Source organism: Streptomyces malaysiense (genome assembly GCF_000980885.2).
Classification (GTDB): domain Bacteria; phylum Actinomycetota; class Actinomycetes; order Streptomycetales; family Streptomycetaceae; genus Streptomyces; species Streptomyces malaysiense.
The window spans coordinates 1-111730 of sequence record NZ_LBDA02000033.1; the positions used below are offsets into that span (position 1 = coordinate 1).

Genomic DNA, 111730 nt, shown 5'->3' on the forward strand with positions numbered 1-111730 from the left:
CCACCCTTTCAATCTCAGCGTCACTTCCCGGTGCGGCCTGCTTCAGCTGCTCCCGCTCCCACTTGCGGCGGGCGTCGGACGGCCGGCCGTCAGCGCCTGTGGGAGGGGGCGGCGGCGGCTTGTAGTTCGGATCCGGGGACGTCCCGGGACTGGGACTCGGCAGCTTGGGCGAGCTCGGCTTGGAGTTCGTAGGGTGCGGGTCGGCCGAGGGGCTGGCAGAGGGAGACGGCTGTGGCGGGGGTGGGGTCGCCATCAGGCCGCCCCCCAGCCACGCAGTACTGCACGGTGCGCCGCTGCATAGTTGGCGTGACCGGTGATCACGTACGCGTGCAGCCACTTCTGAGCAGCCTGGAGATCCTGGGCAGAGCGGTCCCACTCATCGAGCTTCTGCACGAAGATCTCGCGGGCTTCGCCCTTCCAGGACAGGACGACCGGTTCCGCACGGTCGAAAAGATCCTCCAGCTTGCCGTTGAGTTGTTTGAGGATGTCCTCCAGGTCCACGGCGAGTTCGTGGAGCGTGGCGAACGAGACGGTGATGTGGTCGTCGTCGGCACCGGTCGACATGTTTCCCCCTTGTTGTCGGTCACGCGGTGGTGGGACGGGTGTGTCAGAAGCCGTCCAGGCTGCTGTGCGGGCGCGTCGACGCGTCGTCCGCGGCGGTGTTCGGCGTGGACAGCTTGTCTACCTCGCTGTCGATGTCCACGTGGATACGCCGCATCTCCTCCAGGACGTGCAGGTCATCACCGCTGAAGCCGTCACGGCTCAGCCGCACCGCCTGCTCCAGACCCTTCATCACTTCCCGGATCCGCACGGCGTCCTCGGCCGCGGCGCGGTGGAAGTCCCGGTACGCCGTGGCCGCGGGCCCCCGCCAGCCGGCCTCGACGCGGTCGACCAACTCGTCCATGCGACGGATCTGTTGGTCGAGATGGCTCTGCATGTGGTCGAGGTCGTTCGCCAGCTTGGTGAGGTCCTCGGACGACACATGCAGGTCGGCACCCTGCTGCCGGCCCCGCCCCGTCCCCCGCGTGCCCATGTCGTGTCTCCCCCCGGTCACCGAAGGTACAAGCATCCCGTCGGCAGGCTCATTCTACGGCGGCCCCCTCGGAAGGCCCCCTCTCTGCCGGGGGCGCGGTCCGCGGGAGCACGTACTCCGCCCACACCGTCTTGCCGGGGCCCTCGGCACGCGGGCGCCAGCCCCAGCGGACCGCCAGGTGGGACACGAGGAGGAGTCCACGGCCGGATTCCTCGGTACCGGCGCCCTCGGGCGCGACGGGGCGGTGCTCGGGGAGGCGTTCGCCCCGGGTGTCGGTGGCTTCGACACGAACGGTCCCGGAGAGGGGCGCCAGGTGGAGACCGAAGTGGAAGTCCCGGCCGGGTACGCGACCGTGCCGTACGGCGTTCGCGGAGAGTTCGGCGACGATCAGCACGATGTCGTCGTGCGGCCCGGTGCCGTACGGGACGCCCCAGGCGTCCAGCCGTACGGCGGCCAGCCTGCGGGCGAGGCGGGCCCCGCGCGGGGTGGAGGTGAAGCGCATCCGGAAGGTGCGGTCCGGCTGCTCCACCGAGGGCAAGGGGGCGGCTGGGGTCGTCAGTTGGGTGGCGCCAGCAGTGCTGGCGGGTTTCGTCGTCACACTGATCACGGTGCCGCTGGTGGCGTAGCGTGACGAGTGGTGACGCACTGACGCCCACCGGCTGTACGTGCGTTGTGTCCACGAGTACGAGGCGTGCGGCGTGACGGCTTTCCCCTGCGGGGCGTTGGCCGGGTGAGGCGGTGGTGGAGATGACGGAGAACGCGGATACGGCGGCGGAAGCCGGGGCGGTGCCGGAGGGTGCCGGGACGGGTGTCGTCGCGGCCTTCGGGCAGACCCTGAAGACCCTGCGGCTGCGAGCGGGGCTGGACCGGGCGGAGTGCGGACGGCGGATCGGCTACTCGGCCTCCACGGTCGCCTCGTTCGAACAGGGACGGAGGATTCCGTCGCCGAAGACGATCGACAAGGCCGACGAGGCGCTGGGCGCGGGCGGGCTGCTGAGTGTGTGGAAGGAGGAGGTGGAGAGGGCCCAGTATCCGGTGTTCTTCCAGGGGATGGCCCAGTTGGAGAAGGAGGCCATCGAGCTCCTCATGTACGACACGCTCGTAGTCAACGGCCTGCTTCAGACCGAGGAGTACATGAGGGCGGTGCTGGGCATGCGGCGCCCCACTCTGAACCCTGAGGTCATCGAACAGCGAGTGGCCGCACGACTGGCCCGACAGGACATCTTCGACCGGCGCCCCTCGCCGTTGCTGAGTTTCGTGATGTGCGAGTCGGTGCTACGACGTCGGCTCGGCGGCAACAGTGTGGCACGGGGCCAGTTGGAGCACCTGCTCCTGGTCGGCCAGAAGCAGGACGTCGAGCTTCAGGTACTGCCACTCGACTGCGTCGAACACGCGGGCGTGGACGGTCCGTTCACCGGCGTCACGCGCGACGACGGCAAGAAGTTCGTGTACGCCGAGTCACAGGGCACCAGCAGTCTGGAGACCGACCCGAAACGAGCCGCTCTCGTTGCCGCACGCTATGGGATCATCCGATCGCAGGCACTCACGCCGCGAGAGTCCATGGAATTCATCGAAGGGTTGCTGGGAGAGCTATGAACAACGCTGAGTCCTCGACCAACGCACCCATCCTCGCCTGGTTCAAGAGCAGCTACAGCGGGGCCGAGGGCGGTCAGTGCGTAGAGGTCGCGGCCGGTACGGCAACCGTCCACATCCGTGACTCCAAGGCCGTCGCCGGGCCCGTGCTCACCGTGTCGCGTGAGGCGTGGGCGGGGTTCGTCGGGCCGGCCTCGTCGGAGCGGGGCGTCTGACGCTCGTACGACGCCGAGAGCCCTGCCAGGTCCCTCGGGGACGGCAGGGCTCTCGGGTACGTCGGCTCGCACGCGGTGTCCGGACCGAGCGGCCTGGCTGGCCACGGGGCACGTCGACGGATCGTTCGCAGTTGACGAGCCCACCTCGGTGAGCGGAATGACGGCCGCGCTCACCCCGGTCACCGGCAAGGCGGCCGGCCTGTGAGAAAGCCGTACCGCTTTGTGAGTGGGTGTCCGGGGCCGGCTGCTCGGCCTGTCCGGTTCAGCTCCCGAGGGTGGCGAGCCAGTCGGTCAGCAGGCGGTTGACCTCGTCGGGGCGTTCCTGCTGGATCCAGTGGCCGCAGTCTTCCAGCAGGTGGGAGGCGGTCAGGGCGGGGAGGGTGGTGGGGTAGGCGTCGATGGCGTCGGCCATCCAGGTGGTGGAGGCGTCCAGGGCGCCGCCGATGAACAGGGACGGCTGCTTGATCGGGGCTCCGTGGTGGGAGGCGAGGTCTGCCCAGTCGCGGTCCATGTTGCGATAGCGGTTGAGGGCGCCGGTCAGACCCGTGCGCTCGAACTCCGCGGCGTAGCAGTCGAGGTCGTCCTCGCTCAGCCAGGCAGGGAGCCTGCCTGCGGGAAAGCGGTCGCGCAGTCGGCCGCCGTGGGCGACGAAGTGCGGGTCGGGCTCGCCCTGGGCGGGCATGGTGTCGGCGGACAGTGCCGCGTAGAAGCCGGCGAGCCAGCCCCGGACGTCGGGCTCGATCTCCGCCTCGGCACGGCCGGGCTCCTGGAAGTAGGAGACGTAGAACTCCTGCTCGGGGCCGCCGATACGGCCGAAGACGGTGGTGGGGCGGGGGCCGCCCGGCGGCGCGTAGGGGACGCTCAGCAGGCCGACGGCGCGGAAGACCTCCGGGTGGAGCAGGGCGGAGGAGGCGGCGATGTTCGAGCCCCAGTCATGGCCGACGACCACCGCGCTCTCCTCGCCGAGGGCGCGCACCGCGGCGACGTTGTCCCGCACCAGGTCGAGCATCCGGTAGGCGTCGGTCGCCGCGGGCTTGGAGGAGCGGCCGTAGCCGCGCACGTCGATCGCCACCGCCCGGTAGCCGGCGGCGGCGAGGGCCGGGAGCTGGCGGCGCCAGGAGTACCAGGACTCGGGGAAGCCGTGCACGAGCAGGACCAGCGGGCCGGTGCCCTGCTCGACCAGGTGCAGGCGCCCGGCCGGGGCCTCGATGGTCCTGTGGCGGAAGTCAGCGGCCGGTTCGTGCTGCATGGGCTGCTCCTCGGTTCGCGGGTGGACGCGGTCACCTGCCGATCATGCGGCGCGGCGGCCTCCCGTCGCGAGCAGCGTTGCCATTCTGGCAAGCTCGCAGGACACAGGGCTACTGAGCGGCGCGGCCGGAAGGAGCGGGAACGGTGGCAGGCGACGGCTTGGACGGCGTGCCGACGGCGATGGGGCCCAGGCTGCGCGCCGCACGCGAGCGGCACGGCGCCACGCTCGCCGGTGTCAGCCGTGCGACGGGCATCTCGCCGAGCACGCTGTCGCGGATCGAGACCGGCCGGCGCAAGCCCACCCTGGAGGTCGTGCTGCGGCTGGCGAAGGAGTACGGCGTCTCCCTGGACGAACTGGCCGGCACCGCCCCCGCTCCCGCGGTCGGGCCGCGCACCTCGGCGCCGCTGAGCTTCGGGGACGACAAGGCGGTGCTGCCGCTCACCCGGTACGTCGGCGGCTTGCACGCTCACAAGCACGTACTGCCCGCAGTCGAGGATCCGCCCGCGCGGCCCCGGCAGATCTCCCACGAGGGCTACGAGTGGCTGTGCGTCCTGTACGGGCGACTGTGGCTCGCGCTCGGCGACCAGGATCTTTTCCTGACCGCCGGGGACGTCGCCGAGTTCGACACCCGCACCCCGCACGGGGTGGCGAACGCCGGCCCCGGCGGGCCGGTCGAGTACCTGGTCCTGTTCGGGCCGCAGGGCGAACGACTGCGGCCGCGGACCCCGCCGTTCCCCGGTCGCGGTCCGGCGGCGAGCACGCTGAGGAACTGCGGGGAGTAGCCATGTCCCTGCTGCATCAGCGTGACCAGGCTCTGGTAGCCGCGCGCCTGCCGGCCGTGTCCCTCGGCGACCGTGTTGATCTTGTCCCCGGCAGCCTTGAGGCCGTACCCGTCGGCGCCGTGTTCCCTGACGTCGTCGCCGAACTCGATGCAGAACTGGGCGTCGTCGGTCCTCGGCCAGTTGCCGAAGGCGTCGTCGTAACCCCTTGAACCGCAGGGCACCAGTGGGGCGGCCAGCCCTCCGCGGCGACCGGGTCGTCGGCGAGACTCACCAGGCTCTCCGCCCAAGCGGATCGCTCCGTCAGCGAGGCGTCGACACCACGGAAGTGCCGCCGACGTGCGGCCGGATGAGGCACCATACGGCGCCTCGCGCTCAGCGTGAGCAGTTCACGCGCCGCCAGCTTCAGCAGGAGCACGGACACGAAGTGGTGCCCCCAGGGCACGAGTGACTCGTGCGGGTGGGGCATGTCCCTAGGGAAGCCCGTCGGGCCGCAACCGGTACCGGTGATCTAGGACGACCGCTCGGGGAGAAATCACGTGGCAGCTGGCCGGCCCGGTCCATGAACACCGTGGCCGGATCGGTCTGTCAGTGGCTCGGGCTTGAATGACCTCATGACCGTTCACGACGCCGCCGCGGCCCTGCCGGACATCCGCGGCCTGCGGCACGCATGCCGTTCCCTCGCCTTGGCCGAGGCCGTGTTGAACCCCGGGGGCTACCGGTACCACTCCTTCGGCGCACACTGGTCGGAGACCGAGGAGGTCTTCTCGATGCGAAACGGCAGCGGGGACGAGTTCGACATCGTTTTCTCTCCCGTCGGCGCATACATACGCGGATTCGACCACGAGTCACCGATGAGTCCGTACGCGGACGACACGGTCTGGCCGGGCGTGCTCGACTCGGTTCCCGGGGTCTTCCGCGCTCAGATCGAGGAGCCCGCGTTCATGGACGACGGCGTGCCCCGGGTCACCTTCTGCCTGTGGCGTCAGACAGGTGACCCGAAATGGCACGCTGGTCGGATCGACTTCCCCAGTGGCCACCCGGACCCCGACGGCTCGGGTTGGATGCTCAGCCTGCCGACGGACCCCACGACGGAGACGTTCCGGTCGTTCGCCGAGGACTACTACGAGCAGCCCGTCGATCTCCAAGCCTTGCGCCACATCTTCGGCGAGCGGCCGCTGACGAGCGAGATCGTCGCTCGCCTGAATCCCCTCGCGTCCTTCGAGGACATCGCGAAGGAGGCAGAGCTGATGGGGTGTTCGGTCGCTCCGTCCCGCGGGTCTTCCTGATCCGTTCCGGCTGCCTTCTCCGCCCTCTGGGGTCAGACCTGCGCGGGCTGCCGCTGCAACCCTCCGCTCACCAGGTCGCGCAGCTTCTGTCGCGTCTCCGGGTCCGTCGAGTACACGATGGTGCCGACCATGCCCCGGGTCAGCAGGACCTTGTACGTGTTGCGGATCAGCCGGTCGACGTCGGTGTCGGGAGTGGACTTTCTGAAGACCGGGTCCTTGGACTCGGTACGGTCCGTGACCCAGCGGTCACCGCGCCAGACCAGGTCCGGGCCGATGATCACGCCGGACCAGTCGTACTCGAAACCCTGGGCGGTGTAGACGCAGCCGACCTGTCCGAAGCCGGCCGGGTCGGTGGCCCACAGGGCGGCCGGGGGCGCGCCTGAGACGGAACGCTCACCGCGCAGGTTCCAGGGACGGGCCCAGTCACCGATGACGACATCGGGCGGGAGCGGATCGCCGGGCTTGGGCTCCGGGGACCAGCGCCAGCAATAGCCCGCGGACATACGGGCGCCGTAGTCATGGCTGCGACGGGCTTCGAGGAAGGCTTCCATCTCCTGCGGACTTTCGGCGACCAGCAACTGCATGCGGCCGTCGGGCTCCCACCCGACCGGGCCGCCCGGTTCCAGGCCGAGGAGACGGACCACCCAGCGCAGATAGGCGTCACTGCCGCCGCAGCGGAACTGGCTGTCCAGGGGAACGACGCTGCAAGGGATGCCCCGCCTCGCCGCCGCGGCCTTGATCTCGGCCACGGTGCCCATCTCGCCGGGGCGGACGACCTGGTGCTCGTCGAGGAAGAAGACGGGCACGTAGGCGACGTCGATGAGTTCGTCGATCTGTGCCCTGCCGGTACGGTTCTCGGCGCGCGTGAAGCGGTTGGCCGAGGTCTCCCGGATGCGGTGCGCCTCGTCGCATATCAGCGCGCCCAAGCTGTTCTTCTCGGCCGTCATGAAGCTGTTGAAGTACTTGAACAGGTCCTGGACTTCCCGCTTGCGGGCTCCGGCGACCTTCCTCATCGTCTTCGTGAACGACTGCGAGCCGGTGGCGTGCAGGGCCGGAACGCCGCGCCGGTAGAGCTCGCCGAGCAGTTGGAGAGCGATGACGCTCTTGCCGGTACCGGGGCCGCCCGTGACGATGACGACCTCTTTGCGGTCGGCGTGCTTCGCCTTCTCCACCGCGTTGAGCACCATGCGGTAGGCGACCTGCTGCTCGTCGAGGAGGACGAACTGCGTACGCTCGCGCACCTCCTCGGCAGCCACCGACATGAGCTGCTTGGACGGCACCGTAGCGCCCGCACGGAGTTCGTCCGCTGCCTGCGCCCCTGCGTGCTTGTCGCTCAGCCTCGAACGAAGGTGGTCGAGGAAGGCGCCGCGGCGTTCCTCGGTGAAGAGCAGTCCGTGGCCGTCACGCTCGATCTCCCGCAGTCCGCTCACGCCGAACTCGGTGGCATTGTGCAGATACGCCACTCCGGCCACCCGGTGCGTGTGTTCGGCCACCGCCCCGTTGAAATTGACGAGGTACTGGCAGTAGCGGCGCACCTGCTCGATGGGGTTGAGGACCGGCTGGGCATAGGCGCCGACATGACACAGGGTGGGGTCGTCCTCGTGAGGCAGTGCCTGGCTCCACTGCTTCAGTTCCACCACGACGTAGGACGGCTCTCCCGTGACCGGGTGCACCCCGGCCAGGACGACGTCGGCACGCTTGCTGTTCAGAGGGAGGGCATACTCCAGCATGACCTCCACGTCGCCCAGGCCGGCGTCGTTGAGTGCGGCGGCCAGGACAGGGATGCTGCGCTCCCAGGAACGCATCTCCGAGGCGCCGGGCCGATAGCCGTGCATGTGGACGAACTTGTCGGTGAGGTGCAGAAACAGCGAACCGTCGAGTGCCATGACGGCGACCGTTTTCGCGGACGCGCGGAACAGCAAGGACTTCCCCCAGGCAGCACGAAAAGACTCGTGCGGGTGGGGGCATGTCCTTCGAGACTCCACCGTGGTGGAGCGGAAGCCCGTCGGGCCGCGTTGACGATGCGTCTGAGGGTACCTGGCGGTGCCGACAGCCGTAGCGGTGGTCGGCGGTGGTCAAGGGCGGGGACCCTCTCTCAGGCAAAGCCGCAGGAGGCGGCGGACGAGTCGGGCTGTACAGCTGTTGCACGCTGTCCGAGTCGAGGACAAACCGCTTGGCCTGCCGGCAGCCGAGGGTGACGTAAAGCCAGGCAAGGAACTCGTAGCGGTGCGCCGCCTCGGGCACCGAGAAGCACGACTGCGGTTGCTAGCCTGGCAGGCGCACGCCAACAGAGGTGTGACGGGGAGAGGGTTCATGTCCGGCCGCAGCGGACACTCTCGGCAAGGACCTGGGGCGAACATGTCCAGAACTTTCCGGTCCGGCTGGCGGGACTCGAAGCAGCCGGGAACAAGGTAGCCGTCGGGTACGGGCACGGTCAGAAGGCTCGCGGTTACAAAGCCTCGCCACGCTCATGCAGCAGGGACACGGCTACTCCCCCCGGTTCGTCGCCGACGTCACCGACGACATGATCGCCACGGAGAAGAAGAACCCGGACGTCTGGGATCTCCATGCCAAGTTCGACGGGAAGGACGGCGACGGCCGGTTCGCGAACGACCCCGTCGACGGCGCGCTCGAAGTCATGCAGAGCAGCGCCACGCTCACGACCTGTTGGCCGCTCTTCCGCAAGGCGTCGGCAAGACGGTGATCAGTAATCGCGTCACCGACTGTTCGCGGGCCATGGGCGCGTACGACGGGGTCCGCGCGCTCGAAGCCAACAGGCCGAACGTGCTCCACGTCGTGCGGCCGACCCGCGCCGTGCACCGTCCGCGCATCCCGCTCTCATGCGTCGGGGGGCCGCGGCGGACGCCATCGACCCGATCGGTACTCCTCCAGCAGCCGACGGCTCGCGACGGTGAAAGGGTGCTCGGGCCCCAGGTCACGTTCGCGCCGGACGACAACATCGGTCATCAGCTCGATCCCCGTGCCCAGGTGGCCGAGCGCGGACCGGGTCCGGGAGTGGAGTTGCCGGGCCGCGAGCACGATCGGGTACTCCGGCCCGAAGCGCCGTACATACGCTTCGGCGACCAGCCGCATCTCCTCGTCGGCCTCCTCGTAACGGCCCAGGAGGTACAACGCCCAGGCGTGGTTGTGTCCGGCGCCCAGCGTCACCGTGTGATCGGGGCCGAGAAGCCGGGCGCATTCCGACGGCAGCGAGAGCAGCGTTCCGCCTTCTTCGGTGACCACCTCGCAGGCGGGCAGCATCTCCAGCAGACTGGCGCGGGCGCGCAGGGTCAGGGGGTGTCCGGGGCCCAGTGCCCTGTGCCGGCCGCTGACGACGGTCCGGAGGAGTGCGAGCGATTCCTCGCGGCTGCCGAGGTTCGCCAGCACGAGCTGAAGGCCGTAGCAGCTGTCCAAGGCGTCGGGGTCGTCAGCTCCGAACAGTCTTTCCTGAACAGCGCGGACACCGCGAAGCGACCTTTCGGCTTCGGCGTATCTGCCCAGTCGGAACAGCGCCCGGCCGGCTCTGGAGCGGGCGGCCAGCACCAGGCGGTGATCCGCGCCGAGCGACTGCTGTGCGAGGTCCGCCGAGGTACGGGAGGTGTCCCAGGCAGAGAGGTAGTCGCCGGTGCGGTGCAGGGCGATCGACAGCCGGGTCGCGACGGCGAGGGCAGTGGTCCGAGCGGAGGGTTCGCCGGCGTGCCGCAGCAGGGCGAGCGCATGAGGTACCAGCAGTCGCAGCCGCGGATCATGGGGGCCCGCGTCCGGCATGCCGGGAACGGCCGAGTCGAGCAGCCGGACGGCCGTGGTGTCGAGCGCTGGTATCCGTTCCGCGGGTGTCGCCGTCGAGACGCTGTCGAGCAGTACTCCATGGCTCTGTACGCAGCGCACGCCGACGTCGACCAGGTCGGTCAACGACTGGTCGAGAAGGGCTCTCAGCGCTGTTTCGGTACGGGCACGGGGGAGCACGACGCCGATGTCGGCATGGTTGAGCAAGGACAGTGGCAGCGGCTCCGGAGCGAACCGGGCCAGCAGTCTGAGCAGTGCCGCCGCTTCGGGCAGCCCGCGCGCCTCGAACGCGTCGAGTGTCAGCTGCCAGGTCAGACCGACCAGGTGCCGTGGATCCGCCTCGGACAGCGCATCGGCTCCTCGGTCGATGAGCTGGACTCGTTCGTCTTCGTCGAGATGATGCCCGTAGGCCTCCAACGTCCAGGGGTCGAGCACCTGATGGGAGAGGAAACCGCCGGCCAGGGTGAGGGCGAGTGGCAGCCTCCCGAGCCGGTCCGCGATCCGCGCCGCCTGCTCGGCCGTACCACTGCCCGGGGCTAGGTCGCGCAGGACGAGTGCGGCGTCCTCTCGCGGTAGCACTCCGATGTGCTGCAGTTCGGCCCCGGGCCACCACCGAGCGGCTGCTCGGGTGGTCACCACGACAGTGCCACGCGGGCTGGTACGCAGCCAGCTGCCGTCCCGCAGGATCTCGGGCTCGTCGGCGTTGTCGAGGACCAGCAGCCAGGCCTCGGCGGACCGGTCGAGATGATGCCAGACGAGATCGGCCGCGGGACGAAGGCCGTTACGAGCGGCCAGCAGTTCACCGTCGGCCGCGCCCCGGTCCGCGGCGACGGCCAGCATGCCGGCGCGCAGGCTCGCCCGGTCGGAAGCGTTGACCCACAGTCCCACTCGGCCGTAGTCACCGGTGGCCAGCTGGAAGAAGTCGCAGGCGACCGCTGTCTTGCCGCAGCCGCCCATGCCGTAGAGCACGTAGACCTCGCCACCGCGGCCTGTCTCGACGCTTGTACGCAGGCGTTCCATCACCTCGGTGCGATCGCGCAGCACGACCGGAGGACGTCCGACCGCCGGGCGGCGGACCGAGTCCGGCCCTCTCACCCCGGTCGTGTCGACGCCGTAGTGGTGGTGCTCGTTGATGTGCTGGTCGCCCGACGCTTGGTAGACACGCCCCCGGTCCTCGGCGTGACCGTCCATCCCGCCCGTCATCGCTCACTGATGTGCTGGTCTCGTCCCGCCTGGTAGACCCGCGCATGACCGGACGCCGTGGCGCGCTGGGTGACCGGCCGGCAGGCGGTGCCGTCAGGATCGAGTTCGGCCAGCAGCGCGCGCAGTTCCCCGACGGCGGCAGGTCGGGCGACGATCAGCCGCCGCACCAGCCCCTGCCACTGCAGACGCAGCTCGTTCAGCGTCTCCTGGTCATTCGCCACCATGGCGGCCAGAACGTCCTCGCGGCCGGCCTCCAACTCGGCGGCCACGGTCTCGGCACGCTCGGGCTGCATCCGGCGCCAGAGCTGTGTGAGCCCGTCGCGAGTGCGGTGCCACGCATCGGTCGCCATCAGTGTGATCAAGGTGGTTCCCGCGCTCTGGGCGAGCGAGGTCACTTCCGGATCCACAGCGACCCCTCCATTCAACCGATTTTCCGACAGCGCGACGGAAAAGTCGTCTCCCGTCAGGCATTGGCGCGATTCCTCTACCGATCAATATCGTTCCGCTTGGGTCGGGATGAGACAAGAAAGCGTCTCTCCGCGCCACTTCGACCACAGACCGGACTTGACACATGGTCAGGCGACGTCGTCAGGCGCTACAGTACCGCCACCCGACCGTTCGAGGGGGCGACGACGGTAGTGACCAGGCCATGGGAAGCGGATCCGGCCACGACTTTCAAGAAGCGTCTGGGAAAGTCACCCCAAGAGCTGGGGAACACGACCGGCACACCTGACTGCCCCGACATCTGGGAACTCGCCAACGGCGACATCGCCGTCATCGGCCGGGACCTCACCCAGTCACTCGGTGCCAAGCTGCCCGACGGGGTCTCGATCGGCGCGGACGAACGACTCGTGGTCATCCCGAGGAACATGATCGTCGCGGCGAAACCGGATATTCCCAGTGTTTGATTCCTTTCCCAGCGGTGCTTCCGAGCGCATGGACCGTCCGGCGTATCACGCGGACTTCGGCCGCGTCTACAACAGCGGCGTCGGCTTTCTGAACAAGCTCGAACGCGGGCAGCATTTCAAGGAGCGGGGCTTCGCCAGCTGGGAGGCTTTCGCCGCCGGCGACTGGTCGAAGGCGCTGTCCCTCGCCGATGAGAGGCGCGATGACTACGCCCAGGAACTGCAGAAAGCGGCACGTCTGGGCGTTCGACACCGTCGTCTTCGTGTCGTGGAGTTCCCGGTCACGCCGTATGTGCAGTGGGAATTCTTCGTGCTGCGGACGCGTGTGGATCTGGGTGACGAAATCAAGGCGCTCGATGCCCGCGGGATCTCGGAGATCGAGAAGGATGGCCCAGTTCCCGAGGTGGTGATTCTCGGAGACGCGGTCATGTACGAGGTGGTTTACGACGACGACGGGAACGCGGCAGGCGCCAATCGCTTCACCGAGCGATCGTTGATCAGGGAAACGTCTCTCGGGTTCGACGCACTCTACAAGCGCGGTGAAGACTTCTACGATTTCTTCGCCCGGGAGATCGCCCCGCTTGCTCCGCCGCCGGGCCTCGGCGCGCAGAAGAGCTCTCGCGATTCACGGTGATCAGCGGGGAAGTGTCGTCCGCGTCGTACCCGGTGAAGAGCAGTCCGTGGCCGTCACGCTCGATCTCCCGCAGCCCGCTCGGTGATACCTGGCCGTGCCGACAGACGTGCCGGTGATCGCGGGGGCGGCAGACGAGTCGGGCTGTACGCCGGGTTCTGTTCCCCGGGTCCCTCGCGGGGTCCGGGGCGACGGCCATCCATCTAGGGCCGGCGTTGCCGCCGGCCTCGTGCGGTCTACCCGCGGACTCGGGCGGGCAGCCCTCGAACGTCCGCGCAGAGCGCTTTTCACGGCGCTCCTTTTGACCTTGCTCCGGGTGGGGTTTACCTAGCTGCCCAGGTCGCCCTGGGCACTGGTGGTCTCTTACACCACCGTTTCACCCTTACCTGGACCGCCCTCGAAAGAGCGCAGTCCCGGCGGTCTGCTTTCTGTGGCACTGTCCCGCGGGTCACCCCGGGTGGCCGTTAGCCATCACCCTGCCCTGTGGAGCCCGGACGTTCCTCGGGAAGCCCCCCTAGGGGGACTCCACGCGGCCGTCCGCCCGGCTCGTCTGCCGTGCCGACCATGGTACCGGTCGTGTGCGCCGCCGCGGACCGGCCGCCGTCGCCAGCACCGAGCCCGCCAGGATGAACACGAAGGCCAGCAGCACGGTGGGGGTCAGGGGCTCGTGCAGGAAGGCCGCGCCCGCGGCGACCGCCACGGCCGGGTTCACGTAGGTGATGACCGTGGCGCGGGTGGGGCCCGCCTCCTTGATCAGTTCCAGGAACGCCACGAAGGCGAGGGCCGTGCAGATCACGCCCAGTGCGGCGAGGGCGGCGAGGGCCTGGGGGGAGGGGAGCGCCGTCGGGTGGGTGAGGGCGGCGGCGGGGGCGTAGACCAGGGCGGCCAGGGTGAGGCAGGGCGCCGTCAGGTGCAGGGAGGGGACCTCCCCCAGGTGGCGGGCGGCTATCAGGGGCGCCGTGGCGTAGCCCACGACGGTGAGCAGGACCTCGGCGAGGGACCGGGCGTCGCCGCCGGTGAGGTGGGGCAGGGCCAGGACCGCGACCCCGGCGAGGCCCAGGGTGAGGCCGGCCAGCCGCCGCGGGCTGAAATGCTCCGCCGTACCGAGGAAGCGGGCCGCGAGGAGGCCCACGATCGGCACCCCCGCGATCAGCAGGCCCGACGTGGAGCTGGACAGGTGCCGTTCGGCGTCGGTGAGGGTGAACCAGGGGACGACGATCTCCAGGACCGCGAAGGCCAGCATGGGGCGCCAGTGGGTGCGGATCGTGCGGGGCAGGCCGCCCTGGCGCAGGGCGAACGGCAGCAGCAGCGCCGCGCCCAGCGCGCAGCGGGTGAACACCAGGACGGGCGGCGACACCTCGGCCACCGCGACCTTGATCAGCAGATAGGGGATGCCCCAGACCACTCCCATCAGGGAGAACAGGAACCAGCCACGTGCAGTCATGCGGCGAGTCTCGGCCACCTCCTCAGCGGGTGTCTTGAACGCTGTTGCGGTGCACCGCCTGGACGCTGTGGCGGTACACCGCCGGGGTCACCCCGAGCACCCTGCGGAACCAGCGGGTCAGATGCGCCTGGTCCGCGAAACCGACCAGGCCCGCCACCTCCGCCGGCCGCAGCCCCGCCTCCAGCAGCGCCCGCGCCCTGCTCACCCGATGCTGGGCCAGCCAGGCGTACGGCGGTACGCCCGTCGCCGTGCGGAAGGCCCGCAGCAGCTGGTACCGGGAGAGGCCGAGGTCGGCGGCGAGCGAGGCGAGCGTCGGCGGCGCGGTCAGCTCGTCGGCGAGCCGGTCGCGGACCGTCCGCGCGATACCGGCCGCGCCGGGCACCCGGTCGTGGAGCGGCCGCGCGGAGGAATGCCGCCGGGCGAGCGCGGTGAGCAGCCAGGGCAGCCGGGACTCGGCCTCCAGCGGGTCCGGGCAGGCGCTGAGCTCGGCGTGCGCGCGGGCCAGCGCCAGGGCCAGCTCCGGGTCGTCCAGCAGGGGTTCGGGAAAGTGCGGGGCGCCCCCGGCGGTGCCCTCCCCCAGCAGGGACGGCTCGGCGTAGAGCGCGCGGTAGGCGTACCCGTCGGTGGTGTTGCCGGGTCCGCCGGTGTGCATCTCGCCGGGGTCCAGTACGACGATCGTCCCGGCGCCGGTGCGTATGTGGCCGCCCCGGTAGTCGATCACCTCGTACCCGCCGACGCAGACGCCGATCGTGTACTCGTCGTGGGCGTGCGGGGCGTAGGTGTGCCGGCGGAAGCTCGCGGTGAGCAGGTCGAGGGGCGGGCCCTGGTGGCCGAGTCTGGCCCGTCGCCACAGGGCCCGCTCGGGCCCGGATGCGATCACTGCTTCGGTCATGGGACGCCCCCTCGTCGTACGGCGGCCGCGCCGCCCGCCATGGGAACGCCGGCCGGGCCCCGCTTCCTTCCGCGCGGGTCGGCGCGGACTCCCCGCGGTCAGGCGCCTCAGCCGTCGAGCCCCGTCCCCTCCAGCGCGGCGAACGCCGACTCCAGACGGGCCCGGTGGTCCTCGGCCACCCGTTCCACCGGTTCACCGGCGAGGAGCCGGCGGGCGGTGGTCACGAAGACCGTGCGGTACGCGGCGACGGCGAGGGCCGCGAGGAGGTCCGGGTCGGGCGTGCCGGCGTCGGCGAGGGCCGCCGCGAGCGCCGTCTCCACCTCCTCGACGCCCTCGCGGGCGCGGGCGCGCAGGGCCGGGGAGCCGAGGACTACGCGCCAGAAGGGGACGTAGCCCTTCCCCACGGCGCTCAACGGGTGCCGTTCGCCGAGGAGCCGGAGGGCCAGCCGGCGCAGGGCGGTCAACGGGGGTTCGTCCGGGGCGCGGTCGCGCACGGCGGTGGCGAAGAGGTCGGCCGCCTCGGGGATGCGGTCGAGGAACAGGTCCTCCTTGCGCGGGAAGTAGTTGAAGACCGTCATGGCGGAGACGCCCGCCGCGCGGGCCACCTCGGCGACCGTCACCGCGTCGAAGCCGCGCTCGCCGAACAGCGACGTCGCGATGTCCGAGATCCGCCGGCGCGTCGCGCGCTTCTTGCGCTCCCTCAGCGGGAGCGGGTTCTCGCCGTCCGGCTCGTCGTCCAGCTCATCGTTCATGAAAAAACTATAGCGGATAAAAACTTTTAGTGGCTATAGTCCGGCTCATGACGACGACAGACGGCACGGAACACGGCACTCGGTACGACGTGGTGGTGGCCGGCGCCGGCCCCGTGGGACTCTTCCTCGCCGGTGAGCTGAGGCTCGGCGGGGCCTCACGGGTGCTGGTGGTGGAGCGGCTGACCGAGGTGGACGAGACGATCAAGGCGGGCTGGATCAACAACCCGAGCGTGGTCGCCCTGAACCGGCGGGGGCTGCTGCCCGAGCTGACGGCGGCACGGGAGGCAGTGCGGGAGCGGCTCCGGGCGTTCCGGGACGGCGAGGACGGCGTCGATGCGGCGGAACGCCCCAGGTTCGCCGGGCACTTCGCCGGGATCATGCTGGACCCCGAGCGGTTCGACGGCTCCGGCCCCGAGTGGGCGGACGTCGATCCCGCCGCCGGCCCCGGACTCGTGCTGCCGCAGGCCGAGTTGGAGCGGGTGCTGGGCCGCTGGGCCGAGCGGCTCGGGGTGGAGGTGCGCCGGGGCGTGGAGCTGACCGGCTTCACGGAGGACGGGGCCGGGGTCGCCGTACATCTGGACGGGCAGACCGTGCACACGGACCGGCTGGTCGGCTGCGACGGCGGCCGGAGCACGGTGCGCAGGCTGGCCGGGTTCGAGTTCCCGGGCACGGCACCGGAGATCACCGGCTACCAGGCACTGGCCGAACTGCGCGGTGCCGAGCGGCTGAAGGCCGGCTGGAACACCACGGACGTGGGGACGTACGCGCACGGTCCGTTCCCCGGGCGCGTGGTCACCGTCGAGTTCGACAGCCCGCCGGCCGACCGGTACGCGCCCGTCACCGCCGAGGAGTTGGAGGCGAGCCTGCGCCGGGTCTCGGGCGTGCCGGAGCTGAGCGTCACCGGGGTGCGCACGGCGACCCGGTTCACGGACAACGCCCGGCAGGCCACCGAGTACCGCAGGGGCCGGGTGCTGCTCGCGGGCGACGCGGCGCATGTGCACTCGCCGTTCGGCGGGCAGGGGCTCAACCTCGGGCTCGGGGACGCGCTGAACCTCGGCTGGAAGCTCGCCGCGGTCGTCCGGGGCCGGGCGCCCGAGTCGCTGCTGGACACCTACACCGCCGAACGGCATCCGGTCGGCGCCTGGGTGCTCGACTGGACCCGCGCCCAGATAGCGCTGATGCGCCCGGACCGGCACGCCCGCGCGCTGCGCCGGGTGGTCGAGGACCTCGCGGGAAGCAGCGCCGGCACGACCTACCTGGTCAACCGCGTCTCCGGGGTCTGGCAGCGCTACGACCTGCCCGGCGGCCACCCGCTGACCGGCGCGAGCGCCCCCGACCTCCCGCTGTCCGACGGCACCCGCCTGGGCGAGCACCTGCGCACCGGCCGCCCGCTCCTCCTCGACCTCACCGGCTTCCCCGCCCTGCGCGCCCTGGCCGCCCCCTACGCCGACCGGCTGACCGTCCTCACCGCCACCTGTCCGGCCAGGCCCGCCCTCGGGGCCCTCCTCGTCCGTCCGGACGGCTTCGTGGCGTGGGCGGCCGACGCGGACGGGGAGGCGAAGGAGGACGGACTGACCGCGGCCTTGGAGCGCTGGGTGGGGACCGCGGGGGCCACCGCCTGACCCTGCCGCCGCGTCGGCGCCCGTACCGGTCCCCTGCGGATCGGAGGACGGGCCGCCGCCACCGGCGTCTCCACACGCACCACGGGATCCGGCGCCGGCGGTCATCGGTGATCGAGCCGTTCTCCGTTCCCTCCGCGCCGAGTCGGCCCCGGCCCCGGCGGAGGCCGGCCGGCATGCGGTAGACATGGCGGGAGGAGGGGAGGACGCATGAGAGGTGCGCAACGGCTGGTGCTGCACGAGGCCCGGGTCTTCGGGAGCCTCGCGCTGTGGGTGGGGCGGCGCCGTCAAGGAGTCGGTGACGGGCGGGAGTTCGGGTACGCGCGGGGGCAGGGGGCGACGCTGCTGGGGCTCGCGTTCGTGTGCGTGGTCGAGACGGTCGGGGTGTCCGCGATGCTGCGCGACTGGCCCGCCGCGCACGACGCCATGCTGGTGCTGGACATCTACACCGTGCTGCTCGTGCTCGGCCTGCACGCGGCCGGTGTGGTGCGGCCGCACGTGCTGACCGGGGACAGCCTGCGAGTGCGGTACGGGGTGCGCGTGGATGTGCGGATACCGCTGGACGCGGTCGGGGCCGTACGGCGGGAGACCCGGATGACGCACGAGCGGGCGGAAGGGGAACTCGACCTCCCCGTCGGGTCGCAGACGACCGTCACGGTCGAACTCGACCGCCCGGTGCACTACTTCACGCCGCTCGGGCGGCGGAAGGACGTACGGGTGGTGCGGTTGTACGCCGACGAACCCGCGGCGCTCGTGGGGGCGCTCAAGCGGGGATGAACAGGGGCCCGGCCGTGCCGGGTGACGCCTTGACGGGACGGACCCCGCAGGGGGTCGCCCAGGGTGAGGCCGGGGCCCTCGGCGCGGCCGAGGACGGCCGGGGAGGCCAGCTGCACGGTGCCGGCGCCCGCGTGGCGGTCGTCCAGGTCGACCACGCAGGCGTCGAAGGTCTCGCCGGCCCGGTCTTCGAGGAGGGCCACGGCGACGATCTCGACGGACTCGTGCTGCACCGTGCTCGCGAGCCGCGCGCCGTGGGCCGTGGGCCGTCCGATGCGGCAGGCCGTCGAGGGCGGCTAGGACCCGGTCGGGCGGGGGTTCGCCGGCGGCGGCGGACAGGGAGAGTTCCAGGGCATAGCGGTCGGCGAGGCGCCGCAGGGGCGCGGTGCAGTGGGTGTAGGGGGCGGCCACGGCGGCATGGGTGGTGATCGCCGGCGGGCGCCGTCCCGGAAGACCGCGCAGCCCGCGCCGCGCAGCAGCGTGATGCACTCCTGGAGGAACGCCGCGTGGTGCGGCACCCGCGGGTCGAGCGCGCCGATCACCGCCGAGGCCCTCCAGGTGCGGCCAGTCGATGCCGTGGGCCCGCGCGGTTCGGCACAACCGGGCCACCGCGCCGTCCGGGGCGGGCGGCAGCGTGCGCAGGATGCCGGTGCCCCGCGCGAGCATCGGATCCGCGGCGGCCATGCCGGTGAGCAGGGAGAGCCGGGCGTTCCACGTCTCGACGGGCAGCGGAGCGCGGTACGACAGCGCGTAGGCGCGGTCCCGTTCGGTGATCTCCTGCTCGGGCACCGTCAGCGAGATGCCCCCGCGCGCGGCCTCCTGCCGCTCCCGCGCCCGGCCGGCGTCCCTGAGCAGCGCGACCGGTTCCTCCGCCGCCCCCGCGTCGATGGCCCGCTGGGCGCCCGCGCGCTCGGCCTCCGCCCGCACCTCCGGCGGGAACCCCTCGGGGACGTCCGGGCGGGCGCGCAGGGCGGTGAGCGCGGCCCTCAGGGGTGCCCCGGGGGCGCCGGTCACGCGGATCCTGCGGCTGGGCATGAGCCGAGCGCAGGGCGCGGGGTCTTGGGCGGCACCCCGTACGCTGGCGCCTGAGCGCAAGAGAAGGAGTACGTGTTGCTGGTCCTGCTGCCGCCCTCGGAAGGTAAGGCCGACTCGGGCAGGGGTGCCCCGCTGCGGCTGGAGTCGCTGTCCCTGCCGGGGCTGACCCGCGCGCGCGAGGCCGTGCTCGGGGAACTGGTCGAACTGTGCGCGGGTGACGAGGAGAAGGCGCGCGAGGTGCTGGGGCTCAGCGAGGGGCTGCGCGGCGAGGTCGCCAAGAACGCGGCCCTGCGCACGGCCGGCGCACGCCCCGCCGGGGAGATCTACACCGGTGTCCTGTACGACGCCCTCGGCCTGGCCTCCCTGGACGCGGCGGCGAAGCGACGGGCGGCGCGCTCGCTGCTGGTCTTCTCCGGGTTGTGGGGCGCGGTGCGGGTGACCGACCGCATCCCCTCCTACCGCTGCTCGATGGGGATCAGGCTGCCGGGGCTCGGTGCGCCGGCCCGGCACTGGCGGGCGCCGCTGGCCGAGGTGCTGCCGGAGGCGGCCGGGGACGGGCTGGTGCTGGACCTGCGCTCGGCCGCGTACGCGGCGGCGTGGAAGCCGAAGGGCGAGCTGGCGGGGCGGACGGCGACGGTACGGGTGCTGCACGCGCCGACCCGCAAGGTCGTCAGCCACTTCAACAAGGCGACGAAGGGGCGGATCGTGCGGTCCCTGCTGTCGGACGGCGTCACACCGCGGGACCCCGCCGAGCTGGTGGAGGCACTGCGGGAGCTGGGGTACGAGGTGGAGGCGCAGGCCCCGGACAGGGCGGGGAAGGCGTGGGGGCTGGATGTGCTGGTGGAGGAGATCCACTAGGGGCCCATCAGGGAAGTGTTGCACTGTGTGCAACGGTGATTGCGGGGAGTGCGGCAGGTCGACACGATGAGGGCATGGTCCCGCCCGAGCCCCCGCCCTCGCCGGTCGACTCCGTGCTCGATCTCGCGCCCGTCGTACCCGTGCTCGTGGTCCCGGACGCTTCCGCCGCCGTACCGCTCGCGCGGGCGCTGGCGGGCGCGGGGTTGCGGGCGGTCGAGGTGACCCTGCGTACGCCGGCCGCGCTGGAGGCGATCCGGGCGATCGCCGATCAGGTGCCCGAGGCCGTGGTCGGGGCTGGGACGGTGATCGCGCCGGAACAGGTGGCGGCGGCCGTCGCGGCCGGGGCGCGGTTCCTCGTCGGTCCCGGGTGGACGCAGGGGCTGCTGGCGGCGACGCGGGGGTGCCCGGTGCCGTTCCTGCCCGGGGTGTCGACCGCCTCGGAGGTCGTGGCACTGCTGGAGCGCGGGGTGCGGGAGATGAAGTTCTTCCCGGCGCAGGCGGCGGGGGGCACGGCGTATCTGCGGTCGCTGGCCGGGCCGTTGCCGCAGGCGCGGTTCTTGCCGACCGGCGGGATCGGGCCCGCGAACGCGGCGGAGTATCTGTCCCTGCCCAACGTGGCTTGTGTGGGCGGGAGTTGGATGGCACCGGCGGACGCGGTGGCGGCCGGGGACTGGGCACGGATCGAGGCGCTCGCGCGGGCGGCGGCCGGGATCCGCGGGCCGGCGTCAGCGCAGGTGTGAGGTGTCGTTGAACAGGCGGACGCTCGCGTTGCCGTCGGCGTAGTACGCCACCGCGGAGAGGGAGGCGGCCGAGAGCTCCATGCGGAACAGGGACTCGGGCGGGGCGCCGAGGGCGAGGCGGACGAGGGTCTTGATCGGGGTCACATGGGTCACGAGCAGGACGGTGCGGCCCGCGTGCGCGGTGAGCAGCTCGTCCCTCGTGACGGCGATGCGGGCGGCGACCTCGGCGAAGCTCTCGCCGCCGCCGGTGGGGCGGGCCGCGGGGTCGGCGAGCCAGGCGTTCAGGTCGTCCGGGTAGCGGTCGCGGACCTCGCCGAAGGTCAGGCCCTCCCAGGCACCGAAGTCCGTTTCGCGCAGGCCGTCTTCGACGACGACGTCCAGGTTCAGGCGGGCGGCGACGATCTCGGCGGTCTCGCGGGTGCGGGTGAGGGGGGAGGCGAGGACGGTCTGGACGGTGCCGCGCTTCGCCAGGGCGTCGGCGACGCGGTGGGCCTGTGCGCGGCCGGCGTCGGAGAGCGGCGGGTTGGTGCCGCCGCTGCCCGAGAAGCGCTTCTGGGGGGTCAGGGGGGTTTCGCCGTGGCGGAGGAGGACGAGGGTGGCGGGGGCGCCCAGGTCGGGGGCCGAGGTCCAGCCCCGCGTGGTGGTGCCGGGTGCGTCCTGCTGCCGGTCCGAGCCGCGGGGGTGCTGCCGGCCCGGGGCCTGGGGGCACTGCTCGCCAGGAGGTGCCGCCGCGCCCGCAGCCGCGGCGGCCGTGCCCGACTCCAGCTCCGCCAGTGACTCCTCCGGGCTCCACCGCTCCCCCCGCGCCCCGGCGTCCATCGCCTCGTTCGCCAGGCGGTCGGCATGCTTGTTCTCGGCGCGCGGGATCCACTCGTACGTCACCCGGTCCGCCGGGAACACCCCCCGGGCCTCCGTCGCCAGGGGCTTCATCGAGGGGTGCTTGATCTTCCAGCGGCCGGACATCTGCTCGATGACCAGCTTGGAGTCCATGCGGACGTGGACGGTGGCGGCGGGGTCCAGGGTGTGGGCGGCGCGCAGGCCGGCCAGCAGGCCCCGGTACTCGGCGACGTTGTTCGTGGCGACCCCGATGTACTCGGCCGCCTCCAGCAGCGTCTGGCCCGTCGCCGCGTCGCAGACCACCGCGCCGTAGCCCGCGGGACCCGGGTTGCCCCGGGAACCGCCGTCCGCCTCGACGATGAACTCCCGCACGCCGTAAGCCCCCTACAGCCCGGACTCGGCCGTGCGCACCAGGATCCGGCGGCAGTTCTCGCAGCGCACCACGGTGTCGGGGGCGGCCGAGCGGACCTCGTTCAGCTCGGTGATGGCCAGCTCCTGGCGGCAGCCCTGGCAGGTGCGGGCGTACAGCTTGGCCGCGCCGATGCCGCCCTGCTGCTCGCGCAGCTTGTCGTAGAGCTTGAGCAGGTCCGCCGGCACGGCGCCCGCGACCACCTCGCGCTCCTTGGTGACGGACGCGGCCTCGCGGTCGATCTCCTCGAACGCGGCGTCCCGGCGGCCGGTCGCGTCGTCGATCTTCGACTGGACGGAGGCGACCCGCTCGGTCAGCTCGTTCACCCGCTCCTGCGCGGACTCACGGCGCTCCATGACCTCCAGGACGACGTCCTCCAGGTCGCCCTGCCGCTTGGCGAGCGAGGCGATCTCGTGCTGGAGGTTGGCCAGGTCCTTCGGCGAGGAGACCGCGCCGGAGTCCAGACGCTGCTGGTCGCGGGTGGCGCGCTGGCGCACCTGGTCGACGTCCTGCTCGGCCTTGGTCTGCTCGCGGGCGGTGTCGCTCTCCTCGGTCTGCGCGGCCACGAGCAGGTCGCGCAGCTGGGTGAGGTCCTTGTTCAGCGTCTCGATCTCGGCGTGCTCGGGCAGGGACCTCCGCTTGTGCGCGAGCTGCTGGAGGCGGACGTCGAGTGCCTGGACGTCGAGGAGTCGGATCTGGTCGGCGGGCGCGGCGTTCAGTTGGGGGCTCCCATTAACTAGTGGTGACGGAGGACGCCGCGTGGGCGGTCCAGGGGTCGGTGACCGTCTTGGAGACGTGGACCCGCAGGTCCCAGCCGTGGCGGTCGGAGATCTCGTCGAGCTGGCCGGCGGCCTGCTCGCACCAGGGCCACTCGGTGGCCCAGTGCGCCGCGTCGAGCAGCGCGAGCGGGGACCGCGCGACGGCCTCGGAGGCCGGGTGGTGGCGCAGGTCGGCGGTGAGGAAGGCGTCCACGCCGGCGGCGCGCACCTGGTCGAAGAGGCTGTCGCCGGAGCCGCCGCTGACCGCGAGGGTGCGGACGACGGTACCGGGGTCGCCGGCCACCCGGATGCCCTGCGCGGTGGCGGGCAGCCGCTCGGCGGCGCGCGCGGCCAGTTCCCGCAGGGTGAGCGGATGGTCGAGCGCGCACACCCGGCCGAGGCCCCGACGTCCGTTCGGGTCGGTGGGGTCCGGCACGAGGGGGCGTACGACACGGACGTCGAGCGCGCCCGCGAGGGCGTCGGAGACACCCGGGTCGGCGGTGTCGGCGTTGGTGTGGGCGACGTGCAGCGCGATGTCGTTCTTGATCAGCGTGTGCACGACCCGGCCCTTGAAGTGCGAGGCCGCGACCGTGGTCGTGCCGCGCAGATAGAGCGGGTGGTGGGTGACCAGCAGGTCGGCGCCGAGCCGCACGGCCTCGTCGACGATCTCCTGGACGGGGTCGACGGCGAACAGGACCCGGGTGACCTCCTGGTCGGGGTCGCCCACCACCGTGCCGACCGCGTCCCAGGACTCGGCCCGCTCGGCGGGCCACAGGTTCTCCAGCGCGGCGATGACTTCAGACAGACGGGGCACGGGAAAAGGCTACCTGGCCGTTCGGCGCAGCCGTACCGCGTCCGCCCCTCCCGGCCACGCGCAGCACAGTCGTGTCCGCCCTCTCGGAGGAATCGCTTCTGCGCCACCCGTATGTGTGAAGCGGCGGCCGGCCCCCCGCACGGCCGTGCGTTCAAAACTAGCTTCGTCGCCGGAGGTGACCGAACGATGACGGCCTGTGCTATCGAATCCCCGTCCGTCGGCGCGGACGAACGCTCGCCGGAACGCGGTTGCGTGCTCACGGCGGACGGCGCGTACGCCGCGCGGCTCACGCGGGACGGTGACTCGTGGTTCCCGGAGCGCTGGACGCTGGACGGCCCGGAGCCGTACGCGGTGCCGCTGCCCGGGGCCCAGCCGGAGGAGCCCGGCACCGGGCTCCAGCCGCTGGGCGACGGGCGGGTCCTGATCCACCGGCGGGCGGGGGTACGGCACCTCTTCGCGCTGCTGTATCCGACCGGGCCCGGCACCGGTGAGCTGCCGCTGGGCGCCATGGAGTGCGCCGGGCCCGGGATCCGGCTCGGCCTGCTGCCCCCGGCGCCGGGGGGCGCGCGGGCCTACGCCCTGACGGTCGGCCCCCGCAGCAGCGCGGTGTGGCAGGTGGCGGGCGGGACGGCGGGGCCCGAGCGGCTGGTGGAGGTGCCGGGGCGCTGTTCGGGCGGGGTCTGGCTGGACCGCGCCGGGCGACTGCTGGCACTGGACCGGGAGCTGGAGGGGTGCGTCAAGACGGTCGTGGTGGACCTGGAGCTGGGCGAGGTGACGCCGCTGCTCCAGATCACTCCGGCGAGCGACGACCGGCTGCTCATGGCCGACCCGGACAGCGGGCTGCTGCTGATCTCCTCCGACGCGCCCTCGCCGGGGCGGGAACGACTGGGCTGGGGCGTCCTCGGTTCCACCCTGCCGGTGCGCTTCCCCACCTCGCTGCGGCTGCCGGAGTGCGCGGCGGTGCCGTTCGCGATCCAGCCGGGGCAGGTGCTCGAGCCGGAGAACTGCGCGGTGGCGCTGCGCATCGACGGGCCGGTGGGCACCTGGGTGGGCATCTGGCGGCCGGCCGAGCGGCGGGTGCGGCATCTCGCCGCGCCCAAGGGCTGGTTGACCGGGTCGGGGCTGTGGACCCCGGAGGGGGTGCTGCGGCTGCCGTACGCCACCCGGGAGACGCCGTGCGGGGTGGCCGAGCTGCGGGCGCCCGCGGGCGAGCCGCGCGCCCGGGTGGAGGGTGCCGTCCCGGCCGCCGCCCCGGCCGCGGGCACGGCGGCCGAGGAGGTCGCCGAGGCGGCGGACCCGGGCCCCGCGAAACCGCCGGCGCCGCGTCCGGTGCCCTTGGCGCAGGCGCCTCTGGGACGTCTTGTAACGAACTAGTGCCGGTTGGCGTGTGCGCCTGGATTAGGGCCGTGGTGTGCCGGTTAGACTCCTCCGGCTGTACGAAAGATGATGTTGACGGGGTGAATACGTCCAATGAGCGACACCAGCACGACGGAGCAGCTGTCTGCCGACTCTCTGGAGGACGCCGGCCACGGCCGGCACCGCGGCCCGGTCTCGGCCACGGAGACCGACCAGTCTCCGCACGGCCGGCACCGCAAGCCCGCCGGGGAGACCGGCGAGGCGGCGGCCTGAAGGCAGTGAGGACAGCAGGGGGCATCCGGAATCCGGATGCCCCCTCCTCATGCGCCGTCCCCCTGTTCACGCACCGCCCCTCTTCTCATGCGCCGCCTCGTTCCCCGCCTCGCCTCAGGGCGAGTACCTCCGCCGCCGCGAAGGTCTCCCCCGGCGGCCGCTCCGCGTAGTGCGGGGTGAGCAGCGCGTCGAGTTCGTCGTAGGTGAACGTCTCCTGCTCGCTGTCGAACCGCGCCCGGACCCGGGGCCGTTCGACGATCGCCACCATGCCGCCGTGCGCCACGAGCAGCTGCCCGTTGACGCGGGCGGCGGCCGGTGCGGCCAGGTAGCCGACGAGCGGGGCGACATGCTCGGGGGCGAGCGGGTCGAGGCCCTCGTCCGGGGCCTCCAGACCCGCGAAGACGTCCTCGGTCATCCGGGTGCGGGCGCGCGGGCAGATGGCGTTGGCGGTGACGCCGTACTTGGCGAGGGCGAGGGCCGTGGAGGTGGTGAGGCCGACGATCCCGCCCTTGGCGGCCGCGTAGTTGGGCTGTCCGGCGGAGCCGGCGAGGAATGCCTCCGACGAGGTGTTGATGATCCGCCCGTGGACCGGTCGCCCGGCGGCCTTGGAGCGCTCCCGCCAGTGCGCGGCGGCGAAGCGGGTGGTGTTGAAGTGGCCCTTGAGATGGACGCGCAGCACCGAGTCCCACTCGTCCTCGGTCATGGAGAAGATCATGCGGTCGCGCAGGATGCCCGCGTTGTTGACGAGGATGTCCAGCTTGCCGAACTCGCCGATCGCCAACTCGACCAGTTCCCGGGCCTGCCGTGAGTCGGCGACGTCTCCGGCGTGGGCGAGGGCGGTGCCGCCGAGGGTCTCGCGGATCTCCGCGACGACCTGTTCGGCGGGTCCGGCGGAGGCGTCCCCCGTGCCGTCCCGGCCCGGTCGTCCGTGGTCGTTCACGACGACGGACGCGCCGAGGCGGGCGAGTTCGAGCGCCTCGGCCCGGCCGAGGCCGCGCCCGGCACCGGTGACGACGGCGGACAGCCCCTGAAGTGGCAGTGTCATGGGCGGTGCCCCTCAGATCTCGACACACGTACGCAGGGCGGTCCCGGTACGCATCTGGTCCAGTGCCTCGTTGACCGCGGCGAGCGGCACCCGGTGGGTGATCAGCCCGGCCAGGTCGATCCGGCCGGCCCGCCACAGGGCGACGGCGCGCTCGTAGGACCGGACCACGTCCCCGCCTCCGTACAGGGACGGCAGGATGCGCTTCTCGTCGAAGAACAGCTCGAACATGTTGAGCTGGAGGAAGTCGTCCATGGCGCCCGCGCCGACCACGACGAGGGTGCCGCCGCGCCGGGTGTTCTCGTAGGCGGTGCGGGCGGTGGCGGACCTGCCGACGACCTCGAAGACGTAGTCGAAGCCCTCGCCGCCGGTGACCTGCTGCCTGGCCTCGGCCAGCCCGTCGGGCGAGACCGCCCTGGTGGCACCGAACCCGAGGGCCGCCGCACGGCGGGCCGGGACCGGGTCCACGGCGACGATCTCGGCGGCGCCCTTCAGCCTCGCCCCCTGGATCGCGGACATGCCGACCCCTCCGCAGCCGATGACGGCGACCGACGAACCGGCGGCCAGGTCAGCGGTGTTGAGGGCGGCTCCGAGTCCGGTGGTGACACCGCAGCCGATCAGGGCGGCGATGTCGTAGGGCACGTCGTCGGGCAGCGGGACGGCGCACCGGGCGTCCAGTACGACCTCCTCGGCGAAGGTGCCGGTGCCCGCGAAGCCGAAGACATCGCCGCCGGGGCGGCGGAAGTTGGGGGTGCCCGCGTTCATGAACCCGGCCAGGCACAGCTCCGTCTGCCCGCGCCGGCACGCCGGGCAGCCACCGCAGGCGGGCAGCCAGCAGACGACCACCCGGTCGCCCGGCTTCACGTTCCCGACGCCTTCGCCCACTTCGAGCACCTCGCCCGCGCCCTCGTGGCCCGGTACGAACGGTGCGGGCTGGGGCAGTACGCCGCTCATCGCGGACAGGTCCGAGTGGCACAGCCCGGTGGCCCGCACCCTGATACGGACCTTGCCCGGACCGAACCCGGCCGCCTCGACGTCGCCGAGCACGTCGAGCTTGTCCTGGCCGATCTCGTGCAGTACGGCTGCGCGCATGCCGTGACTCCCCTCGCGATACTCGCAGTACTGGATTCAGGAGTGCTCCACGACGGTGTCCGCGAGCACCGGCGCGTCGTCCCGCTCGGCGGCGGCGACGGCGACCCGCACCCGGCCCGCCTCCTCGCGCCACATGCGGATGCGCAGGGTCTCGCCCGGGAAGACGACACCCGCGAACCGGGTGGTGTAGGACCGCACCCGGCCCACGTCGCCGTCGAGGAGGGTGTCGGCCACGGCCTTGAGGGTCATGCCGTAGGTGCACAGCCCGTGCAGGATGGGCCGCTCGAAGCCGGCGAGCTTGGCGAACTCGGGGTCGGCGTGCAGGGGGTTGAGGTCGCCGGAGAGCCGGTAGAGCAGGGCCTGGTCGGGGCGGACCGGGCACTCGACGGTCCGGTCCGGCTCGCCGCCCGGTTCCGGCAGGCGGGCCGAGGGGCCCCGGTCGCCGCCCCAGCCGCCCTCGCCGCGGACGAAGATCTGCGCGTCGTTGGTCCACAACGGGCCCTCGGTGTCGCCCACCTCGGTGCGCATCACCAGGACCGCCGCATTGCCCTTGTCGTACACGGCCGCGACGCGGGACGTGGCCGTGGCGCTGCCCTCGACCGGGATGGGCCGGTGCACGCGCAGGGTCTGTCCGCCGTGCAGCACGCTGGCCAGATCGACGTCGACGCCCGGCATGGACAGCCCGCCGGTCACCCCGGGCTTGCCGGCGCCCGCGACGGTGGCGAAGCTCGGCAGCACGTGCAGCCGGGACTCCAGCGTGTAGCGCAGCTCGTCCGGGTCGGTGGCGGGGCGGCCCGCGCCGATGCCCAGGTGGTAGAGCTGGACGTCCTTCGCGGTCCAGGTGATCCCACCCGAGCGGGGTTCGGCGGCGAGGGCCCTGGCTGCGTCGATGGGCATGGGGCTCCAAAGAGGTATCGAGACCTCGGCGCGGTCGTCCGCACCGTCGGCCGCGCCGAGGTCGTCCACGGAGCGGGCCCGGAACGCCCTACGGTCAACAAGTCTAGAACGCGTTCCAGTCCGGCGCCCCTTGTATAGCCGAGCCCTCCGCACTTGTGAAGGCATCTGACGATACGTCAGTTCGCATGGGAGGGGTGACATTCGTACTGCCCGAGTCCGTACATGCGCATCTGCCGGTGCGCCGGGTCCGGCTTCTACCGTCGTGGGCATGACGCAGAGGGACGAGGACACGCGCCGTGTCCTTCACGGGGGCGGTCCGGACGTTCGGGGCCGTGCGTGCCGTGGACGGGGTGGCTCCTGGCGTTCGGATCGTACGCTGTGCTGTCGTACCGCCGTGCGACGGGGACCGTCTGACCTGGGGGAACGCGAATATGTCGGGATGGCGGAGGGTGCGGTGCCAGGCGCGGGCCTGGCAGGCCGCACGGCTGGAGTGGAAGGCGGATCTGGAGCGCCGGAAGGCGGAGGGCGAGCGGTTCAAGGCCGGGGCGCGCGCCGCCCGGAAGCGGGGCGAGGCGCCGGCCGCCGGCGATCCCGGGCCGCCGCCCACCGGTTTCGCGCTGCTGCCCTGGCTGCTGATGGGGATGGGGGCCTTCGCCAACCTGCTCCAGGGGCGGACCTCGAACCCGCTGATCGGCGGGCTGGGTCTGTTCGCCTTCAACTCCCTGTACATCTACGTCACTTTCCGCTCCTTCGACCGGGCCAGGCGCGAGGAGCCGCGCACGCGGGTGGCGCTGCTGCTGATGGCCCTGCTGACCACGGGCCTGGCGCTCGGCTACGGCGGCGACTGGCTGATGTTCTTCCCGCTGCTGGGCCTGGCCGCGGGCGCCGCCCTGCGCGGGCCGTGGCTGGGCCGCTCGGGGGTCCTGCTGGCGTTCTACGCGGCCGCGCTCTGCGGGGTGCGCGGGGACTGGTCGGACGCGGCGAACATCGGGTACGCCACGTTCCTGTCCACCATGGTGACCGCCGCGATCCTCGGGCTGTCGGAGGCGGTACGGGAGTTGCGTGCCGCCCGGGAGGAACTGGCCCGGCGCGCGGTGGAGAAGGAGCGGCTGCGGTTCTCCCGCGATCTGCACGATCTGCTGGGCCACACCCTGTCGGTGATCGTGGTGAAGTCGGAGGCGGCCCGCCGGCTGGCCCCGCGCGACATGGCCGCGGCGCTGGGCCAGATCACGGACATCGAGTCGGTGGGCCGGCAGGCGCTGACCGAGATCCGCGAGGCGGTCACCGGCTGTCGCGAGGGCAGCCTGGCGACCGAACTGGACCGTGCCCGCTCGGCGTTGACGGCGGCGGGCGTCGAGCCCGTCTTCCGCCGCTCCGGCACCCTCCTCGCACCCCAGACGGAGGCCCTGCTGGGCTGGGTGGTGCGCGAGGCGGTCACCAATGTGATCCGGCACAGCGACGCGACTCGCTGCGAGATCGCCGTGACCGGCACCGAGGAGCGCGTCCGTCTGACGGTCGGCGACGACGGCTCCGGCACCCCGGTCAGCCGCCCCTCCCCGGGCATCGGCGGCACCGGTCTCACCGGCCTCACCGAACGCCTGGCCGCCGCGGGCGGTTCCCTCACGGCCGGCCCCGCACCGCGCGGCGGCTTCACGGTGACGGCGGAACTCCCGCTGGTGACCGAGGAGTTGCAGTCGGCGGGTGCCACGGGCTGACACGCGTCGCCGCCCGGCGCCGGGCGGGGCGTGCCGCGGGCCGGGGCCTCGCGGGTGGGCCCGGCGCCCGCGCCGTTCTAGCCTGTCCGTGTGGATGAGATGTCGGGGGGTCCCGGAGCCGCGAAGACCATCAGAGTGCTGCTCGCCGAGGACCAGGGCATGATGCGCGGCGCGCTCGCCCTCCTGCTCGGTATGGAGGAGGACATCGAGGTCGTGGCGCAGGTGGCCGCGGGGGACGCCATCGTGGCGGCCGTACTGCGGCACGAGCCGGATGTGGCGCTGCTGGACATCGAGCTGCCCGGGGCGAGCGGGCTGGACGCGGCGGAGGAGCTGCGGACCCGGGCACCGGACTGCCGGGTACTGATCCTGACGACCTTCGGGCGGCCCGGGTACCTGCGGCGGGCCCTGGAGGCCGGGGCGTCCGGGTTCCTGGTCAAGGACGGGCCGGTGGAGGAACTGGCGGCGGCGGTCCGGCGGGTGCTGGCCGGGGAGACCGTGGTCGATCCGGCGCTGGCGACGGCCGCGCTCACCGCCGGGCCGAACCCGCTCACACCGCGCGAGCGCGAGGTGCTGACGGCGTCCGTGGACGGCGCGACCGTCGCCGACATCGCGGGCCGGCTGCGTCTGTCCGAGTCCACCGTGCGCAACTACCTGTCCTCGGCCATCGGCAAGACCGGCACCCGCAACCGCGCGGAGGCGGTGCGGGAGGCGCGTCAGCAGGGGTGGCTGTGAGACCGGGGCCCGGGGCGCCGGTGCGAGCGACGAACGGGGGACCCGCGGCGAGCGCCGCCCCGGCAGCCGCTCACCTGTGCGGCAGACGGCGCGGCAGCCACAGCACCATCAGCAGCGCCGCGCCCAGCAGCACCGCAGTGGAGGCGCGGAAGGCCAGCGCGTAGCCGTCGGTCAGGGCCTGCGGTCCGGTGCCGCTGCCCGTGCCGGTGGCGGCGATGGTCGACATCACGGCGAGACCGAGCGAACCGCCCATCGTGCGCGAGGTGTTGACCAGGCCGGAGACCACCCCGGCCTCATGGGCCGCCGCCCCCGAGGTCGCCAGCGCGGCCAGCGGGGTCATCGCCAGACCGCCGCCCAGCATCATCAGGATGCCCGGGAACATGATCGCGGTGACGTACGCCTCGTGCGCGCTCATCGTGGACTGCCAGGCGAACCCGCCCGCGCCGATCAGCGTGCCCAGCACCGCCACGGAGCGCGGCCCGGCCGTCCGCATCAGGCGCGGCGCCGTCTTGGAGCCGACGATCACGGCCAGCGAGCTGGGCACGAGCGCGGCGCCCGCCTCCAGCGGGGAGTAGCCCAGCACGTTCTGCGCGTACAGCGTCATGAAGTACCACATGCAGAACATCGCCGAGCCGGACACCAGCATCGCCGCGTTCGCCGATGCCACCGGGCGCCGCCGCAGCAGTCCGAGCGGCATCAGCGGGGCCGGCGTCCGCGCCTCGACCAGCAGGAACAGGGCGGTCAGCAGCGCCCCGGCGGCCAGCGGCAGCATGCTCGCCGGGGCGGTCCAGCCCTTCTCCTGGGTGCGCGAGATGCCGTACGCCAGCGTGCCCAGACCGGCCGTGACCAGCAGCGCGCCGGGCAGGTCGAGGCGGCGCCGGTCCCCGGCGCGGCTCTCCACCAGCCAGCGCAGCGAGCCGGCCAGCACCACCGCACCGACCGGCACGTTGATCAGCAGCACCCACCGCCAGGACAGCACGTCCACCAGGACGCCGCCCACGAGTCCGCCCGCCGCGCCGCCGCCCGCGCCGACCGCGGCCCAGGTGGCGATGGCCCGCGCGCGTGCGGCACCCTCCGGCACCGCGGCGGTCAGCAGGGTGAGCGTGGAGGGTGCGAGGACCGCCGCGCCGAGCCCCTGCGCCGCGCGGGCGAGCAGCAGTTGCCAGCCTTCCTGGGCGAGGCCGCCGCCCAGCGAGGCCAGGGTGAACAGGCCGAGACCGACGAGGAACATCCGCTTGCGGCCGTACAGGTCGCCGGCCCGGCCGCCGAGGAGCATGAACCCGGCGAAGGCGATCGCGTACGCGTTCACCACCCACTGCAGGCCGGACACGCCGAGACCGAGATCCGTGCGCATGGAGGGCAGCGCGACGTTCACCACGGAGACGTCCAGCACCACCAGGAACTGTCCGGCGCAGGCCAGGGCCACCACCAGCCAGGTCGGAGGTGTCGTACGTCGGGATATGAGGGGCGGGGTGTCGGCGGTCTCCAGCATGGGTGTCATGGTCTCAGCCCGGTTGCGGTCCTTGCATCGGCATTTCGGACCAGGGATCCTGCTCCCCGCGGACTACGTCGCCCCGCCCGCCCTGATCACAACGCCTTCAGCAAGGTCACCACCGCCGCCCCGCCCAGCCCGATGTTGTGCGCGAGCCCCACCCGCGCCCCCTCCACCTGCCGCCGGGCCGCCTCGCCCCGCAGCTGCCGGACCAGTTCGGCGGTCTGGGCGAGGCCCGTCGCGCCCAGCGGATGCCCCTTGGAGATCAGGCCCCCGGACGGGTTCACCACCCACCGGCCGCCGTACGTCGTCGCGCCCGACTCGGCCAGCCTCCCCGACTCCCCCGCCTCGCACATGCCCAACGCCTCGTAGGTGAGCAGCTCGTTGACCGAGAAGCAGTCGTGCAGCTCGATCACGTCGACGTCCTCGACGCCGAGCCCGGCGCGCTCGTACGCCTGCCGGGCGGCCGCGCGGGACAGGGGCTGTCCGACGACGTCGACGCAGGAACCGGACGCGAAGGACTCCTCGGTGTCGGTGGCCATCGCCTGCCCGGCGATCTCGACGAGGCGGGCCGGCGAGCGCCGCTCGGCGAACCGTTCGGACACGACCACGGCGGCCGCGGCGCCGTCGGAGGTGGGCGAGCACTGGAGCCGGGTCAGCGGAGAGTGCACCGTCGGCGCGGCGAGGACGCCGGCGATGTCGTACACGTCCCGGAACTGGGCGTCGGGGTTGTGCGCGGAGTGCCGGTGGTTCTTGGCGGCCACCGCCGCGAGCTGCTCCGGGGTGGTGCCGTACCGCTCCTGGTGCTCGCGGGCCGCGGCGGCGAATATCTGCGCGGTGGGCGGGGTGCTCGCGAAGCCGTGCCGGGCGGCCATGATGCCGTAGTGCCGGGCGACCGGGGACGCCGCGAAGCCGCCGGGGCCGGCCCCGCCGCCGAGCGGGCCCCTGCTCATCTTCTCGAAGCCCAGGGCGAGGACGCAGTCGGCCGCGCCGCCCTCGACCAGCTGACGGGCGAGCATCAGCGTGGTGGCGCCGGTGGCGCAGTTGTTGTTGACGTTGTAGACGGGGATGCCGGTGAGTCCCAGTTCGTAGACGGCGCGCTGACCCGCGGTCGAGGGCTGGAGGCAGTACCCGACAGAAACCTGTTCCACCTCGTCGTATCCGATCCGGGCGTCCGCGAGAGCGGCTCCACCAGCCTCCCGCACCATGTCCCAGTACTGCCAGTCACGGGTCTCGGGCTTCTCGAACCTGGTCGTCCCGACCCCGGCTACATAGGCCTTCATGGCGCGCAGACTAGAACGTGTTCCATAACATGACCACCCCTGACCTCGCGTCAGAAACCCATGGGATGGTCAAATAATCATTAGGGTCCTGAGGCAACGGAATAGTTGCTTGTGCATACGAGGTTTACCCCGCACTCATGTCTACGGGAGGCCGCACTCAATGACCCACACGACGACCGACGAACCGCGGCGCGAGGCGAGCGGGGCCGTCGTCCCGGTGCTCGCCTTCGCGGGCATCGTGGTCGCGGTGATGCAGACCCTGCTCGTGCCGGTCATCAAGGACCTGCCGCAACTGCTGCACACCGCGCCCAGCAACGCCACCTGGGTGCTCACCTCGACCCTGCTGTCCGGCGCCGTCGCCACCCCGATCATGGGCCGGCTCGGCGACCTGTACGGCAAGCGGCGCATGCTGATCGCCAGCCTCGCCGTGATGGTGATCGGCGCGATGGTCAGCGCGCTCACCAGCCAGCTGCTGGTCATGATCGCGGGCCGTACCCTCCAGGGCTTCGCCATGGGTGCGATCCCCCTCGGCATCGGCCTGATGCGGGACATGCTGCCGCGTGAACGGCTCGGCTCCGCCATGGCCCTGATGAGCTCCTCCATAGGCGTGGGCGGCGGCCTCGCCCTGCCCGCCGCCGCGCTGGTCGCCCAGCACACGAACTGGCACGCGCTGTTCTACGGCGCCGCCGGCCTCGGCGTGCTCGCCATCGCCCTCACCCTGCTCACCGTCCCCGAGTCCCCGATGCGCGCGGCGGGCTCCTTCGACCTGCCCGGCGCGCTCGGGCTGTCCGCCGGCCTGGTGCTGCTCCTGCTGCCCATCACCAAGGGCAGCGACTGGGGCTGGTCCTCGGCGACGACGCTCGGCCTGTTCGTCGCGTCCGTCGTCGTACTCCTCCTGTGGGGCCTGTACGAGCTGCGCGCGGAGGCGCCGCTGGTCGACCTGCGCACCACCGCGCGCCCCGCGGTGCTCTTCACCAACCTGGCGTCGATCATGGTCGGCGTCGCGTTCTACGTCGTCTCGCTGGTCCTGCCCCAGCTGCTCCAGCTGCCGAAGGCCACCGGGTACGGGCTCGGCCAGTCGATGGTCGTCGCCGGTCTGTGCGTGGCGCCGCTGGGCCTGACGATGATGTTCACCGCGCCGGTGTACGCCCGCCTCTCCGCGCGCTACGGACCCAAGACCACCCTGATCATCGGCCTCCTGATCATCGCGATCGGCTACGGCGGCGGGCTCGGCCTGATGCAGGCGGCCTGGCAGACGATCCTCACGTCCGTGATCCTCGGCGCGGGCATCGGGCTCGCGTACTCCTCGCTGCCCGCACTGATCGTCGGCGCGGTACCGGCGTCGGAGACGGGCGCGGCGAACGGGCTCAACACGCTGATGCGGTCGATCGGTACGTCGGTGTCGAGCGCCGTCATCGGCATGGTGCTCGCCAACACGGCGCACACCGTGGGGGGTATGGCGATCCCGACGATGCACGGGTTCCGGGTGTCCTTCCTCATCGCGACGGGCGCGGTGGCGGCGGGCCTGCTGCTGGCCCTCTTCCTGCCGAAGGCGGGGCGGCCGGCGCAGCACGTGCGGCTGCGGGCCGGCAGCGAGGAGGACGCCGCCGTACTGGAGGAGGCGGAGGAGGTGCTGCGGGGGTTCCGGGGGCGGGTGCTGGACGCCACCGGTGCCCCGGTCCCCCGGGCCAAGGTGACGCTGATCGACCACCGGGGGCAGCAGGCCGGATCGGCCGTCTCCGACGAGGCCGGCCACTACCGGCTCGCGGTGCCGGCGCAGGGGGCGTACGTCCTCGCCGCGCGGGCCCTCGGCCATGGGCCGCTCGCGTCCGCCGCCACCCACTCCGGTGAGGAGAGGGCGGTCGAGCTGGACCTCTCCCTGCCGGGTGAAGCGGTGAGCGTGTAGCGCCCGCGGAGGGCCGGGGCCGCCGGTTCGCGGCTCCCGGACCGCCGGTTCGCGGCTCCCGGACCGCCGGTTCGCGGCTCCCGGACCGCCGGTTCGCGGCTCCCGGGTGCGTCGTGGCCGTTCCCGCCCGCGCGGCGGGGCCGCGTTCGGGCACCGCCCCGCGCCCCTCGGGGACGCCCCCCGTACTCCGCGCCGGCAGGCGTGCGGGAGCATGGGGACCGAACAGTCGTGCCACCCCGAAAGGCGTCCTATGGCCACCGCCCCCAAGCCCGAGATTCTCGCCGCGTTCGAGGCGGCCAAGGGGTTCATGCCCGTGGACGAGGGGCTGGCCCTGTACGCGGCGGCGGTCGAGGCGGGCGGGCTGGGGCTGCCGCTGCTGGAGGTGGGGACGTACTGCGGGCGGTCGACCGTGCTGGTGGCCGACGCGGCGCGGACGACCGGGGTGACCGCGCTGACCGTGGACCACCACCGGGGCAGCGAGGAGCAGCAGCCGGGCTGGCAGTACCACGACCCGGAGACCGTGGACCCCGAGGTCGGGCTGATGGACACGCTGCCGGCCTTCCGGCGCACGCTGTTCGGGGCGGGTCTCGAAGAGCACGTGATCGCGCTGGTCGGACGGTCCCCGCAGGTCGCCGCGGTGTGGGGCGGCCCGCTCGGCTTCGTTTTCATCGACGGCGGCCACACCGACGAGCACGCGAACGCCGACTACGAGGGCTGGGCACCGCACATCGCCGACGGCGGACTGCTCGCCGTCCACGACGTGTTCCCCGAACCCGAGGACGAGTTCACCGGCCAGGCCCCCTACCGGGTGTACCTGCGCGCCCTCGCCTCCGGTGCCTTCACCGAGGTCTCGGCGACCGGGTCTCTGCGGGTGCTGCGGCGAACGGGGACGGGGATCTGAGCTCCGGTTAGAGTCGCTGACGTGTCATACACAGATCCGGAGTCCGGACCCCCGCGGCAACGGCGTCTCTCCCGTCGGAGGCCGTTCGTCGTCGCGGGCGGCGCCCTGGTGGCCGGGGGGCTGATCGGGTGGGGGGCGTACGCGGCGGTGGGAGGCGGGGCGACGGCGGAGGCCGGGGCCGCGTCGAAGCCGGTGGCGCGCAGCTCGCCGTCCGTCTCCCCGCACGCCGACGACAGGGCCGCCGCCCCGCTCAAGGGCAAGATCGTGGTCATCGATCCGGGACACAACGTCGGCAACTTCCGGCACACGGCCGAGATCAACCGCCAGGTGGACGTCGGGAACGGCCGCAAGGAGTGCGACACCACCGGTACGTCCACCGACGACGGGTACGCGGAGGCCCGGTTCACGCTCGATGTGGCGCACCGGCTGCGCGCGTTGCTGGAGCGGCAGGGTGCCACCGTCCGGCTGACCCATGACGAGAAGGGCCCGGACTGGGGGCCGTGCGTCGACGAGCGGGCGGAGATCGGCGACAAGGCGCACGCGGACGCGGCGATCTCGATCCACGCCGACGGGGCGCCGGCGGGCGACCGGGGGTTCCACGTGATCCTGCCGGGGGTCGTGCACGCGGGCGCCGCCGACACCCGGCCGATCGTCGGGCCCTCGCGCGACCTGGGCCGGCGCATCGCGGCGGACTTCCGGCGGGTGACCGGTGAGCCGCCGTCCAACTACATCGGCCACGGCACCGCGCTGGACACCCGCACGGACCTCGGCGGTCTCAATCTGTCAACGGTTCCCAAGGTGTTCATCGAGTGCGGCAACATGCGCGACGGCACGGACGCCGCACTGCTGACCAGCGGCTCCTGGCGGCAGAAGGCCGCGCAGGGGATGTCCGAGGGAATCGTGAGTTTCCTGCGCGAGTCCTGACCGGGGCCGCGACCGGCCGGACAGCCGGATCTTGCGGACGGTAGGGTCTAGCGACGACGAGACGACTCACGAAGGACCTGAAGTGAACATCCGCTCCCTCACTAGAGGCGACGGCGTGGTGATCGGAGCAGCGGTGTTGCTGTTCATCGCGTCGTTCCTCGACCTCTACTCCTACTCGGCCTCCGGCTTCTCGGACAGCCAGGGCGTATGGGACAACCTTGGGACGGGCCTCGGCACGTACATGGGGGCCGTCATCGGTGCCGCGCTGATCGTGCTCAACCGCTGCATGCCGCAGCAGCGCAAGGTGCTGGGCCTGGATCTGGGCATGGTGGGCACGGGCTTCACGATCCTTTCCGCGTGGACCCTGTTCTGGACGCTGGTGGACGTGCCGGACCACATCAGCGCGGGCGCCGGGCTCGTGCTCGGGTTCATCGCCGCGCTGGTCCTCGCCGGTGCCGCCGTCGCCACCCCGCTGGTTCCGGCGCTCCAGGGCGCGCTGATCCCGGCGCCCAAGCCGGTCGCCCCGGGGCCCTACGGTGCCCAGCCGCCCACCGGTTACGGCTACCCGGGCGCCCAGGGCGCCCCGCAGCAGCAGTACGGCGCCCAGCCGCAGCAGGGCCAGCCGTACGGCTCGCCGCAGCCGGCGCCCGCGCAGGGTGCCGCGCCGCAGCAGGCCGCGCCGGCGGACTTCTCGCCGTTCTGGTTCGCGGTGCCGGTGACCCGTCCGCTGTTCGCGGAGGACGGTTCGCCCACCCCGATCGCCGAACTGGCGCCGGGTACCTGGTACCTGGCGGTCGAGCAGCGCGGTGCCGCGCTGGTCGCCCAGACCCAGGACGGCCGTCGCGGTGTGCTCCAGGACACCTCGGGCATCCAGCGCGGCTGAGCCGGGCGCCACGGAACTCCGGCCCCTCACCCTTCCGGGTGGGGGGCCGTTGTCGTACAGTCACCTCCCGGCAGTGAACTGACGGTACGTCAGGAGGGGCCATGCGGCTCGGTCTCGCGCTCGGCTACTGGGGACGCGGCCCGGACGCCGCCCACCTGCCGCTCGCCCAGGAGGCGGAACGGCTCGGCTACGACTCCGTGTGGACGGCCGAGTCCTGGGGCTCGGACGCCTTCACCCCGCTCACCTGGATCGCCGCGCGGACATCGACCATCAAGCTGGGTACGGCGGTCGCCCAGATGGCGGCGCGCTCGCCGGTCACCACCGCGATGCACGCGCTCACCCTGGACCACCTCTGCGGAGGGCGGATGATGCTGGGGCTCGGGCTGTCCGGGCCGCAGGTGGTGGAGGGCTGGTACGGCCGCCCGTTCCCGGCGTCGCCGCTGACCGCGACTCGGGAGTACGTGGACGTCGTACGGCAGGTGCTGCGCCGCACCGCGCCGGTGTCGCTGGACGGGCGGTTCCATCCGCTGCCGTACCGGGGCCCGGACGGCACCGGACTCGGCAAGCCGCTCAAGCCGATCACGCATCCGCTGCGGCCCCGGCTCCCTGTGCTGCTCGGCGCGGAGGGACCCCGGAACGTGGCGCAGACGGCGCGGATCGCCGACGGCTGGCTGCCGCTGTACTGGGCGCCGGACCGGCCCGAGGTGTACGGCGACGCGGTGCGGGACCTGCCCGAGGGGTTCTTGGTGGCACCCATGGTCCGGGTGCGGGTGTGCGACGACGTGGCCGAGGGGCTGCTGCCGGTGAAGGCGATGCTCGGCTTCTACATCGGCGGCATGGGACACGCCTCCCGCAACTTCCACGCCGACCTCATGGCCCGCATGGGATATCCCGAAGAGGCCCGCCGCGTACAGGAGTTGTTCCTGGCGGGGCGGCGTGAGGAGGCGGTGCTCGCGGTACCGGACGCCTTCGCGGACGAGATCTCGCTGGTCGGCCCGCGCGAACGGATCGCGGAGCGGCTGGAGTCATGGCGAAGGGGCCCGGTGACCGACCTGCTGGCCCTGTCACCGGACCCCTTCACCCTCCGCGTGCTCGCGGAACTGAACTCCTAGGGTTTTCCCAGGCCCCCAGGGGGACTCACTGACCGCCGCCGCGGAGCTGGCCCGCCGACGGCACCTTGTTCTGGACCGTGGCGCCCGCGCTCTTCCCGGCGTCCTTCACGTTGTTGATGACGTCGGTGAAGTCGCTCGCCGCGCCGCTGTCACCGCGCCGCAGCTTGGCCGGCAGGTCCTTCAGGCTCTCGATGCTCTTGCTCAGCGGCGCGAGGGCCTTGGACAGCAGCGGGTCGCCCTTGGCGTTGCGCTCGGCGGCCTTCAGCCGGTTGTAGGTGAACAGCCCGGCGACACCGGCCTTGACCAGGGCCAGCCTGCGGCCCTTCGCGCCCTTCTTGAACTTGCCCGCCTTCCACGGCTTGTAGATCCACTGGTAGGTGGCACCGGCCGCGAGGCCCGCGTTCGCCACGAACCTGGTCTTGGCGAACCGCTGTTTCTCCGCGGAGGTGCTCGGGCTGGGCTCGGCGGCGGGCTGGTTCAGCGCCGCCGTGGTGACCGCCGTCCTGGTGCTGGTGCGGGCACCGGCGTCGTTGCCCGCGCAGGCGGTGCCGCCGGCCACCAGGGCGCAGCACACGGCCAGTGCCACGCACAGACGCCGTATCGGTACAGGCACGAGGTCCTCCCGACGTGTCTTTCCGAGTGGGGAGCTTCCTTCTCCACCGTCACTCCGCACACGCGGTTACGCCACTCGGGCGAAACGCCGGGCACCACACCGGGTACGGGCAGGGTCAGCGGCAGCAGTCCGGGTCCAGGCCGGCCGGGAGATACGTGCCGCCGAAGACCGCGCAGGTGGCCTCGTGCCCGCCGAGCGCGGCGACCGCGAGCAGCAGGGAACCCGCGGTCCAGGTGGTCAGTTCGCGCGGCCAGATCGCCTCGTCGTCGAAGACGTAACCCGTCCAGTACAGGCCGGACTCGGCGTCCCGCAGGTGCTGCACGGACTTCAGGATCTCCAGCGCCCGGTCCGACTCCCCCACCGCCCACAGGGCGAGCGCCAGTTCGCAGGACTCGCCGCCGGTCACCCACGGATTGGGTACGACGCAGCGCACCCCGAGGCCCGGGACGACGAACCGGTCCCAGGAACCGTCGATCCGTGCCTCGGCCTCCGCTCCGGTCAGGGCACCGCCGAGGACCGGGTAGTACCAGTCCATCGAGTAGCGGTCCTTGTCCAGGAACCGCTCCGGGTGCCTGCGGATCGCGTGCCGCAGCGCGCCGGCCGCCAACTCCCAGTCCGGCTGGGCCTCTTCACGCTGCTCGGCGATGGCGAGCGCACAGCGCAGCGCGTGGTGGATGGAGGAGCTGCCGGTGAGCAGGGCCTCCGCGGTGGGCGTGCCGTCCTCGTCGCGCCGCCAGCCGATCTGGCCGCCGGGCTGCTGGAGGCCGAGCACCCACTCCACGGCCGCGTAGACGCAGGGCCACATGCGGTCCAGGAACGTGTCGTCGCCCGTGGACAGGTAGTGGTGCCAGACGCCGACGGCTATGTACGCCACGAAGTTGGACTCGCGGGCGCGGTCGGTGACCTCGTCGTGGGCTCCGTCCGCATAGGCCGCGTACCAGGAGCCGTCCTCGTTCTGGTGCCGGGCGAGCCACAGGTAGGCCCGCTCGGCCGCCTCGTGCTCGCCGGCCGCGTCCAGGGCCATGGCGGCCTCGGTGTGGTCCCACGGGTCCAGGTGGTGACCCCGGAACCACGGGATCGCGCCGTCCTCCCGCTGGACCGCGAGGATGCCGCGTACGGTCGCGGCAGCCTGCTCGGCGGTGAGGACCCCGGGCAGGACGAGGTGTTCTGTCCGGGGGGTGGTCACTGGGCGGCCGCCTCCTCGGCGAGCCGCGGCAGGTGGGGCTTGGTCGCGTAGACCACGAAGCTCTTGCCCATCACCGGGTTGAGCGTGCGCTCGGCGAGCCGGGTGGCCAGCGGCTTCTTCATGATGTCCCAGACCAGGAGCTTGTGGTACGCGCGCACCGGCAGCGCCTTGTCGTTGTCGACGCCGAAGGCGCACTTCAGCCACCAGTAGGGGGCGTGCAGGGCGTGCGCGTGGTGGCTGCCGTACGGCTTCAGACCGGCCTCCCGGACCTTCGCCACCAGCTCGTCCGCCTTGTAGATGCGGATGTGGCCGCCCTCGACCTCGTGGTAGGCGTCGGACAGCGCCCAGCAGATCTTCTCCGGGCCGTAGCGGGGCACGGTGACCGCGATCCGGCCGCCGGGACGCAGCACGCGCACCATCTCGGCGAGCACGCCCTTGTCGTCGGGGATGTGCTCCATCACCTCGGAGATGATCACCACGTCGAACGAGTCGTCCGGGAACGGCAGCGCCAGCGCGTCGCCCTCCATCGCGGTCGCGGTGGCGCCCTCGGGGGCCTCGCCGGCCTCCTTCATCGCCGCGAACCACTTGGTGACCTCGCGGATCTCCTCGGCGTTCTGGTCGAGGGCCACGACCTGGGCGCCGCGCCGGTAGCACTCGAACGCGTGCCGGCCGGCTCCGCAGCCGAGGTCCAGGACGCGGTCTCCCGGGGCGATGGGGAACCGGGAGAAGTCGACGGTCAGCACGTGGCCCTGCTTTCGGGATAGACGCTGGTGTCACTCGGGGAAGCCGCGGGAGCGGCAGCGGTCGAAGAGGCCGCGGGGCGGCCGGGGGTCTCGGGCGCGGAGCGGCGGGCCTCCGCGGCGGAGCCGCGGGAGGCGATGGCCTCGCGGTACCTCGCCACCGTGCCCTGCGCCGCGCGGGCCCACGTGAAGTTGGCCAGGACCCGCTCGCGGCCCGCCCCGCCGAGCCGGGCGCGCAGCCCGGCGTCGTCCAGCAGCCGGCCGAGGCCCGCGGCCAGGGCGCCCGCGTCGCCGGGCGGCACCGCGAGGCACGTCTCGCCGTCGCGGCCCGCGACCTCGGGGATCGCGCCGCCGGTCGTGGCGAGCAGCGGTGTCCCGGTGGCCATGGCCTCCGCGGCGGGCAGCGAGAACCCCTCGTACAGCGAGGGCACGCAGGCGACCTCCGCGGAGCGGATCAGGTCGACCAGCTGGGCGTCCGAGATGCCCTTGACGAACTCGACGGCGCCGTCGAGGCCGTACCGTTCGATGGCCTGGGCGACCGGCCCCTCCGCCGGGCGCTTGCCGACGACGACGAGGTGCGCGGCCGGGTGCTCCGTGCGCACCTTGGCCAGCGCCTCCACGAGGAACACCAGCCCCTTGAGCGGCACATCGGCGCTGGAGGTGGTGACGATCCGCCCCGGCACCTCGGCCACCGCCGGATTCGGCGCGAACAGATCGGTGTCGGCGCCGATGTGCACCACGTGGACGCGGTCCTGCAGCACCCCGAGGTGGTCGACGATCTCCTGCCGGGAGCTGCCGGAGACGGTGAGCACCGAGGGCAGCCGGCGCGCGACCCGCTTCTGCATGCGGGTGAAGGCGTACCAGCGCCGCACCGAGTACCGCCGCTGCCAGCCCTCGGCCGCGTCCAGCTCCAGCTGCCGGTCCACGGTGATGGGGTGGTGGATGGTGGTGACCAGCGGCGCGCCGACGTCGCCGAGGAGGCCGTAGCCGAGGGTCTGGTTGTCGTGGACGACGTCGAAGTCGCCGCGCCGGGCCCGCAGCATCCGGCGGGCGCGCAGCGAGAAGGTGAGCGGCTCGGGGAAGCCGCCGGTCCACATCGTGCCCACTTCGAGGGCGTCGATCCAGTCCCGGTACTCGCCGCGGCCGGGGGTGCGGAAGGGGTCGGGCTGGCGGTAGAGGTCGAGGCTCGGCAGCTCGGTCAGCGTGAGCGAGGGGTATCCCTCGTCGAGCACGGGGTACGGCTGGGAGCCGATGACCTCGACGCGGTGTCCGAGGCGGGCCAGCTCGCGCGAGAGGTGCCGTACGTAGACGCCCTGCCCGCCGCAGAACGGGTTCCCCTTGTAGGTGAGGAGCGCGATGTCGAGCGGTCGCTCCCCGTCGGCGGCGAAGTCCTCACGGGCACCCGCTTCCCGGGCCTCGGCGGTCACTCTGTGCCCCCTTCTGCCTGCGCTGTCCCGCGAGACTACGACGGGACGCTAATCTAGAACAAGTTTCAGACTTGATCGTTCAAGAGCCTCTGAATCTACCGGCAGGTAGGGGTGCTGTGAGCAGTGGATCAGGTGATTCGCGCCACGGCGCGCGGCCCTGCCATGCTGTCTGATCACGTGCCCTACCGACACCCTCACCGATTGTCACGGAGCGGGACCCATGCCTGCGGAAGCCAGTACGTCGCGCACTCCCTCGCCGCCGCTCACGGAGCGTCAGGAAGCCCGCCGTCGACGGATCCTGCACGCGAGCGCGCAGCTGGCGGGCCGGGGTGGCTTCGACGCGGTGCAGATGCGCGAGGTGGCCGAGTCCTCCCAGGTGGCCCTGGGCACGCTGTACCGCTACTTCCCGTCCAAGGTGCACCTGCTGGTGGCCACCATGCAGGACCAGCTGGAGCGCATGCACGGCACCCTGCGCCGCAAGCCCCCCGCCGGGGACACCGCCGCCGAGCGCGTCGCCGAGACGCTGATGCGGGCCTTCCGGGCCCTGCAGCGCGAGCCGCACCTGGCCGACGCGATGGTCCGCGCCCTGACCTTCGCGGACCGCAGCGTCAGCCCGGAGGTGGACCAGGTCTCCCGGCAGACCACGGCGATCATCCTGGACGCCATGGGGCTGGACGACCCGACCCCCGAGCAGCTCTCCGCCGTCCGGGTCATCGAGCACACCTGGCACTCGGCCCTCATCACCTGGCTCTCCGGCCGCGCCTCCATCGCCCAGGTGAAGATCGACATCGAGACGGTCTGCCGGCTGATCGACCTGACCACCCCGGAGCGATGACACCGGGCCCGCTCACTCCTCGGGCGGGAACACCGGCTCCCCGCTGCCCCGCAGGGTGATCGAGATGGCCTCCGCGGGGCAGGTCTCGGCCGCCGTGAGGACGGGTTCGGCCGCGTCCGTGTCGGGGTCCGTCGGGTGCGACCGGCGGGCGGAGTCGAGGCGGAAGTGGGCCGGCGCGTGGTGCAGGCACTGGCCGGAGCCGACGCACAGGGACCGGTCGACCTCCACGTGCCAGCGGTCGGCCACGGCTCACGCCCCCGCCGGGAGGTGGATCATCTTGTGCTCCAGGTAGGCGCCGTAGCCCTCGGGCCCGAACTCCCGCCCGATGCCGGAGTTCTTGTAGCCGCCGAAGGGGCCCAGCATGTCCAGGCTGAAGGTGTTGACGCTGTAGGTGCCGGTGCGCACCCGGCGGGCGACCTCGATGCCGCGCTCGACGTCGGAGGTCCACACGCTGCCGGAGAGGCCGTACTCGGAGTCGTCGGCGATCCGTACGGCCTCGGCCTCGTCGCCGTACGGCAGCAGGCAGACGACCGGCCCGAAGATCTCCTCGCGGGCGATCCGCATGGAGTTGTCCACGTCCCCGAAGAGGGTCGGCTCGACGTACCAGCCGCGCTCGAACCCGGCCGGACGGCCGCCGCCCGCGAGGACCTTGGCGCCCTCCTCCTGGCCGACGCGGATGTAGTCGAGGCTGCGCGCCCGCTGGCGGCGGGCGACCAGCGGGCCGACCTGGGTGGCGGGGTCCATCGGGTCGCCGACCACGAGGGCGTCGGCGGCGCGGGCGAAGGCGTCGGCGAACTCGTCGTAGCGGGCGCGCGGCACGAGGACGCGGGTCTGGGCCACGCACGCCTGCCCGTTGTTCATCCAGGCCGCCGGCACGATCCCCGCGACCGCGGCCGCGAGGTCCGCGTCCGGCAGCACGATCGCCGCCGACTTGCCGCCCAGCTCCAGGGTGACCCGGGTGAGCCGCCGGGCCGCGACCTCCATCACCCGCCTGCCGGCCGCGACCGATCCGGTGAAGGACACCTTGTCCAGGCCGGGATGCCCGACCAGGTACTCGCTGACCTCACGGTCGGCGGGCAGGATGGACAGGACCCCCTCGGGCAGCCCGGCCTCGCGGGCGATCTCGCCGAGGAGATAGGCGTCCAGCGGGGATTCCGGGGACGGTTTGAGTACGGCGGTGCAGCCGGCCAGCAGCGCGGGCGCGAGCTTGGCGGCGGCGACGAACTGGGGCACGTTCCACGGCACCACGGCAGCCGCCACCCCGACCGGCTCCCGGCGCACCAGCAGCGGGCCGAGGGCGCCGTCGCGCCGCTCCTCGTACACGTACTCCCGCGCGACGCGGATCGCCGAGTCCCACACCATCATCGCGCCGAGCGCCTGGGCGAGGACGCTCCAGGAGTACGGGGAGCCGTTCTCGGCGGAGATCACCCGGGCGATCTCCTCGTGCCGGGCGGCGATGCCGTCCTTGATCCGGGTGACGACGCCGATCCGCTCCTCGGGGGTCATACGCGGCCAGGGTCCCTCGTCGAAGGCCCGGCGCGCCGCGGCCACGGCCCGGTCCACGTCGGCGCGCGAGGCGCCCGGCACCCGGCCGATGACCTCCTCGGTGTGCGGGGAGATCACCTCGATGACGTCCTCACCGAGCGGCTCGGCCAACTCCCCGCCGATGTAGAGCTGTCCGTGTTCCACGAGCCCGGTCATGGCTGCCTCCCAGCACGCCGCCTGCCGCACACTACTTTCTGACGATGCATCAGAACTGATATCAGTTCCGGTATCGGTGGGCAATGGTCGTGTCGGAGACCGGCTGGCGGAGGGGCGGACCATGGCGCGGACGTTCGATCACGGCGGTGGCGTACGGTCTATCCGGGTGCCCATCCCGGACAACCCGCTCGGCTACACGCTGGTGTACGTGCTGGACACCGGCCGGGGGCCGGTGCTCGTCGACACCGGCTGGGACGACGCCGGATCCTGGGACACCCTGGTGGCGGGGCTCGACGCCTGCGGCACCGGGGTGCGGGAGGTGGCCGGGGTGGTCGTCACCCATCACCACCCGGACCACCACGGGCTGTGCGGGCGGGTGCGCGAGGCGTCCGGGGCGTGGGTGGCGATGCACGCGGCGGACGCGGCGATCGTGCGCAGGACGCGCGAGGCGCGGCCCGAGCGGTGGTTCGCGTACATGGCCGCCAAGCTGACGGCGGCGGGGGCGCCGCAGGAGCAGGTGGCGCCGCTGCGGGCGGCGGCGCGGGGCGGCCGTGAGCTGCCCCGCTTCTCCCCCGCGCTGCCGGACCGGGAGATCGTCCCCGGTGAACTCCTGGACCTGCCGGGCCGCCGGCTGCGCGCGATCTGGACACCGGGGCACACGCCCGGCCACGTCTGCCTGCACCTGGAGGAGCGGCATCCGGGTGAACTCCCGGGCCAAGGACGACTGTTCAGCGGGGATCACATGCTCCCCGGCATCACCCCGCACATCGGCCTGTACGAGGATCCCGACGACGCGACCGTGACCGATCCGCTCGGTGACTACCTCGACTCCCTGGAGCGGGTGAGCCTGCTCGGTCCCGCCGAGGTGCTGCCCGCGCACCGGCACGCCTTCACCGACGCGCCCGCCCGGGTACGGGAGCTGCTGGACCACCACGAGGAGCGCCTGCGGGGCCTCCTCGCCCTGCTCGCCACCCCGCTCACCCCCTGGCAGCTGGCCGAGCGGATGCGCTGGAACCGCCCCTGGGCGGACATCCCGCCCTCCTCGCGCACCATCGCCGTCTCGGAGGCCGAGTCCCACCTGCGCCACCTCCTCAAACAGGGTCGTGTGGAGCAGGTGCCGGGGAGCGGTCCGGTGGCGTACGCGGCGGTGTGAATCCCTCTCGCGGCGGGAGGGCTCGGGCTGGTACACAGGCGCATGGACCCTGTGCGGCGGCTGCTCGCCGAGCGCGCCTGCGAGCGCCTGATCCTGGACTTCGTGCACCGCCTCGACCTCGGTGAACCGGCCCAGGTGGCCGAGCTGTTCACCGAGGACGGCAGCTGGGAGTGGCCCCCGCCCGGGGACGGGCGGGCGGTGCGGGGGCGGGCGGCGCTGCGGGAGTACTTCGGCGGCCGCCCCGCCGACCGGCTCTCCCGGCGGCTGATGTCGAACGTCCTGGTCACGGTGGACTCCCCGGAGACGGCGACGGCGGTGTCGTACTTCTCCACCCACCGCGTCGACGGCTACTCCGGCGGCCTCGTGCCCGCCGGGCCGCCCGTGCAGATCGGGCACTACGAGGACCGGTTCCGCCGTGCCGACGGGCGCTGGCTGCTCGCCTCCCGGGTGCTCCACCTGCCCTTCGGCGGTCCTACGCCCAGGGTTTGAGGCCGGACAGGAAGTCCCGTTCGGCGGCCGTCAGCGGGGGGCCCGACAGGGCGGGCAGCGGGGGTCCGGTGAGGGCGTGGAGAAGGGCGTCGGGGCGGAAGAGGCGGGCGGGCGCGGTGCGCAGGGTGGTGACGTCCCACAGGGCGGTGGCCGCGGCGTAGGAGCCGGTGGCGGCGTGGTTCAGCCGCCGGGAGTAGGCGGCGGCCAGCCGGTCGCCGACGGTCGCGCGGCCGCCCTCCACCCCCGGGTAGAGGACATCGGTGCTGACGGCCGCCGTCCAGGCCCCCCGGGCCGCACGGGCCACCGACCGCTGCACCCGCCGGGCCAGACCGGGCGCCTCGACGCCGTGCTCGCGCACGGCCCGTGCGAGCACGCGGGCGCCGAGCGCGGCGGCGGACATGCCCTGCCCGTAGATCGGGTTGAACGTGGCCGCCGCGTCCCCGATCGCCACCAGCCGCTCCGGCCACAGCCGTGCGTCCTCCAGGTACCGGCGGGAGTTGCTGGTGCTGCGGCTGACGTGCACCGGGCCGAGCGGCTCGGCGGCCTCGATCAGCCGGCCCACCAGGGGGCTCGGCAGGTTCAGCGCGTACCCGACGAAGGCGTCCGGGTCCTTCGGGGGCTCGCTGCCCCGCATCCCGCCGAGGCTGACCATCCACTTGCCGTCCTCGATCGGCACGATCATGCCGCTGCGTCCGGGCCGCCCGCTCCAGGGGTCCGCCTGCACCAGGGTCATCGGCCAGTCCGGGGCGCCGGGCGGGACACGGTAGACGCGGCTGGCGTTGGCCAGCCCGCTGTCGACGTGCCGCTCACGGATGCCGTGCACGCCGAGGACGTCGAGCCAGGGCAGCAGCCGGGTGCCCCGGCCGCTCGCGTCCACCACCCAGTCGGCGTCCAGGTACTCGGGCGGCCCGCCGCCGGCGCCGGCCAGCCGTACACCGGTCACCCGGCGGGCGCTGCCGCGCAGCCCGCCCACCCGGGCACGGCGCACCGTGACGTTGGGGTTCGTCTCCAGCACCGCCCGGCGCACGCCCCACTCCAGCAGCGGCCTGCTCGCGGTCATGGTGATGAAGGTGCGGTGCCGCCAGCGCCGGAACCAGCCCGACGGGGCGAGCGTCAGCAGGTCCGAGCTCAGCGCCGTCTCCCTGACCCCGGCCGCCACCAGCCGCCCCCGCAGGTCGGCGCCGGGGAGCAGTTCCTCCATCACCGCCATGCCGCCGGGCATCAGCAGATGGGCGTGCCGGGACTGGGGCACCCCCTTGCGGTGCTCGGGTGCCTCGGGCAGCTCGTCGTGGTCGAGCACCACGACCTCGGCCACGGCGGGCGCGAGCGCCGCGGCGGCGAGCAGACCGGCCGGTCCGGCCCCGATGACAACGGCTCTTCGTGCGTTCACGGTTCCCCATTCCTCTGGTGAGTCATCCGGTGGGACGTCCGGTGGGACGTCCGGTGACACGTGCGCGTGGACGTCGCTCCGGGCGCCCGCTCCGGGCGGGCGGGCGTCGGCTCGGAACCTCTCAGCTCCGGGCGGTCCTCGCCGCGCCCTCCCGGGCCGCCCTGACGACCGGCGAACCGGCCAGCGCCCGCGCCAGTCTGACCAGTTCACCCGTGTCGGAGAAGAGCGCGGTGTGCAGCCGGGAGCCGCCCTCCGGCCCGGGACCCTCCGGGGGGCCCGGCCGCCCCGCCTGGTGCGCGGCGTCCACGACCATCGCGGCCGCGGCGATGAAATGCGCCTCGCCCGGCGGGCTGCCCTGGCCGCGGGCCTGCCGGTACGCCGTCTCGCGTACCCGGCCGTCGCAGCGGGACTGGAGGGCGAGCAGCGCGTCGAGGATGCGCAGCTCGCGGTAGTACAGCCGGCCGCGCGGCAACTGCCAGCGCGGCGGGGCCGGTTTGGGCGCGGTCGGCACGTTCCGCAGCTCCGCCCACAGCGGGCCGAGCGCGCGGTAGTCCCAGATGCTGCGCCACTGGGAGAGGGTCGCGGGCAGCAGCCGGGGCAGCACGAAGCCGGCCGCGCACAGCAGGGCGCCCAGCGCGGCGGCGCGCGGGGCCAGCCCGGTGGACAGCCGGTCCAGGTCGTGCCCCGCCCAACGGGCCACCACGGCGGTCGACTTGGCGCACTCGAAGCCGAGCACGTCCACCGCGAGGCCCGCCATGATGAGCCGCAGCCCCAGGCGCAGGATGCCGGTCACCTCCCGGGACCAGCGCAGGCACACATAGATGGTGATCACCGCGCAGGCCCCGTGCCCGAGGAGGTAGAGCACGATCATCTCGCGCATGTACGGCGTGTTCGCGTAGTAGGTGTCGAGGTCCCGCAGCCGTTCGACGGGCGCGTGGGCGAGCGCGAACAGCGTGATGACGGCGACGATCACCAGGCTGTACACGGTGGCGACCCGCACCACCTGGCTCCGTACCCGCTCGGCGGGGCCCCCGCGCCAGTTGATCAGCAGGATCAGCAGGGAGGCGCTGTAGGCGGAGATGACGCTGTAGGTCATCGGGGCGCCGAAGTTGGGGACGTGGGTGACCTCGTTGACCGCGCCCAGGGTGACCGGGGCCGAGCAGAAGAAGCAGAGCCCGCCGAGGAAGATCGACACACAGGTGGAGGCGGTCAGCGGGTCCCGCAGGGCGAGGCGCGGCCGACGGAAGATCAGCAGGGCGGTCACGGTGAACAGGCTCGCCACCGTGTACACGATCAGGCTCATGGCGCGGCACCCACCTCAGCACACGGCCAGGGCGCGGTCGCCGGTGCCCTCGGCGAGGGCGTCCGAGATGCGCAGCAGCACCGGGAGGTCGGGCCGGCCGGCCAGCGGTACGACCGCGTCCGCCCGCTCTTCGTTCGGCGCCCGGACGGCGGCGGCGATGACGGCGGCGGCGATGACGGCGGCCCAGGCGGCGGCCTCCGCCTGCCGCGGGTCCGCGCCGGCCCGCGTCCGGTCGGCGTACGTCTGCCGGAACAAGCCCTCGTCCAAGTGGCGCCCCAGATGGTGCAGTCCGTTGTAGATCGAGCTCTGCCGCCAGGTCAGCCAGCGGGTGGCGGAGGGCCACAGCGGGCGCGGCGCGCGCAGGCTCTCGCGGGTGAGCAGCCCGGTCAGCGTCCGCTCCAGCGGGCCCAGCCTCGCGTACGCCCGCCAGCAGCGGGCCCGGAGTGCCAGGAAGGGGGCGAACAGCGGGATCACGATGCCGACCACGGTGATCGCGGCCCCGAGTCCGGCGCAGGCCGCCGGGAACGTCGTGCCGAGCACGGACCAGTCCCGGCCGCACCAGCGGGCGCCGACGGCGGAGAGCTTGGCCACGCTGTAGCCGCAGCCGACGAGGTTGCCGGCGCCCATCGTCACCAGGCCCGCGCGCAACGAGCCGCGCAACTGGCGCGCCCAGGAGAGGGATCGGCACGCGGTGACGACGACGGCGGTCAGATGGGCGCCGAGGTACAGGACGATCATCTCGGCGATGTACGGCGTGGTGGCGTAGTACGTGTCGAAGTCCGTACGGCGCTCCACGGCCGCGTCGCCGAGCATGAACAGGGCGGCGATACCGGCGAGTACGGCGGTGTAGCCGAGGGTCCAGCGGCGGATCGCGCGGCCGGTGCCGGGGCCGCCGCGCCAGCGCATGACGAGCGCGAGGGAGGCGGCGCCGTACGCGGTGACGGTCCCGTACGTCAGCGGGGCGGCCAGGTTGGGCACACCGCCGGCGTCGTTGACGAAGCCGACCGTGCCGGGGGCGCCGAGCAGGAAGCACAGCGAGGACAGGGCCAGCACGGCGCTCAGGGTGAGCAGGAAGGGGTCCCGCCAGCGCCGGGCCAGATCGGGCGCCTTGGCCAGCAGGCCGAGCCACAGCAGCCCGCAGCTCGTGTAGTTGATCAGGTCGCTCATCGGGACCCGCGGTAGTTGAGGGCCGCGCCGATGCGTCCGGCGAGGTCGTCGTGGCCTGAGGTGTGCGCCGCGTACACGGAGTCGGGGGACGCTTTCAGCCAGGGCCGCAGCCGGTCGCCGATCAGCATGCCGAACAGGTCGGCGCGCTGTTCGGCGGCCTCCAGGAAACGGGTGCGGGCGGCGGTCGCCACGGTGCCGTCGGCGTCGGCGGGCGCGGGGGCGGCTCCGGCGTGCGCGGCGCGGTGGGCGGGATCGTCGTCGGCCATGTGCCACAGTTCGTGGCCGAGGATCACGAGCTTCATCCAGGGCGGGGCGTCGGCCTCGATGACGATGTCGTCGCGGCCGACGCGCTCGATCCACAGTCCGGTCGCGGAGGTCTGCGGCGGAAAGTTCGCCTGGTGGACGACGATGGGGCGACCGCGCCAGCGGATCGCGGACTCGACCAGGGCCTCCAGCAGGTCGGCGGGGTCGGCGGGGATCGGCACGCGCAGGGGGTCGATCAGCTCGTTGGCGAACCGGCGCATCTTCCTGGTTGTACGCACCATTCCCCCGGAGGCTGCAAGCGGTCACGTCTGACCGCAATATGCCAACTCCGCGCCGCTTGGGCCACCTTCGCCCGCGCGGCCCGGTCGGCACAAATACGATGTACCTCGCCAACGGGACACGGTCCACCTCGCCCGCTGGCCGAAACGACCACCGCACCCCTTGCGGAACACCCGCACTTTCAGCCAACAGACAAGCGAACTCAGGGCAGTCGTGCCACTTCCCTTATCAATTCCTTGACCCTCGGCAGGAGTTCCGTCTCCTCCCCGCTCATCGTCGGATTCGCCGCCCGCCGCCGCAGCGCCTCCCCGAGCCCCTGCTCGGTGAGGTCCGAGGGGTCGGCGAGCAGCGCGCCGAGCGATTCACGGGCCGGGCCGGCGAGACCGGTGGGGCCCACGGCGACCTGGCCGAGGATCACCGCGGACATGCCCCAGTCCAGGCCGGGGCTGCCGTCCTCGGCATTGGACCAGTCGATGACGCGGGGCCCGTCCGGGGTGAGCATCACGTTGTCGGGGTGCAGATCCAGGTGCAGCACCCGTGCCCCGGGATCGGCCGGACGCCGTCCGGGCAGGGCGTGCAGCCGCCGCAGCAGCCCGGCGAGCAGCGCCCCCGCCTCCGCCGGACCGACCCGGCCCGCGACGAGGGCGGTGAGCAGGGTCGGACCGGAGAGCCGCTCCAGGACCAGTTCGGTGCGCGAGCCGGTGGGGCGGACCCGGGGCACCGGATAGCCGTGCCGTCGTACGTGCGTCATCACGGCCGCCTCGGCCGTCGCGTCCCCCCGGCCCTCGCGGTCGCGGCGCAGTACCCACGCGGCGTCGATCTCGTGGACGTCGGCCGTGCGGCCCGAGCCGAGGAGCTTTCCCGGTGTTGTCATGGCCGTGACCCTAATCACCGTCACGGTGTGCTCACGGGCACTCCCCGGGCTCCGTGGAGCTGCCGGTAAAGTGGCGGGGTCGTCATCACACCCGTACGGGGGAAAGCCGGTGCAATTCCGGCGCTGACCCGCAACCGTGAGCCGTTCCGCCAGGAACCGGTGAGCCGGAACGCCCCGGGGCGGACGTGACCGGCTCGCGTGCGTCGGCCCCTCGCCGCGCACGGCACCGTCGAGGTATACGGAGCCGAGCCGCCCGGGTCCCTCCCGTGCGCTGCCCGGCTCCCCGCAGGGAGAGGCAGTCGCCGACCATGAACGTCCGCCGCAACGCCGCGGCTCTCGCCGCCATAGGCGTGCTGGCAGCCGCCGCACCCGCCGTGGCCGCCGGCCCGTCCCCTTCCCCCAAGGCATCGGTCCCGGCCGGTCTCTACGGCAAGTCGGACCCCACCTACGACGGTGTGTGGCGCCAGTCGCTCACCCTCGTCGCGCAGCGCACCCTCGGCTACCGGCCGGCGACCGCCGCCGTCGGCTGGCTCATCGGCCAGCAGTGCGCGAACGGCTCCTTCGCCGCCTTCCGCGCCGCCCCCGCCAATGCCTGCGACGCCAAGACCGTGGTGGACACCAACAGCACGGCCGCCGCCGTCCAGGCCCTGCACGCGACCGGCGGCCACGACGCCGCCGTCACCAAGGCCGTGGACTGGCTGAAGTCCGTGCAGAACAAGGACGGCGGCTGGGGCTACAACCCGGGCAGCCCCAGCGACACCAACTCCACCTCCGTCGTCGTCGGCGCGCTCGCCGCGACCGGCGCCGACCCGGCGAGCGTGCGCAAGGACGGCAAGTCCCCGTACGACGCCCTGGCCACCTGGTCCATCCCCTGCGCCCACGACGGCGGCGGCGCGCTGGCCTACCAGCCGGACAAGAAGGGCAAGCTGGTCGCCAACGCCGACGCCACCGCGGCCGGTGTGACGGCCGCGCTCGGCAAGGGCTTCGTGGCGAAGACCGGCAAGGCGCCCGCCGCGGACGCCTGCGCCGAGGCCGCCCACCCCACCCCGGCCCAGGTCGCCGACAACGGCGGCGCGTACCTGGCGGCCGCCATCGCCCGGACCGGCCACCTCATGTCCGCGATGCCCGGTGCCACGGACCAGCCCGACTACGGCAACACCGCCGACACCGTCGTCGCCCTCGCCGCCGACGGACGCACCGCGGCGGCGAAGAAGGCGTACGCCTTCCTGGAGAAGAGTGCCGGCCCCTGGGCCGCCCAGACCGGGCCCGCGGCGTACGCCCAGCTGATCCTCGCCGCGCACGCCGTCGGCGCCCAGCCCGGCGACTTCGGCGGCACCAGCCTCGTCACCTCCCTCGACGCCCTCGGCCCCGAGCCGCGGATGCAGGCCGCCGCCGAGAAGCAGGCGAAGGCGTCCGACGGCACCTCGCACGCCGGGGTCTGGTGGAGCGTCGGCATCTGCCTCGTCGCGGGCATCGGCATCGGCTTCCTGCTGAGCACCCGCAAGAAGCGGCAGCCGTGACGGCCGTCCGCCGTGCCGTGCCGGTGCTGCTGGCCGCGCTCGCCCTGCTGCTCGGCACGGGTGCCGGGCAGGCGTCGGCCACGGGATACCGCTACTGGTCGTTCTGGGAACGGTCCGGCGGCCACTGGACGTACGCCACCCAGGGCCCCTCGCTCGCCCGCCCCGACGACGGCGCCGTGGAGGGCTTCCGCTTCTCCGTGAGCGCGGACTCGGGCGACGCGAGCAAGCCGCGCGGTACGGCGGACTTCGCCACGATCTGTTCGGGGACGGCCGCCGAGCGGGGCACGAAGCGGGTGGCCCTGGTCATCGACTTCGGCGTCCCGGCGGACGCCCCCTCCGGGGAGACACCGCCGGCCCGCCGCACGGCGTGCGCGCGGGTCGCGCCCGCGGCCTCCGCCGCGCAGGCGCTGGCCGCCGTGGCCAAGCCGCTGCGATACGACACGAACGCCCTGCTGTGCGCGATCTCGGGGTATCCCCGCACGGGGTGCGGGGAACAGGTCGGCTCCGCCGGTTCGGCCACTCCCGAGAAGCCCGCTCCCCCGTCCGGTGGCGGCCCGTCCCTGGGACTGCCGATCGGGGCCGGCGTGGTGGTCGTCCTCGCGGGCGCGGCGGTGTGGCAGTTCCGCCGGCGACGCGGATGACTCCGTCGAACGGTCCGGTGGGTGCGGGACGCGCGGTGCCCCGCACCCCGGCGGAGCGGCGGCCGACCGCGCCGGCGGGCGAGGGCGTCGCCACCCGGCGTCGCGCCACCGTGCACCCCGGCGCCTGGTGGCTCTGGGCGATATCCCTGGGCACGGCGGCCACCCGTACCACCAACCCGCTCCTCCTCGCCCTGCTCGTCGCCGTGTCGGCGTACGTCGTGGCGACGCACCGCTCCGCCGCCCCCTGGGCCCGTTCCTACTCCGCTTTCGCCAGGCTCGCGCTCGCCGTCCTGCTCATCCGCCTGGTCTTCGCGGTGGCCCTCGGCTCCCCGATCCCCGGCACCCATGTCCTCCTCACCCTCCCGGAGATCCCGCTCCCGCACTGGGCCCAGGGCATCCGCCTCGGCGGTGAGGTCACCGCGGAGGCGCTCGTCTTCGCGGCGTACGACGGGCTGAAGCTGGCCACCCTGCTGATCTGCGTCGGCGCCGCGAACGCCCTCGCCAGCCCGTCCCGCCTGCTGAAGTCCCTGCCCGGCGCGCTGTACGAGACCGGCGTCGCCGTCGTCGTCGCCCTCACCTTCGCGCCGCACCTCATCGCCGACGTCCAGCGGCTGCGGGCCGCCCGCCGGCTGCGCGGCCGCCCGGACCGGGGCATCCGGGGCCTGCTCCAGGTCGGACTCCCGGTCCTGGAGGGCGCGTTGGAACGTTCCGTCGCCCTCGCCGCCGCCATGGAGGCCCGCGGCTACGGCCGCGGCGCCGACGTCCCCGCAACGGTCCGCCGTACGACCGCCGCCCTCACCCTCGGCGGGCTGCTCGGCGTCTGCGCGGGCACGTACGGGCTGCTCACCGCCGAGGGCGGCGGTTACGGCGCCCCGCTGCTGCTCGCCGGGGTCCTCGCCGCCCTCGCCGGACTGCGCCTCGGTGGCCGCCGCTCGCTGCGCACCCGGTACCGGCCCGATCCCTGGGGCCTGCGCGCCTGGCTGGTCACCGGTTCCGGCGCCGCCGTCGCCGGGCTGCTGACGCTCGCCTCGGCCCGCGCCCCCGAGGCCCTGCACCCGGGCGTGGTCCCGCTGACCGCCCCCGCCCTGCCGCTGTGGCCGGCCGCGTCGGTCCTGCTCGCCCTGCTGCCCGCCTTCGTCGTCCCGAGGGAGCATCCGTGATCCGCTTCGAGAAGGTCAGCGTCACATACGACGGTGCCCCCGAACCCACCGTCCGCGACGTCGACTTCGAGGTGCCGGAGGGCGAACTGGTGCTGCTCGTCGGCCCGTCCGGGGTGGGCAAGTCCACCGTGCTCGGCGCGGTCAGCGGGCTCGTCCCGCACTTCACCGGCGGCACCCTCGGCGGACGCGTGACCGTGGCCGGCCGCGACACCCGCGTCCACAAGCCCCGTGAACTCGCCGACGTCGTCGGCACGGTGGGCCAGGATCCGCTCGCCCACTTCGTCACCGACACCGTCGAGGACGAACTCGCCTACGGCATGGAGTCGTTGGGCCTGGCGCCCGAGGTGATGCGGCGCCGCGTCGAGGAGACCCTCGATCTGCTGGGTCTCGCGGGTCTGCGCGACCGCCCCATCGCCACCCTCTCCGGCGGCCAGCGCCAGCGCGTCGCCATCGGCTCCGTGCTCACCCCGCACCCCCGGGTCCTCGTCCTCGACGAACCGACCTCCGCGCTGGACCCCGCAGCGGCGGAGGAGGTCCTCGCGGTGCTCCAGCGCCTGGTGCACGACCTCGGCACGACCGTCCTGATGGCCGAACACCGCCTGGAACGCGTCGTCCACTACGCCGACCGCGTCGTCCTGCTCCCCTCCCCCGGCGCACCCCCCGTCACCGGCACCCCGTCGGACGTCATGTCCGTCTCACCGGTCCACCCCCCGGTGGTGGCCCTGGGCCGCCTGGCCGGCTGGAACCCCCTGCCGCTGACCGTCCGGGACGCCCGCCGGAGGGCCGGCGACCTGCGAGAGCGCCTCGCCCCGGCCGCGGGCGGCCGTGCCGCCGGGGCGAGGGGGGTCCCGCCGCTGGTCGGGCGGAGCCGAGAGCAGGGGAGGACGGGCGCGGCGGCCCCCGGCGAGCGCCTGCGAGCGACCCCGCTCCCGGCCACCGGCGGCACCGGCCGCCTGTTCAAACGCCGCGCCAAGAGCGCCCCCGAACCCCGGCCGGCCCACATCGCCGGCGCGCACGACCTCACCGTCCGCCGCGCCCATGTCACCGCCCTCCACCACATCACGCTCACCGTCTCCCCCGGCGAGACCATCGCCCTCATGGGCCGCAACGGCGCCGGTAAATCCACCCTCCTCAACACCTTCGTCGGCCTCCTCGAACCCACCACCGGCACGGTGACCGTCGGCGGCAGGACCCCCCACCGCACCCGCCCCCGCGACCTGATCCGCCACGTCGGCCTGGTCCCCCAGGAGCCGAGGGACCTGCTGTACGCCGACACCGTGGCGACGGAGTGCGCCGCCGCCGACCAGGACGCCGGGGCGCCCCCCGGCACCTGCCGCACCCTCCTCGACCGGCTCCTGGCGGGCATCGCCGACGGCACCCACCCCCGCGATCTGTCCGAGGGCCAGTGCCTCGCCCTCGCGCTGGCCGTCGTGCTGACCGCCCGGCCGCCCCTGCTCCTCCTGGACGAGCCGACCCGCGGCCTGGACTACGCCGCGAAGGCCCGCCTGGTCACCGCGCTGCGCGAGCTCGCCGCCGACGGGCACGCGATCGTACTGGCCACGCACGACGTGGAACTGGCCGCGGAGATCGCCCACCGGGTGGTGCTGCTCGCCGAGGGGGAGGTGATCGCGGACGGCCCGACGGCGGAGATCGTGGTGTCGTCCCCCTCCTTCGCCCCGCAGGTCACCAAGATCCTCGCCCCCCAGCAGTGGCTGACCGTGTCCCAGGTCCAGGAGGCCCTGGGATGACCACGCCCGCGACCGAGCCCACGGCGCCGCGCACCCCCGCCCCCGCCGCCCCGGCATCTCCCCGTCCTCCCCGTCCCGGGCGCGTCCGTGCCGTCCGCCTCGGCCCCCGTTCCGTCGCCGCCCTCGCCCTCGTCACCGTCGTCGGTGTGATCGCCTTCGGCTGGCCCTTCCTCGCGCCGCCGGCCTCCCAGCTCAGCGCCCATGCCCAGGACGCCCCCTGGCTGTTCGCGGGGCTGCTGATCCTGCTCGTGGCGGTGGTCGCGGCGACGATCTCCGAGTCGGACCTCGGCCCGAAGGCGGTGGCGATGCTGGGCGTGCTCGCCGCCACCGGTGCCGCGCTGCGCCCGATCGGGGCCGGCACGGCCGGGATCGAGCCGATGTTCTTCCTGCTGGTGCTCAGCGGCCGCGTCCTGGGCCCCGGCTTCGGCTTCGCGCTGGGCTCGGTGACGATGTTCGCCTCCGCGCTGCTGACCGGCGGCGTCGGCCCCTGGCTGCCGTTCCAGATGCTCTCGATGGGCTGGTTCGCGATGGGCGCGGGCCTGCTGCCGGGACCGGTGCGGCTGCGCGGCCGGGCCGAACTGCTGCTCCTGGCCGGGTACGGCTTCCTCGCCTCGCTCGCCTATGGCACGGTCATGAACCTGGCAGGCTGGCCCTTCATGGGCGCCACCGCCTCGGGCATCTCCTTCCACCCGGGCGCCTCGGTCGCCGCCAACCTGGCCCGCTTCGTCGCCTACTGCCTGGCCACCTCCCTCGGCTGGGACCTGGGCCGCGCCCTGTGCACGGTGGTGCTGACCTTCGCGCTCGGCCCCGCGGTGCTGCGCGCGCTGCGCCGGGCCACCCGCCGGGCCGCGTTCGAGACGCCGGTCACCTTCGACGGTCCCGGTGCGTGAGGGGTCCCACCCACGCGGTGAGCGGGCCGGTGAGGCACCCCACATGACGCAGCTCACCTACGAACCGCGACCGTAGAGCGATTTGTCCGATACGTCCCACACCGCACCCTTGTCGACCTGCGGTTTGAGAGCTGTGCCACAGAACGGCCATTCCCACTCCATCCGGCCACAACTAGTAAAAGGGGTGATTGCGGGCGGATTTCCGGGCTGCTTATCTGGTCGGCGTCGCCAGGCACCGCGAGCCCCCCGAGGGTTCACGCCGGCAGTCCCCGTCCCCGACGCAAGAGGTGCTCCGTGTCCGTCTCCGTCATCCGCCGCATCGCTTCCCCGAAGAAGGCCCTCACCGCCGCCGCCGTGGCCGCCGCCACCGCCGGCATGGCGCTGTCCGCGGCACCCGCCCAGGCCGCCACCCCGGCCTCGGCCTCCTCGGCCCAGGCGATCGCGCACAAGATGATCCCGGACGCCAGGCAGTTCAACGCGTTCAGCCAGATCGTGCAGCGCGAGAGCGGCTGGAACCCGAGCGCCACCAACGCCTCCTCCGGCGCCTACGGCCTGGTCCAGGCGCTGCCGGGTTCGAAGATGGCGTCCGCCGGCGCCGACTGGAAGACCAACCCGGCCACCCAGATCAAGTGGGGCCTGGACTACATGAACTCCCGCTACGGCAGCCCCGCCAAGGCCTGGGCCTTCTGGCAGGCCAACCACTGGTACTGAGCCGGCACCGGTACCGAGCAGGACCGCCCGGTCCGTACCGCGGCCGAAGCACCGAAGAGCACCCCCGCCCCGCTCGGCGAGGGTGCTCTTCGCATGTCCGGGCATTGCCGATCGGCACGTGGTGAAGTGGTCCCCGCCCCTGCCCGTCCGGCGAACCGGAGGAACCGTGACGACACCACCGACGCCCCCGGCGCCGCCGCCCGACTGCGGACCGGGGGCGGCCCCCGCGCCGGACCCGGAGGCGCGCGGGCTGCGGCTGGTGCTGGTACTGATCACGCTGACCGTGGTGAGCGGTCTCATCGACGCCGTCAGTTATCTGGGCCTGGGCCGGGTGTTCACCGCGAACATGACCGGCAACGTGGTGGTGCTGGGCTTCGCGGCGGCCGGAGCGCCCGGGTTCTCGGTGCCGCGCACCGCGACCTCGCTGTCCTGCTTCCTCGTCGGCGCGGCGGTGGGCGGCCGGGTGGCGGCCCGGTTCGGGACCGGCGGGCCCCGGCGCCGCTGGGCACGGCTGACACTGGCGGGCGAGGCGGTCCTGGTCGGGCTGTCGGCGGTGGCCGCCTTCGCCTGGCCGGACCGCACCGGCACGGACTACGCCCTCATCGGCCTCACCGCCTTCGCGATGGGCGGCCGCAACGCGACGGTCCGCAAGCTCGGGGTCCCCGACCTGACGACCACGGTGCTGACGATGACCCTGACCGGCCTGGCCGCGGAATCCCGCCTCGGCGACGACACGGGGCACCGCTCCCCGCGCCGTACCGCCGCGGTGATCGCCATGGTCGCCGGCGCGTTCCTCGGCGCGTGGCTGGTGCTGCGCCACGGCCTGGCCATCCCCCTGCTGATCGCGGCCGTCGCCTCGGGGGTGCTCGCGGTGTCCGCCTCGGGCAGGGAGTGACCCGGGTCAGCCGGTGGTCACCCGGAGCCGCTTGATGCCGTTGATCCAGGCCGAGCGCAGTCGGCGCGGGGGGTCGACGAGCCGGAGGTCCGGCATGGCGTCGGCGATGGCGTGGAAGATGAGGTCGATCTCCAGGACGGCGAGGGACTTGCCGAGGCAGTAGTGGGGGCCGCCGCCGCCGAAGCCGAGATGCGGGTTGGGGTCACGGGTGATGTCGAAGGTCCCGGGGTCGGCGAAGACGGCCGGGTCGTGGTTGGCGGAGGCGTAGAAGAGGCCCACCCGGTCGCCCTTCCTGATGAGTCTCCCGCCGAGTTCGGTGTCCTGGGTGGCGGTGCGCTGGAAGGAGTTGACCGGGGTCGCCCAGCGCACGATCTCCTCGGCCGTGGTCACCGGGCGTTCCCGTTTGAAGAGGTCCCACTGCTCGGGATGAGTGAGGAAGGCGTGCATGCCGTGGGTGATGGCGTTGCGTGTCGTCTCGTTCCCGGCGACCGCCAGCACCAGCACGAAGAAGCCGAACTCGTCGGAGTTCAGGTTGCCCTCGTCCTCCGCCGCGACCAGCGTGGTGACGATGTCCCGGGCCGGGCAGCGCTTGCGTTCGGCGGCCATGTTCATCGCGTAGGAGATGATCTCGGCCGCGGACCGGGCGCCGGTCTCCTCGGTGACGGCGTACTCGGGGTCGTCGTAGGCGATCATCTTGTTCGACCAGTCGAAGATCCTCGCGCGGTCCTCCTGGGGCACACCGATCAGCTCGGCGATGGCCTGCAGCGGCAGTTCGCAGGCGACCTCGGTGACGAAGTCGAAGGGCCCCGGGCGGCTGCGGGCGGCGCCGACGATCGCCTCGGCGCGGGCGCGCAGCCGTGCCTCCAGGGCGCGGATCGAGCGTGGCGTGAAGCCGCGCTGCACGATCTGCCGTACCCGCGTATGTTCCGGGGGATCCATGTTGAGCAGGATCAGCCGCTGCGCGTCGATGGCGTCGCGCGAGATGTGCTCGTTGAAGCGGATGACGGCGGTGTTCAGGAAGGAGGAGAACAGCTCCGGGTGCGTGGAGACGTACTTGACGTCCGCGTGCCGGGTCACGGCCCAGTAGCCGGTGTCGGCGAATCCGGCGATGCCGTGCGGTTGCGGTACCCAGTGGACCGGCTCGGTGCGGCGCAGCTCGGCGAACTCCGGCAGGGGCACACGGTGGTGCAGCAGGTCGGGGTCGGTGAAGTCGAACCCGTCGGGCAGCGCGGGGCAGTGCATCGGCGGCTCCAGCCATCTGACGAACCATCAGCTGATGGCCTCGAACGTAATAACGGGTTCTAGAAGTTGCAAGGGTCGACGTCCGGCCATTTGGTGCGGAATTCGCGCAGATCACGACTCCGGCGACTGCACGCCCCTTGCGGTGACGGACGGCACGTCCCCAGACTGCACCACAGAACTAGTACGCGTTCTAGTTCTGGAGGAGAGCCCTCTCGGAGAGGACCCGCACGCATGGCCGCGGAACCCGTGATCGTCGAAGCCGTCCGAACCCCGATCGGCAAGCGCGGCGGCGCGCTCGCCAACCTGCACCCCGCCTATCTGCTGGGCGAGACCTACCGTGAGCTCCTCGGCCGCACCGGCATCCCCGCCGACGCGGTCGAGCAGGTCGTCGGCGGCACGGTGACCCACGCCGGCGAGCAGTCCATGAACCCCGCGCGCACCGCCTGGCTGACCGTGGGGCTGCCGTACGAGACCGCCGCGACGACCGTGGACTGCCAGTGCGGGTCCTCGCAGCAGGCGTCGCACATGGTGGCCAACATGGTCGCGGCGGGCGTCATCGACGTCGGCATCAGCTGCGGTGTCGAGGCGATGTCCCGGGTCCCGCTGGGCTCCGGCTCGAAGCACGGGCCCGGCAAGCCCTTCCCCGACGAGTGGAACGTCGACCTGCCCAACCAGTTCGAGGCGGCGGAGCGGATCGCGCGCCACCGGGGGCTGACCCGTGCGGACGTGGACGCGTTCGGGCTGCTGTCCCAGGAGCGGGCGGCGCTCGCCTGGGCGGAGGAGCGGTTCAAGCGGGAGACGTTCGCGGTGCAGGTGCCCACGACGGAGGAGGAGCAGTACGCCGGTCAGGGCATGTGGCGCCTGGTCGACCGGGACGAGGGGCTGCGGGACACGTCCATGGAGGCGCTGGCCCGGCTCAAACCCGTGATGCCCACGGCGGTGCACACGGCGGGCAACTCCTCGCAGATCTCGGACGGTTCGGCCGCGATCATGTGGGCGTCCAAGCGGATGGCCCGGGCGCTGAAGCTGAAGCCCCGGGCGCGGATCGTCGCGCAGGCGCTGGTGGGCGCCGACCCGCACTTCCACCTCGACGGGCCGATCGACGCGACGCGCACGGTGCTGGGCAAGGCGGGGATGTCGCTGAAGGACATCGACCTGGTGGAGATCAACGAGGCGTTCGCGTCGGTGGTGCTGAGCTGGGCCCGGGTCTTCGAGCAGGACCTGTCGAAGGTCAACGTCAACGGCGGCGCGATCGCGCTCGGCCACCCGGTCGGTTCCACGGGCGCCCGGCTGATCACCACGGCCCTGCACGAACTGGAGCGCACGGACAAGGAGTTCGCGCTGATCACGATGTGCGCGGGGGGCGGCCTGGCCACCGGCACGATCATCCAGCGCCTCTAGCGGACCGCCCCCGCCCGGCTATCGCGCCGGCACCGGTTCCATCAGCCCCGTCGCGTCGAGCGCCGGGGCCCGCGCCGCCCTCGGCCCCTGGAGCAGGTAAGACAGGGCGAAGCCGGCGGCGACCACCACGGCGCCGCCGATCGCGTCGAGGACCCAGTGGTTGGCGGTGGCGAGGATGGCGGAGACCGTGCACAGGGGGTGCAGGAGGCCGAGGGCCTTCATCCACCACCTGGGGGCGAGGACCGCGATGACGACACCGCACCACAGGGACCAGCCGAAGTGCAGGGACGGCATCGCCGCGTACTGGTTGGTGAGGGCCGTCATCGCGCCGTAGTCCGGGTGGGCGAGGTCCTGCACGCCGTGCACGGTGTCGATGAAGCCGAGGCCCGGCATCAGGCGCGGCGGGGCCAGCGGGAAGAGCCAGAAGCCGATCAGGGCGAGGAAGGTGGTGAAGCCGAGGGAGGTGCGGGCCCAGCGGTAGTCGACGGGGCGGCGCCAGTACAGGACGGCGAGGACCGTGAGCGGCAGCACGAAGTGGAAGGACTCGTAGTAGAAGTCGAAGAAGTCCCGCAGCCAGCCGATCCCCGCCACCGTGTGGTTGAGCCAGTGCTCGATGTCTATGTGCAGGAACCGCTCGATGCCGACCACGATCCGGCCGTGGTGCTCCGCGGCCGCCCGCCCCCGGTCGTCCCCGCTCGCGCCCGCGGCGAGCCGGACCTGCGCGTACGCGGCGTACACGACCCGGATCAGCAGCAGCTCCAGCAGGAGGTTGGGGCGGGTGAGGACGCGGCGCAGGAAGGGCAGCAGCGGGACGTGCCGGAAGCGGGCGGGGACCGCGGCGGCGTACTCGGTGGGAACGGGCTCCCGGTAGTACGGCGAGGTGCGCGACAGGAACGGTACGGCGACCGCGGCGGCCAGCGCCGCGACCAGCACCAGGTCGTCGCGCAGGGCGTACAGCGCCGGGGTGTTCGGCAGCATCATCTTCGCCGGCAGGGTCATCACCAGCACCACCGCGACCGGCCACACACTGCGGTCGGAGACCCGGCGGCCGACCCGGCCGACCACCGCGAGCAGCAGCCACAGCAGCTGGTGCTGCCAGGTGGTGGGCGAGACGGCGACGGCGGCGCAGCCGGTGATCGCCACGGCGAGCAGCAGCTGCCCGTCCTGCGCGTAGCGGACCGCGCGGCGCAGGGCGAGGACGGAGACGGCCGCGCCCAGCAGCAGGAACAGCGCGATCTCCAGCGGACCGGTGAGGCCGAGGCGGAGCAGGCCGCCGTGCAGGGACTGGTTGCCGAGGGCGTCGGCCTTGCCGCCCAGGCCCACGCCGGCCGTGTGCTGGAGCCAGTAGGTGACCGAGTCGTGCGGCAGCGCGGCCCAGGCGAGCGCGGTCAGCGCGACGAAGGTGCCGGCGCCGCTGAGGGCGGCCCGGCGGCGGCCGGTGAACCACAGCAGCGGCACGAACAGCAGCACGGTGGGCTGGAGCGCCGCGGCGAGGCCCAGGCACAGCCCGCTCGCCCGCTCCCCCCGTACGGTGAAGCAGCCGAGCAGGACCAGCAGCACCGGGATGATGCTGGTCTGGCCGAGCCAGAGCGCGTTGCGCACCGGCAGCGACAGCATGAGAAGGCTGATCGCGACCGGCGCGGCCAGCAGGGAGGTGCGCCGGCTCACCGGCTGGGGCAGCGCGCGGGCGGCGATCATGCCGAGCGCGGCCACCAGCAGCAGGCTGGCGAAGGTCCAGCTCCAGCCGAGCGCGGCCTCCGCGGCCCGGGTGAGCGGCTTGAGCACGAGCCCGGCGAAGGGCGTGCCGGTGAACTGCGTGGAGTCGTACAGGGACCCCTTGACGTGCAGCACGCCGTTCGGGCCGACCCATGTCTCCAGGTCGGTCAGGCGCTTGCCGCTCGGGGTGGTGAGGACTGCGGTCATCTGGCGGACCGCGAGGATCGCGGCCACCGCCCAGAGCGCGAGCCGCGCCGCGCGCAGCCGCCCTTCGGCGTCCGGCGCCCCGAAGCCGCCCCTCGCTCCCCCACCGTGTTCCACGTTCGCCACGCCTCGTCGGCCTCCCGCCCCGTTCTCGTCCCGGCCGTGTGTCGTTCACGCCGGGTCACGTCTGCGCAACCCTACGAGGCTCGCAGACCCCCCGGAAGGGGACGCGGGCGGCCCCGGGTTCACCTGGCGCCCGCTCTCCTTTTGTCCGAGCGACGATAGTGCGCGGGGGTTCCGGTTGCCGCGCCGGGGCGCGAGAAGCATCACAGCGAAGGCCCGGATCGAGCGGGCGCGAGCGGGCAGAGTTACCTGCTGACACGTCGTTTAGCTGCGCTATGCGCGCATCCGGGCACGTCCCGTAAGGGTGCAATTCGTGCCTATGGTCGATTTTCGGCCCTTCGTACGTCAGGCGTTTCCCACGCCGTCGTCGGGGCCGCGTCTCTGTCCCCGACGAAAGGCAGGCGAGCCCCGTTTTGGCGACCGTCACAGCCGTCACCCCCCAGCTGAAGGCCCGCGGGGCCGCTCCCTCCGCGGCCCGCGACGTCACCGTCACCGACCCCGCGCTCGTCAAGCGCGCCGTGAAGGCGGCCGCGCTCGGCAACGCCATGGAATGGTTCGACTTCGGTGTCTACAGCTACATCGCGGTCACGCTCGGCAAGGTCTTCTTCCCGTCCGGCAACCCGACGGCCCAGCTGCTGTCGACGTTCGGCGCCTTCGCGGCGGCGTTCCTGGTGCGCCCGCTCGGCGGCATGGTCTTCGGCCCGCTCGGCGACCGGGTGGGCCGGCAGAAGGTCCTCGCGCTGACCATGATCATGATGGCGGCGGGCACGTTCGCGATCGGTCTGATCCCCTCCTACGCCTCGATCGGCGTCGGCGCGCCGCTGCTGCTGCTCGCGGCGCGGCTGGTGCAGGGCTTCTCCACCGGTGGCGAGTACGCGGGCGCCTCGACCTTCATCGCCGAGTACGCCCCCGACAAGAAGCGCGGCTTCTTCGGCAGCTGGCTGGAGTTCGGCACGCTCGCCGGGTACATCGGCGGCGCGGGCCTGGTGACCCTGATGACGGCTCTGCTGTCCTCCGCGGACCTGCTCTCCTGGGGCTGGCGCGTCCCGTTCCTGATCGCCGGCCCGATGGGCGTCATCGGCCTGTACCTGCGGATGCGGCTGGAGGAGACCCCGGCGTTCGCGGCGGAGGTCGAGAAGGCCGAGGCGTCGCGCCCGAAGGTGCCGCTGCGGGAGATGGTGGCGGGCCAGTGGAAGGCGCTGCTGCTGTGCATGGGCCTGGTGCTGATCTTCAACGTCACCGACTACATGCTGCTGTCGTACATGCCGAGCTACCTCACCAGTGAGCTGAAGTACGACGAGACGCACGGCCTGCTCGTCGTGCTCGGCGTGATGGCTCTGATGATGATCGTCCAGCCGTTCGCCGGTGCGCTGACCGACCGGATCGGCCGCCGCCCGGTGATCGCGGCGGGTTGTGCGGGCTTCCTGTTCCTCTCCGTCCCCGCGCTGCTGCTGATCCGCCAGGGCAGCCTGCTCGCGGTGGCCCTGGGCATGGGCGCCCTCGGTCTGCTGCTGGTCTGCTTCACGGCGGCCATGCCGGCCGCGCTGCCCGCGCTCTTCCCGACGCGGGTGCGGTACGGGTCGCTGTCCATCGGGTTCAACGTGTCCGTGTCGCTGTTCGGCGGGACGACGCCGCTGGTGGTGACGGCGCTGATCGGTGCGACCGGGAACATGATGATGCCCGCGTACTACATGATGGGCGCGGCGGTGATCGGCGGGTTCGCCGTGTGGCGGATGTCGGAGTCGGCGGGGCGGCCCCTGCCGGGTTCCGCCCCGGCGGTAGAGGGCCGGTGAGCACCGCGGGGGGCGCGGGCCGTACGCCGGGCGCGGGCCCGTAGCGGCTGATCACGCGGTTCCCCGCGCCCCGGGACGCGGTGGCGGCGGGGGCGCGCCCCCGCCGCCGGCCGGCACCGGAACCGCGCCCCCGCTCTCCTCGTCCCTACCGGTCGTAACCGCAAGACGGGGGACGGACCATGCGCAAGATCCGAGCCGCACGAACACTCTCGGTCGTACTCATGCTCCTCGGCATCCAGCTCAGCCGGCTGATCTCACCCGCCTGGGCCTGCGGCTGCGGCGCCATGGTGGTGGACCCGGCCCAGCGGATCGCCGTCGCACAGGAGCAGTCCGTCCTGCGCTGGGACGGCCGCCAGGAACAGATCGTCATGCGCCTGACCGTCACCGGCGACGCTCGGACCGCCGCCTGGATCATGCCCGTCCCGCACCGCGCCACCGTCCGCCTCGGGGACCCCGCCGTCTTCGACCAGCTGGCGCGGGCCGTCGCGCCGGTGCACCGCACCCGGCACCACTTCTGGCCGCGGGACGGCGACTGGCCCTTCGACGGCCACGCGGACGGCGCCGCGGCCGCCCCGGCGCCCGGCGCCGCCGTGGGTGTCGTCGGACGCCAGCGCCTCGGCCCGTTCGACGTGGCCCGGCTGACCGCCACCGACCCGGCCGCCCTGGACACCTGGCTGCGGGCGAACGGCTTCGCGCTCCCCGCCCGGCTGAGGACGGCCCTGGAGCCGTACGTGGCCGAGCACTGGGAGTACGTCGCCGTCCGCCTCGCCCCCGGCACCGCGGGCACCGCCCTGCACGGCGCCCTCGACCCGCTGCACCTCACCTTCGCCGCCGACCGCGCCGTCTACCCCATGCGCCTGTCCCGGCTGGCCGCCACCCCCCAGTCGCTCGGCCTGTACGTCCTCGCCGCGCACCGCATGGAGCCGGCCACGGCGATCGGCGGACCGCCGCCGAGCACCGTCTACGCCGGCCGCCTCGCCTCCCCCGGCGGCGCCCTCGGCGCCCTCGCCCACGGCACGCCGTACCTGACCGCGCTCACCCAGCGGTTCCCGCAGCCCGCCCGCATCTCGGGCGACCACGAACTGCGCCGGGCCGCCACCGACGCCCCCGTCCAGCAGGTGATCCACGACGACGAGCTGGACCGTGTCGGCGGGGTCCCGGCCTGGCTGCTGACGACCGGCGGCCTCGCCGTGCTCCTCGCGGCCGCGCTCGCCGCCGTCGCCGTACGACGCGCACGGCGGCCCGTGCTGCCCCCGCCGCCCGTCGCCCCGCCCCCGCCCCTGGCCTGAGTCCGGCGATCGAGCCGCCCAGGCCGATTCTCTCCCCCTCGCCACCGCCCAACTGAGATGATCGAAAGACGGCAGCAGGCCGCGGCCTCGGCAGGCACTCGGGAAAGGCAGCAGGCACATGAGCGGGCAGCAGCTCTGGGACGACGTCGACGATTACTTCATCAGCAACCTCTCGCCCGACGACGAGGCGCTGCGCGCGGCCCTGCGGGAGAACGACGCCGCCGGGCTGCCGCCCATCGGGGTCACGGCGGCCCAGGGCAAGCTGCTCCAGCTGCTCGCCCAGGTACAGGGCGCGCGGAACATCCTGGAGATCGGCACGCTCGGCGGCTACAGCACGATCTGGATGGCCCGCGCCCTGCCCGAGGACGGCAGGCTGGTCACCCTGGAGTACAGCGCCCGGCACGCCGAGGTGGCCACCCGCAACATCGCGCGCGCGGGCCTGGACCGGATCGCCCAGGTGCGGGTGGGCCCGGCCCTGGAGTCGCTGCCGAAGCTGGCCGACGAGAACCCGGCCCCCTTCGACCTGGTCTTCATCGACGCGGACAAGGCCAACAACGCCCACTACGTGGAGTGGGCGCTGCGCCTGACCCGCGCGGGCAGTCTGATCGTGCTCGACAACGTGGTGCGCGGCGGCCGCGTGGTCGACCCGGACGCCACCGATCCGGACGTGGTCGGCACCCGTACCGCGATCGAGCTGATCTCCTCCCACCCGAGGCTCAGCGGGACGGCGATCCAGACGGTCGGCACCAAGGGGTACGACGGCTTCGCGCTCGCCCGCGTGCTGGGCTAGGGCCGCTCTCCCGGAAGAGCGGCCCTGGGGTCCTCAGACCTCTTGGTAGAAGCCGACGTTGACGCTGCGCGGCCCGCCGCGGTCCTGGACGACTATCTCGCCGGAGCCCCCGCGCGGCAGCGGCACGGTGGCGCCGTAGACCAGCGGCCGGGTGCTCCCTCCGGTGGTCAGCCGCACCTCGGACGCCGGGTCGGGCTGGGAGCCGCGCAACCAGGTCAGCTGCCAGGTGCCGTCGGCTCCGCAGCGGAACTCCAGGTGGACACGGGAGACGAACAGCCAGTCCTCGGGGATGACCAGCCGGCAGCCGGCGGCGTCCCGGCCGACCCGCAGCACGGCGCCCGGCTCGCTGGGCGCCTCCGCCATCGTCATGCCGGCCGTGGTCCCCGCGTCGGCCGCGGAGACCGTGGCCATGGTGAGTTCGAGCACCTGCGTTCCCCCCTGAAACGTCGTTGCGCGACGGGCCGTTGCCCCGCGCGCCGCCGCCGCATGATAGAACGCGGGGCCGGGCGCCGTCCGGCACAACGGGGTCGTCACCGAGCGAAAGCCGCCCGGTGTGCCGTTCGGGAGCCGGGCCGGCAAGCGCGGGTGGTGGGGCCGGGCCCCGCGGCGCCCCGCTCGGGTGATCACGACGCCGGGTCCCGGACCGTGTCGTCGCCACCGGCACCGCCACCGCACGGGACGAGGGCCCGAACCGCCTCCAGGCAGGCCGCGACCGGGGGTTCACGGGTCGCTCCGCGCCGTACGGCGACCTCGACGCTGCGGGCGAGCGAGGGGTCGGCCAGCGGCCGCGCGACGAGCCCGGACGGGAGCCGGGCCGCCGCCATGCGGGGCAGGACGACGGGGAGGCCGCCGCTCTCGGCCAGGGCGATCATGGCCGTGAAGTCGGTGCAGGTGTGCCGTACCCGGGGGGTGAACCCCGCGGACCGGCAGGCTTGCAGGACGGCTGCCCCGCACGCGGTGTGCGCGGGAGCGGTGATCCACTCACCGTCCGCGAGCGCCCGCAGCCCGACGGGGGAATCCTCCGCCCGGACCGCCGGGTGATCGGCGCGCAGTACGGCGACCAGCGGGTCGACGCCCAGGACCAGGGACTCGACACCGGCGGGCGTGGGGTCGGCCAGGTTGGTGTAGCGGTAGGTCAGCGCGAGGTCGACGCGTCGCTGGAGCAGCAGGCGCGCCGCCGGCTCGGGCTCGGCCTCGGTGATGTGCAGGCGCAGGCCCGGATGGCTGTCGTCCAGGGCCCGGCCGAGCGGAGCGGCCAGCGGGACGAGAGCGCTGGGAAAACAGGCGAGGTGGAGCGGCCCGGCCGGTTCCGCGGCCTCGTCGCGCAGATGGCTCCGTGCCTGTTCCAGGGCGTCCAGCACGCGCTCGGTGTCCTCGGCCAGCCGGCGCCCGGCCGCCGTGAGGTGGATGGAGCGCCCCGTGCGTTCCAGCAGGTGGGTCCGGGTCTCCTCCTCCAGGAGCCGGAGCTGCTGCGAGACGGCGGAGGGGGTGACACGGTGCAGTTCGGCCACGGCGGTCACGGTGCCGTGGGCGGCCAGATCGCGCAGGAGGACGAGTCGTCGGACGTCGAGCATCAGCTGAGCTTAAGCGATGGGTGTAGACGATGTAGCTGGACAGAGGGTACCGCGGGCGGCGACGCTGAGCGTCCCCCCGTTCCGCAGCACCAGGAGTTCCCGCATGCGCGCCACCGTGATCCACGGCCCGAACGACATCCGGATCGAGGAGGTACCGGATCCCCGGATCCAGCACCCCTTCGACGCGGTGGTGCGGGTGGTGAGCGCGTGCATCTGCGGCAGCGACCTGTGGGCCTACCGCGGAGTGGCCTCGCGCGTGCCGGGGCAGCGCATAGGGCACGAGTTCCTCGGCGTCGTCGAGGAGACCGGTTCCGAGGTCACCGGCTTCGCACCCGGCGATTTCGTGGTCGCGCCCTTCGTCTGGTCCGACGGCACGTGCGACTACTGCCGGGAGGGTCTGCAGACCTCCTGCCCGCACGGCGGGTTCTGGGGTGAGGTCGGCTCCGACGGCGGCCAGGGCGAGGCCGTCCGGGTGCCGTACGCCGACGGGACCCTGGTCCCGCTGCCCCGGGAAGCCGCCACCGACGACACGCTCGTCCCCGGCCTGCTGGCCCTGTCCGACGTGATGAGCACCGGACACCACGCCGCCGTCTCGGCGCGGGTCCGGCCCGGCGCCACCGTCGCGGTCGTCGGCGACGGCGCCGTCGGCCTGTGCGGTGTGCTCGCGGCCCGCCGGCTCGGTGCCGACCGGATCATCACGCTCGGCCGCCACCGGACCCGCACGGACATCGCCCGCTCGTTCGGTGCCACCGACGTCGTCGCGGAACGGGGCGAGGCCGCGGTCGAGGCGATCCGTGAACTCACCGGGGGCCAGGGCGCCCACGCCGTGCTGGAAGCCGTCGGCACCGAGGAGTCGATGCGCACCGCCGTCTCCATCACCCGCGACGGCGGCGCGGTGGGCTACGTCGGCGTGCCCCACGGCGGCAGCGCGGGCGTGGACATCAGCCAGATGTTCAACCGGAACATCACGCTGGCGGGCGGCGTCGCCCCGGCCCGCGCCTACATACCCGAGCTGCTCACCGACGTACTGACGGGCGTCATCGACCCCTCCCCGGTGTTCGACCGGACCGTCGGCCTCGACGGCGTACCGGACGGCTACCGCGCCATGGACGACCGGTCGGCGCTGAAAGTCCGCATCGCCTTCTGATCCGGGAAGCACCCGCGAGACGTCCGTACGGACCGCCGTCGTCGGCGGGCACGTCCGCCCCGGTCCGGTCCGGGGCGGACGCTGTGCTCTGCGCCGGCGGCGCCGCCCACGGGCCTACGGGCCGTACGGGCCTGACCGGGCGGGGCCCGAACGAGAGGCCCTAGCCGTGCAGCAGACGTTCCGCCAGGTCGCGGTAGTCCCGCATGGCCAGTCGCAGCTGCTCGGTGTCGGTCTGGTTCGCCGCGCCCCGCTCCTCGTCGTCCTCCCAGGCCATCCGCAGGCTGCGCCGGCGCCGGGTCACGGCCTCGCCGAACCGTGCGGCGATCTCCTCGAGTGCCCGGTCGGCCTCCTCCACGGCCGCCCTGGGCCGGTCCACGAACCCGGCCGCCACCTGCCGCATCCGCTCCTCCCACCGCTCGCTCTCCTCGTGCGGCAGCAGCGGGGCGCCGGCTCGCGCGGACGCGCCCGCGGCCCCGGTGCCGGCCGTCGTCGGCCAGGCGTCCGGCGCGGTGCCCTCCGTGGTGCGCGCCTCGCGTCCGCTGAGGTCCTCGGGCGAGGGCGCGCCGAGCCCGTTCTCCGGCATCCGCGCCATGTCCGGGGCGGACTCGGACATCCCGCGGACGGACTCTCCCCGACCGGTCACGACCCGGTCGCCCCCGGCCGCGTCCGGGTCGCTTCGGCCCATGTCCGGCTCACGCCCGGCCGGACCCGGCTCACGCCCGGCCGGACCCGGCTCACGCCCGGCCGGACCCGGGTCGCGTCCCGTCGCGCCCATTCCCTCGGTGCCGGGCCGCAGCCCCTCCGTACCGTGTTCTTCGCGTTGCTCGGTCTCCGGTGCCCATTCCTCGTCCGGTGGGCGGGCATAGCGGCTGCTGGAGTACCGCTCGTCGCCCGGTCCGTTTCCCCTGTCCGGCATGTTCTTCGTCCCTTCTTCGCTGGATAGGCCCCGGTCAGGCAGCGCGGTGCCGACCGGACTCCGCCGCGTCGCCGCCGGCGCCGGTCAGGTCGTCGAACAGCTCGTGCGCCCCGACCAGGGCCGACCGCATCTCCTCGGTCCCGGCACCCGTGGCTGCACCGGCACCGGCGGCCCCTGCCATCCGGTGGATCCGGCGGTAGCCGTCGACGTGGTCGGCGTGGTGCACGGACAGCGCGGCCAGCTGCTCGTCGTACCGTCCGCCGTCGGGGTAGCCGCGTACGGCGGCGATCTCCCCGAGCAGCTGGTCGGCCTCGGCCACCGCCTGCCGCGGGGACTCCACGAAATGTTCCTGGACGCTCGTCCAGCGGGCCGTGTACCGGTCCCGCTCCTCACGGGCGAGGGGCCGCTCACGCAGATCGCCGTGGCGTTCGACGCGCTCGTTCAGCTCGCGCTCGGCGGCCTGGGTGTCCCCGTCGTGGGCGGCCACGGCCCGCTCGTACTCGGGACCGAACCGCCGCTTCAGACCGGGGCCGGCGTCGCCGCGGCGGCCGATCAGCACCGTCACCAGCGCGGCGACGACCAAGAGCGCCACGATCACGACCAACAATATGATCAAGCCTGTGGACATGGCTGCCTTCCGCTCGGATCGCGGACCGGCCCGGCGGACCGGTCCCCTCTGACGTGTCACCCGGAAGGCCGCCCACAAACGGCACAAGGCACACCGCGAGGCGGCCGGGCCCGGAAAACCGCTCGGCGCGTCCGGGCCGGCGCCCCAGAATGGCCCGTATGACGATGTGGACGATCACGCCGGAGGCGCCCGGCTCCCCGGCCGCCGAGGCGCTGTGGCGGGCGTACTACACCGAGGTCAGCGACCGCTGGTACCTGCTGCACGAGGGCCACCGCACCGATCCGGCGGAGCTGGAGCGGGAGATGGCGGCCGACACGGGCGCCGGACTCGCCCCGCCGAACGGGCGGTTGCTGGTGGGGCGGTACGAGGGGACACCGGCCGGCAGCGCGGGCGTACGGCTCCTCGATCCCGAAACCGCCGAACTGACCCGGGTGTTCGTGGCGGAGGGCCTGCGCGGCACGGGCGGGGCGGCACTCCTGGTGGCCGCCGCCGAGGACGCCGCCCGCGCGCTCGGCGCCCGCCGGCTCGTCCTCGACACCCGCGGCGACCTGGTAGAGGCCCGCGCGCTGTACGCCCGCCTCGGCTACACCGAGACCGGCCCCCACAACGTGCACCAGTACGCCGAGCACTGGTTCCGCAAGGAGCTGGCGCCGGTCAACTGAGCCTGGTCCGCGGCGCGGCGCGCGGCTGCCCGGGAACGTCGTGCGGGCGTTCGCGTTCGGCGCCGCACAGCTCCGTGGACAGCTCCCTGAGGAGTCTCCCCAGGTCGGTGGCGGAGCGGCCGGGCTGCCACCAGTCGCCGAGCAGTTCGGCCAGCGACTCCTCGCGGGCCACGGCGAGCCGCTCGGCGGCCTCGCGCCCGGTCTCGGTCAAGTACAGCTCCAGGCCCTCGCGTTCGGCCAGCCGCCGTTCCTCGACCTGGCGGGCGGCGGCCATGACGACCTCCAGCGGGACGGGGCTGCGCTCGGCGAGCACGCCCGGTTCCACGGAGCCGTTGCGGCGGACGCGCAGCAGCAGCCAACTGGCCGCGGGCAGCAGGTCGTACCCGGCCCGCTCGGTGATGTCCCGGTAGATCTCGTGCCGCCCCTCCCGGGTGCCGAGCACCGACAGGGCGCGGCACACCTCGTCGTACGAGGAGCGTTCGACCGGGTTGGGCGCGAGGGTCTCGGAGACGTCCGGCGCGGTGACCGAGCCGCGCAGCGGTTCCTCCTTCAGCAGCCAGGCCAGCAGGAAGCCGAGGAAGGCGACGGGGGCGGCGTACAGGAAGACGTCGGTGATGGACGACGCGTAGGCGTGCAGGGCGGCGGGGCGCAGGGCGGGCGGCAGGCCCGCGATGCCGCGCGGATCGGACTTGAGGGTGTCCGCGTCGATCCCGGGCGGCAGCCGGACGCCCGCGAAGGCGGCGGTGAGCCTGTCGGCGAGGCGGCTCGCGAAGACGGTGCCGAAGACGGCGACGCCGAAGGAGGCGCCGATGGAGCGGAAGAAGGTGGCCCCGGAGGTGGCGACGCCCAGATCCTCGTACGAGACGGCGTTCTGCACGATCAGCACCAGGACCTGCATGACCAGGCCGAGGCCGAGGCCGAAGACGAAGAAGTAGGTGCTCATCTCGGCGGTGGAGCTGGTCTCGTCCAGGCGGTGCAGCAGGAGCAGGCCGATGGCGGTGACGGCGGTGCCGGCGACCGGGAAGACCTTCCAGCGGCCGGTACGGCTGACGATCTGCCCGGAGACGGTGGAGGACAGCAACAGCCCGAAGACCATCGGCAGCATGTAGACGCCGGACATGGTCGGGGAGACGCCGTGCACGACCTGGAGGAAGGTCGGCAGATAGGTCATCGCGCCGAACATGGCGAAGCCGACGATGAAGCTGATGACGGCGGCGAGGGTGAAGGTGCGGATGCGGAACAGCCCCAGCGGGAGGACGGGCTCGGCGGCCCGGCCCTCCACGGCCACGAACGCGACCGCGAGCAGCACGCCGGCCACCGCGAGCGAGATGATCTGCGGGGAGCTCCAGGCCCAGGTGGTGCCGCCGAGGGAGGCCACCAGGACCAGGCAGGTGGCGACGCAGGCGATCAGGAAGGTGCCGGGGTAGTCGATGACGTGGCGGGCGCCGCGGGCCGGTATGCGCAGGGCGGCGGCGATCACGGCGAGTGCCACGATGCCGATGGGCAGGTTGACGTAGAACACCCAGCGCCAGCTCAGGTGCTCGGTGAACAGCCCGCCCAGCAGCGGTCCGAGCACACTGGTCGCGCCGAACACGGCGCCGAACAGGCCCTGGTAGCGGCCCCGGTCGCGGGGCGGCACGATGTCGCCGACGATCGCCATCGACAGCACCATCAGTCCGCCGCCGCCCAGGCCCTGCAGCGCCCGGAAGCCGATCAGCTGGGGCATGTCCCGCGCCATGCCGCACAGCGCCGAACCGACCAGGAAGATCACGATGGCGGTCTGGAACAGCTTCTTGCGCCCGTACTGGTCGCCGAGTTTGCCCCACAGCGGGGTCGCGGCGGTCGAGGCCAGCAGATAGGCGGTGACCACCCAGGACAGGTGCTCCAGGCCGCCGAGGTCGCTGACGATGGTGGGCAGCGCGGTCGACACGATGGTCTGGTCGAGCGCGGCGAGCAGCAGCCCGAGGAGCAGCGCCCCGATCGAGACCAACACGCCGCGCGCCACGTGTTCCTCCCCGCTCACGTCCTTCGCCGCACCGTGCGTGTCCAGGGTCATGGAGGCCTCCCGGGGCTGGGGGCTGGGATGCGCTCCTTCCATCCTGGGCGGTGTCACCGCTCACGGCCTGTCGAGTCCTGCGGATGTGGAGGCGGTGGGCATACCCTGTGTGGCTTCGGGGGTTCAGGGGAGGGGACGAACGTGACCGGGGAGAAGGGGACGGCCTGCCCGGAGTGCGGCACACCGAGGGACGCGGCGGGTGCCCCGTCCTGCGACTGCGCCGAGCGCACGGCGCGGGCACTGCGCCGTGCGCGTGCGGCACAGGCGGCAGCGGCGGAGGACTTCGACCCGCTGCGGATACGGCCCTACGTGGACGTGGGGTCCGGGGACGGCGAGGACGCCCCGCACGTCGGGGCAACCCGGCCGCCGGGCCCGGTGGCCGGGTCCGGCGCCCGGCTCCTCGGACCGGCGGCCGGCGAGCCCGACCCCTCCGGGGTACCGGAGCCATCCGTCGCCGCGATGCCCGAGGGGCCGGGCCGGCGCGGCCGGTCGCGCCGTACCGCGCTGATCACCGCGGCGGGCGCGGGCGTGGCGGCCGTCGCGGCAGCCGGGCTCGCGCTGTTCTCGTACCACGCGCCCACCCGGGACGGCGCGGTCCCGGAGATCAGGGAGAGCGTCCCGGACGTGCCGCCACCGGCGGCCAGGACCCCCTCGGCGCACGGCACCTCCGCCCCGTCACGCTCGACGGTGCGTTCGGTCCCCCCGCCCGTGCCGAGGCCTTCGCCCACCCCGACGCGGTCACGCACGCCGTCGCCGGCACCGGCCCCGAGCCGGGCGCCGTCCCGGACGCCCTCCCCGACCGCCTCCGCGTCGGGCACCCCGGCGGGCGCGGCGGTCCTGGAGCGCGGGGACTCCGGCCCGCAGGTCGTCGAACTGGAGTACCGGCTGTGGGAGTTGAACCTGTACGAGGGTGACGTGAACGGCCTCTACACGTACCCCGTGGAGAACGCCGTCAGCACGTACCAGCTGGCCCGGGGCATCCAGGGCGATCCCCTGGGGGTGTACGGGCCGCGGACCCGGGCGAGCCTGGAGTCGGAGACGTCGCAGCCGTAGGCAGCCGCGGGACGGCGCCGGCCGCCGGCGGGTGACCGGCGCGCCCGCGGGACGGTCAGCCGATGTGCAGCCGGATGCCGCCCCCGGGCACGGCTTCCACCCGCACACACGTCAGATCCGGCACCACCACGTCGGGACCGTGCGCGGCCGCTCGCGGGCCCACTCCCACCACGGCCATCCCCGCGGCCCGGCCCGCGGCGATCCCCGCGCCGGAGTCCTCGAAGACGACGCACTCGGCGGGGGCGACGCCCAGTTCGGCGGCGCCCTTGAGGAAGCCCTCGGGGTCCGGCTTGCTCGCGCCGACCGACTCGGCGGTGACCCGGACGTCGGGCAGCGGGAGCCCCGCCGCGTTCATCCGGGCGGTGGACAGGCCGACGTCCGCCGAGGTCACCAGGGCGTGCGGCAGATCGCGCAGCGCGGCGAGGAAGACCGAGGCCCCGGCGATCTCGACCACGCCGTCCATGTCGGCGGTCTCCTCGGCGAGCATGCGCGCGTTCTCGGCGAGGTTCCGCTCCACGGGCCGCTGGGGCAGCAGCGCGGCCATCGTGGCGTGTCCCTGGCGGCCGTGGACGACCTTCATCACGGTGTCGCCGTCCAGCCCGTGCCGTCCCGCCCAGCGCCGCCAGACGCGTTCGACCACGGCATCCGAGTTGACGAGGGTGCCGTCCATGTCGAGCAGCAGGGCGCCGGCGTCGAGGACGGTGGGGGCGGGCGTGGGGGTGGCCGTCATCGGCAGTCGCTCCAGGAAAGAGAGGTCCCGCACGGACGCGGCGGGGAGGGACAAGGCGGCCCCGCCCGCCGGTCAGGGAAAACGGGCGGGAGCCACTTTGTTTTTCTACGGTACAAAACCCGGCGGCATTCCCGCCACCACCCCCGCGACGGTTCACCCGGCGTTCAGCTCAGCCCGCGACCGCCTCGTACAGGCTCCAGGCGCCGAGGCCCAGCATCAGCAGCGCCGCGATCTGTGTGATCAGCCGCAGCGGAACCTTCTTCATCAGGGCCTTTCCGCCCACGATGCCGAGCCCGGCGACGGCCCACAGACCGAGCACCGCGCCGAGACCGACGGAGACCGGGTCGTCGTAGCGGGCGGCGAGGTTGGCGGTCATGATCTGGGTGAGATCGCCGAACTCGGCGACCAGGATGAGCATGAAGCCCGTACCGGCGACCTTCCAGAAGGACTGGTCGGCGGGCTTCTTGATCTCCTCCTCCTCCCCGCCCTTGGCGAACAGCAGCATCGCGGCGCCGCCGAGGAAGAGCAGACCGGTGACGGCGTGCACGAGCCGCTGGGGCAGCAGGGTGAGCACGCTGCCCGCGGCCACCGCGAGCACCACATGCACCAGGAAGGCCGCGGCCACGCCCGCGAAGACGTAACCGGCGCGGTAACGGGTGCCGAGGACGAGACCGGCGAGCGCGGTCTTGTCCGGCAGTTCGGCGAGGAAGACGACGCCGAAGACGAGCGCCGTCACGGTGATGCTGATCAAGGGTCCTCAATCGGTCGGGGCCACCCCACCGAGAGCGCGGCACCTCCTGCGACGACACCTCGGCACGGCAGCACACTCGGCGCCCGCACCTGGCCGGGCGGGCGTGCACTGCTTGCCGAAGGTCTCGCTGGGCGGTACCGAGGGTCCGCCTCCGGGCGCCGGCTCAGACTCGCTGAGCAGTATGTCGACGGTCCGGCGAAGAGCTACTCCCCTTCTGCGCCCCCCATGGTACGGGACGGTGGAGCCCGCCCCCGAAACCTTGATTTGACATGCACATGTCACTAACTTCTTCCCGAGCGCTCACCCACAGGCAACGCCACATCGCGAGCATTCCCTGACTCGTGGTCCAGAACCCCACCCCCACAAGGAAGTTCAGCAATGCCCGAGCTCTACGCGCGTCAACGTCCGAGCGCACCCGCCGACCCCACCGGCCCGGTCGCCACCGCCGCGCTCTTCGACTCCCCCACCGCCTCCGCGACTCCGCCGACGCCGATCGCCGCCCCCGCCACCGCCCGCAACGCCACCACCACCGCCCGCACCGCCACCAGCGGCAGCCGGTACTCGCCGTACGGCGGCGCGGCCCGGACCTCCGCCTCCGACGCGGACATCGACCACCTCACATCCGCGGCCGCGACGAGCGAGATCGACTGAGTCCTCGTCTCAGACCGTCGGCGGCATGCCGCTCACAAGCGCGAGCGCGTGGACCCGACGACCTGACGGCCACACCACCGCCTCGTCATGACACGGACACCCCGCGGTCATCCAATGTCATGTCCACGTCCTTTCTGGAAAGGAAACCCCATGCGCTCCATCACCCGAACGCCGGCTGCCGCCGCTGCCGCTCTCTCCCTCGCGATCAGCGGCCTCGTCCTCGGTGTCAGCGCCGGCACCGCGCAGGCCAGCACCTGCTCCCGGGCCTACCTGCCGCTGCCTGACTCGTACTGCACCCCTGGCGCCTACAACCCGGACGTGACGCAGTCGACCATAGGCTCGACCATATGCGTCTCCGGATGGACCAGCACCGTTCGCCCGTCCACCAGCTACACCAACGCCCTCAAGGCCCAGGGCATCATCGATTACGGCTACTCGGACACCAACATGTCCGACTACGAGGAAGACCACCTCGTACCCCTGGAGCTCGGAGGTTCCCCGAAGGACCCGACGAACCTCTGGCCCGAGCCGCACTACGGCAGCCCGACGGCCTACACCAAGGACGGCGTCGAGACCAGGCTCAAGAACGCCGTGTGCGACGGCAGGATCACCTTGTCGGCCGCACGCTCCGCCATCAGGACCAACTGGACCACCGCACTGCAGGTCACCGGAATCGGCTGAACCGACGACACCGGCGGGTGACACCCGCTGCCGGATGTCACCCGCCGGTCCACGCCCCGGACCAGAACCTGCCCCGGCAGGCGTTCGAGGCGCCCGCCGCCCTACTCGTACTCGGCGGGCTTGCGACGCGGAGCCAGATCCTCGCCCCGGGCGACCTCCAGCGCTGTGCGCGGGCGCGCGAAGTACTGCTACGACCCGTCCGTCGACCCGGCGGGGAAGACCGCGCCGCAGAACGACCTGCCGGGCCGCTGACACGGGCCCCGCGCGCGAGGAGCCCGGCCGGATCGACTCCGGCCGGGCTCCTCGCCGTCACGGCGGACACGGCTGCCGCGACGCGGCCGCGTGGCCTCAGGCGGCGGGCTGCCTGCGCATCAGGAACCCCGCCGCCGCGCCCGCCCCGAACAGCGCCGCCAGGGACACCCCGGTCGCCAGCCAGGTGGCGCCGAGCCAGCGGGCGCCGAAGTAGCCGAGGGTGACGCTGTAGGCGGCCCAGGACAGACCGGCGAGAGCGGACCAGGGCAGGAAGTCGCGGGCCCTGCGGTGCGCGGCACCGGCACAGAAGGAGACGACCGAGCGGCCGGCGGGCGCGAAGCGGGCGAGTATGACGAGCGCGCCGCCGCCCCGGGCGAGGGCGCCGCCGAGGCGTTCCTGCGCGGTGGTCAGCCGCCGGGAACGGGCTATCGCACGGTCCAGCCGCTCCCCGCCCCGCCAGGCCAGCCGGTAGGCCACCAGGTCACCGAGGACCGAGGCCGCCGCGGCCAGCAGGATCAGGGCCAGCAGGTCCGGCACCCCGTGCGGGACCCGGCCGGTCGCGGCGGTCGCCGCGCCGGAGCCCGCGGCCGCCGCCGTCCCCGCCGCGATGACGAGCACACCGCTCGGCAGCACCGGCAGGAACACGTCGAGCAGCACGGACAGGGACACCACGGCATAGATCCAGGGTCCGGCCGCCAGCGACCCCACACTCTCGAACACGTCTTCTCCTGTTACTTCCCCCGATGACAGCCGTACAGCGTACGCCGAGGGTGTGACAGGAGGTGCGCGGGGGGCTACGGAACCGGCCGAACGGCACGGCGCCCTTCCCCGGCCCGGCCGGGGAAGGGCGCCGCGGGAAGGGCGGGAGAGTCCCGTCAGGCGGCTATCGGAGCCTGCCCGGGAACGCGCTCGCCGCGCACCGCCGCGCGCCGGGCGAAGAGCCGGTCGAGACCGAAGGCGCCGGAGCCGGTGAAGACCAGCAGGAGGAAGGCCCAGCAGAACATGACCGCGGGCTCACCGCCGTTCTGGATGGGCATCAGCGCGTGCTGCTGATGGATGTCGAAGTACGCGAACGCCATCGAGCCGGAGGCGATCAGCGCGGCACCCCGGGTGCCGAGGCCGATGAGCACCAGGGCGCCGGCGACCAGCTGGATCACGGCCGCGTACCAGCCGGGCCAGGTGCCGGTGGCGACGGTGCCGCCGTGGGTGCCCATGGCCCCGCCGAGGACGCCGAAGAGCGAGGCGGCGCCGTGCGCGGTGAAGAGCAGGCCGACGACGATGCGGAACAGCCCGAGGACATAGGGCTGCACGGAATGGAAGCGAGCGGAAGGCATGGGGAGTTGACCCTCTCGGTGTCGGGCGGCTCGCCGGGGGACGGGCGGCCGGTGGGGGCGGCGGTACCGATTGAGGGGTACAGGTTAGGTGCGCCTAACCGTTGCTTGCAAGTTCAAGTTCTGGCCAACGTTCCACTTCAGGTGAGAGCCCCGCTCTTGACCCGACAGCATGTAGGGTCGCGTGCGCCATCGCACGGGTGCGCGAAAATATGACCGAAACTGCCTCTGTCCGGCCGGATCCATCGTGTGAAAGGCGCCAAGAGTGACGCTACGGGCGCGGTGTTACGGGCGTCGCCTCGCTTCCGTGACGGTGCGTGGCACCTGCCCGCGCACCTCCAGGCCGCCGAGCAGTTCGGCCGTGGCACGGGCGACCGCCGCGACGGCGGCGTCGAAGACCTCGCGGTTGCGGGCGGCGGGGGCACGGAAGCCCGAGACCTTGCGCACGTATTGCAGCGCGGCGGCGTGGATGTCCTCCTCCGTGGCCTCATCGGGCAGCACGGGCGGACGCAGCGTCTTGATACTCCGGCACATGCCTTCAGTCTCGCGCCGCGTCCGGCGCGGTGAGAGGGGCGCGGCGAGCGGGGGCGCGAGGCGCGCGGGGAACCGGAGGCGCGAGAGGAAAAGACAAAGGCAAGGAGGTCATCGGACTCCTTGCCACTCTCAACGTATAGCGCACGGGGGGCCTTGCGGCAAGGCCCCCCTGATGCCGCAGAATCCTCCGTCCGGCCCGAAAGCCGCCGGATCGGGGAGTCGCGAGGAGGGCGCGTGCGCCGCCCCGCGGCGTTGATACGCCCCTGACCACCGAACGCCCCCGAACACCGCCCGCCACCGCGCCACGCCCCCCTCTCCCGGCCCCTCTCACCCCGCCCCCCTCTCGAACCGGAGCCTCCCCGTGCCCAGCGCCACCAGCGCCTTCGACCTCCCCGACCGCCTCTTCGCCAAGGCCGCCCCGGACCTGGTCGCCACCGACGAGAAGCACTTCGCGGCGATCGCGCGGTGCCTGGAGCGGACGATCGCCGAGGTCTCCGGCCAACTCGACCAGGAGCGCCGGGCCCCCGGCGGACTGGGCCGGCAGGCGCTGGACCGGGACGCCGAGGTGCACCGGCTGACCACGCGCCTGCGCACGCTGCGCCGCTTCGGCCTCGACCTCTGCCTCGGCCGCATGGTGAGCGCCGCGAACCCCGACGAGCCGATGTACGTCGGCCGGCTCGGCCTCACCGACCACACCGGCCGCCGGCTGCTGCTGGACTGGCGCTCCCCGGCCGCGGAACCCTTCTTCGGCGCCACCCACGGCAATCCGATGGGCCTGACGAGCCGCCGCAGATACCGCTGGGCGGACGGCCGCGTCCGCGACTACTGGGACGAGGTGTTCACCCCGGACGCGCTGGACGGGCACGCCGCGCTGGACGACCAGTCGGCGTTCATCGCGAGCCTCGGCGGAAACCGCTCGCCGCGGATGCGCGACGTGCTCGGCACCATCCAGGCCGACCAGGACGCCATCATCCGGGCGGGCTCGCGCGGCGCCCTCGTCGTGGACGGCGGCCCCGGCACCGGCAAGACGGTCGTCGCCCTGCACCGCTCCGCCTACCTCCTCCACTCCGACCCGCGCCTCGGCCACCGGCGCGGCGGGGTGCTCTTCGTCGGCCCGCACCGGCCGTATCTGGCGTACGTCTCCGACGTGCTGCCGAGCCTCGGCGAGGAGGGCGTGCAGACCTGCGTCCTGCGGGACCTCGTCACCGAGGGCGCGGCCGCGCGCACCGAGCCCGACCCCGAGGTGGCCCGGCTGAAGTCCTCCGCACGGCTGGTGGGGGCGATCGAGCGGGCCGTCCGGTTCTACGAGGAGCCGCCCACCGGGCCGCTGACGGTCACCACCCCCTGGGGCGACCTCGAACTGACCGCCGCCGACTGGGAGTCGGCCTTCGACTCGGCCGAGCCCGGCACCCCGCACAACGAGGCACGCGCACAGGTCTGGGACGAACTCCTCACCCTCCTGGCCGACCGGCACGACGGCGGCGCCCCCACCGAACTGCTGCGCAGGTCGCTGGCTGGCGACCGGGAGCTGCGCACGGCCTTCGACCGCTCCTGGCCCCTGCTGGAGGCGGCCGACCTCGTCGGCGACCTGTGGTCGGTACCGGCGTACCTGCGGCTGTGCGCCCCCTGGCTGACGCCCGAGGAGGTACGACTGCTGCGGCGCGCGGACGCGCAGGCGTGGACGGTGTCGGACCTGCCCTTCCTGGACGCGGCACGGCAGCGGCTCGGCGACCCGCGGGCCGCGGTGCGCGAACGCCGGCGCAAGGCCGCGGTCGCCGCGGAGCACGCGCGCATGACCGGGGTCATCGACAACATGCTCGCGGCCGACCACGACGGCGAGGGCGCGGTGACGATGCTGCACGGGCAGGATCTGCGGGACGCCCTGATCGACGAGACGGTACTGCCCACCGCCGAACCGGACGCGCTCGCGGGGCCGTTCGCGCACATCGTGGTGGACGAGGCGCAGGAACTCACCGACGCGGAATGGCAGATGCTGCTCTCGCGGTGCCCGTCGCGCAGCTTCACCATCGTCGGCGACCGCGCCCAGGCCCGGCACGGCTTCACCGAGTCCTGGCAGGAGCGGCTCGCCCGAATCGGCTTCGGCCGCGTCGAGTTGGCCGGCCTGACCGTCAACTACCGCACGCCGAAGGAGATCATGGCGGAGGCCGAGCCGGTCGTACGGGCCGCGCTGCCGGACGCCAACGTACCGACGTCGATCCGCGGCAACGGTCTGCCGGTGCGCCGCGGTTCGGCGGCCGACCTGACCGCGGTCCTCGACGACTGGCTCGCCGCCCACCCCGAGGGCACTGTCTGCGTCATCGGCGCCCCGGCCTTTCGCCCGCCGGGCCCCCGGGTCCGCGTCCTGTCCCCCGGCCTGTCGAAGGGCCTGGAGTTCGACCTGGTCGTACTGGTCGACCCGGAAGGGTTCGGGGAGGGCGTCGCAGGCGCGGTGGACCGCTACGTGGCGATGACCAGGGCCACCCGGCAGCTGATCATCCTGACGACCCCGGCCTCCGGACCCGCCGCCGGCTCCGCCCCGGCTCATGAACGCCCGTTCGGATGAACCTCTCGGTCGACCTCGCAACCGTAAATCGAACAGGCGTAGCATTGCCGCGTGGCTACGACCTACGAATTCCCCAGTGACCTCCTCGCCGGCCAGGAGGAGCTGCACCAGGTCAGGGCCGAGCTGTCGGCCCTGCTCAGACGGCTGCCCTGGTCGGTCGAGCCGGTCGACGCCTTCAGTGACGACAACGGCTGGCGCAAGGCGGAGCGCCCCGCCTCCCCGGGCTGGACGGCCGACGAACAGGCCGAGGTGGAGAAGCTCCGCCGCCGCGAACACGAACTCGCGGTGTTCATCAGCACCCACCGGTTCTGGGCCGAGGTCGCGGCCGACCAGCGCGTGCAGGCACGCAGCCGCCTGAAACACGTCCACGAGGAGCAGGCCCACGGGAACTCCGGGGACTCCTGACGGCCGATCCGGTCCAACCAGTTGACCACCATCCCCGGTGCGTCCACCCTGATCGCCATGGCCGAGGGACACATACCGGGGCGCGGCGCCCCACGACCGGCTCCCGACCATCCGGCGCGGGCGGCCGGGATGCCGCCGCCGATCACGGTCCTCGCGGTGCTGTGCGTCGTCGAACTCGTCGGGGTGGCGACCGGGAAGCACGCCGCGGAGTGGTTCGCCAAACCCCTCCTGGCCCCGCTCCTCGCCGCCCACCTGTGGCGGCTGACCGGCACCCGGCACGCCTTCGTCCTGACCGGGCTGCTGTTCGCCGCCGCCGGGGACACCGCCCTGCTGATCCCCGGCACCCCGGCCTTCGGCCTCGGCCTCGCCCTCTTCCTGGGCGCCCAACTCTGCTGGATCACGGCCTTCCTGCGTGCCGGCGCCCTCGACCACCTGCGCACCCGCCGCGCCGTCTGCGCCGCCTACCTCGCCGCGTGGGCCACCGCCGTCGCCGCCCTCGCCCCCGCCCTCGGCCCCGCGCTGGGCTCCGCCGTGGCCGTCTACGCCCTCGCCCTGCTCACCATGGCCCTGACCGCCCGCGTCCTCGGCCCCAAGGCCCTCTGGGGCGGCCTGGTCTTCGTCGCCTCCGACTCCCTGATCGGCCTCGGCGCCGCGGGCCTCGGCTTCCCCGGCCGCGCCACCCTCTGCATGGCCACCTACATCGCCGCCCTGGCCCTCCTGGTCACCGCCTGCATCCAGGCCCCGCCCCGCGACGACTCCCCCACCGCCGGGGCCACACCCCACCCCGGCCCACCCCAACACGAAGAGCCCCCGGCCGCATTCGGCCGAGGGCTCTCCCCATCGGTGGGCGCGGACGGTTTCGAACCGCCGACATCCTGCTTGTAAGGCAGGCGCTCTACCCCTGAGCTACGCACCCGTGCCCCGGGCTGCTGCCCAGGTCGAGTCGACAGCCTACCTTGCCCGAGCCGGTGCGGGCCAAACCCGAACAGTGGGGTGGCGGACGCGGGCCGGGGGCTGTCCCCACCCGGTCTCCGGCAGCCCCCGGACGGGGCCCGAGCCGGAGAACGGGGGGCGTCCATGTCTCCGTGCCCATGTCTACGTGCCCATGTCTCCGCGCCGCGGGAACGGCCCGGCGGGCACCACGTGATCGCCGGTTCCCTCGGCGGAAAGGTCACGGTGCGTACGGTGAACTGACGGGCCCGTGTGTTCGTCTGTACGGGGTGGGAGAATGGCACCACCCAGGGCGGACCACAGCACGGGAGAGGGATGTGACGGCGAGACCGGGCACGCCAGCGACACAGCCGTACCCACCGTCGTCCACCGCGAGGACCCGGCACGGGGCCGCCGCCGCTCTCCGGGACACGCTCGCCCTGATGAGCCTGCCGGCGCTCGTCGCGCTCGCGCTGCCCGCCGCCTTCGCGGGCGGCGGCACCCGGCGCTGGTTCGGCGGCCGGGCGGAGAGCCAGCGGGCGCAGGCGCAGGAGGCGAAGGACGCGGCGGCGGCCGCGTTCTACGAGCTGGACACCGCGCAGCGGGATCTGCGGATCTCGATCGAGACCATCACGGCCGTGGACGACTCCCCCGCGGCCCGGCGTGCCGCCGCGGACTTCGAGGGGCTGGGCCGGCGGATCGACGAGGTCAGCCGGCGGTACATCCAGGCGGTCGACGCGCATGACCTGGACCGGGCCGACCTGGAGGCCGGGGCGGCGGCGCGGGCGCGCGGTGAGCTGACGGCGGCGCGGGACGAGCTGGTGCGGGTCAGGCAGGAGCTGGACCGGTTCGGCGGTTCGCTCGGGCCGCTGCTGGGCTCGGCCGAGACGCTGCTCGCCCGGGTGGCGCCCGCGGTGGAGCGCGCCCGTCAGGCGCTGCTGGCCGCGAGCAACGCGCTGGACGGCGTCCGGGAGCAGGGGCTGCGCGCCGATGACCTGGCGGGCAGGCTGGCCGCGCTGGCGCCCGAGCTGACGAAGCTGAACCAGGGCGCCGGTCAGCACGGGGTGCAGCAGACGCTGGAGCGGGCCGAGCGGGTGCAGCGGGAGGCCGGGGCGATCCGGGCGCAGGCCGAGGGGCTGCCGGAGAAGGCGGCGGAGATCGACCACCGGCTGGTCTCGCTGCGGACCCGCGCGCAGGCGCTGACCACGCGGGCGGGGCAGGTGGACCCGGTGCTCAGCGAGTTGCGGCGGCGGTTCGCGGCGGCGTGCTGGCAGGACCTCCAGCAGGTGCCGGCGCAGGCGGTGGAGAACGTGGCGCAGGCCGAGCGGAAGCTGGGCGAGGCGCGGGCGGCGCGGGACGCGCAGCGCTGGGCGGACGCCGCCTCGCTGCTGTCGACGGTGCGGGCGCTGCTGAACGCGACGGACGACGCGGTCTCGGCGGCGGGTGACCGGCTGGCGCGGCTGAACGCCGTGCAGAAGGATCCGCAGGCGGAGGTCGAGCGGTCGCGGTTCGCGATCCGGGACGCGCAGCGGCTGGCGATGACGGGGCGGACGACACCGGATCCGCGTCATGCCCGGCCGCTGGACGAGGCGGTGGCGCGGCTGGAGCGTGCGGTCGCGGGTCTCGAGGGCGGCCGGCATCCGGACTACTGGCACTTCCTGACCGAGACGGAGGCGGTGCGGCAGGCGGCGGCGCAGGTGGTGGCGCGGATCCGGGAGGAGCGCGGGGGCGTCGCGCGCTGAGGCGGCGGTGGGGCGTCATGTTGCCGGGTGTCCCGGTTCGGGCGGATATTGATTAGGCCACGTTCTGGGACGAATGGTCGCCGCCGGCGCGCCCGAGGGAGGCCGAGATGGCCACACACGCAGCGCATACGCAGGAGAAGCAGCGGATCCGGTTCGATCAGCATCTCCCCGTCGATCACCGGCTGAATCTGGTGTACCGGGTCGGGGCGGGGCTGATCGGCGTGTTCCTCGTCGTCTTCGGCATCCTGGGCCTGCTCAACCACATCGGGTTCTTCGACATCGGCGGTGCGACCGTCGCGGGGCTGAACACGAACGGCACGCTCAGTGTGCTGTCGATCTGCATCGGCGCGCTGCTGCTGGTCGGCATGGCGATCGGCGGGAACGTCGCGTCCACGCTGAACATGGTGCTGGGCATCCTGTTCCTGCTGAACGGGTTCCTGTTCCTGGCCCTGCTGGACACCCCGAACAACTTCCTGGCGTTCAGGATCCAGAACGTGCTGTTCAGCTTCGTGGTGGGGCTGCTGCTGATGACCTTCGGGATGTACGGCCGGGTCGGTCACACGCTGCCGCACGACAATCCGTACTGGCGGGCCCGCCACCCCGAGGCCGCCCCGCCCGGCGCGCCCGGTGCGCGGGAGGCGCATGGTACGCGTGAGGTGCGGGGGGACCCGGGGCGGCAGGACCGGCGGGGTCAGGTCCTGTAGGCGTAGTAGTACGCCGTCGGGTAGGACGCGACCAGGCTGGCCACCGACCTGTTGTAGGTGTTGGTGGAGTGGTAGGTCACGTACGGCACGCCGGAGCTGTCCCGGTAGGTGACGACCATGGAGTGGTCCTTGGACCCGTCCCGGTTGAAGTCCATCTGGATCACGTCACCGAGGTCCGCCTGGTACACGTTGGCGAGCGGGGTGACGCGCTTGGAGGACAGCGCGAACCAGGAGAACTCGTTGACGCCGACGAAGGAGTCGGACTGGATGTCGGCGGTGCCGAACCACTTGGTGTAGTCGTTCGTGTAGCCGGGGACGTGCTTCCAGCCGCCCGCCTTCAGCACCTGGCTGACGAAGTTGGTGCAGTCGCCGCCGGCACCCTCGCCGTTGTAGTTCGGGTACGCGGTGTTGTAGTGGTTCCAGTACTTCTTCGCGTACGCGACCATCGCCTTGTAGTCGTACGTACCCCCGGTGAGCTTCTTGGGGTTCGCCGGTGCCGGGTAGCTGGTGGCCGCGCGGGGCGCGGTGGGCGGGCCGTCGTCGGAGGAGGCGGCGGGCTTGTCGTCCTTGGGCGCCGAGGGCGTGGCCACCTGGTTGACGGCGAGGTAGCCGTCGTCGGTGTCCTTGATCCCCGTGAGCTGCCAGTCCCCGTGCCGGCCGGCCCGGAAGGTCAGCTCGTGGTGGGCCTGGAAGCCGGTGGTCTTCGGCCCCTTGGCCGAGGTGGTGCCCGGCTTGTAGGTCAGCGACGTGGTCTCGGTGACGGCGACCTTGGCGTTCCGGCCGTGCACCTCGGTGGCGTCGAGCGTCACCGTGGTGTTGCCGGCGCTGTACTTCTCGCCCAGCTTGGCGAGGCGGTTCTTGCGAGCGCGCAGCTGGCCGAGGGCGGAGGACTGCGCGTGGCTCTGGCCGCCGGAGAGGCGGACGGAGCCGTGGAAGCCCTTGGTGTGCTGGGTGCGGGCGCTGGTGGAGCCGTCCACCAGCGCCTGGGTGCGGTCGGTGAAGACCGCGTCGGCGAGCTTCTGGAAGGTCGCCTTGGTGGACGCGTCCACGGTCGGGTCGTTGGTGACCGCCGCGCCCGCGGTCCAGTTGGGTATGAGCGCCACTCCGGCGACCACGGCGGCGGCGGAGGCCCCGACGATGGTGGTGCGACGCCCCTTACGGCTGAGTCTTCTCGACTTCAATGATGTTCCCCTCTATGCCGGTACACCTACCGGGAGGGGGCATCTTCGCACGGTCTCCTGAGCGTGTGTGAAGGGGGTTGCACAAGTGGAACCTGGCCTGCGCTCATGTCATTTGGCGATCGTCGACCAGTCCGGGGACTGGGCGGGGTCGAGGCTGCGCAGCGCGGCCAGCGTCGAGGGCTTCTGGACGTCCATCCAGTCGGCGAGTTCCCTGAAGGAGACGCACTTGACGCCCTTCTTGGTGCAGATCTGCGGGATGATCCGGTCGATGGCCTTCATGTAGATGCTGCCGTTCCAGTGCTCGAAGTGGTTGCCGATGAACAGCGGTGCGCGGCTGCCGTAGTAGACGCGGTTGAAGCCGGCCATGTAGGAGTCGACGGTCTGCTGTTCCCACTGGGCGTACTTGGCGGGGTCGCCGTCGGTCTCGCCGCCCGACTGGTTGTAGAGGAAGTTGAAGTCCATCGACAGGCCCTGGAACTTGCCGTTCTCGTACGGCAGCATCTCCAGCGGGAAGTCCCAGATGCCGTTCTTCTTGGTGGGCCATATCTGGAAGTCGCCCGGGGAGCTGGCGTCGTAGCGCCAGCCGTAGCTCTTGATGGCCTTCAGCAGGTTGGGCTGGCCCTCCAGGCAGGGCGCGCGGCCGCCGATGACCTCCTTCTTGAAGTCGAAGGGCAGGGGCGGGATGTCGGTGTAGCCGGTGTTCGTCTTCCAGTTCTCCACGAAGGAGTAGAACTGGTCGATCTCGCTCTTCCACTGCTGGACGCTCCAGTCGCCGCCGCCCTTGGCGCCGCAGAAGTGGCCGTTGAAGTGGGTGCCGATGTCGTTGCCCTGCTCGTAGGCGAGGCGGAGCTGTTCCAGGGTGGTGCGGATGTGCTCGTCGGTCGGGTAGTCGATGGCGGCGTCGCCGGGCTCGTGCATCGGGCCGTGGTAGAGGTCCTTCTTGCTCTTGGGCAGCAGGTAGATGCCGGTGAGGAAGAAGGTCATGTGGGCGTTGTACTCCTTGGCCATCTCCCGGTAGTGCGAGAAGAGATGGTCGTCGCCCTGCAGGGCGCCGTCCCAGGAGAAGACGACGAACTGGGGCGGCTTCTCACCGGGCTTGAGCGGTACGGGCTTCAGCGTGCCCTGCTGCGGTCCGGTGTAGGAGGTGGAGCCGTCGCCGAGGACGTGGGTCTTGCCGTCCCATTTGGCGGTCGCGGAGGGCGTGGGTCCGGGCTCCTTGCCGCCCTTGCCGGAGGCGGCGGTGGGTGTGGTGTCGTCGGGGCGGCTCAGGGCGAGGTAGCCGGCCACCAGGGAGGCCACGACGAGGAGGGCGGCGAGCGTGAAGATCTGCGGGCGGGTGGCGGCGGGGACACGGCGGCGGCCGGGGGCGCGACGCCGGCCCCGGCCCGTCTGTTCCTTCTTGCGAGACATGCGCGGCTCAATCTCCGTGTGGTCGAGGGGTTCGGGGGCCGGGGGTCAGTCCAGGCCCATGGCGGCCGACCAGAGGGCGTAGGGCACGGTGTCCGGCGAGGCGCCCGCGAGTCCCTTCAGAGGCAGCGGTTCGAGGGACTTGGCCAGGTCCATGCGGTAGACGACGACCGCCGTGGACACGGAGTCGGCGGTGCCGGCGTACCAGGCCGCGGTGTTCTTTCCGGCGCTCTCCCCGTCGGTGGTGCCCTGGTCGGCGGTCCCGGCCTTGCCCGCCACGTCCGGGGTGGAGACCTCCGGGTGGGCGGCGCGGAAGGAGTCGGTGAGCGCCTGGTCGACGTCCCCGGCGACCTCGGCGCGCACGGCTCGGGTGGGGTGCGGGGTGGCCAGGGCGACGGGTGCGCCGTTGCGGGTCATGCGCCGCACCGAGTACGGCTCCGTGTGGGTGCCGTCGGCGGCGAAGGTGGCGTATCCGCTGGCCATCCGGATGGCGCTGGGCGTGGAGCTGCCGAGCGACAGTTCGGGCACCTGGCGGCCGATGCTGGAGGGCAGCAGCCCGGACGCCTGGGCGGTCTGGCGCACCTGACCGAGCCCGGTGTCCATGCCGAGCTGCATGAACGGGGTGTTCACCGACTTGGCGAGGGCCTCGCGCAGGGTGATCCTGCCGTACGACCTGTTGCCGTCGTTGTGTGCGGCGACCTTCTTGCCGCTGCGGTCCCAGTAGGGGCCCTCGGGGGTGCTGACGGGGACGGCGTCGTCGCCGTCGTAGACGCTTTCGGGGGTGACGGGGGTGGCGGATCCGCCGCGGGTCTTGTGGACGCCGTGTTCGAGCCCGGCGGCGTAGACGAAGGGCAGGAAGGCGGTGCCGGCCGGGACGGTGGTCGCGTTGGACTCGTTGTAGCCCTGGGTGCGGTGGTCGGGTCCGCCGTAGACGGCGAGGATCCGGCCGTCGGTGGAGACGGAGGCGGCCCCGTAGTGGCCGTTCTTCGCGGCGTCGGGGTCGTTCTGCTTGGCCTGCTTGCGGGCCTTGGTGACGGCGTCGGTGAGCGCGTTCTCCCGCTTGCGGTCGAAGGTGGTGTAGATCTGGTAGCCGCCGAGGTCGAACTGCTGGTCGGTCAGGTGGGCGGCCTTCTTGGCGTACTGGGAGGCCAGTTCCACGAGGTAGTCGCTCTGCTCGCCGGTGTTGTACAGCGGGTTGGACTTCAGCGGCTCGGGAAACGTCTTGTACTGGGCGCGCTGTGCCGGTGTCAGCTTGTGGATCTTGACCATGCGGTCGAGGATCCAGGACCAGCGTGCCTCGGCCCGCTCGTGGTTGGCCTTGCTCAGGGTGGGGTCGTACAGGCCCGCGCCCTTGAGCAGCCCGGCGAGCATGGCCGCCTCGGACACGTTGAGCTTGCTGACGTCCTTGCCGTAGTAGGCCTGGGAGGCGCGCTGGATGCCGTAGGTGCCGCGGCCGAACCAGCTGGTGTTGAGATAGCCGTCGAGGATCTTGTCCTTGCTCATCTTGTTGTCGAGCTTGAGCGAGATCATCGCCTCGGTGAACTTACGGCTGAGGGTCTGGTTCTGGTTCAGATAGACGTTCTTGACATACTGCTGGGTAATAGTGGAGCCGCCCTGGGTGTCCCCCTCGCCCACGGTGCGGAACAGGGCGCGGCTGATGCCTTTCACGGATATTCCGGGGTCGGAGTAGAACGTCTCGTTCTCCGCGGCGAGCACCGCCCAGCGGACGTCCGGGGGGATGTCCTTCAGGGGCATCGCCTGCCGTTGCACCCAGCCCGTACGGGCCATCGGGGTGCCGTCGGACCAGAAGTAGACGTTGTCCTGCTGGGTGGCGTACGAGTTCAGGTCGCTCGGTATGTCGGTGAGCGCGTACGCGGTCACCAGGAAGGCGCTGAGCAGGCCGAACGAGGCCAGGGTGCCGCCGAGCCACTGCCGCCAGGAGGGCATCCAGCGCCGCCAGCCGTCGCGGCCGGGGCGTGGGTAGGCGGGCTTGAGGCGCCGCGCGTAGGGCGCGAGAGGGCGCAGGTACGGCGCGAGCCGGCCCGTCAGTGGCGCCAGCAAGCCGGGTATTCGGGCGGTCACGCTCCCCGCGCGCTCCCGTGTGGAGGGGCGCGCGCTGCGCCTGCGCTCGGCCCGTCCGCCGCCGGACGGCGGCTCGGGCGGCGCGGGCGCGCGCAACTGCATGGTCTCGTCGGCTCTGAGAGCGTCCACTCTCAGATGCAGGGTCCGGTCGGCGTCGAGCGGCTGCTCGCCCTGGCCGGAACGGCCCTCCCCCTGCGACGCATCGGTCACTATGCGTCTCCCCTCCGCACTCGCTCTTGCTCGCGCGGTGAGCTGAGCGTCCTCGCAACGGCTTCACAAGTTATCAGCGAAGTTTTCGATTCCTCCGCTTGAGTACCTGATGTATCCCAACACTCATCAAACATTGAGATGCCACGTTTACCCCACGGTTACGCTGGACCCATGCCTCGCTATGAGTACCGCTGCCGGAGCTGCGGCGACACGTTCGAACTGAGTCGGCCGATGTCGGAGTCGGCGGCGCCGGCGCCGTGCCCCGCCGGACACGCGGACACGGTGAAACTGCTGTCCACGGTAGCGGTGGGCGGCTCGGCCCGGACCGCCGCCCCCGCGCCCCGGGCGGGCGGCGGCTGCTGCGGCGGGGGCTGCTGCGGCTAGCCTCCGGCCGGGGGCGGCTACGGGGCGGCCGTGCGCGTCGCGTTCAGGAACTCCCTCAGGACCCGCTCCCCGGCCAGCACCCCCCGCTCCGGCAGCGCGCTGATCCGCGGCGCCAGCCACCCGGTGTCCGCCAGTTCGCCGTGCCCCGGCCGCCAGCCCCGGTCCGCGGCCAGCAGCAGGTCGGCGTCCAGCAGGGAGTCACCGGCGGCCAGGGTCAGGTCCGCGCCCGTGCGGCGGGCCACCTCGTGCACGGCGGCGCTCTTGGTCAGCGGCTCGGGCACGGCGTAGAGCTTGCGGCCCTGGACGGAGACGGTCCAGCCGCGGCTCTCCGCCCAGGCGGCCAGCTCCTTCACCCAGTCCGGGGGCAGCAGCTCGCGCTCGACCACGAGGTAGGCGAACAGGTCCTCGGCGACCCGCTGCTTGCGCAGCCACACCGGGTCGGCCGTCCGCGCCAGATGCTCCTGGACCTCGGCCAGCGGCGCGCACTCGTCGGCGAGGCGGGCCAGCACCCGGGCGTGCCAGTCGCGGTCGGTGACGCCGTCGACCAGCAGATGACCGCCGTTGGCGCAGATCGCGAACGCGGGCTGCGGGCCCGGCAGGTTGACGCGCTGGTACTGCTTGCGGGTCCGGGTCGTGGTCGGCACGAACACGGCCGCGTCCCCGAGATCGGTCAGCAACCGGGCCGCCGTCTCCGTCATGTACGACAGCGGCCTGCTCTCGTGCACCTCCACGCACAGCAGCCGGGGCGCGCGGGCGTCCGGCATGGTCAGCGCGAGGGCCGCGGAGGAGTAGATCAGCGTACGGTCGAGGTCGCTCGCCACCAGCACCGGCATCAGACGTTCACCGCCTTCCCGTCGGCGCCGGTCGCCCCGCGCGTGTACTGGGGGTGGATCAACCCGACACAGGTGTACGGCAGTTCGTCCACCTCCTCGACCGGCACCCCGCGCTGCCGGGCGAGCAGCCGGACATGGTCCAGGTCGGCGCCCGCGCCCCTGTGCGCGAGGATCTTCCAGGGCACCCGGCGCAGCAGCACCCGGGTGGTCTCGCCGACACCCGGCTTGACGAGGTTCACGTCGTGGATGCCGTACTCCTCGCTGATCCGCTCGACGGCCCGCCAGCCCGCCCAGGTCGGCGTGCGGTCCTCGGCCGGCAGTTCCTTGACCGCCTTCGCCACTTCGTCGGTGACCTCGGAAAAGCGTGCCTCCACGGCGTCGAGGAAGTCCGTGGAGACATCGGCGTCGGCGAGTTCGCGGTAGAACTTCGCGCCGTGGAAGTCGTCCGGACCGACCAGGTCGGCGCGCAGGACCGTACGCGAGATCAGCCCGGAGACGGTCGAGTTGAGGCAGGCGGAGGGGATGAGGAAGTCCTCGCGGGTGCCGTAGGTGCGCACGCAGGAGCCCGGGTCGGCGAGGACGGCGATCTCCGGGTCGAATCCGCTGATGCCCTCCGTCTTCTCGAACTCCTCGACGGCCCGCGCGAGTTCACGGGTGATGGCGCCCTTGCCGGTCCAGCCGTCCACGAACACGACGTCCCTGGGGTCGTGGTGGGCGGCGAGCCAGCGCAGCGCGTTGGCGTCGATGCCCCGGCCACGCACGATCGAAACGGCGTAGTGCGGCAGTTCGAGGCCGTGCCGGAAGCGCGCCCAGCGGCGCATCAGCACGCCGACCGGGGTCCCGGCGCGGGCCAGCGACACCAGCACCGGTCGCGGCGCGGGGGTCCCCCCGCCCGAGCGAAGCCGGGAGTGGGGGAGCTCGCCGAGGACCGTCTCGGTCACCACGCCGACGGCGCGGGCGATGCGCGCGGCCGAGGCGTCGAGGGCCGCGTGGAACAGCTCCTGGTACCGCGCGCTGGGCTGGTACTCGACGGGCAGCGACTCGGCGTAGTGCGCCCCGCCGCTCTGGATGGCCTCCTCCCGCTCCTCGGTCGGCGCCTCCAGGGTGACGTCGGAGAGGTCCTGCAGCAGCCAGCCGACCTCCTCGGGTGCGTACGAGGAGAACGCGGGGCCGCGGAGGGGCTCGGGCAGCATGGCCGGCCTTTCGGGAGCGCGCGGGGGCGCGGGGACGTAGGAGGGGACGACCGCGAGCAGTACGTACGGCACCTGTTCCGCGAGCCGCGCGAGCAGTCCGTCGGGCGCGTGCAGCGCGGGGGTGTCGCCGGCCGAGTCGACCACGGCGACGACGGCGTCGAAACCGCCGCCCGCCACGTTGTAGGCGTAGCGCTCGCCGGGCCCGTCGGCCGGCTCGTCGTGTGCCGGGAAGACGACGCGGCTGCGGATCGCGTACCCCGGGTCGTCCACCGCGAGCACGGGCGACCGCGTGGTGGTGGAGAACCGCACCTCGCCGTCCCGTATCCGCTCCAGCTCACCGGCGAGCCGGAGCGGGGCGTACATCAGCTCCTCGAAGCCGAGGACCAGGACGTCGCGGGCGCCGGCGGGGAGGGCGTCGGATATCCGGCCGGCCATCGCGGGGAGGGCGGCTTCGAGGCGGGCGCGGTGGCCGGGGGTGAACCCGTGCCGTCCGCCGTCGGGCAGGCCGGCGGGCCAGCCGAGGTCGACGGTCCGCGCCCCCTCAGGGGCGCGGGGCGAGTCCTGGCGCGGCTCCGCCGCCTGTGCGCGGCCCGCCGGCCCGGCCGCGCCGGACGCGTATCGCGCGACCAGTCCCTGTCCCTTCTCCAGTACGTCCTCGGGCAGCGTCACCGTCCCGGACACGGCGGAGACCAGGTCCACCCGCGCCCCGATCTCCGCCGCGAACCGCTCCAGCCGCCGGACGTCCCGCGCCGACCGCATGTCCACCAGCGCGACCACCACGTACCAGCCCCGGGGATACCGGGCGTGCAGATCGCGGATCGTGTTCAGCACCGTGTTCCCGGTGGAGAACTCGTCGTCCACCAGCACCAGCGGCCCGTCCCCGCCCAGCATTCCGGGGTCCGCCGGCAACAGCAGATGCGACGTGGCGTGGGAGTGCGACTCCTCGAACCCGCCCGCGGGCGCCACCCCGGCGACCGGCCGGCGCGTGGAGTGCAGATACGGCGCCGTGCCGAGCCCGTCGGCCACCGCGTGTCCGAGCCCGGTCGCGGTCTCCGCGTACCCGAGGACGACCGCACGGGCCGCCCGCTCCGGGCCGAGCAGCGCGCGTACCCGCCGGCCGAGCCGCACTCCGTGGCCGTAGACCACCGAGGGCTTCTGCGGTACGTGCTTGCCGAGCACATTGGAGACCAGCAGGTGGGCCCGCTTGGGGTTGCGGCGCAGGGCGAGGCCCAGCATGGCCCGCAGGTCCTCGCCGCCCCGGCCGTCGTCGCCCGTCAGCGCGACCCCGAGTCGCCGGGCGACCCAGCTGCCGGACCAGACACCGTCGTTCACTGCGTTGTTCATGCGTTCCTTGGATGCGTTTCCCGGGACGGGAGGAGTCAGTCGGGTATTCCGGCGGCGAGCAGTTCGACGAAGCTGACGTCCTCACGCGCGACGCCGAACACCTCCGCGCGCAGCATGGTCCGTTCGGCCCAGGCGCGGTGGGGCTTCACCTCGTTCATCTTGTTCGTGTAGGCGGACCTGAGGACGCCCCCGCCGCCGCGTTCCGGCCGCAGGATGTCCTGGGCGTCGCTGTACTCCTCGTGGCTGACCACGGACAGCGTGTGCACGGGCAGGACGTGGGAGGGGTGGATGCAGGTCTTGCCGAGCAGACCGTTGGCCTGGTCGAGGGAGATCTCCCGCAGCAGCCCGTCCATGGCGTGCTCCAGCAGCTTCGCGCGCAGCTCGGCGGCCCGCACCTCCAGGAAGGGGCTCTGCCGCAGCTGGGGCTTGAACATGCGCTCGGAGAGACGGAAGTACTCCCACACGGGCCCGGTGACCGTGAACCCGCTGCCGTCGGCGCGGCCCAGCATGTTCACCACGTCGGCGATGACGGAGGCGACGACCTGGACGTCGTACGCCGTCATGTCGGGGGCGCGGCGCAGGCCGTAGGAGGAGCAGAAGTCGGTGACGCCGAGGCGCAGCGCGAGGACGCGGTCGCGGTACTTGTCGACGGTGCGCAGGATGCCCTCCAGGGCCTCCACGCGCGACTCGCGGTAGAGCAGCTCCGGGGACTCCAGGACCGGCATGGCGAAGAGCCGGCGCCCGGCGTCGGCCTCGGCGGCGGTCACGGCCTCCAGGAAGGGCAGGCCGCGCTCCCCGGTGAACTTGGGCAGCACGAATCCGGACAGCAGCCGCACGGACGGGCCGAGCCGGCGCACGAGGTCGGGGATCTGCTCGGGGGTGCGCACCCGGACGAACAGCAGCGGGGGCTTCGCGTCCGCCCGGGAGTCGAGGTCCGCGAACTGCCGGACCAGGTTCTCCTCGCCGGCCAGGACGTCCGCGTCACCGATGGAGTCCTCCAGGCACAGCACCATGGAGACCACGCCGTTGCCCGCCTGCCGGAGGACGTCGTCGGCGAGCCGCGGCCGGGTGGCCGGGCTGTACAGCGTGGCGCCGAGGGCGGCGGCGAGCAGCCGGGCCGGGGAGTCGGCGGTGAACGCGCAGGGCTCCCTGTGGAAGAGGCGCTGCCGGACCTCGGGGGCGATGTGCCCGAAATGACGCATAGGACTCCCCCAGAGTCGCAATCCGGGATTGAGGATTCGGTAAAGACTGGCCGGTAATAGTACGTAGGGCGACCTGTCCGAGGTTCCCGCCCGGCGTGAATTTCCGGTGACTCCACTGTGTCGGTCGCCGACACCCCCCGCATTGTCGTGGCCAGTACCGAGAGGGCAGGATGACGGCATGACGCACGCGATGCTGAAAGGGTCGAACGTCCCGCTGGAGGCCACCACGGTGCGCACCGTGCTGCGCTGGACGCCGGGCACGTCGGTCCCGGACGTGGACGCCTCGGCGCTGCTGCTGGGCCCCGACGGCCGTGTGCGCTCGGACGAGGACTTCGTGTTCTACAACCAGCCGCGGCATCCCTCGGGGAAGGTGTGGCGGCTGGGCAAGAAGCGGGTCTCCGAGGGCCTTACCGACACGATCCAGTCGGAGCTGACCGGGATCGAGCCGGAGATCGGACGGATCCTGCTGGTCGCGTCCGCGGACGGGGTCACCTTCGACCAGGTGCCGAACCTGAGCATCAGCGTGTACGCCGCCGACGACGAGCCGTGGGCGGTGTTCGAGATCAAGCCGGAGACCGGCGCGGAGACGGCGATGATCTGCGGCGAGCTGTACCGCCGCGGGGAGGGCTGGAAGTTCCGGGCGCTGGGCGAGGGCTATTCCAACGGCCTCAAGGGCCTGGCCACGGATTTCGGCATCTCGGTGGACGAGTCCGAGGAGTCGGCGCCCGCGGTGGACGAGGGGGTCACGGTCTCCCGGCCGCTGCCCCCGGAGCAGCCGACGTCGGCGGTGCCGCCGCAGCCGGGGTACGGGTTCCCCCCGCCGGCCTCGGCACCGGCGTACGGCTTCCCGCAGCCCGTGCCCTTCGCCGAGGACCCCGACTTCCGGCTGCCGCCGCAGGGTCCGCAGTTCATCGGGCGGTAGTGCCGGCGGCGGCAGCTAGTGCCGCGGCAGGCAGCGTTCGCCCGCCAAGGAGCGGTGTCCGGCGCGTGCTCTCGGCGTGCCGGACAAAAGCCCTCGTACCGGACGTACTCGGGCTTTCGGCCGGTGCGGCGAGAGTGCGTGCAGGGCGTCGCGACGGGGCGGACGTCGCCTGTTGCGGCACTAGATCTTCGTCTTGTAGCCCCGGCCCCACTGGAGCCCCCATCCGTACAACCGGTCCAGTTCGGCCTGGAAGCCGTAGACGAACTTGACCTCGCGGCGGACCATGAGCTCGCCCTTGACGTTCTCGATGAGCAGGACGGCGCAGGAGCGGGCCTGCGGGTGCCGTTCGTCCAGGCTGATCTCCAGGCGGGGGCCGCTGCTGGGGTAGAGGGTGACGATGGCGTGCGTGCGGTCGAACGCCGGGGTCTGGTCGTAGATGTAGACGAAGACCAGGATCCTTTTGATGGACTCGCGGTGGTCGAGGTTGATGTACATCGTCTCGCCGGAGCCCGAGCCGAACCGGTCGTCGCCGCTGATCTTGATGTACGGCACCGCGTTGATGTCGCCGAGGTAGTCGCCCAGCGGCTGTACGACGCCCTTGGTGCCGTCCGTCAGTTCGTACAGGCAGCCCAGGTCGAGGTCGACGTCGACCATGCTCTGCCCGTGGCCCTGGATCTCCGGCGGCTTCAGGGCCTTGAGGGGGTGGCGCAGCAGGCTGGGGCGCTGGGTGCCGAAGTCGGAGGCGCGCATCCGCCAGGTGAGGTTGACGCGCAGGTGCCCGGTGGCCGCGCCCTGCTTGGTGAGGGACGCCGACTGGCGCCGCTTGGTGAGCTCGATGGCGTTCGTGGCGTTGCCGGAGTCGAAGTCGACCGCGCGTGCGCCCAGCAGTCCGTCGAAGAAGCCCATTTCCCGCCCCCAGGTCATCGTCCTCATGCGTTCGGGGCGGCCGGCCGTGCCCGCCGCCCCGAACAGAGCGTTCCTCATGGATCAGGGTGTCACACCCCGGAGGAGACCTCGGCCTTCTCCTCGCCGCCGCCGGGGGCCGCTTCGAGAGCCCGGTTGCGGCGGACGGAGGACCAGAAGGACAACGCGATCAGGACGACGCCGACGAGGCCGGTGATCACCTCGTTGATCTCGTACTGGATGGTGACCATGAGGATGGCGGCCAGGGCGCCGATCGCGTAGTGGGCGCCGTGCTCCAGGTAGACGTAGTCGTCGAGGGTGCCCTGGCGGACCAGGTAGACCGTGAGCGAACGGACGTACATCGCGCCGATGCCGAGGCCGAGGGCCATCATCACGATGTCGTTCGTGATGGCGAAGGCGCCGATCACACCGTCGAAGGAGAAGGACGCGTCCAGGACCTCCAGGTAGAGGAACATGAAGAACGCGGCCTGGCCGGCCAGCAGGACGGCCGACTTCTTCTTGCCGGTGCGGGCGGCCGCTTCCTCCTCCTCGTGCTCACGCTCCTCCTCTTCCTCCAGGCGTTCCTCGAAGAAGCCGGAGAGACCGCCGACGATCATGTACGTGATCAGGCCGGCGATGCCGGAGATCAGGACCGTCTGCGCCTTGTCGACGTGCGCTCCGCCGTGCTGGTGGGCGTGGGTGGCGAAGGTGAAGGAGGTGACCAGCAGGACGATCAGGGCGATGCAGACCGACAGCATGTCGATCTTGCCGAGCTTGGCCAGCGGCCGCTCGATCCACTGGAGCCACTTTATGTCCCGGTCCTCGAAGATGAAGTCCAGGAAGATCATCAGCAGGAACATGCCGCCGAAGGCCGCGATCGCCGGGTGGGCGTCGGTGACCAGCTGCTGGTAGCGGTCCTTGTCCGCGAAGGCGAGGTGGACCGCGTCGACCGGGTTGAGCTTGGCGGTGATGGCCACGATGACGACGGGGAAGACCAGCCGCATGCCGAAGACGGCGATGAGGACGCCCACCGTGAGGAAGATCTTCTGCCAGAAGGCGTTCATCTTCTTCAGGATTCCGGCGTTGACCACCGCGTTGTCGAAGGACAGCGAGATCTCCAGGACGGCGAGGATCGCCACCACCCCGAAGGCCTCCCACCCCCCGTAGAAGACGGCGGCGACCAGGCCGATCGCGGTCACCGCGAACGACCAGCCGAAGGTTTTCAGTAGCACTGGTTACCTCATCGTGTTGTGGGGGCGCCTCCCATGAGGGTCTCCCCCGCGCCGAGCACGGCTTTACGAAACGTTGACCCCAAAGTCTAGGGCGATGCCGCGCAGTCCCGACGCGTACCCCTGTCCGACGGCTCGGAACTTCCATTCGCCCTGGTAGCGATAGAGCTCGCCGAAGATCATGGCGGTCTCGGTGGAGGCGTCCTCGCTGAGGTCGTACCGGGCGAGTTCTTGACCGTCCGACTGGTTGACGACGCGGATGAACGCGTTGGAGACCTGTCCGAAGGTCTGGCCGCGCTCGTCGGCCATATGGATGGAGACCGGGAAGATGACCTTCTCGCACTGCGGCGGGACCTTGGCGAGGTCCACCAGGATCGACTCGTCGTCGCCCTCGCCCTCACCCGTGAGGTTGTCGCCGGTGTGCTCCACCGAACCGTCCGGGCTCTTGAGCTGGTTGTAGAAGACGAACCACTCGTCGCCCATCACCCGGTTGTTGGCGCCGCACAGCAGCGCGCTGGCGTCCAGGTCGAAGGGGGCGCCGGTGGTGGAGCGCGCGTCCCAGCCGAGCCCGATCATGACGTTGGTGAGGTTCGGTGCGGCCTTGGAGAGGGAGACATTGCCTCCCTTGGCGAGCGTCACGCCCATGATTGCTGGTCCTCCCCTGACAGTGCTTCCTGTTTCCTGCGCGTCCGGCGCCGGCCGTAAACGGCGCGGCGCCGGACGGTGTCCCGGCTTCCGGGGTGTCAGACGTTGACGCCGAAGTCCTGGGCGATGCCGCGCAGCCCGGACGCGTAGCCCTGGCCGATGGCACGGAACTTCCACTCCGCGCCGTTGCGGTACAGCTCGCCGAAGACCATGGCGGTCTCGGTGGAGGCGTCCTCACTGAGGTCGTACCGGGCGATCTCGGCCTCGCCGGCCTGGTTGACGACGCGGATGAACGCGTTGCGCACCTGGCCGAAGGACTGCTGGCGGTTCTCGGCGTCGTAGATCGACACCGGGAACACGATCTTGTCCACGTCGGCGGGCACGGCGGCGAGATTGATCTTGATCTGTTCGTCGTCGCCCTCGCCCTCACCGGTGATGTTGTCGCCGGTGTGCTCCACGGAGCCGTCGGGGCTCTTGAGGTTGTTGAAGAAGACGAAGTGCTGGTCGCTGATGACCTTGCCGGAGTTGTTCAGCAGCAGGGCGCTCGCGTCGAGGTCGAAGTCGGTGCCGGTCGTGGTGCGCACGTCCCAGCCCAGTCCGACGATGACGGCGGTCAGGCCCGGGGCCTCCTTGGTCAGCGAGACGTTGCCGCCCTTGCTGAGGCTGACTCCCACGAGTCCTCCATGTGGTGTCGAGGGGCGGGGAGCCCCGTCGTGCTTCGGATATGGGATCAACGAGCCGATCCTAGTGACGAGTTCCCGCCCCCCGCAGACCCTGGACCCGAAGGTTCCCAGGTTCGGCCGACCGGCCGACTAGAGGGTGTCGAGCGCCTTCACGTACTCGTTCAGGTCGCGCGCGTCCGGCAGTCCGTTGACCACGGTCCAGCGCACGACGCCCTCCTTGTCGATGACGAAGGTGCCACGCACCGCGCAGCCCTTGTCCTCGTCGAAGACGCCGTAGTCGCGCGAGACGTCGCCGTGCGGCCAGAAGTCGCTGAGCAGCGGGTACTCCAGTCCCTCCTGCTCGGCGAAGACGCGCAGGCTGTGGATGGAGTCGTTCGAGACGGCGAGCAGCTGGGTGTCGCGGTCGGCGAACCTCGGCAGGTTGTCGCGCAGCTCGCACAGCTCGCCGGTGCACACGCCGGTGAAGGCGAAGGGGTAGAAGAGCAGGACCACGTTCTTCTCGCCGCGGAAGTCGGCGAGCCGCACGGTGCGGCCGTGGTTGTCCTTGAGCTCGAAGTCGGGTGCCTTGTCGCCGACCTGGATCGCCATGTCGTGCTTCCCTTCGGTGGGCTGTTCGGGTGAGAGCACAGCAAACGCTCGGGTCCACCCTACGCAGCGATCACCTGGGATCCGGACGGGCCGGGGCGGGATCCGGCCCGTCCGGTAGCGGTCATCGCTTCGACTTGGCCGCCTTCGGCGTGGCCAGCCGGCTGCCGCTCCAGTCCTTGCCGACGCTGACGCTCTTCGCGGCGGTCAGGCCGGCAGTCGTCGCGGCTTCCGAGATGTCGCTCGGTTCGACGTATCCCGAACGGCCGGTCTTCGGCGTGAGGAGCAGAATGGCGCCGCCCTCCTCGATGTACGTGGTGGCGTCCACCAGCGCATCCGTCAGGTCGCCGTCGTCGTCCCGGAACCAGAGCACGACGGCGTCGGCCACGTCGTCGTATTCCTCGTCCATCAGGTCGCCCTCGACGGCTTCCTCGATGGCCTGGCGGAGTTCCTGGTCGACGTCGTCGTCGTAGCCGATCTCCTGGACCACCTGTCCGGGCTGGAACCCCAGCCTGGCGGCAGGGTTCGTCCGCTCCTCCGCGTGGTCCGCGGTCGCGCTCACGGGTTGCCTCCTGATCATGTCTGGTGAATATCTCAGCCACGCGCGTGCGCGAAGCATTGGCCGTAGTCCACACGGGCGGGGCGGATAGCGCAAGTACCCGGCCGTCCCGACCGCCGAAACGGTGACGATACCGGCCGTGTCGTGGCAACTCCTGGCACCGTATCTCGATTCCTCGCCACCCACATCACCCGCATGTGCCCGGTTTGCGTTCAGCGGAATCATCCGCGGGCGGAACCATCGAACAACTTTGCCAAGCGCGTCACACCCCGGGCGTATCGTTGCGTTTTGACCGGCGGTGCGCTCCGGCGGTACGCGGGGTGGCGCCGGTGGAGATGACGGACGTCCCCCCGAGGTACACGATGGGGAACGGCGCGGGCACTGGCAGTAGGCATGAGCAGCAGGTCCTACGAGCAGTAGGCACGAGCAGCGACAACCGGCCCTCCGACAGGTAAGGAACAGCGTGGCTTCCGGATCCGATCGCACCCCGATCATCATTGGCGGCCTTCCGAGTCAGGTTCCTGACTTCGATCCCGAAGAGACCCAGGAGTGGCTCGACTCCCTCGACGCCGTCGTGGACGAGCGCGGCCGGGAGCGGGCGCGCTACCTCATGCTGCGGCTGATCGAGCGGGCCCGCGAGAAGCGCGTGGCCGTGCCCGAGATGCGCAGCACGGACTACGTGAACACGATCCCGACCAAGAGCGAGCCGTTCTTCCCGGGCAACGAGGAGATCGAGCGCAGGATCCTGAACGCGACGCGCTGGAACGCGGCCGTGATGGTCTCGCGCGCCCAGCGCCCCGGCATCGGGGTGGGCGGCCACATCGCCACCTTCGCCTCCTCGGCGTCCCTGTACGACGTGGGCTTCAACCACTTCTTCCGCGGCAAGGACGAGGGCGACGGCGGCGACCAGGTCTTCTTCCAGGGCCACGCCTCCCCCGGCATCTACGCCCGCGCCTATCTGCTGGACCGGCTCACCGAGAACCAGCTGGACGGATTCCGCCAGGAGAAGTCGGCGTACCCGAACGGCCTGTCCAGCTACCCGCACCCGCGCTCCATGCCGGACTTCTGGGAGTTCCCGACGGTCTCCATGGGCCTCGGCCCGCTGGGCGCGATCTACCAGGCGCGGATGAACCGCTACATGGAGGCGCGCGGGATCGCGGACACCTCCAAGTCGCACGTGTGGGCGTTCCTGGGCGACGGCGAGATGGACGAACCGGAGTCGCTCGGCCAGCTCACCCTCGCGGCCCGGGAGGGCCTGGACAATCTGACCTTCGTGGTCAACTGCAACCTCCAGCGCCTGGACGGCCCGGTGCGCGGCAACGGCAAGATCATCCAGGAGCTGGAGTCGGTCTTCCGGGGCGCCGGCTGGAACGTGATCAAGCTGATCTGGGACCGCTCCTGGGACCCGCTGCTCGCGCAGGACCGGGACGGCGTCCTGGTCAACAAGATGAACATGACGCCGGACGGGCAGTTCCAGACGTACGCCACGGAGTCGGGCGACTACATCCGGCAGCACTTCTTCGGCGACGACCACCGGCTGCGCGCGATGGTCGAGAACCTGAGCGACGACCAGATCCTGCACCTGGGCCGCGGCGGCCACGACCACCGCAAGATCTTCGCGGCGTTCAAGGCGGCCGACGAGCACAAGGGCCAGCCGACGGTCATCCTGGCCAAGACGATCAAGGGCTGGACGCTGGGCCCGAACTTCGAGGGCCGCAACGCCACGCACCAGATGAAGAAGCTGACGGTCGACGACCTCAAGCGCTTCCGGGACCGGCTGCACCTGCCGATCTCCGACCGGGAGCTGGAGTCCGGCCTGCCGCCGTACTACCACCCGGGGCGGAACTCGGAGGAGATCCAGTACATGCACGACCGCCGCAAGGGTCTCGGCGGGTACGTCCCCACGCGCGTCGTGCGCTCCGAGGCGCTCGCGCTGCCGGACGACAAGGCGTACGCGACCGTGAAGAAGGGCACCGGTCAGCAGTCCATCGCGACCACCATGGCCTTTGTGCGGTTGCTCAAGGACCTCATGCGGGACAAGGAGATCGGGCGGCGCTTCGTACTGATCGCGCCGGACGAGTACCGCACGTTCGGCATGGACTCCTTCTTCCCGAGCGCGAAGATCTACAACCCGCTGGGTCAGCAGTACGAGTCGGTGGACCGTGAGCTGCTGCTCGCCTACAAGGAGTCGCCGACGGGCCAGATGCTGCACGACGGCATCTCCGAGGCGGGGTGCACGGCCTCGTTGATCGCGGCGGGTTCCGCGTACGCGACGCACGGCGAGCCGATGATCCCGGTGTACGTCTTCTACTCGATGTTCGGGTTCCAGCGCACCGGCGACCAGTTCTGGCAGATGGCCGACCAGCTGGCGCGGGGATTCGTCCTCGGTGCCACGGCGGGCCGCACGACCCTCACCGGCGAGGGCCTGCAGCACGCCGACGGACACTCGCAGCTGCTGGCCTCCACGAACCCGGCGTGCGTCGCCTACGACCCCGCGTACGCCTACGAGATCGCGCACATCGTCCAGGACGGGCTGCGCCGCATGTACGGCAGCTCGGCGGAGCACCCGCACGGCGAGGACGTCTTCTACTACCTCACCGTCTACAACGAGCCCATCCAGCACCCCGCGGAACCGGCCGGGGTGGACGTCGAGGGCATCGTCAAGGGCATCCACAAGCTCGCCGACGGTCCCGGCGGGACGGTCCCGGCGCAGATCATGGCGTCGGGCGTCGCGGTGCCGTGGGCCGTCGAGGCGCAGCGGATGCTCGCGGAGGACTGGAACGTACGGGCCTCGGTGTGGTCCGCGACGTCCTGGAACGAGCTGCGGCGGGAGGCGGTGGCCTGCGAGGAGCACAACCTCCTGCACCCGGAGGAGGAGCAGCTCGTGCCGTACGTGACGCGCAAGCTGAGCGGCTCCCAGGGGCCGTTCGTGGCCGTGTCCGACTGGATGCGGTCGGTGCCGGACCAGATCGCGCGGTGGGTGCCCGGTCCGTACCAGTCCCTGGGCGCCGACGGCTTCGGCTTCGCCGACACCCGGGGGGCGGCGCGCCGCTTCTTCCACATCGACGCGCAGTCGATCGTGGTGGCGGTGCTCACGGAGCTGGCGCGGGCGGGGCAGGTCGACCGCTCGGTGCTGAAGCAGGCGATCGACCGGTACCAGGTGCTGGACGTGACAGCGGCGCACCCGGGTCCGGCCGGCGGCGACGCGTAGCGGTGCCGTAGGAACACGGGCCGGGGTCGGTGCGGCTCACCGACCCCGGCCAGGCGCCGCCGGCGCCCACCGGCGACGGCCGCACGTCGCCCGCCGGCGGCGCCGCAGCCCCCAGGAGCGCGGGAAGCGCGCGGTCGGCCGCGACGGGCCCGCGGCGACGGACGCTCACTGCTCCCCTCCCGCAGCGAGCGTCCGCGGCCGGGCTTCCGGTGGGAAACTCTGGCCCGCGTGGAGCGCACCACGCCAGCGATCTTGGCGGGAGTCACTCTGATAGGCGACCGGGGTCAGATGTGCCCCACGCCCGCCCCGGCCTCCGCGTTCCCGCCCCGCTTGGCGAGCAGGGCGACGAGGACCGCGACCACGGCGACACCCGCGGCGACGAGGCACGCGAGGCTCATGCCGGAGATGAACGTGTCGTGCGCCACGGTCGTGATCTTGGCGGCGATCTCGGCCGGTATTCCCTTCCGCACCGGCGCCACACCGGCCTGCACGGCCTCCGACGCCTGGTCCAGCTGGGCCGGCTTCAGCGGCGGCAACCCCGCGCGCGCCCAGTTGCCCGGCAGCGCGCTGTCGACCTTGGAGGCCATCACCGCGCCCAGCACCGCCGTACCGAGGCTGCCGCCGATCTGCATGGCGGCCTGCTGGAGACCGCCGGCCACACCGGACAGCTCCAGCGGCGCGTTGCCGACGATGACCTCGGTCGCGCCGACCATCACCGGCGCGAGGCCGAGACCGAGGAGGGCGAACCAGACGGACATCACACCGCTGCCCGTACCAGCCTTGAGCGTGGACATGCCGTACATGGCGATCGCGGTCGCGGCCATGCCGCCGGCCAGCGGGACGCGCGGGCCGAGTTTGGTGATCGCGGCGCCGGCCAGCGGCGAGGCGACGATCATCATGCCCGTGAGCGGCAGCAGGTGCAGGCCCGCGTCGACCGGGGACATCCCGTGCACGTTCTGGAGGTAGAAGGTCACGAAGAACAGGCCGCCCATGAAGGCGATGGCCATCAGGATCATCAGGACCACGCCGGCCGACAGCGGCACGGAGCGGAACAGGCCGAGCGGGACGAGCGGTTCGGCGACCTTGGTCTCCCAGAACGCGAAGAACGCGAAGAGCAGGACCGAGGCGGCGACGAAGCCCCAGGTCCGGCCGTCGCCCCAGCCCCAGCTCGGCGCCTTGATGAGGGCCCAGACGAGGCAGAACATCGCGCCGGACAGCAGGACGATGCCGAGCACGTCGAAGGAGCGCGGCGCGTTCCGCGCGCGGTGGTCGAGCAGGATCAGCAGGCCGAGGACCAGGGCGACCACGCCGACCGGCACATTGATGAAGAACACCGACTGCCAGTTGACGTGCTGCACGAGCACGCCGCCGAGGATCGGGCCGCCCGCGGTGGACGCGCCGATCACCATGCCCCAGATGCCGATGGCCATGTTGAGCTTCTCGGCCGGGAACGTGGCCCGCAGCAGGCCGAGCGCGGCCGGCATCAGCAGCGCGCCGAACAGGCCCTGGAAGACGCGGAAGGTGACCACGGCGGCGATGCTGTCGGACAGCCCGATCGCGCCGGAGGCGGCGGCGAAGCCGGTCACACCGATGAGGAAGGTCTGCCGGTGCCCGAAGCGGTCACCGAGCTTGCCCGCGGTGATCAGGGTGACCGCGAGGGCGAGGAAGTAGGCGTTGGTGATCCACTGCACATCGGCGAAGGTCGCGTGCAGATGGTCGCGGATGGCCGGGTTGGCGATGGCCACGATGGTGCCGTCCAGGGCCACCATCATGACCCCTACGGCGACGGTGATCAGGGTGAGCCACGGGTGGCCGCGCATCCCCGTGGCCGGCGCTTGCTCCGCCGGGGCCGACGGGGCTCCGTCACCCGGCCCCGTCGTGTCGATGGTGGTCTGACCAGTCATGTGTTCGAGATTAGTGACAGCCACTGACAGTTGACAAACAATTTCACAAGTCGGTGACTGACAGGGCACACTGGTACATGGCTGAGCTGGTCGAACGTTCGGAAAGGGGCCGTCGAGGGGCCATGGAGACGCTGCGCGAGCGCAAGAAGCGGCGTACCCGGGAGTCGCTGCTGCGGGCCGCTCTCGAACTGTTCACCACCCAGGGGTACGAGCGCACGACGGTGGACGAGATCGCCGCGGCCTGCGAGGTCTCGCAGCGCACCTTCTTCCGTTACTTCGCGGGCAAGGAGGACGCCGCCTTCGCGGTCCAGGAGATGACGGAGGCGCTCTTCCTGTCCGCCCTGCGCGCCCGGCCGCCGCACGAGGCACCCATGGAGGCGCTGCGGCAGGCCGTCCTCCAGGACTGGGAGTCGATCCGGGAGACCGTCGAGTCGGCCGTCCCGATGGAGCTGTACCTGCGCATGTACCGGACGATCGAGTCGACGCCCGCGCTGCTCGCCGCCCATCTGCGCCGCTCGACCGCCGTCGAGGAGACCCTCGCGCGGCTGCTGGCCGAGCGGGAGGGCGTGGACGTGGACACGGACCCCCGGCCGAGGCTCGCGGTGGCGGTGTTCGGCGGGGTGATTCGGGTCACGGAACGGCAGTGGTGTCTGGGCCGGGACTTCAGCCTGGAGGCCGTAAGATCACTCACCGCCTCGTACCTCGATCAGGTGAGTTCGGCCCTCCAGGGGAACTGGCGCACGAACTGAGGCCGTTGGCGCGGCGCGGAAAGACCGGCGGAAGCGTGTCCGGCGGACCGCCGGCGCGGTGTCCGGAGGATCGGCCGCGACCGGTTCGAAAGATCGTTCACAGTGTGTTCGATCTTCACCGAAACGTGATCCCGGTCACTGGGTTACCGCGAGACCGTCTCGTTCTCCTAGTGTGTCCTCCCAGTGACTTCCTTCGACACCTCCTCCCCGCAACTCAACGTCTGGCGCGCGATGCTGGCGCTGGCCGTCGTGTTCGTGATGCTCGCCACCACCGGTTGGACCGCCCTGCGCACCCACCGGGAGTCCGGTGAACTCCAGGCGTCCCTCGACAAGTGGACGCACGGCAGCCTGCACGGACGGCGGCTGCCGGACCCGCAGGCCGGGCCGGCGCGGCTCACCCGCTTCTTCGCCTCGCTCTCGGCGCAGGACCGCTCCCGCCTCGTCCACCGCTATCCGCTCGCGGTGGGCAACATGAACGGCGCGCCGGTCTCCCTGCGCTACCGGGCCAACCACATCGCCCTGGAGCAGCAGCGCGCGGTCGAGCGCGGCCGCCTGCACGACCGCCGGCTCAGCGCGACCGGCCAGCAGGACGCGGGCCGTCGTATGCACCGCTACGAGTCGCTGCTGGCCCCCGGCCGCCAGATCCTCTCCTTCGACCCGGCGGGCACCGGCCGGATCTCCGAGGTGTTCGGGAACCTGACGAAGGCGCGGCGGATCTCGGTCGTCGTCCCCGGCGTCGACACCGACCTGCTCACCTTCCAGAAGACCAACCGCCCCTACACCGCCCCGGTCGGCATGGCCAAGGCGCTCTACGCGGCGGAGCACGAGGCCGATCCCGGGACGCGTACGGCCGTGATCGCCTGGGCCGACTACACCGCACCCGACGGCCTCGGCGTGGACGCGGCCACCGGGGCGCGCGCGGCGGAGGGCTCCCTGCGGCTGAACGCGCTGCTGCGGGCCCTGCCCGGCCGGGCCCCGGTGTCGATGTTCTGCCACAGCTACGGCTCGGTGCTGTGCGGGATCGCCGCGCACGACATGCCGGGGCGGGTCGCCGACATAGCGGTGGCCGCCAGCCCCGGGATGCGGGTCTCCAAGGCCGCCGACCTGGACACCGGCGCCCGGGTGTGGGCCATGCGGGACGCCACCGACTGGATCCGGGACGTTCCGTACCTGGAGGTGGGCGGGCTCGGGCACGGCGCCGATCCGGTCGCCGCGGACTTCGGTGCGCGAGTGCTGTCCGCGCGGGACGCGCACGGCCATGCCGGGTACTTCACACCGGGCACGGACAGCCTGCGCAACCTCGCCGACATCGGCACCGGCGCGTACGACTCGGTGACGTGCGCCGGTGGAAGTGACGCGTGCCGGGCCGGTCTGCCCGCTATGACGACGGCCCAACGCGCGTAGAAACAGCAGGAAGTGCGGTCCGCGAAGGTGGCGACGGAGAAGGACGTGCCGCATACGATGAGCCGCATGGGTGACGTACTGGCGGGTTTTCATGCCGTCTGGGAGTTCGAGTCCGACTCCGTGCTCATCCGCTACGAACGGGGGATTCGAACACCGAAGTTGTTCCAGGCGCTCGGAGAGCGGCGGATCCCGCTGTCCGCGCTGGAAGAGGTCACGCTCGCTCCGGGCCGGCGAGGCACCCTCGTCCTGCGCCTGGTGCCCCGCGCGGGCGCGGATCCGCTCATGGAGGCGGCGGACGGGCAGCTCAAGGAGGGTTCCGACCCCTACCGGCTGGTCCTGCCGGCCGAGCGGGAGAGCCAGGCGGCGTCCTGCACGCGGGAGCTGGCGGCACTGCTGACGGAGTCGGGGCCCGCGGACCGTTACCTGGTGGCCGCGCCCGCGGGGCCGCTCCAGTTCAAGGCGTACGACGGCAAGGCGGCCTTCGACGGGACGTCCGTGCAGTTCCGGTGGTCCTGGACCGGCGCGTCCACGGCCAAGTGGAAGGCCGGCGACCAGAGTTACCAGGTCGCCGACCTCAGCGGGGTGGAGTGGCGCTCGCCGGAGGCCCTGGAGGGCTTCCTGCGGCTGCGCGCCCCGGGCGCGGCGCCGGTCCCGGAACCCGACCAGGACCCGGCGGCGGTGGTGTTCGGTCTCGGCTACGGCCCCGTGCACGAGTCGCTGCCGTTCGCCGCGGCGGTGCTCGCGGCCGTGCGCGCGCGTCGGCCGGTGCCCGCGGTGTCGCAGTGCCGCCGCGACCCCGCGGACATCGCCGAGCGGATCAGGCACCTCGGGGAGCTGCACCAGGCCGGGCTGGTGACCGACGAGGAGTTCGCCGGCAAGAAGGCGGAACTGCTCGCGGAGCTCTGATCACCCCCTGCCGGCCGATCACTCCCTGCCGGCCGACGTGAACGTCATGTCCGCGTAGCGCTCGCCCGCCACCTTGCCCGCGATCGGCTCCAGCTGCGACAGCTCGTCCTCGGTCAG

The 111730-nt window shown here is 72.5% G+C and carries 105 protein-coding genes, 1 tRNA gene, 1 other RNA gene and 2 pseudogenes (1 of these 109 cut by a window edge); 51 read left to right on the forward strand and 58 right to left on the reverse strand.

What is annotated here, in order from left to right; genetic code table 11:
* Nucleotides 1–252: 252 nt before the first annotated feature.
* The 3 genes from VT52_RS14555 to VT52_RS14565 are packed head-to-tail and all read right to left on the reverse strand — an operon-like array spanning nucleotide 253 to nucleotide 1631.
* A complete protein-coding gene (locus VT52_RS14555; protein WP_046422755.1) occupies nucleotides 253–564 on the reverse strand; it encodes a WXG100 family type VII secretion target in 312 nt (103 codons plus the stop codon).
* A gap of 43 nt (nucleotides 565–607) precedes the next feature.
* The gene (locus VT52_RS14560) at nucleotides 608–1033 is read right to left on the reverse strand and encodes a WXG100 family type VII secretion target (protein ID WP_046422754.1); all 426 of its coding nucleotides are present in this window, start codon (nucleotides 1031–1033) and stop codon (nucleotides 608–610) included.
* Between the two features lie 49 nt (nucleotides 1034–1082).
* Entirely contained in the window at nucleotides 1083–1631 is a 549-nt protein-coding gene (locus VT52_RS14565) for an ATP-binding protein (protein ID WP_420856282.1), read from the reverse strand.
* Nucleotides 1632–1780: 149 nt separating this feature from the next.
* On the opposite strand from VT52_RS14565, the gene VT52_RS14570 reads away from it, so the two are divergent.
* Nucleotides 1781–2629 carry a helix-turn-helix domain-containing protein gene (locus VT52_RS14570; RefSeq protein WP_046422780.1) on the forward strand — a complete coding sequence of 283 codons (849 nt, stop codon included), beginning with the start codon at nucleotides 1781–1783 and terminating at the stop codon, nucleotides 2627–2629.
* Nucleotides 2626–2841, forward strand: coding sequence for a DUF397 domain-containing protein (locus VT52_RS14575; protein ID WP_046422751.1), 216 nt, complete (start codon nucleotides 2626–2628; stop codon nucleotides 2839–2841). The genes VT52_RS14570 and VT52_RS14575 overlap by 4 nt, the downstream gene beginning before the upstream one ends.
* Nucleotides 2842–3103: 262 nt before the next feature.
* On the opposite strand, the gene VT52_RS14580 is transcribed toward VT52_RS14575, so the two are convergent.
* Nucleotides 3104–4090, reverse strand: a complete 987-nt coding sequence (locus VT52_RS14580; protein ID WP_046422749.1) for an alpha/beta fold hydrolase — start codon at nucleotides 4088–4090, stop codon at nucleotides 3104–3106.
* Nucleotides 4091–4233: 143 nt separating this feature from the next.
* Between VT52_RS14580 and VT52_RS14585 the strand changes: the two genes are divergently transcribed.
* From VT52_RS14585 to VT52_RS14595, 3 genes are all read left to right on the forward strand, one after another.
* Nucleotides 4234–4872 (forward strand): helix-turn-helix transcriptional regulator, encoded by a 639-nt coding sequence (locus VT52_RS14585; protein WP_046422747.1) that lies wholly within the window; start codon nucleotides 4234–4236, stop codon nucleotides 4870–4872.
* 2 nt (nucleotides 4873–4874) lie between these two features.
* Nucleotides 4875–5081: a hypothetical protein gene (locus VT52_RS37565; protein ID WP_046422746.1), complete on the forward strand. Its 207-nt coding sequence runs from the start codon at nucleotides 4875–4877 to the stop codon at nucleotides 5079–5081.
* Between the two features lie 402 nt (nucleotides 5082–5483).
* Nucleotides 5484–6158 (forward strand): hypothetical protein, encoded by a 675-nt coding sequence (locus VT52_RS14595; RefSeq protein ID WP_046422744.1) that lies wholly within the window; start codon nucleotides 5484–5486, stop codon nucleotides 6156–6158.
* A gap of 32 nt (nucleotides 6159–6190) precedes the next feature.
* Here VT52_RS14595 and VT52_RS14600 read toward each other — a convergent pair whose 3' ends face one another.
* The gene (locus VT52_RS14600) at nucleotides 6191–8080 is read right to left on the reverse strand and encodes a DUF2075 domain-containing protein (protein WP_046422742.1); all 1890 of its coding nucleotides are present in this window, start codon (nucleotides 8078–8080) and stop codon (nucleotides 6191–6193) included.
* A gap of 548 nt (nucleotides 8081–8628) precedes the next feature.
* On the opposite strand from VT52_RS14600, the gene VT52_RS14605 reads away from it, so the two are divergent.
* Nucleotides 8629–8862, forward strand: a complete 234-nt coding sequence (locus tag VT52_RS14605) for a hypothetical protein (protein ID WP_046422740.1) — start codon at nucleotides 8629–8631, stop codon at nucleotides 8860–8862.
* Between the two features lie 134 nt (nucleotides 8863–8996).
* Here VT52_RS14605 and VT52_RS14610 read toward each other — a convergent pair whose 3' ends face one another.
* Nucleotides 8997–11147, reverse strand: a complete 2151-nt coding sequence (locus VT52_RS14610; RefSeq protein WP_046422739.1) for a tetratricopeptide repeat protein — start codon at nucleotides 11145–11147, stop codon at nucleotides 8997–8999.
* Nucleotides 11144–11554: a hypothetical protein gene (locus VT52_RS14615; RefSeq protein ID WP_046422738.1), complete on the reverse strand. Its 411-nt coding sequence runs from the start codon at nucleotides 11552–11554 to the stop codon at nucleotides 11144–11146. Before VT52_RS14615 ends, VT52_RS14610 begins: the two co-directional genes overlap by 4 nt.
* A 231-nt stretch (nucleotides 11555–11785) precedes the next feature.
* Here VT52_RS14615 and VT52_RS14620 point away from each other — a divergent pair, with 231 nt between their 5' ends.
* Nucleotides 11786–12055 (forward strand): hypothetical protein, encoded by a 270-nt coding sequence (locus VT52_RS14620; RefSeq protein WP_071387448.1) that lies wholly within the window; start codon nucleotides 11786–11788, stop codon nucleotides 12053–12055.
* Complete coding sequence (locus tag VT52_RS14625; RefSeq protein ID WP_046422737.1) at nucleotides 12048–12686, forward strand: DUF6879 family protein; 639 nt, start codon at nucleotides 12048–12050, stop codon at nucleotides 12684–12686. Before VT52_RS14620 ends, VT52_RS14625 begins: the two co-directional genes overlap by 8 nt.
* Nucleotides 12687–12814: 128 nt before the next feature.
* On the opposite strand, the gene rnpB is transcribed toward VT52_RS14625, so the two are convergent.
* The 4 genes and pseudogenes from rnpB to VT52_RS14645 form a co-directional block, all read right to left on the reverse strand.
* Nucleotides 12815–13232, reverse strand: an RNA gene (gene rnpB, locus VT52_RS14630) — RNase P RNA component class A.
* A 115-nt stretch (nucleotides 13233–13347) separates the two neighbouring features.
* A pseudogene (locus VT52_RS39700) lies at nucleotides 13348–14127 on the reverse strand (DMT family transporter); the annotation flags it as partial.
* Nucleotides 14128–14149: 22 nt separating this feature from the next.
* Nucleotides 14150–15019 carry an AraC family transcriptional regulator gene (locus VT52_RS14640; RefSeq protein ID WP_046422734.1) on the reverse strand — a complete coding sequence of 290 codons (870 nt, stop codon included), beginning with the start codon at nucleotides 15017–15019 and terminating at the stop codon, nucleotides 14150–14152.
* A 107-nt stretch (nucleotides 15020–15126) separates the two neighbouring features.
* Nucleotides 15127–15771 (reverse strand): TetR/AcrR family transcriptional regulator, encoded by a 645-nt coding sequence (locus VT52_RS14645; protein WP_046422733.1) that lies wholly within the window; start codon nucleotides 15769–15771, stop codon nucleotides 15127–15129.
* 47 nt (nucleotides 15772–15818) lie between these two features.
* Between VT52_RS14645 and VT52_RS14650 the strand changes: the two genes are divergently transcribed.
* Both VT52_RS14650 and VT52_RS14655 read left to right on the forward strand, forming a co-directional pair.
* Nucleotides 15819–17393, forward strand: coding sequence for an FAD-dependent monooxygenase (locus VT52_RS14650; protein WP_046422732.1), 1575 nt, complete (start codon nucleotides 15819–15821; stop codon nucleotides 17391–17393).
* A gap of 207 nt (nucleotides 17394–17600) precedes the next feature.
* Entirely contained in the window at nucleotides 17601–18167 is a 567-nt protein-coding gene (locus tag VT52_RS14655) for a hypothetical protein (RefSeq protein WP_046422731.1), read from the forward strand.
* Here the strand turns inward: VT52_RS14655 and VT52_RS35650 are convergent.
* A pseudogene (locus VT52_RS35650) lies at nucleotides 18154–19088 on the reverse strand (RNB domain-containing ribonuclease); the annotation flags it as partial. The gene VT52_RS14655 and the pseudogene VT52_RS35650 overlap by 14 nt on opposite strands.
* 186 nt (nucleotides 19089–19274) lie before the next feature.
* Here VT52_RS35650 and yaaA point away from each other — a divergent pair.
* Nucleotides 19275–20057 carry a peroxide stress protein YaaA gene (gene yaaA / locus VT52_RS14670; RefSeq protein WP_046422730.1) on the forward strand — a complete coding sequence of 261 codons (783 nt, stop codon included), beginning with the start codon at nucleotides 19275–19277 and terminating at the stop codon, nucleotides 20055–20057.
* Nucleotides 20058–20131: 74 nt separating this feature from the next.
* Complete coding sequence (gene eda, locus VT52_RS14675; protein WP_046422726.1) at nucleotides 20132–20797, forward strand: bifunctional 4-hydroxy-2-oxoglutarate aldolase/2-dehydro-3-deoxy-phosphogluconate aldolase; 666 nt, start codon at nucleotides 20132–20134, stop codon at nucleotides 20795–20797.
* Here the strand turns inward: eda and VT52_RS14680 are convergent.
* From VT52_RS14680 to VT52_RS14690, 3 genes are read right to left on the reverse strand one after another with little or no spacing between them, the layout of a single operon-like run.
* Nucleotides 20783–22006, reverse strand: a complete 1224-nt coding sequence (locus tag VT52_RS14680; protein ID WP_046422725.1) for a bifunctional RNase H/acid phosphatase — start codon at nucleotides 22004–22006, stop codon at nucleotides 20783–20785. The two genes, eda and VT52_RS14680, sit on opposite strands and share 15 nt — an antisense overlap.
* Before the next feature lie 12 nt (nucleotides 22007–22018).
* Nucleotides 22019–22762 (reverse strand): CT398-like coiled coil hairpin domain-containing protein, encoded by a 744-nt coding sequence (locus tag VT52_RS14685; protein WP_079175061.1) that lies wholly within the window; start codon nucleotides 22760–22762, stop codon nucleotides 22019–22021.
* 13 nt (nucleotides 22763–22775) lie between these two features.
* Nucleotides 22776–23615 (reverse strand): Nif3-like dinuclear metal center hexameric protein, encoded by an 840-nt coding sequence (locus VT52_RS14690; protein ID WP_046422720.1) that lies wholly within the window; start codon nucleotides 23613–23615, stop codon nucleotides 22776–22778.
* Nucleotides 23616–23801: 186 nt separating this feature from the next.
* On the opposite strand from VT52_RS14690, the gene VT52_RS14695 reads away from it, so the two are divergent.
* Both VT52_RS14695 and VT52_RS37970 read left to right on the forward strand, forming a co-directional pair.
* On the forward strand, nucleotides 23802–24989 hold the full coding sequence (locus VT52_RS14695) for a hypothetical protein (RefSeq protein WP_046422718.1): 1188 nt from the start codon (nucleotides 23802–23804) through the stop codon (nucleotides 24987–24989).
* Nucleotides 24990–25085: 96 nt separating this feature from the next.
* Complete coding sequence (locus VT52_RS37970) at nucleotides 25086–25244, forward strand: hypothetical protein (protein WP_167377703.1); 159 nt, start codon at nucleotides 25086–25088, stop codon at nucleotides 25242–25244.
* 85 nt (nucleotides 25245–25329) lie between these two features.
* On the opposite strand, the gene VT52_RS14700 is transcribed toward VT52_RS37970, so the two are convergent.
* The 3 genes from VT52_RS14700 to VT52_RS14710 are packed head-to-tail and all read right to left on the reverse strand — an operon-like array spanning nucleotide 25330 to nucleotide 28275.
* Nucleotides 25330–26289, reverse strand: a complete 960-nt coding sequence (locus tag VT52_RS14700; RefSeq protein WP_046422717.1) for a 3-oxoacyl-ACP reductase — start codon at nucleotides 26287–26289, stop codon at nucleotides 25330–25332.
* Nucleotides 26290–26301: 12 nt separating this feature from the next.
* Complete coding sequence (locus tag VT52_RS14705; RefSeq protein ID WP_046422716.1) at nucleotides 26302–27378, reverse strand: Zn-dependent alcohol dehydrogenase; 1077 nt, start codon at nucleotides 27376–27378, stop codon at nucleotides 26302–26304.
* A gap of 36 nt (nucleotides 27379–27414) precedes the next feature.
* Nucleotides 27415–28275, reverse strand: coding sequence for a MaoC/PaaZ C-terminal domain-containing protein (locus VT52_RS14710; RefSeq protein WP_046422715.1), 861 nt, complete (start codon nucleotides 28273–28275; stop codon nucleotides 27415–27417).
* Between the two features lie 431 nt (nucleotides 28276–28706).
* Here VT52_RS14710 and VT52_RS14715 point away from each other — a divergent pair, with 431 nt between their 5' ends.
* Complete coding sequence (locus tag VT52_RS14715; RefSeq protein WP_053055551.1) at nucleotides 28707–29990, forward strand: sensor histidine kinase; 1284 nt, start codon at nucleotides 28707–28709, stop codon at nucleotides 29988–29990.
* A 99-nt stretch (nucleotides 29991–30089) separates the two neighbouring features.
* Entirely contained in the window at nucleotides 30090–30722 is a 633-nt protein-coding gene (locus VT52_RS14720; protein ID WP_046422714.1) for a response regulator transcription factor, read from the forward strand.
* Nucleotides 30723–30792: 70 nt separating this feature from the next.
* On the opposite strand, the gene VT52_RS14725 is transcribed toward VT52_RS14720, so the two are convergent.
* Nucleotides 30793–32223, reverse strand: a complete 1431-nt coding sequence (locus tag VT52_RS14725; RefSeq protein ID WP_107481336.1) for an MFS transporter — start codon at nucleotides 32221–32223, stop codon at nucleotides 30793–30795.
* 86 nt (nucleotides 32224–32309) lie between these two features.
* Nucleotides 32310–33497 (reverse strand): thiolase C-terminal domain-containing protein, encoded by a 1188-nt coding sequence (locus VT52_RS14730; protein ID WP_046422712.1) that lies wholly within the window; start codon nucleotides 33495–33497, stop codon nucleotides 32310–32312.
* A 160-nt stretch (nucleotides 33498–33657) separates the two neighbouring features.
* On the opposite strand from VT52_RS14730, the gene VT52_RS14735 reads away from it, so the two are divergent.
* The 5 genes from VT52_RS14735 to VT52_RS14755 all read left to right on the forward strand — a co-directional run bounded on the left by VT52_RS14735 (nucleotide 33658) and on the right by VT52_RS14755 (nucleotide 39223).
* Nucleotides 33658–35403, forward strand: a complete 1746-nt coding sequence (locus tag VT52_RS14735) for an MFS transporter (protein WP_046422710.1) — start codon at nucleotides 33658–33660, stop codon at nucleotides 35401–35403.
* Between the two features lie 250 nt (nucleotides 35404–35653).
* The gene (locus VT52_RS14740) at nucleotides 35654–36304 is read left to right on the forward strand and encodes a class I SAM-dependent methyltransferase (RefSeq protein ID WP_046422708.1); all 651 of its coding nucleotides are present in this window, start codon (nucleotides 35654–35656) and stop codon (nucleotides 36302–36304) included.
* A 21-nt stretch (nucleotides 36305–36325) separates the two neighbouring features.
* Nucleotides 36326–37228, forward strand: coding sequence for an N-acetylmuramoyl-L-alanine amidase (locus VT52_RS14745; RefSeq protein WP_079175056.1), 903 nt, complete (start codon nucleotides 36326–36328; stop codon nucleotides 37226–37228).
* A gap of 82 nt (nucleotides 37229–37310) precedes the next feature.
* Entirely contained in the window at nucleotides 37311–38111 is an 801-nt protein-coding gene (locus VT52_RS14750) for a DUF5336 domain-containing protein (RefSeq protein WP_206306514.1), read from the forward strand.
* Between the two features lie 101 nt (nucleotides 38112–38212).
* Nucleotides 38213–39223, forward strand: coding sequence for an LLM class F420-dependent oxidoreductase (locus VT52_RS14755; protein WP_046422702.1), 1011 nt, complete (start codon nucleotides 38213–38215; stop codon nucleotides 39221–39223).
* Between the two features lie 25 nt (nucleotides 39224–39248).
* On the opposite strand, the gene VT52_RS14760 is transcribed toward VT52_RS14755, so the two are convergent.
* The 4 genes from VT52_RS14760 to VT52_RS14775 all read right to left on the reverse strand — a co-directional run bounded on the left by VT52_RS14760 (nucleotide 39249) and on the right by VT52_RS14775 (nucleotide 43189).
* On the reverse strand, nucleotides 39249–39836 hold the full coding sequence (locus VT52_RS14760) for a hypothetical protein (RefSeq protein WP_046422700.1): 588 nt from the start codon (nucleotides 39834–39836) through the stop codon (nucleotides 39249–39251).
* A 115-nt stretch (nucleotides 39837–39951) separates the two neighbouring features.
* Nucleotides 39952–41022 carry a prenyltransferase/squalene oxidase repeat-containing protein gene (locus tag VT52_RS14765; RefSeq protein ID WP_046422699.1) on the reverse strand — a complete coding sequence of 357 codons (1071 nt, stop codon included), beginning with the start codon at nucleotides 41020–41022 and terminating at the stop codon, nucleotides 39952–39954.
* Nucleotides 41019–41765 (reverse strand): class I SAM-dependent methyltransferase, encoded by a 747-nt coding sequence (locus VT52_RS14770; protein WP_046422698.1) that lies wholly within the window; start codon nucleotides 41763–41765, stop codon nucleotides 41019–41021. Before VT52_RS14770 ends, VT52_RS14765 begins: the two co-directional genes overlap by 4 nt.
* The gene (locus VT52_RS14775; protein WP_046422697.1) at nucleotides 41759–43189 is read right to left on the reverse strand and encodes a glycosyltransferase family 4 protein; all 1431 of its coding nucleotides are present in this window, start codon (nucleotides 43187–43189) and stop codon (nucleotides 41759–41761) included. The genes VT52_RS14770 and VT52_RS14775 overlap by 7 nt, the downstream gene beginning before the upstream one ends.
* 220 nt (nucleotides 43190–43409) lie before the next feature.
* On the opposite strand from VT52_RS14775, the gene VT52_RS14780 reads away from it, so the two are divergent.
* Nucleotides 43410–44024 carry a TetR family transcriptional regulator gene (locus VT52_RS14780; protein ID WP_046422695.1) on the forward strand — a complete coding sequence of 205 codons (615 nt, stop codon included), beginning with the start codon at nucleotides 43410–43412 and terminating at the stop codon, nucleotides 44022–44024.
* Nucleotides 44025–44036: 12 nt separating this feature from the next.
* Here VT52_RS14780 and VT52_RS14785 read toward each other — a convergent pair whose 3' ends face one another.
* Together VT52_RS14785 and VT52_RS14790 are read right to left on the reverse strand one after the other, a co-directional pair.
* Nucleotides 44037–44270, reverse strand: a complete 234-nt coding sequence (locus tag VT52_RS14785; RefSeq protein ID WP_046422693.1) for a ferredoxin — start codon at nucleotides 44268–44270, stop codon at nucleotides 44037–44039.
* A 3-nt stretch (nucleotides 44271–44273) separates the two neighbouring features.
* Complete coding sequence (locus tag VT52_RS14790) at nucleotides 44274–45725, reverse strand: aldehyde dehydrogenase (protein ID WP_046422692.1); 1452 nt, start codon at nucleotides 45723–45725, stop codon at nucleotides 44274–44276.
* A 121-nt stretch (nucleotides 45726–45846) separates the two neighbouring features.
* On the opposite strand from VT52_RS14790, the gene VT52_RS14795 reads away from it, so the two are divergent.
* Together VT52_RS14795 and VT52_RS14800 are read left to right on the forward strand one after the other, a co-directional pair.
* Nucleotides 45847–46878, forward strand: a complete 1032-nt coding sequence (locus VT52_RS14795; protein WP_046422690.1) for an MBL fold metallo-hydrolase — start codon at nucleotides 45847–45849, stop codon at nucleotides 46876–46878.
* 42 nt (nucleotides 46879–46920) lie between these two features.
* Nucleotides 46921–47367: a nuclear transport factor 2 family protein gene (locus tag VT52_RS14800; protein WP_046422688.1), complete on the forward strand. Its 447-nt coding sequence runs from the start codon at nucleotides 46921–46923 to the stop codon at nucleotides 47365–47367.
* Here the strand turns inward: VT52_RS14800 and VT52_RS14805 are convergent.
* From VT52_RS14805 to VT52_RS14825, 5 genes are all read right to left on the reverse strand, one after another.
* Nucleotides 47351–48757: an FAD-dependent monooxygenase gene (locus tag VT52_RS14805; RefSeq protein ID WP_240509763.1), complete on the reverse strand. Its 1407-nt coding sequence runs from the start codon at nucleotides 48755–48757 to the stop codon at nucleotides 47351–47353. The genes VT52_RS14800 and VT52_RS14805 overlap by 17 nt on opposite strands.
* A gap of 121 nt (nucleotides 48758–48878) precedes the next feature.
* On the reverse strand, nucleotides 48879–50060 hold the full coding sequence (locus VT52_RS14810) for an MAB_1171c family putative transporter (protein WP_046422687.1): 1182 nt from the start codon (nucleotides 50058–50060) through the stop codon (nucleotides 48879–48881).
* Between the two features lie 15 nt (nucleotides 50061–50075).
* A complete protein-coding gene (locus VT52_RS14815) occupies nucleotides 50076–51227 on the reverse strand; it encodes a DUF6545 domain-containing protein (RefSeq protein WP_046422686.1) in 1152 nt (383 codons plus the stop codon).
* A complete protein-coding gene (locus tag VT52_RS14820) occupies nucleotides 51224–51751 on the reverse strand; it encodes a toxin (RefSeq protein ID WP_240509764.1) in 528 nt (175 codons plus the stop codon). The genes VT52_RS14815 and VT52_RS14820 overlap by 4 nt, the downstream gene beginning before the upstream one ends.
* A 221-nt stretch (nucleotides 51752–51972) precedes the next feature.
* Nucleotides 51973–52644 carry a phosphotransferase gene (locus VT52_RS14825; RefSeq protein WP_046422685.1) on the reverse strand — a complete coding sequence of 224 codons (672 nt, stop codon included), beginning with the start codon at nucleotides 52642–52644 and terminating at the stop codon, nucleotides 51973–51975.
* Nucleotides 52645–52952: 308 nt separating this feature from the next.
* Here VT52_RS14825 and VT52_RS14830 point away from each other — a divergent pair, with 308 nt between their 5' ends.
* From VT52_RS14830 to VT52_RS14860, 7 genes are all read left to right on the forward strand, one after another.
* Nucleotides 52953–54164 (forward strand): prenyltransferase/squalene oxidase repeat-containing protein, encoded by a 1212-nt coding sequence (locus VT52_RS14830; protein WP_046422684.1) that lies wholly within the window; start codon nucleotides 52953–52955, stop codon nucleotides 54162–54164.
* Nucleotides 54161–54805 (forward strand): SCO2322 family protein, encoded by a 645-nt coding sequence (locus VT52_RS14835; protein WP_046422683.1) that lies wholly within the window; start codon nucleotides 54161–54163, stop codon nucleotides 54803–54805. The genes VT52_RS14830 and VT52_RS14835 overlap by 4 nt, the downstream gene beginning before the upstream one ends.
* A 35-nt stretch (nucleotides 54806–54840) precedes the next feature.
* Nucleotides 54841–55965, forward strand: a complete 1125-nt coding sequence (locus tag VT52_RS14840; protein ID WP_240509765.1) for an energy-coupling factor transporter transmembrane protein EcfT — start codon at nucleotides 54841–54843, stop codon at nucleotides 55963–55965.
* The gene (locus tag VT52_RS14845) at nucleotides 55962–57713 is read left to right on the forward strand and encodes an ABC transporter ATP-binding protein (protein WP_046422682.1); all 1752 of its coding nucleotides are present in this window, start codon (nucleotides 55962–55964) and stop codon (nucleotides 57711–57713) included. The genes VT52_RS14840 and VT52_RS14845 overlap by 4 nt, the downstream gene beginning before the upstream one ends.
* A complete protein-coding gene (locus VT52_RS14850; RefSeq protein WP_079175057.1) occupies nucleotides 57710–58603 on the forward strand; it encodes an ECF transporter S component in 894 nt (297 codons plus the stop codon). Before VT52_RS14845 ends, VT52_RS14850 begins: the two co-directional genes overlap by 4 nt.
* 294 nt (nucleotides 58604–58897) lie before the next feature.
* Entirely contained in the window at nucleotides 58898–59314 is a 417-nt protein-coding gene (locus tag VT52_RS14855) for an aggregation-promoting factor C-terminal-like domain-containing protein (protein ID WP_046422680.1), read from the forward strand.
* A gap of 166 nt (nucleotides 59315–59480) precedes the next feature.
* Nucleotides 59481–60209 carry a YoaK family protein gene (locus tag VT52_RS14860; protein WP_420856283.1) on the forward strand — a complete coding sequence of 243 codons (729 nt, stop codon included), beginning with the start codon at nucleotides 59481–59483 and terminating at the stop codon, nucleotides 60207–60209.
* A 6-nt stretch (nucleotides 60210–60215) separates the two neighbouring features.
* Here VT52_RS14860 and VT52_RS14865 read toward each other — a convergent pair whose 3' ends face one another.
* A complete protein-coding gene (locus VT52_RS14865; protein WP_046422679.1) occupies nucleotides 60216–61451 on the reverse strand; it encodes a cytochrome P450 in 1236 nt (411 codons plus the stop codon).
* 231 nt (nucleotides 61452–61682) lie between these two features.
* On the opposite strand from VT52_RS14865, the gene VT52_RS14870 reads away from it, so the two are divergent.
* On the forward strand, nucleotides 61683–62852 hold the full coding sequence (locus VT52_RS14870) for a steroid 3-ketoacyl-CoA thiolase (RefSeq protein ID WP_046422678.1): 1170 nt from the start codon (nucleotides 61683–61685) through the stop codon (nucleotides 62850–62852).
* An 18-nt stretch (nucleotides 62853–62870) separates the two neighbouring features.
* Here VT52_RS14870 and VT52_RS14875 read toward each other — a convergent pair whose 3' ends face one another.
* Entirely contained in the window at nucleotides 62871–64898 is a 2028-nt protein-coding gene (locus VT52_RS14875; protein WP_046422677.1) for a bifunctional glycosyltransferase 87/phosphatase PAP2 family protein, read from the reverse strand.
* A 410-nt stretch (nucleotides 64899–65308) separates the two neighbouring features.
* Between VT52_RS14875 and proP the strand changes: the two genes are divergently transcribed.
* The 3 genes from proP (at nucleotide 65309) to VT52_RS14890 (ending at nucleotide 68767) form a co-directional block, all read left to right on the forward strand.
* Nucleotides 65309–66688: a glycine betaine/L-proline transporter ProP gene (gene proP, locus VT52_RS14880; protein WP_046422676.1), complete on the forward strand. Its 1380-nt coding sequence runs from the start codon at nucleotides 65309–65311 to the stop codon at nucleotides 66686–66688.
* Between the two features lie 179 nt (nucleotides 66689–66867).
* Complete coding sequence (locus VT52_RS14885) at nucleotides 66868–67977, forward strand: DUF2330 domain-containing protein (RefSeq protein WP_046422674.1); 1110 nt, start codon at nucleotides 66868–66870, stop codon at nucleotides 67975–67977.
* A 118-nt stretch (nucleotides 67978–68095) separates the two neighbouring features.
* Nucleotides 68096–68767, forward strand: coding sequence for an O-methyltransferase (locus tag VT52_RS14890; protein ID WP_046422673.1), 672 nt, complete (start codon nucleotides 68096–68098; stop codon nucleotides 68765–68767).
* A 33-nt stretch (nucleotides 68768–68800) separates the two neighbouring features.
* Here the strand turns inward: VT52_RS14890 and VT52_RS14895 are convergent, their stop codons facing one another.
* Nucleotides 68801–69193, reverse strand: coding sequence for an FHA domain-containing protein (locus VT52_RS14895; RefSeq protein ID WP_046422672.1), 393 nt, complete (start codon nucleotides 69191–69193; stop codon nucleotides 68801–68803).
* 197 nt (nucleotides 69194–69390) lie between these two features.
* Nucleotides 69391–70341 carry a LysR family transcriptional regulator gene (locus VT52_RS14900; protein ID WP_046422671.1) on the reverse strand — a complete coding sequence of 317 codons (951 nt, stop codon included), beginning with the start codon at nucleotides 70339–70341 and terminating at the stop codon, nucleotides 69391–69393.
* 103 nt (nucleotides 70342–70444) lie between these two features.
* On the opposite strand from VT52_RS14900, the gene VT52_RS14905 reads away from it, so the two are divergent.
* Nucleotides 70445–71488, forward strand: a complete 1044-nt coding sequence (locus VT52_RS14905; protein ID WP_046422668.1) for a zinc-dependent alcohol dehydrogenase family protein — start codon at nucleotides 70445–70447, stop codon at nucleotides 71486–71488.
* Nucleotides 71489–71648: 160 nt separating this feature from the next.
* On the opposite strand, the gene VT52_RS38805 is transcribed toward VT52_RS14905, so the two are convergent.
* A complete protein-coding gene (locus tag VT52_RS38805) occupies nucleotides 71649–72404 on the reverse strand; it encodes an HD domain-containing protein (protein WP_240509766.1) in 756 nt (251 codons plus the stop codon).
* A 34-nt stretch (nucleotides 72405–72438) separates the two neighbouring features.
* Nucleotides 72439–73032 carry a hypothetical protein gene (locus VT52_RS14915; protein WP_240509767.1) on the reverse strand — a complete coding sequence of 198 codons (594 nt, stop codon included), beginning with the start codon at nucleotides 73030–73032 and terminating at the stop codon, nucleotides 72439–72441.
* A gap of 149 nt (nucleotides 73033–73181) precedes the next feature.
* Here VT52_RS14915 and VT52_RS14920 point away from each other — a divergent pair, with 149 nt between their 5' ends.
* A complete protein-coding gene (locus VT52_RS14920; RefSeq protein WP_046422667.1) occupies nucleotides 73182–73694 on the forward strand; it encodes a GNAT family N-acetyltransferase in 513 nt (170 codons plus the stop codon).
* Here VT52_RS14920 and VT52_RS14925 read toward each other — a convergent pair.
* Entirely contained in the window at nucleotides 73687–75750 is a 2064-nt protein-coding gene (locus VT52_RS14925) for an MDR family MFS transporter (protein ID WP_046422665.1), read from the reverse strand. The genes VT52_RS14920 and VT52_RS14925 overlap by 8 nt on opposite strands.
* A 141-nt stretch (nucleotides 75751–75891) precedes the next feature.
* On the opposite strand from VT52_RS14925, the gene VT52_RS14930 reads away from it, so the two are divergent.
* A complete protein-coding gene (locus VT52_RS14930; protein ID WP_046422663.1) occupies nucleotides 75892–76803 on the forward strand; it encodes a peptidoglycan-binding protein in 912 nt (303 codons plus the stop codon).
* A gap of 55 nt (nucleotides 76804–76858) precedes the next feature.
* Here VT52_RS14930 and VT52_RS14935 read toward each other — a convergent pair whose 3' ends face one another.
* Entirely contained in the window at nucleotides 76859–77533 is a 675-nt protein-coding gene (locus tag VT52_RS14935) for an HAD-IA family hydrolase (protein WP_046422661.1), read from the reverse strand.
* 169 nt (nucleotides 77534–77702) lie between these two features.
* The gene (locus tag VT52_RS14940; protein WP_046422660.1) at nucleotides 77703–78284 is read right to left on the reverse strand and encodes a TMEM165/GDT1 family protein; all 582 of its coding nucleotides are present in this window, start codon (nucleotides 78282–78284) and stop codon (nucleotides 77703–77705) included.
* Between the two features lie 378 nt (nucleotides 78285–78662).
* Between VT52_RS14940 and VT52_RS37975 the strand changes: the two genes are divergently transcribed.
* On the forward strand, nucleotides 78663–78935 hold the full coding sequence (locus tag VT52_RS37975; RefSeq protein WP_053055550.1) for a hypothetical protein: 273 nt from the start codon (nucleotides 78663–78665) through the stop codon (nucleotides 78933–78935).
* Nucleotides 78936–79085: 150 nt separating this feature from the next.
* Nucleotides 79086–79616 (forward strand): hypothetical protein, encoded by a 531-nt coding sequence (locus tag VT52_RS14950; protein ID WP_107481339.1) that lies wholly within the window; start codon nucleotides 79086–79088, stop codon nucleotides 79614–79616.
* 348 nt (nucleotides 79617–79964) lie between these two features.
* Here VT52_RS14950 and VT52_RS14955 read toward each other — a convergent pair whose 3' ends face one another.
* The 3 genes from VT52_RS14955 to VT52_RS14965 all read right to left on the reverse strand — a co-directional run bounded on the left by VT52_RS14955 (nucleotide 79965) and on the right by VT52_RS14965 (nucleotide 81733).
* The gene (locus VT52_RS14955; RefSeq protein ID WP_046425141.1) at nucleotides 79965–80588 is read right to left on the reverse strand and encodes a DedA family protein; all 624 of its coding nucleotides are present in this window, start codon (nucleotides 80586–80588) and stop codon (nucleotides 79965–79967) included.
* Nucleotides 80589–80743: 155 nt separating this feature from the next.
* Nucleotides 80744–81202, reverse strand: a complete 459-nt coding sequence (locus VT52_RS14960; protein WP_046425139.1) for a DoxX family protein — start codon at nucleotides 81200–81202, stop codon at nucleotides 80744–80746.
* A gap of 282 nt (nucleotides 81203–81484) precedes the next feature.
* Nucleotides 81485–81733 carry a DUF2277 domain-containing protein gene (locus VT52_RS14965; protein ID WP_046425137.1) on the reverse strand — a complete coding sequence of 83 codons (249 nt, stop codon included), beginning with the start codon at nucleotides 81731–81733 and terminating at the stop codon, nucleotides 81485–81487.
* A 361-nt stretch (nucleotides 81734–82094) separates the two neighbouring features.
* Here VT52_RS14965 and helR point away from each other — a divergent pair, with 361 nt between their 5' ends.
* The 3 genes from helR (at nucleotide 82095) to VT52_RS39705 (ending at nucleotide 85586) form a co-directional block, all read left to right on the forward strand.
* Entirely contained in the window at nucleotides 82095–84296 is a 2202-nt protein-coding gene (gene helR / locus VT52_RS14970) for an RNA polymerase recycling motor ATPase HelR (RefSeq protein ID WP_046425135.1), read from the forward strand.
* A 51-nt stretch (nucleotides 84297–84347) separates the two neighbouring features.
* Complete coding sequence (locus tag VT52_RS14975) at nucleotides 84348–84701, forward strand: hypothetical protein (protein WP_046425132.1); 354 nt, start codon at nucleotides 84348–84350, stop codon at nucleotides 84699–84701.
* Nucleotides 84702–84830: 129 nt separating this feature from the next.
* Nucleotides 84831–85586 carry a lysoplasmalogenase family protein gene (locus VT52_RS39705; protein ID WP_420856284.1) on the forward strand — a complete coding sequence of 252 codons (756 nt, stop codon included), beginning with the start codon at nucleotides 84831–84833 and terminating at the stop codon, nucleotides 85584–85586.
* Here the strand turns inward: VT52_RS39705 and VT52_RS14980 are convergent.
* Nucleotides 85546–85617: transfer RNA gene (locus VT52_RS14980), tRNA-Val, on the reverse strand. The genes VT52_RS39705 and VT52_RS14980 overlap by 41 nt on opposite strands.
* 352 nt (nucleotides 85618–85969) lie before the next feature.
* Here VT52_RS14980 and VT52_RS14985 point away from each other — a divergent pair.
* Both VT52_RS14985 and VT52_RS14990 read left to right on the forward strand, forming a co-directional pair.
* Nucleotides 85970–87373 carry a coiled-coil domain-containing protein gene (locus VT52_RS14985; protein ID WP_046425130.1) on the forward strand — a complete coding sequence of 468 codons (1404 nt, stop codon included), beginning with the start codon at nucleotides 85970–85972 and terminating at the stop codon, nucleotides 87371–87373.
* 107 nt (nucleotides 87374–87480) lie between these two features.
* Complete coding sequence (locus VT52_RS14990; protein WP_046425128.1) at nucleotides 87481–88077, forward strand: DUF4383 domain-containing protein; 597 nt, start codon at nucleotides 87481–87483, stop codon at nucleotides 88075–88077.
* Here VT52_RS14990 and VT52_RS14995 read toward each other — a convergent pair.
* The 3 genes from VT52_RS14995 to VT52_RS15005 all read right to left on the reverse strand — a co-directional run bounded on the left by VT52_RS14995 (nucleotide 88065) and on the right by VT52_RS15005 (nucleotide 92849).
* Nucleotides 88065–89192, reverse strand: coding sequence for an amidase domain-containing protein (locus tag VT52_RS14995; protein ID WP_240509769.1), 1128 nt, complete (start codon nucleotides 89190–89192; stop codon nucleotides 88065–88067). The genes VT52_RS14990 and VT52_RS14995 overlap by 13 nt on opposite strands.
* A gap of 174 nt (nucleotides 89193–89366) precedes the next feature.
* A complete protein-coding gene (locus VT52_RS15000; RefSeq protein ID WP_046425126.1) occupies nucleotides 89367–90668 on the reverse strand; it encodes a polysaccharide deacetylase family protein in 1302 nt (433 codons plus the stop codon).
* Nucleotides 90669–90713: 45 nt separating this feature from the next.
* Nucleotides 90714–92849: a transglycosylase domain-containing protein gene (locus VT52_RS15005; RefSeq protein ID WP_079175062.1), complete on the reverse strand. Its 2136-nt coding sequence runs from the start codon at nucleotides 92847–92849 to the stop codon at nucleotides 90714–90716.
* A 279-nt stretch (nucleotides 92850–93128) separates the two neighbouring features.
* Between VT52_RS15005 and VT52_RS15010 the strand changes: the two genes are divergently transcribed.
* A complete protein-coding gene (locus tag VT52_RS15010; protein ID WP_046425125.1) occupies nucleotides 93129–93341 on the forward strand; it encodes an FmdB family zinc ribbon protein in 213 nt (70 codons plus the stop codon).
* Nucleotides 93342–93358: 17 nt separating this feature from the next.
* On the opposite strand, the gene VT52_RS15015 is transcribed toward VT52_RS15010, so the two are convergent.
* Genes VT52_RS15015 through VT52_RS15025 form a run of 3 tightly spaced genes read right to left on the reverse strand, consistent with a single transcriptional unit; the run spans nucleotide 93359 to nucleotide 97913 of the window.
* Entirely contained in the window at nucleotides 93359–94174 is an 816-nt protein-coding gene (locus VT52_RS15015) for an HAD family hydrolase (protein WP_046425123.1), read from the reverse strand.
* Nucleotides 94174–96711 carry a phosphoribosyltransferase gene (locus tag VT52_RS15020; protein ID WP_046425121.1) on the reverse strand — a complete coding sequence of 846 codons (2538 nt, stop codon included), beginning with the start codon at nucleotides 96709–96711 and terminating at the stop codon, nucleotides 94174–94176. The genes VT52_RS15015 and VT52_RS15020 overlap by 1 nt, the downstream gene beginning before the upstream one ends.
* 35 nt (nucleotides 96712–96746) lie before the next feature.
* A complete protein-coding gene (locus VT52_RS15025) occupies nucleotides 96747–97913 on the reverse strand; it encodes an HpcH/HpaI aldolase/citrate lyase family protein (protein ID WP_046425120.1) in 1167 nt (388 codons plus the stop codon).
* A 178-nt stretch (nucleotides 97914–98091) separates the two neighbouring features.
* Between VT52_RS15025 and VT52_RS15030 the strand changes: the two genes are divergently transcribed.
* A complete protein-coding gene (locus tag VT52_RS15030) occupies nucleotides 98092–98835 on the forward strand; it encodes a TerD family protein (protein ID WP_046425119.1) in 744 nt (247 codons plus the stop codon).
* Nucleotides 98836–99015: 180 nt separating this feature from the next.
* Here the strand turns inward: VT52_RS15030 and VT52_RS15035 are convergent, their stop codons facing one another.
* The 6 genes from VT52_RS15035 to VT52_RS15060 form a co-directional block, all read right to left on the reverse strand.
* On the reverse strand, nucleotides 99016–99741 hold the full coding sequence (locus VT52_RS15035) for a TerD family protein (protein ID WP_046425118.1): 726 nt from the start codon (nucleotides 99739–99741) through the stop codon (nucleotides 99016–99018).
* Nucleotides 99742–99830: 89 nt separating this feature from the next.
* Nucleotides 99831–100970 carry a DUF475 domain-containing protein gene (locus VT52_RS15040; protein ID WP_046425117.1) on the reverse strand — a complete coding sequence of 380 codons (1140 nt, stop codon included), beginning with the start codon at nucleotides 100968–100970 and terminating at the stop codon, nucleotides 99831–99833.
* A 63-nt stretch (nucleotides 100971–101033) separates the two neighbouring features.
* Nucleotides 101034–101612, reverse strand: coding sequence for a TerD family protein (locus VT52_RS15045; protein WP_046425116.1), 579 nt, complete (start codon nucleotides 101610–101612; stop codon nucleotides 101034–101036).
* A 98-nt stretch (nucleotides 101613–101710) separates the two neighbouring features.
* A complete protein-coding gene (locus VT52_RS15050; protein WP_046425114.1) occupies nucleotides 101711–102286 on the reverse strand; it encodes a calcium homeostasis/redox stress adaptation protein in 576 nt (191 codons plus the stop codon).
* Between the two features lie 138 nt (nucleotides 102287–102424).
* Complete coding sequence (locus VT52_RS15055) at nucleotides 102425–102883, reverse strand: peroxiredoxin (protein WP_046425112.1); 459 nt, start codon at nucleotides 102881–102883, stop codon at nucleotides 102425–102427.
* Nucleotides 102884–103004: 121 nt separating this feature from the next.
* Nucleotides 103005–103442: a DUF3052 domain-containing protein gene (locus tag VT52_RS15060; protein WP_037661542.1), complete on the reverse strand. Its 438-nt coding sequence runs from the start codon at nucleotides 103440–103442 to the stop codon at nucleotides 103005–103007.
* 460 nt (nucleotides 103443–103902) lie between these two features.
* Between VT52_RS15060 and aceE the strand changes: the two genes are divergently transcribed.
* Nucleotides 103903–106650: a pyruvate dehydrogenase (acetyl-transferring), homodimeric type gene (gene aceE, locus VT52_RS15065; RefSeq protein WP_046425110.1), complete on the forward strand. Its 2748-nt coding sequence runs from the start codon at nucleotides 103903–103905 to the stop codon at nucleotides 106648–106650.
* 284 nt (nucleotides 106651–106934) lie between these two features.
* Here the strand turns inward: aceE and VT52_RS15070 are convergent, their stop codons facing one another.
* Nucleotides 106935–108470, reverse strand: a complete 1536-nt coding sequence (locus tag VT52_RS15070; protein WP_420856285.1) for an MFS transporter — start codon at nucleotides 108468–108470, stop codon at nucleotides 106935–106937.
* Between the two features lie 206 nt (nucleotides 108471–108676).
* Between VT52_RS15070 and VT52_RS15075 the strand changes: the two genes are divergently transcribed.
* From VT52_RS15075 to VT52_RS15085, 3 genes are all read left to right on the forward strand, one after another.
* Nucleotides 108677–109303, forward strand: a complete 627-nt coding sequence (locus VT52_RS15075; RefSeq protein WP_046425106.1) for a TetR family transcriptional regulator — start codon at nucleotides 108677–108679, stop codon at nucleotides 109301–109303.
* Between the two features lie 183 nt (nucleotides 109304–109486).
* Nucleotides 109487–110707 carry an alpha/beta hydrolase gene (locus VT52_RS15080; RefSeq protein WP_046425104.1) on the forward strand — a complete coding sequence of 407 codons (1221 nt, stop codon included), beginning with the start codon at nucleotides 109487–109489 and terminating at the stop codon, nucleotides 110705–110707.
* Between the two features lie 66 nt (nucleotides 110708–110773).
* Entirely contained in the window at nucleotides 110774–111613 is an 840-nt protein-coding gene (locus VT52_RS15085; RefSeq protein ID WP_046425153.1) for a DUF4429 domain-containing protein, read from the forward strand.
* Between the two features lie 18 nt (nucleotides 111614–111631).
* Here VT52_RS15085 and VT52_RS15090 read toward each other — a convergent pair whose 3' ends face one another.
* A protein-coding gene (locus VT52_RS15090) for an aldo/keto reductase (protein ID WP_046425103.1) crosses the window boundary here: on the reverse strand, nucleotides 111632–111730 show its 3' end. 918 nt of this gene lie beyond the right edge of the window; 99 of the gene's 1017 nt are visible here — the last part of the coding sequence; its start codon lies beyond the right edge, outside the window; the stop codon is at nucleotides 111632–111634.

Excerpts from the sequence above, each read along its gene's own strand:
- VT52_RS14560 (WP_046422754.1), bottom strand. The coding sequence starts at position 1,033 with ATGGGCACGCGGGGGACGGGGCGGGGCCGGCAGCAGGGTGCCGACCTG.
- VT52_RS15000 (WP_046425126.1), bottom strand. The coding sequence starts at position 90,668 with ATGTCTCGCAAGAAGGAACAGACGGGCCGGGGCCGGCGTCGCGCCCCC.
- VT52_RS14555 (WP_046422755.1), bottom strand. The coding sequence starts at position 564 with ATGTCGACCGGTGCCGACGACGACCACATCACCGTCTCGTTCGCCACG.
- VT52_RS14825 (WP_046422685.1), bottom strand. The coding sequence starts at position 52,644 with ATGACAACACCGGGAAAGCTCCTCGGCTCGGGCCGCACGGCCGACGTC.
- VT52_RS14740 (WP_046422708.1), top strand. The coding sequence starts at position 35,654 with ATGGCCACCGCCCCCAAGCCCGAGATTCTCGCCGCGTTCGAGGCGGCC.
- VT52_RS14700 (WP_046422717.1), bottom strand. The coding sequence starts at position 26,289 with ATGACACTGCCACTTCAGGGGCTGTCCGCCGTCGTCACCGGTGCCGGG.
- VT52_RS14870 (WP_046422678.1), top strand. The coding sequence starts at position 61,683 with ATGGCCGCGGAACCCGTGATCGTCGAAGCCGTCCGAACCCCGATCGGC.
- VT52_RS15075 (WP_046425106.1), top strand. The coding sequence starts at position 108,677 with ATGGAGACGCTGCGCGAGCGCAAGAAGCGGCGTACCCGGGAGTCGCTG.
- VT52_RS15010 (WP_046425125.1), top strand. The coding sequence starts at position 93,129 with ATGCCTCGCTATGAGTACCGCTGCCGGAGCTGCGGCGACACGTTCGAA.
- VT52_RS14705 (WP_046422716.1), bottom strand. The coding sequence starts at position 27,378 with ATGCGCGCAGCCGTACTGCACGAGATCGGCCAGGACAAGCTCGACGTG.
- VT52_RS14735 (WP_046422710.1), top strand. The coding sequence starts at position 33,658 with ATGACCCACACGACGACCGACGAACCGCGGCGCGAGGCGAGCGGGGCC.
- eda (WP_046422726.1), top strand. The coding sequence starts at position 20,132 with ATGGTCCCGCCCGAGCCCCCGCCCTCGCCGGTCGACTCCGTGCTCGAT.
- VT52_RS14570 (WP_046422780.1), top strand. The coding sequence starts at position 1,781 with ATGACGGAGAACGCGGATACGGCGGCGGAAGCCGGGGCGGTGCCGGAG.
- VT52_RS14580 (WP_046422749.1), bottom strand. The coding sequence starts at position 4,090 with ATGCAGCACGAACCGGCCGCTGACTTCCGCCACAGGACCATCGAGGCC.
- VT52_RS14755 (WP_046422702.1), top strand. The coding sequence starts at position 38,213 with ATGCGGCTCGGTCTCGCGCTCGGCTACTGGGGACGCGGCCCGGACGCC.
- VT52_RS39705 (WP_420856284.1), top strand. The coding sequence starts at position 84,831 with ATGCCGCCGCCGATCACGGTCCTCGCGGTGCTGTGCGTCGTCGAACTC.
- VT52_RS14935 (WP_046422661.1), bottom strand. The coding sequence starts at position 77,533 with ATGACGGCCACCCCCACGCCCGCCCCCACCGTCCTCGACGCCGGCGCC.
- VT52_RS14830 (WP_046422684.1), top strand. The coding sequence starts at position 52,953 with ATGAACGTCCGCCGCAACGCCGCGGCTCTCGCCGCCATAGGCGTGCTG.
- VT52_RS15055 (WP_046425112.1), bottom strand. The coding sequence starts at position 102,883 with ATGGCGATCCAGGTCGGCGACAAGGCACCCGACTTCGAGCTCAAGGAC.
- VT52_RS15035 (WP_046425118.1), bottom strand. The coding sequence starts at position 99,741 with ATGGGCTTCTTCGACGGACTGCTGGGCGCACGCGCGGTCGACTTCGAC.
- VT52_RS14820 (WP_240509764.1), bottom strand. The coding sequence starts at position 51,751 with ATGCGCCGGTTCGCCAACGAGCTGATCGACCCCCTGCGCGTGCCGATC.
- VT52_RS14640 (WP_046422734.1), bottom strand. The coding sequence starts at position 15,019 with ATGACCGAAGCAGTGATCGCATCCGGGCCCGAGCGGGCCCTGTGGCGA.
- VT52_RS14990 (WP_046425128.1), top strand. The coding sequence starts at position 87,481 with ATGGCCACACACGCAGCGCATACGCAGGAGAAGCAGCGGATCCGGTTC.
- VT52_RS37565 (WP_046422746.1), top strand. The coding sequence starts at position 4,875 with ATGTCCCTGCTGCATCAGCGTGACCAGGCTCTGGTAGCCGCGCGCCTG.
- VT52_RS15070 (WP_420856285.1), bottom strand. The coding sequence starts at position 108,470 with ATGCGCGGCCACCCGTGGCTCACCCTGATCACCGTCGCCGTAGGGGTC.
- VT52_RS14800 (WP_046422688.1), top strand. The coding sequence starts at position 46,921 with ATGGACCCTGTGCGGCGGCTGCTCGCCGAGCGCGCCTGCGAGCGCCTG.
- VT52_RS14695 (WP_046422718.1), top strand. The coding sequence starts at position 23,802 with ATGACGGCCTGTGCTATCGAATCCCCGTCCGTCGGCGCGGACGAACGC.
- VT52_RS14720 (WP_046422714.1), top strand. The coding sequence starts at position 30,090 with ATGTCGGGGGGTCCCGGAGCCGCGAAGACCATCAGAGTGCTGCTCGCC.
- VT52_RS14730 (WP_046422712.1), bottom strand. The coding sequence starts at position 33,497 with ATGAAGGCCTATGTAGCCGGGGTCGGGACGACCAGGTTCGAGAAGCCC.
- VT52_RS14715 (WP_053055551.1), top strand. The coding sequence starts at position 28,707 with ATGTCGGGATGGCGGAGGGTGCGGTGCCAGGCGCGGGCCTGGCAGGCC.
- VT52_RS15085 (WP_046425153.1), top strand. The coding sequence starts at position 110,774 with ATGGGTGACGTACTGGCGGGTTTTCATGCCGTCTGGGAGTTCGAGTCC.
- VT52_RS14610 (WP_046422739.1), bottom strand. The coding sequence starts at position 11,147 with ATGACGGGCGGGATGGACGGTCACGCCGAGGACCGGGGGCGTGTCTAC.
- VT52_RS15005 (WP_079175062.1), bottom strand. The coding sequence starts at position 92,849 with ATGCAGTTGCGCGCGCCCGCGCCGCCCGAGCCGCCGTCCGGCGGCGGA.
- VT52_RS14810 (WP_046422687.1), bottom strand. The coding sequence starts at position 50,060 with ATGAGCCTGATCGTGTACACGGTGGCGAGCCTGTTCACCGTGACCGCC.
- VT52_RS14885 (WP_046422674.1), top strand. The coding sequence starts at position 66,868 with ATGCGCAAGATCCGAGCCGCACGAACACTCTCGGTCGTACTCATGCTC.
- VT52_RS14650 (WP_046422732.1), top strand. The coding sequence starts at position 15,819 with ATGACGACGACAGACGGCACGGAACACGGCACTCGGTACGACGTGGTG.
- VT52_RS14605 (WP_046422740.1), top strand. The coding sequence starts at position 8,629 with ATGCAGCAGGGACACGGCTACTCCCCCCGGTTCGTCGCCGACGTCACC.
- VT52_RS14920 (WP_046422667.1), top strand. The coding sequence starts at position 73,182 with ATGGCCCGTATGACGATGTGGACGATCACGCCGGAGGCGCCCGGCTCC.
- VT52_RS15020 (WP_046425121.1), bottom strand. The coding sequence starts at position 96,711 with ATGAACAACGCAGTGAACGACGGTGTCTGGTCCGGCAGCTGGGTCGCC.
- VT52_RS14780 (WP_046422695.1), top strand. The coding sequence starts at position 43,410 with ATGCCTGCGGAAGCCAGTACGTCGCGCACTCCCTCGCCGCCGCTCACG.
- VT52_RS14575 (WP_046422751.1), top strand. The coding sequence starts at position 2,626 with ATGAACAACGCTGAGTCCTCGACCAACGCACCCATCCTCGCCTGGTTC.
- VT52_RS14905 (WP_046422668.1), top strand. The coding sequence starts at position 70,445 with ATGCGCGCCACCGTGATCCACGGCCCGAACGACATCCGGATCGAGGAG.
- VT52_RS14595 (WP_046422744.1), top strand. The coding sequence starts at position 5,484 with ATGACCGTTCACGACGCCGCCGCGGCCCTGCCGGACATCCGCGGCCTG.
- VT52_RS14815 (WP_046422686.1), bottom strand. The coding sequence starts at position 51,227 with ATGAGCGACCTGATCAACTACACGAGCTGCGGGCTGCTGTGGCTCGGC.
- VT52_RS15015 (WP_046425123.1), bottom strand. The coding sequence starts at position 94,174 with ATGCCGGTGCTGGTGGCGAGCGACCTCGACCGTACGCTGATCTACTCC.
- VT52_RS38805 (WP_240509766.1), bottom strand. The coding sequence starts at position 72,404 with ATGCCGGACAGGGGAAACGGACCGGGCGACGAGCGGTACTCCAGCAGC.
- VT52_RS14725 (WP_107481336.1), bottom strand. The coding sequence starts at position 32,223 with ATGACACCCATGCTGGAGACCGCCGACACCCCGCCCCTCATATCCCGA.
- VT52_RS14965 (WP_046425137.1), bottom strand. The coding sequence starts at position 81,733 with ATGTGCCGGAGTATCAAGACGCTGCGTCCGCCCGTGCTGCCCGATGAG.
- VT52_RS14890 (WP_046422673.1), top strand. The coding sequence starts at position 68,096 with ATGAGCGGGCAGCAGCTCTGGGACGACGTCGACGATTACTTCATCAGC.
- VT52_RS37970 (WP_167377703.1), top strand. The coding sequence starts at position 25,086 with ATGAGCGACACCAGCACGACGGAGCAGCTGTCTGCCGACTCTCTGGAG.
- VT52_RS14865 (WP_046422679.1), bottom strand. The coding sequence starts at position 61,451 with ATGCACTGCCCCGCGCTGCCCGACGGGTTCGACTTCACCGACCCCGAC.
- VT52_RS14925 (WP_046422665.1), bottom strand. The coding sequence starts at position 75,750 with ATGACCCTGGACACGCACGGTGCGGCGAAGGACGTGAGCGGGGAGGAA.
- VT52_RS15045 (WP_046425116.1), bottom strand. The coding sequence starts at position 101,612 with ATGGGCGTGACGCTCGCCAAGGGAGGCAATGTCTCCCTCTCCAAGGCC.
- VT52_RS14915 (WP_240509767.1), bottom strand. The coding sequence starts at position 73,032 with ATGTCCACAGGCTTGATCATATTGTTGGTCGTGATCGTGGCGCTCTTG.
- VT52_RS14710 (WP_046422715.1), bottom strand. The coding sequence starts at position 28,275 with ATGCCCATCGACGCAGCCAGGGCCCTCGCCGCCGAACCCCGCTCGGGT.
- VT52_RS14960 (WP_046425139.1), bottom strand. The coding sequence starts at position 81,202 with ATGCCTTCCGCTCGCTTCCATTCCGTGCAGCCCTATGTCCTCGGGCTG.
- VT52_RS14900 (WP_046422671.1), bottom strand. The coding sequence starts at position 70,341 with ATGCTCGACGTCCGACGACTCGTCCTCCTGCGCGATCTGGCCGCCCAC.
- VT52_RS14950 (WP_107481339.1), top strand. The coding sequence starts at position 79,086 with ATGCGCTCCATCACCCGAACGCCGGCTGCCGCCGCTGCCGCTCTCTCC.
- VT52_RS15030 (WP_046425119.1), top strand. The coding sequence starts at position 98,092 with ATGACGCACGCGATGCTGAAAGGGTCGAACGTCCCGCTGGAGGCCACC.
- VT52_RS14655 (WP_046422731.1), top strand. The coding sequence starts at position 17,601 with ATGAGAGGTGCGCAACGGCTGGTGCTGCACGAGGCCCGGGTCTTCGGG.
- VT52_RS37975 (WP_053055550.1), top strand. The coding sequence starts at position 78,663 with ATGCCCGAGCTCTACGCGCGTCAACGTCCGAGCGCACCCGCCGACCCC.
- VT52_RS14790 (WP_046422692.1), bottom strand. The coding sequence starts at position 45,725 with ATGACCGGGCTCGTGGAACACGGACAGCTCTACATCGGCGGGGAGTTG.
- VT52_RS15025 (WP_046425120.1), bottom strand. The coding sequence starts at position 97,913 with ATGCGTCATTTCGGGCACATCGCCCCCGAGGTCCGGCAGCGCCTCTTC.
- VT52_RS14645 (WP_046422733.1), bottom strand. The coding sequence starts at position 15,771 with ATGAACGATGAGCTGGACGACGAGCCGGACGGCGAGAACCCGCTCCCG.
- VT52_RS14795 (WP_046422690.1), top strand. The coding sequence starts at position 45,847 with ATGGCGCGGACGTTCGATCACGGCGGTGGCGTACGGTCTATCCGGGTG.
- VT52_RS14850 (WP_079175057.1), top strand. The coding sequence starts at position 57,710 with ATGACCACGCCCGCGACCGAGCCCACGGCGCCGCGCACCCCCGCCCCC.